Raw genomic sequence first — 113112 nt, forward strand, 5'->3', positions numbered from 1 at the left:
TCGCCGGCCAGGTAGTGCTCGACGGACTGCACCTTCTGGGTCATCGCGCCGGTCACCCCTGAACGCCAGTCCACCTTGATCACGGTACTGACCCGCGGTGCCCGCGCGGCCACGGCTTCCACAGCCCGCTGCACCACGGCCATCACTTCCGCCCAGCTGTCACCTTCGATCACGGTGAACATCGAGTCCGTTTTGTTGGGCAGCCCCGACTCGCGGACAACCCGGACCGCCTCGGCGACGATCTCGCCGACGCCCTCCCCCACGCCCATCGGCGTCACCGAAAACGCAACCAGAACAGACACTGAGTCGAGCCTACCCATGGCAGCATCGAGCCCATGCGACTTCTCGTGCAACGGGTCTCCTCGGCTTCAGTGACAGTGGACGGCCGGGTGGTGGGCGCCATTAGGCCCTCGGGTCAGGGCCTGCTCGCATTCGTCGGCGTGACCCATGGCGACGGATCCGAGCAGGCTCGCCGCCTGGCCGAAAAGCTCTGGCAGTTGAGGATCCTCGAGGACGAGCAATCCGCTTCCGACGTTGATGCTCCAATTCTGGTGGTCAGTCAGTTCACTCTTTATGCCAACACCGCAAAAGGCCGACGTCCGTCCTGGAACGCGGCCGCGCCGCGAGCGGTCGCCGAACCGCTGGTGGACACATTCGCTGACGCGCTACGCGCACAGGGCGCACACGTCGAAATGGGAGCGTTCGGTGCGCACATGCAAGTCGCTCTGACCAACGACGGCCCGGTGACCGTGCTGCTGGAGCTGTGACAGGTACGTTCGGCTGCATGAAGACACCTGACTACGGCTCCCTCCGTTCCGACGACGACCAGTGGGACATCGTCAGCGGTGTCGGCTATACGGCGCTGCTCGTGGCGGGCTGGCGGGCGGTACATGCATTGAGTGCACGGCCGCTGGTGCGCGACGACTACGCGCAGCATTTCATCAGGGCGACTGCTGATCCCTATCTCACCGGATTGCTCGACAACCCCGGTACCTCCGAGGACGAAACCACCTTTCCCCGCTTGTACGGCGTGCAAACCCGATTCTTCGACGACTTCTTCACCAACGCCGGCGAAACGGGCATCGAGCAGGCGGTGATCGTCGCCGCCGGCCTGGACTCCCGGGCGTTTCGCCTCGATTGGCCCTCGGAGACAACGGTTTTCGAAGTGGACCTGCCGAAGGTACTGGATTTCAAGTCGCAGGTGCTCGACCGGCTTGGCGCCCAGCCCAAGGCGCGGCGGGTGCAGGTCGCGGCGGATCTGCGCAGCGACTGGACCGCTCGGTTCACCGAAGCCGGTTTCGACCCAGAGGTTCCCGCCGCCTGGTCGGTGGAGGGACTGCTGCCCTACCTGACTCGCGACGCCCAAGAAGCCCTGTTCGGTCGGATCCACGAACACAGCGCACCGGACAGTCGGATTGCGACCGGCGCATTGGGTTCTCGCCTGGACCACGACCAACTCGCCGAACTGGAACGGGCGCATCCCGGCGTCGATATGTCCGGGGACGTCGACTTCTCCGCGCTCACCTACGACAACCCGGCCGATGCGGCGGTATGGCTCAGGGAGCACGGGTGGTCTGTCGAGCCCGTCCGGAACACCCTGAGCCTGCAAGCCGGCTACGGGCTGACCCCGCCCGCCGTCGACGTGAAGATCGACAGCTTCATGCGCTCGCAGTACGTGTCAGCCACCCGCTGACGGTCACGACGGTGCGACATGCTGTCGGTAGTAACGGCGACCGTGCGCCCGTTGGTAGTGCCACACCACCGCCGGCAGCGCGCCCCGGGGGTGCAGCCAGAACCGTTCAGGCACAACGGAGCTCGGCTCGCCACGGCCCACGGAGACATCGGCCACGATGACGCCTTCGCCCTCGGCCGCAGAGGCCAGCACCCTGCCGTCGGCGGCGACGATCATAGTGCCGCCCTCAAACCGGCCCGCGTACCCCAACGGCAACCACGGCATGCGGCACCGCACGGCTCCCACGTGTGCCGCATGCAAAACCGGGGCCCCCACATAACCGGCAAACGACGCCGCTGCCTGCCGGGCCGTCGCCGCATTGCGCCGTTCCATCCGGCGGAAGGCCACTCGCGGCCACCAGTCAGGGATGGACCACCAGCCGGAACCCGTCATCGCCAGGTCAATGCGGCCACGCAGGCGACGTACGGTCTGGGTGCGCATCAACTCCCAGCACACCGCAGCGCCCACCGTCAGATCACCGACCTCGATTACCCCGTCGTCGTACCCGCCCACGTAGAAAGCGTTCTCCCACATCGTCGGAAGGTCTTTATCGTGCCGCCCGGCGACGCCCTGCGGAGTGACAACCAGATAAGCATTGCGCACGTTTCCGTCGGTGTCGCGGATCAACAATGAGCCGCCGAGCATCACCTCGTGCCGGGCCGCCAGAGCCAGCAGCAGTTCGGTGGCCTTACCGTCGACCGGCAGCGCCGCATCGGCCAGCTCGGGCCAGAACCCGACGCCGGTGGTGAAGAACTCCGGCAAAGCGATGGTCTGCGCACCGGCGCCGACGGCTTCCTCGACGAGACGTTCAACGGTGGCCAGGTTGGCGTCGACGTCGGCCGGCACCGCCTCGAGTTGGATTGCTGCACAGCGCATGGAAATTATGCTGCCACAAGTGACTAAGGCGTCAGCAGGATCTTGACATGATCACCGGACCGTGCGGCGGCGGTCGCATAGCCTTTGGCCGCCTCATCCAGAGGCAGTGTCGTCGTGAAAATCCCGTCGACATCAAGACGGCCGGACTGCAGCAACGGAATCAGCTCCGGCCAGGTGCGCTGCACGGGTGCGGTGGTCCAGCGCACCGTGATGCTGCGGATCAGACACGCCAGGGCCGGGAAGGGAAACGGCCGCAAATCATGCACGCCGACCACCGAGACGGTGCCGCCCGGTCGCACGGCGTAGAGGGAGTCGGTCAGGGATGCGTCCGTCGCGACGGCATCGATCACCGAGTCCGCGCCGCGACCGCCGGTGGCGGCCAGGATGGACTCCACCGTGGGCGACGACACCGGGGTGGCGCCCCAAGCAACGGCGCGCTGTAGCCGCCCCTCGACGCGATCGACCGCGAAAACGGTTGCCGCGCCTTGGGCGAACGCACTGCGCAGCGCGCACAAGCCCACCGCGCCCAATCCGAACACCGCAACGGTGCCGCCCAACGGAATGTCGGCCCGCTGCGCCGCAGCCCAGCCGGTCGCGAGATTGTCGGTGAGCAGAAGTGCCTGCTCGGTGCTGATGCCCTCGGGAATCCTGCGCACCTGAAAGTCGGCCGCGTGTACGGCGAGCAGATCCGTTTGAGCACCGGGAAGCTCACCGCCGCCGAAGATCTGCAGACCCGAGTGGCACATCACCGGGTCGTTGGTGGCGCAGCCTGGGCACCTACCGCATCCGGCCACCGAGGACACCAGCACTTCGTCGCCGACTTTAACGGTACGCACGTCGGAACCGGCCTCCACCACGGTGCCGACGGCTTCGTGACCGAGAGCCACCGGCTGGGCCAACGGATAGTCGCCCTCGTAGAAGTGCAGGTCGGATCCGCAGATGCCGGCGGCGCTCACGGCCACGATCACGCCGTCCGGGCCGGTGAGCTCGGGGTCAGGGCGGTTGTCGAGCCGGATGCTGGCCGGGCCGTCGATGACTACCGTGCGCATGAACTCAATTCTCCTGTCGCAGAACGAAATCAGACCAGTCCGGTTTGCGCACCGCGGCCCAGTATTCGTTGAGGCGCCACGGACTGACGGTGTGGATCTCCCCGTGGGCGTTCTTGAAGTAGGAGTGCTTGACGGCGGGGTGCGACCACACCATCTGCTTTATCTCCGCCTGCGTTCGCTGATGCCACTGCGCGGCCGCCTCGTCGGTGGGCTCCAGCGCGACGATCTGTTGCTCGACCATATGCTGCAGACACAGGTTGATGTAACGCATCTGCAATTCGGACTGGAAGATCAGGCTGCCGCCGTGGGCCAGGTGCGTGCCCGGCCCGTAGATCAGGAAAAGATTGGGAAATCCCGGCACGGTGATGCCCAGGTGCGCGAACGGACGGCTCCCCCACCGCTCGTGCAGGTCAATCCCGTTGCGGCCGCGGATCTTCAGCGGCCACAGCACGTCGGTATGACGGAACCCGGTGGCGTACACGATGATGTCGGCGTCATGTGTCGCACCGTCGTCGGAAACGATGCCGCCGTGCGTAATTCGCTCGATCGGTGTCCGCACCAACTCGACATTGTCGCGCTGCAGGGTTTTCAGCCAGCTTCCGTCATCCTGCAACGTGCGCTTGCCGGTGGCCGGGTAGTCCGGCATCGCCTTGGTCAGCAACTCCGAGTCCTCGTCGAGCTGACCGGTGATCCACTGACTGAACATGATTCGTGCGGCGGCATTGACGTCGCTGACCGCGTAGTCCTGATCGGCGTAGTTCGGGTCCGCCCGCGCCGCGTCCAAGCCCTTGTCGGCACCCGGCCACAGCAGCAGGAACCGGTACCACCGGCCGTAGTACGGCAGGTGTCGCATCGCCCAGCGCACGCCCTCGCCGACTTGGTCGTGATACATCGGGTTGGGGAACATCCACTGCGCGGTGCGCTGGAAAATCGTCAGATGTTCGACGCTTCCGGCAATCGCCGGAGCGATCTGGAATCCGCTGGCACCGGCGCCCACCAGCGCTACCCGTTTGCCGGTCAGGTCCACCGAGTGGTCCCACGCCGCGGAGTGGAACGACGGCCCGGCGAAGGTGTCGGCCCCCTGGAACTCGGGGATGTGGGGTCGATTCAGCTGTCCGACCGCCGTGATGACCGCTCGCCCCTGAATGCTGGTATCGCCGTCGGCACCGCGTAGCGCCACGTTCCAGACGCCGGCCGCATCGTCCCATTCGGCGCCGAGTACCTCGGTCTTCCAGAGCACGTTGCGGTGCAGATCGTGCTTGGCCATCACCGCGGTGAAGTAGCGCTGCAATTCGGGCTGTTCGGCGAAGAAATGTGTCCACTCGTTGTTGGGTTCGAAGCTGTAACAGTAGAAATGATTCGCGACGTCCACCCGCGCACCGGGATAGCTGTTCTCCCACCACGTTCCGCCGGGGCCGGCGTTCTTCTCGATGATGGTGAACGGTATGTTGGCCTGTCGGAGCCGGACTCCGGCCAGAATGCCCGATTCACCGCACCCGATCACGACAACCGGGAAGTCCGCCGCACTCTCCGCGGGTAGCGCCGACGGATGACGAGGGTCGGCACCCTCGAGGTCCATCTCCTCCAGGGCCAGCGGCAGATAATCGTCTGGAACGTGTTCGCAGGCCGCCCAATCCATCATCTCCCGGATCAGTTCGTCGCTCAACGGCGCCGGTTCGGGGCAGCCTCGGTCGCGGTAATCGGTGAGCACCGCGACGGCCTCGGCCCGCGCCCTGGCCTTGTCCTCCTCGGACATAAATCCCTGCACCTCATTGAGGAACAGGCCCATCTGCTTGAAGTCGCGGATGAAGCGCGGGTCGCCGGTGATGTGCACCAGTGACAGCAGCAACGTCGGGACGCTGACGTCCTCGAGCGCCTCGGCGATTTCCGGTGTGGACGTCGTGAAGGGTTCTCCGGCGTACCGGTTGCGCATCGAGCGACATCCTTTCGGTAGGCCTGGGAATTACGCTACCGCAAGTTGCGTAATGCCCGCTACGGTACCCGCGGCGGCGTGCTGGATCAAGGCTGACCCGCAGTTCCAAGCCCGTTGCGCGACAATAACGACCGTTCGCCGACACAATGGGTCGTCGGTAAACGGAGGTGAGCGCAGACGATGACACCGCTCCTGACTGCCTGCGGCGGGTTCCTACTCGCCGTGCTGTGGATGGACCTCATATTCGACGTGCAGGTGTTGCGGCGGCGGGATACGGGCGCAGAGTTGCCCGAGGCTGTTCTGGCGTCGATCGCCGGCTACTACCGCCGCGCCACCACCACCTCTCGGCCGATGAGTCGGCTGATTGTGCTGGTGATGCTGATCTTGTTGGGCGCGTTGGCATTCGAGGCTGCCGACGGTGGTGGCCCATTCTGGCTCTTGGTGACATCGGGCGTCGCCGCAGCCATCCCGGTGGCGCTGGCCCTCGTGCGCACCGTCCCCCACGCGGTTCGCCTCGGCAGCCGTGTCGACCCGCCCGTCGAGCAGAGCCGTCTTGCGCTTGCCGTATGCCGCGATCACCTCGTCTGCTTTGCCTGCATGGCCGGCTTTCTGGCGGTATGGCTGGCGTACGGCCTACTGACCTGAAGGGGCCTAGTTGCAACAAAGCGGACCTGGCCGGTCTCATCGACGAGATTGGTATTAAACTAGAACACGTTTCAATTTCTTGCATCGGTCCCGCGCCCCACAGGAGTAGGCATGCACACCGCCCTATGCGATCAACTCGGTATCGAGTTCCCGATCTTCGCGTTCACTCACTGCCGCGATGTGGTCGTCGCTGTCAGCAAAGCCGGCGGGTTCGGCGTGCTGGGCGCCGTCGGCTTCACCCCCGAACAGCTCGAGATCGAGCTGAACTGGATCGACGAGAACATCGGGGACCACCCCTACGGCGTGGACATCGTCATCCCTAACAAGTACGAGGGCATGGACTCGCACCTGTCGGCCGAGGAACTGGCCGAGACCCTGCGCAAGATGGTTCCGCAGGAACACCTGGATTTCGGCAAGAAGATCTTGGCCGACCACGGTGTTCCGGTGGAGGAGAGCGACGGGGACAGTCTGCAGCTGCTGGGTTGGACCGAGGCTACCGCCACCCCGCAGGTCGAGGTCGCACTCAAACATCCCAAGGTCACGATGATCGCCAACGCGCTGGGTACGCCGCCGGCGGAGATGATCAAGCACATTCACGCCGAAGGCCGCAAGGTGGCGGCCCTGTGTGGCTCGCCGTCGCAGGCCCGCAAGCATGCCGATGCGGGCGTCGACATCATCATCGCCCAGGGCGGCGAGGCCGGCGGTCACTGCGGCGAGGTCGGCTCCATCGTGTTATGGCCCCAGGTCGTCAAGGAGGTCGCGCCGCTTCCGGTGCTGGCCGCCGGCGGCATCGGCAGCGGCCAGCAGATCGCCGCGGCGCTGGCGCTGGGCGCGCAAGGCGCGTGGACAGGCTCCCAATGGCTGATGGTCGAGGAATCGTCGAACACCCCCATCCAGCAGGCCGCGTACGCCAAGGCGAGCAGCCGCGACACCGTGCGCAGCCGGTCGTTCACGGGCAAGCCGGCCCGCATGCTGCGTAACGACTGGACCGAGGCCTGGGAGAAGCCGGAGAACCCGAAGCCGCTTGGAATGCCGTTGCAGTACATGGTTTCCGGGATGGCGGTGCGGGCCACCAACCGGTACCCCAACGAGTCGGTCGACGTGGCCTTCAACCCGGTAGGGCAGGTCGTCGGTCAGTTCCACAAGGTGGAGAAGACGTCCGCCGTCATTGAGCGGTGGGTGCAGGAATACCTCGACGCGACCACCCGCCTCGACGAACTCAACGCCGCGGCCGCCATCTGATCGCGGGGCGCAGCGCGCTCAGTCCAGGTCGTCGTCGTCCTTGCCGGTGAAAACCTCTTTCACGCGGTCGACTGCATGCGTGCCGATCTCGATGGAGTTCTGCACAATGCCGCTGGCTCCGCCGGCGATGTCGCCACGGAGGATATCGCTGGCATGCTCCACGATGTCCGACGCCTTCTCGACGGCGTTGGTGGCGATGTCGCGGACGGCGTCTACCGCATCTTTGGGATCGAAGGCCATGGTGATCTCCTCTTCGTTGGCAAACGTTGGATGTGACAGTAGGCGCGTCGATCAGTAGTCGACGAGAGAGCGCCAGTAGTCCTCTGGGATCTCGCCACCGGACCGGAGAACTCGTGCCAGTCCTGCGGCCATCGCGATTCCGAGTAGGCCCAGCCATAATCCTGCCAGCCCGATAATCCACCACAGCACGGTGGTCACAGTCGGCCATGGCGACAGCGCGGCCAACACCGGCGCGAAGAAGAACCCGGTGCCGATGTACCACGCGGATCCGGCACGATCAGATGCCAGGACAAACCGCAACCACCGTGGAATCGGTGCAGCGTTCGCGGACATCGGGATCGCGCCGGATTACGGCTCGGGCGGGAAGAACCCGGCTCCGGTGAACCACCCCTCCTGCCACCCCTGCGCGCCCAAGCACAGCATCGGAAGGCCGGCCGGTGACTGTGCCGCGGCCTGCGGCTTGGGGCACGGCGCCCCGATCTGCTGCACTCCGTAGAGCGGATAGGAGATGACCCAGTAACCGGTGGTGGCCGCCGGGAATTGGTTGGGCGGCGGGAAGTGGCAGGCCTCGGCCTGACCGCTGGGGCCGCGCCCGAAGATGAAACGTTCGTAGTTGTCGCACGGCGCCCCCAGCGATGCGTCGTAGTTCATCCCGGGGACGTCGCCCTCCCACCGTCCGTTATCGGCACTGGCGACGGGTGCCAACCCGATCACCGAACCCGTGATCGCAGCGGCGGCGACTATTTCGCGAATCATGTTCCGCTCGTCCTTTCCTGGCACCGGTGCCTCGTTCCTCACGAGCATAACTATTGCTGTACCGGCCACAAGGCCATATCGGCGACCACATTTGGAAGGGGCAGCCGCGACCCAGCTAGCGGTGTCCAAACATACTGGCGGGCAGCACAATCTGTCGGGCGGCCCGTGCCGGTCCTGGTGGGCGATGCGGTCGATCGCCGCCATACCGGACGCAGTCGCGCGCGTGAGCACCGGATTTCACGATTGATCAAGGAGTGTCACAAAATTCCGCTACACAGTAATCGGCATCAATGGACGTTTCCATGACGGCCGAGGAGCAGCCCGATGCCGAGCTATCCAATCCGCGAACGGCGCCTGCCCGGCACAGGCGCCGGCACCGAATTTGCGTCCGACGTCATCAACGCGGCCGAGCTGCACATCGCGGAATTCGGGCCTGACGCATTGACCATTCGTGACATCAGCATCGCCACCGGATACTCCTGCATTCGTATCCGCAATCACTTCGGTTCCGGCGCCGCGTTGATCGGCCGTACCTGGCTTCGCGCCGCTCGGCGGTTCCTGACGTTGCTCACCAGCCTGGTCGACGAAACACCCGGCGATCCGAGAGAAAAAGTGTGTGCTGCAGCCGAGGCCCCGCTCCTCTACCCCAGGCAATATCCGCGCTCCGCGGCGCTGTTGTCGGCGGCCAGGCGTGACGCGATCCTGCGGCGGCCGATGCCTGCCGAGGTCTTCTGTCAACTGGGTGACGTGGAGGCCGAAATGAGCGCACTCATGCAGTACCTGTCGAGGCTGGCGTGGAATCGTGATGACTCCGAAGCGGTTGCGGCGATGTCGGCCTGTGTGATCGGCATGTCCGAGCGCATCGTGACGCGACGCGATGGCGGCTACATCTACTCGGTGCGTGAATACCTGCGGGCGGGCGTGCAGGACGTAGTGGACAGCGGCCCTCCCCCATCGCCGGGGATCGCGGGCCTGCTGCCCGAGCCATACCCTCTGACCGCAGGCTGACGTAACCGTCGCGCCTGAACACGTTCCAGTTCGGCTCCGCGTCTTTTCCGGGCTTCCCAACCGTGGTGTAGCAAGGGATTATTGGCACCGGACGCCCACGTGAAAACGGTTACGAGGAGTAGGGCAATTGTCAACGACGCCAGCCGAACCGCAAGCAAAGCCGAACCTGCCCCCCGGGTTCGATTTCACCGACCCGGACATCCACGCCGAGCGTCTGCCGGTGGAGGAACTGGCCGAGCTACGCCGAACCGCACCGATCTGGTGGAACGAGCAGCCCTATGGGGCGGGCGGTTTCGATGACGGCGGCTTCTGGGTGGTGACCAAGCACAAGGACGTCAAGGAGATCTCCCGGCGCAGCGACGTGTTCTCCAGTCTGGCCAAGACCGCGCTGCCCCGCTACAAGGATGGCACCGTGGGGGAACAGATCGAGCGGGGCAAGTTCGTCCTGCTCAACCAAGACGCCCCGCAACATACCCACCTGCGCAAGATCATCTCCCGCGGCTTCACCCCTCGCGCCGTCGAGCGCCTGCGCGACGACCTCGCCGAACGTGCCCGCCGCATCGTCGAGGTAGCGGCGTCGCAGGGTTCCGGAGACTTCGTCGAGCAGGTGTCTTGTGAGTTACCGCTGCAGGCCATCGCCGGCTTGCTGGGGGTGCCGCAAGAAGACCGGATGAAATTGTTTCACTGGTCCAATCAGATGGTAGGTGACCAGGATCCCGAGTTCGCCACCAACGACGCCCTCACCGCCTCGGTAGAACTGATCATGTACGCCATGCAGATGGCAGCCGACCGGGCGCAGAACCCCGGCGAAGACATCGTGACCAAGCTGGTCCAGGCCGACGTCGATGGTCACAAACTCAGCGACGACGAGTTCGGCTTCTTCGTCATCCTGCTCGCGGTGGCCGGCAACGAGACCACCCGCAACTCCATCACCCAGGGCATGATGGCCTTCACCGATTTCCCGGATCAGTGGGAGCTCTACAAGCGGGAGCGTCCGGTCACCACAGCCGACGAGATCGTCCGCTGGGCCACGCCGGTCACTTCCTTCCAGCGCACCGCGCTGGAGGACTACGAGTTATCCGGCGTCCAGATCAGGAAGGGCCAGCGAGTGGTGATGGTCTACCGCTCAGCCAACTTCGACGAGGACGTGTTCGACGACCCGTTCACCTTCAACATCAAGCGCGACCCCAACCCGCACGTGGGATTCGGTGGCACCGGCGCGCACTACTGCATCGGCGCCAATCTGGCCCGCATGACGATCGACCTGATGTTCAACGCGGTCGCCGATGCGACGCCCGACCTGGAATCCGTCGGCAAACCCGAGCGGTTGCGGTCCGGCTGGCTCAACGGCATCAAGCACTGGCAGGTGGACTACCACACCGACCGAACAGCTTCCGGTCAGCAATGCCCGGTGGCGCACTGAGCGGACCGAGATCACATGCCCATACACAAGGCTGTCCATGTTCAATACGCGGGCGCGCCGCTGGAGCTGACCGAAGTCGAGACAGCGCCGCCCGGTCGTGACGAGGTGCGTATCGCCGTCACCGCGTGTGGCATCTGCGGCACCGACGCGCACTTCGTCAACGGGGGATTTCCCGACATGACCTGGCCGCTGACCCCCGGCCACGAGATCGCCGGCACCATCGCCGAACTCGGCGACGGCGTCGAGGAATTCGCTGTCGGTGACCGCGTGGCGGTGGGATGGTTCGGTGGCAACTGCAATCACTGCGACCCGTGCCGCAGGGGGATTTTCATCCATTGCGCCAACGGGAAGGTGCCGAGCTGGCAGTATCCCGGCGGCTACGCGGAATCGGTGACGGTGCCCGTCACCGCCCTGGCGCGAATTCCGTCCGGACTCAGCGATGTCGAAGCAGCTCCGATGGGTTGTGCCGGCGTCACTACCTACAACGCGCTGCGTCACACCCGGGCGCTGCCCGGTGACCGGGTCGCGGTTCTCGGCGTCGGCGGTCTGGGCCATCTCGGTGTGCAGTGGGCGCGGGCCATGGGTTTCGAAACCATCGCCGTCGCACGCGGCACCGCCAAGGCCCAGGACGCCAAGAAGCTCGGCGCCCATCACTATGTCGACTCGACCAGTGTGAACGTCGCCGAAACGCTGCGTAGCCTGGGCGGCGTGGCGGTTGTGCTTGCCACGGCGGGCAATTCGCAAGCCATGGCCGACACCCTGGGTGGGCTGCTGCCCCAGGGCGAACTGGTCACCATCGGCGTGAGCCCGGAGCCGTTGCCCATCAGTCCGGTTCAATTGATCACCCCGGGACTCAGCATTGTCGGCCATCCGTCGGGAACTGCGAAAGACATTGAGGAAACAATGCATTTCGCGCTGCTGTCGGGTGTGCGCGCGTGGACCGAGGAGCTACCGCTGGCGCAGGCCGCCGACGGTTATGCGGCGCTGGAGCAGGGTCGGGCGCACTACCGGACCGTCCTGACCGTCTGACCGTGGCGACCGATGCGAACGCCGTGTGGACCTTCGGCGCGGCCGACGGCGAATTGACATTGCACACCGGGGTGGCCGGCCGTGCGGCCCGGATGGGCCACCGGCTCACCATTGCCATGACCCGGTGGCAGGCGAGTGTGAATTGGAGTGACGGGAAACCCGATACGGCCACGCTGGTGGTCGAGGTGGACTCGCTGGAGGTGGTGCGCGGCGAAGGCGGCGTCAAGGGCCTGTCCGGACCGGAGAAGGCATTGGTGCGCGCGAATGCGCTGAAGTCCTTGTCCGCCAATCGGTTTCCGCAGATACGATTCAACGCGGAGGAAATCGAGAAGACCGAGAACGGGTACCGGCTCAGCGGGGCCCTGCAGATCAGGGGCCGCGACCGCGACCACGTGGTAGAGCTGCGCACCGAAGAACTCGCCGACTCGTGGCGGCTGACGGTTCAATCCGTAGTCAAACAGACCGATTTCGGCGTCAAACCTTACTCATTACTGATGGGATCGTTGCAGGTGGCCGATGAGGTAACGGTGTCCTTTGCCGCGACCCGGCGCAAGGATTGACTTATTCCGGTGGCCGCCCGGACTCGGTAAAAGTGCCCGGGATGTGGTCGAGCACCCTGCTGAGCCGCAACGGGCCGTCGGCGGGGTCGGGTTCGGGCACCGATGGGGTGGCCGGTCCGCCCGGCGAGGATTCCTCGACCTGTTCGCCGGCAGTCAGACGGACCGGCTCCTGCTGCAGCGGCGGCCGGGGTGAGACCACCGGAACCGCCGGCGCGGGAGGTGGAACCGGCGGCGGCTCCACCGCCTCGGCCATCGGCGGGGTGGACTTGTGCGCCGGCTGGGAGGGCGCGGAGTCCTTGCCCGGCGTCAGCTGCAGACCCACGGCCAGCGAAACCGACGCCACGAACGTCACAGCTGCGGCGACCAGCGTGGTTGCCGCCCCGGCGTACTGGCGCGACCGCACGGGAGCGACGGCGACGGGCGGGGCTAAGTCCGCTACGAGTTCGTCGTCGGTGAACTCGGTGGTGTGCGCCGCCGCCAGTGCGGCTCCGCGCGCGATAGTCACCTGGGCCATGGTCTGGGCGAAGACTGGAACCGGCAGAACCCGCTCCAGCTGCCAGGAGAAGTCGTTGGCGTCGGTCTGGGAACCGACCACTACCACGCCACCGGGGCGCCAGGTGCTGCGGTCGAACATGCCGGTGAGCCAGGACGTCAAACCGTCGTAGCCACCGCGGACGTGCTTGACGGCGGTCCGGGTCTCACCGTCGTGGGTGTCCACCATGACTACCGTTGCCCACTCGCGCTCGAGGATGCACACAGCAGTCTGCTCGTATCCGATGACCGGCGCGATGGCCTGGGCCAAGGTCTCCACAGCGTCGAGTTGGCGAACGGGCACGACATTGTCGAACCCGGCATCGGTGAGGGCCTCCAGCAGTAGCGCGGCTTGGGCGGCAGCCTCGTCGCTCCAGGTCACCCCTACCATACGCAGCCGGTGATTGTCGGCGACGGCGATCTCGCGGGCCCGCAAAACCTCATCCGTCACCTGCTGCGCGGTGCTCACAACACGCACGCCGTGACTGTTCTGCAGGCTGTCCTGCAACGGCAATTCGCGGTGGTCGAGGATCGCGCCGTCGGCGCCGTGCCCTTCGGCTAGGACCCACCCCACGGTGGTCGGCGTCACAGATAACCCAAGTACCGTATCCAAATTTCGCACCTCAATCGTTCCCATGACCTGCCGAGCCCTCCGCCGTGCCGCGGGCACCAAGGGGCACGGTGCTGTGGCGCGGGAGTGCCGGAACGGACCGGGATAGCGGGTCTGCAGTCGGCTTGCTCCGAGCGAGCCTACGCGCTCGCAGCCACTTCGTCTTGGCCGGCATTGAAGTTGGCGGGAAACCCGCAGGTGACTCTCAAACATCGGTCACTTGCCCGCCGGCACACCGAAAATTGGCCGCGGCGCGCGCGGTAAACGCGCGACATGTTGCTCTAGCCGCTTCGGATCGCGCACCACCAGTGCGGTGCGGCCTCGTGCGTTCGGGTAGCTCCGTCCGATGTCAAGTGCGTAACGCCTGCATAACTCCGCGGCGTGTGCTGCGTTCGCCCGTGTCGGCCGCGGGCTATAACGAATGCGGTTCATCCGACGAGGGCCCGGTAACACAGTTGCTGTATCCGCGGCGGTAACCGATATGGAACTGACACGTGATTGCGTCCGAATCGACATTCGGCCCAGTCGCACGGTAAGTTCTGCCGGGAACAAAAGACATAATGACAAGGGGCACAGGTATGACAGACGTGAGCGGGAAGATACGGGCCTGGGGTCGCCGACTCCTGGTCGGTGCGGCTGCGGCCGCGACCCTGCCGGGCCTGATCGGACTCGCCGGCGGTGCGCCGACCGCGGGAGCATTTTCCCGGCCGGGTCTGCCGGTCGAGTACCTACAGGTGCCGTCGGCGTCCATGGGACGCAGCATCAAGGTGCAGTTCCAGAGCGGCGGCGACAATTCTCCTGCGGTGTACCTGCTCGATGGCCTGCGGGCCCAGGACGACTACAACGGCTGGGACATCAACACCCCGGCCTTCGAGTGGTACTACCAGTCGGGCCTTTCCGTGATCATGCCGGTTGGTGGCCAGTCCAGCTTCTACAGCGACTGGTACAGCCCGGCCTGCGGTAAGGCGGGCTGCTCCACCTACAAGTGGGAGACCTTCCTGACCAGCGAGCTGCCCTCGTACCTGCAGAGCAACCGCAGCGTCAAGCCGACCGGCAGCGCCGCGGTCGGTCTGTCGATGGCGGGCTCGTCGGCCATGATCCTGGCCGCTTACCACCCCGCCCAGTTCATCTACGCCGGCTCCCTGTCGGCGCTGCTGGACCCCTCCCAGGGCATGGGACCGTCGCTGATCGGCTTGGCCATGGGTGACGCGGGCGGCTACAAGGCGTCCGACATGTGGGGTCCCTCGAGCGACCCGGCGTGGCAGCGCAACGACCCGACGCAGCAGATTCCGACGCTGGTGGCCAACAACACCCGCCTGTGGGTCTACTGCGGTAACGGCAAGCCCAGCGAACTGGGCGGTGCCAACCTGCCGGCCGAGTTCCTGGAGAACTTCGTCCGCAGCAGCAACCTGAAATTCCAGGACGCCTACACCGCGGCCGGTGGCCACAACGCCGTGTTCAACTTCCAGAACGACGGTACGCACAGCTGGGAGTACTGGGGCCAGCAGCTTCAGGCGATGAAGGGCGACCTTCAGGGGGCACTGGGCGCCCGAGGCTGACCCGTCCGACAACCACCTACTACTGCGCTTGACGGTGACCGCTGTCAAGCGCAGTAGTGCGTTCAGCGCTAACCGCCTCCTGCGACTTCGCCGGTGACATCAACCCACGCCGTCGGGTCGGTGCGGTGATCGCTGGTGTTGTGGCATTCCCCGTATACCCTTAGCACGCCCAAATTCGCGTCGTCGTCCTGGCGGTAGATGAGTGCGGTGACCGCGTTCTTGGACATGGACATGCTGTACGGGTGGCCGCCGGGCGGCAGACCCGCCACCCAGCGGTCGGCGATCAGGGCCTTTGCGATGTCCGCCAGGTAGACGTCGGCGCGGGTACCGGCGGGCACCGTGAAAGTGAGGTACACCGCTCCCTGGTAGGGCGGGTTCTCCCGGTCCCGGCACGACATCAACAGATAACCCGCCGTCGTCGGGTGCAGTTGCGCCGCGGCGACGATGTGTCTGGCCGCCCCGACGGCTTGGGTTCGGCTCTGTTCGTCGGAGGCTGCCGGGCCCGGGTGGTTGAGCACATCGGCGGACGTCGCATGTAGGCGGTCTACCGCCAGGAAAGTTCCGCCAAGCAGTAGCGAGATTCCGAGTGTGGCCGCCAGCAGTAACCGGGCCTGTGTCGAACGCAACCAGTCTGCACGCATGACACCATTCTTGGTCATCTGGCATACCCGGAGCGCGATTGACTGTCGTACAGACTGCACGTAACTTGCACTGAGGAAGCGTCGAAGGAGGTACGAGTGTTGGCTGCGGCGGACTCGTCCAACCCTTCCAGTGCGCCGGACGACTAGCCGGGCCTGACGAGTGCCATCCGAGGCGCCATGGCCCGCTCGGGCCGGCTCCGCTGCGGTTCCGCTCGTACTCGCGGCGTTCATCGCCGGCACGGCAACGGCGCCGGCCCGGGCCGACGGCGCCGGGCCCCTGACCGAGCTGGCGGCGACGCTCGCCGAGCGGCTGCAGATCGCTGAGCCGGTGGCCGCCTACAAGTGGAACGCGAACACTGCGATCGACGATCCCGCCCGCGTCGATCAGGAACTCTCAGCACTGCGCACCGAAGCCGCGGCCGCACACATCGACCCGGATTACGTCGGCCGTGTGTTCAGCGACCAGATCAGAGCAACCCTGGCCATCGAGTACCAGCGGTTCGCTGACTGGAAGCTGGACCCGGCCGGGGTGCCGCCGGCACCGGTGGATCTGTCCGTCTCGCGTGCCGCCATCGACGCGATGAACACTAAGATTTTGTCTCACATAACACTTAATTGGGGTTTGCTGAACTCCCCCGCATGCGCTGGCCTGCTGCAGGACGCCACCGGCGAAGCGATCCGGTCGCACCGCTTCGACGACCTGTACCGACGTGCCCTAACGGTCGCCACTGCGTCGTACTGCCGGGCCCAGCCGACCGCTTGAGCCCGCCCCCGCAACGGCGTTTGCGCCAATCTCAAGGCGGTAGACAACCGATCTCATAATTTTTTCTACTGGGTAACGCTTTGAACACGGTCGGCGAAATGCCGGACATGACGAACCACACAAAGCCCCTCATCAAGTCGGCGATCACCGCAGGATTCATCGCGACCGGCATGTCGCTGTCCACCGGTACCGCCGAGGCCGACGCCATGAACTGGGAAGCCGTCGCGCAGTGCGAGTCCGGCGGTAACTGGGCCGCCAACACCGGCAATGGCGCCTACGGTGGTTTGCAGTTCAAGCAAGCCACCTGGGAGGAATACGGCGGCGTCGGAAACCCCGCGAAAGCCTCCAAGCAGCAACAAATCGATGTTGCGAACCGAGTCCTGGCCGGTCAGGGTCCGGGTGCCTGGCCCAAGTGCGCGAGCGCCGGCGGCATGGGACCGGGGATCGCGCAGCTGCCCAAGCCGGGTCAGACGCTAACCCAGACCATCACCCAGATCATCGGATTGTTCACGCCCAGACAATGATTATCGGCGGGGCGCCGCGTTTTGTTACAGACGGCGTGATTGGATCCTTCTATGGAGGGTTCAGCGACAGTTCATATGGCGGCGCCGGCGGACGAGATCTGGGAATTAATTGCCGATATTCGAAATACCGGACGCTTCTCGCCGGAAACCTTCGAGGCCGAGTGGCTGGGTGAGGCGACCGGACCCGAACTCGGGGCGCGCTTTCGCGGCCATGTCCGCCGCAACGAGATCGGGCCGGTGTACTGGACAACTTGCGAGGTGACGGCGTGCGATCCCGGTCGCGAGTTCGGGTTTGCTGTGCTGGTGGGCGACCGGGTGGTGAACAACTGGCATTACAAGCTGGTGCCAGCAGGTGACGGCACGGACGTCACCGAGTCGTTTCGGCTAGCTCCGTCCCCGTTCAACAATGTCTACATGGTGTTGGGAGGCTTCTTACGTAAACGCCGCAACATACGAGACATGACAAAGACGCTGCATCGCATCAAAGATGTGGTCGAAGCAGGCTGAGGGGCTGGCGGAGATCAGATCGGTGAAGACGATATTCATCACTGGTGCGGGCAGCGGGATGGGCCGCGAAGGCGTCAGGTTGTTCCACGGCAGAGGCTGGCGAGTCGGCGCCATCGACCGCAGCGACGACGGCCTGGCCGCGCTCAGCGTGGAGCTGGGTGCCAGGTTGTGGACCCGAGTGGTCGACGTGACCGACAAGGCCGCTCTGGATACTGCGCTGGCCGACTTCTGCGCCGGCAACTCCGGCGGTGGCCTCGACATGATGTGGAACAACGCCGGCATCGGTGAGGGCGGCTGGTTCGAGGACGTGCCGTACGAGGCCGCCATGCGGGTCGTCGACGTGAACTTCAAGGCCGTGCTCACGGGCGCCTACGGGGCACTCCCCTACCTGAAGAAGGCGCCGGGCAGCCTGATGTTTTCGACGTCGTCGTCCTCGGGCACCTACGGCATGCCGCGCATCGCCGTCTACTCGGCGACCAAGCATGCCGTCAAAGGTCTGACGGAGGCATTGAGCGTGGAGTGGCAGCGTCACGGCGTCCGGGTGGCTGACGTGCTGCCCGGGTTGATCGACACTGCCATCCTCACCTCTACGCCACAGCACTCCGATGGCTCCACCGCCCAGATGTCCCACGAGGAACTGCTGGCCGCTGCGCCCAAAAGAGGCATGTTCCGTCTGATGCCGGCCTCCAGCGTGGCCGAGGCGGCCTGGCAGGCCTACCAGCACCCGACGCGCCTGCACTGGTATGTGCCGCGCGGCATCCGGTGGATCGACCGGCTGAAGGGCATCAGCCCGGAGTTCGTCCGAAGTCGCGTCATCAAAGCATTGCCCAGGCTGGATCCCAACCCGCAATAATGTGGGGGGCCGAAGGCGCCGCAGATGGGCCGAATAGGTAGGTGGCTGGTGCAGAACCGAACGGTCGCGGTGGCGGGAATCCTGGTGGCGTGCGCCAGCGCCGTGTCCGGTTGCGGTGGTGCGCAGATCATGCCCCGCAAAGCCGCGCACGTGACCATCGACGGTGCCGCGCACACCACGCGCCCTCCGGCGTGCAGTCAGATCGAGGCGTACCGGACCATCGACATCGGCGACCGCGGCGGCCAGGTTCAAGCGGTGGTCCTGCTCAGTGGCGACCGGGTGCTACCGCAGTTCGTCAAGATCCGCAACGTCGACGGTTTCACCGGCAGCTACTACGAAGGTGGGGTCGGCAACGCGCACGTCGACGTCAACAAGAATGCATACACCATCACCGGCAGCGCATCGGGCATCAACCGCAACAACCCCAACAAAGTCATCACGACGGACTTCAAGATCAGCGCCGAGTGCTGACCGTCGAGTGCCGACCGCCTACCCTGGCGGCAGGACACTCGATTCGATGGAGCCACGGTGAAAGAGAGACTGCACTGGTTCGCGATGCACGGCGTGGTCCGTGGTATTGCGAAATTCGGGATCCGGCGTGGTGACCTGCAGGCCAGGCTGATCGCCGATCCGACCGTCCTGGACGACCCGGTACCTTTCTACGACGAGGTGAGACGGCGCGGGGCGCTGGTACGCAACCGCGCGAGCTTGATGACGGTCGACCACCGCATCGCCCATGATCTGCTGCGATCGGATGACTTCCACGTCGTCAACTTCGGCGACAGCCTGCCGAAGCCGTTGCGCTGGTTGGAGTCTCACACTCGCGACGCGCGGTTGCACCCGATGCGGCCGCCGTCGCTGCTGGCCGTCGAGCCACCGGATCACACCCGTTACCGCAGGACGGTCTCGTCGGTGTTCACCTCACGGGCGGTGGCTGCGCTGCGTGACCGGGTACAGCAGACGGCCGACGAATTGCTCGATCAGCTCGTCGACCGGCCCGGTGCTGTCGACATCGTGGGGCGGTACTGCTCTCAGTTACCGATCACCGTGATCAGTGAGATCCTGGGCGTACCCGAATACGATCGGCGGCGCGTGCTCGAGTTCGGTGAATTGGCCGCCCCGAGCCTGGACATCGGGTTGTCCTGGCAGCAGTACCTGCGCGTGCGGCGCGGAGTCGCCGGCTTCAACGCGTGGCTGGTGCAGCATCTGCGACATTTGCAGCGCACGCCGGGTGACGACCTGATGAGCCAGTTGATCCGGACAGCGCAAAGCGGTGACGAGGAAAGCTATCTCAGCGATATCGAGTTGCAGGCCGTTGCCGGCCTGGTGCTCGTTGCCGGGTTCGAAACCACGGTAAACCTGCTGGGCAACGGAATCCGGATGCTGCTGGACCATCCCGGCCAACTGCAGAAGCTGCGTGCGCAGCCGGAATTGTGGCCCAACGCGGTCGAGGAGATCCTACGGCTCGACTCGCCGGTGCAGCTGACCGCAAGGGTGGCCAGCCACGACGTCGAGGTGGCGGGGATGCCGGTCTATCGGGACGAGGTGGTGGTGACCTACCTGGCTGCCGCCAACCGCGATCCGTCGGTGTTCGCCGATCCACACCATTTCGACGTTGAAAGGCCCAATGCCGGAAAGCATCTCGCGTTCTCGACGGGTCGCCACTTCTGTCTGGGCGCCGCGCTGGCCCGGGCCGAAGGCGAAGTCGGTTTACGTACGTTCTTCGACCGCTTCCCCGACGTCAGGGCCGCGGGTGTGGGCAGCCGCCGCAGCACGCGGGTGTTGCGGGGCTGGTCGACGCTGCCGGTGAACCTCGGTCCGGCCCGATCGATGGCCACGCGGTAGTCAGGCGAGATAACGACCGAACCGATCAATCGATGCCAGGCGTCGGCGGCTGCGACGGCGTTGTAGCGCCGCCCGTAGAAAGGCACCGCCGGCGATGCCGCTAATGCGCAGGCTGTCAGCAATTGCCAGACCAGTGCACTGTGGGAGGCCACTTTCGCAGTTGGCCGACACTGGAGTTCAGGTCGAGCGCGGCCCACGCGCCCTGCATTCGCCGCCCATGCCGCCCAGAGCCGTGGTTGACACCCATACGGTAGCCGAGTTTATTGGCGGGTATGACACAAGACAGTCCCGCGGAGGACGTCGTGACCGGGATGTGGCAGGCACTTTCGCAGCGGGACTGGAATGCCGTGAAGACGTTCCTGTCCGATGACTGCCTCTATGTGGACATGCCGGTGCCGGCGGTCTCGGCCCGTGGCCACGAGGACATCGTGACGAGGCTCAAGATCGGCCTTGCGGAGTTGGCGGGCTACGAGAATCACGACGGCGTGTTGGTGTCCAATGGATCGGACGTCGTGTACGAACACTCGGAGACGTGGACCTTTCGGACCGGCGAGCAAGGGGTGCTGCGGTTCGTGAGCGTACACAAGGTCGTTGACGGGAAAATTACGGTCTGGAAAGACTATTGGGATATGAACAGTCTGTTGGCATTCGCGCCGCCGCAACACTTCGAGAACCTGGCGAAGGGTGATGTGAGCTGGGTGTTTGACGCCAGCGCAGTGGTCTGAACACGTCGGTTCATGCGTTGATCGGGCCACGGGGATCGCCACTGGCCAGGCGGTAAATGCGCGCGGCATTGTGCTGGGCGATCAGGTCTACCACCCGGATCGCCTCGGCCTCGCTCCAATCGCCGGCCTCGACGAACCCGCCTAATACCCGCCCGATGCCGTTGCGCCACAGCGCGGCTCCGAGGAAATGCAGTTCCGGGGGGCCGAAACCGTCCGAGGAGTACAGGACCTTGCGGAAGGGGGCGAGTTCGAGGAGGCGGGCGATGAACGCTGGAGCGCGGGCCCCGAGATGGTTCACCGTCAGCCCGCCGTCAACATAGACGTTGTTGAAGGCCTGAGCCAGATAGCCGGCCTCGCGTTCGTAGGGATAGCAGTGCAGCAACACTATTGGGGTGTCCCCCGACTTGCGCAGGAAATCAAGCAAGTACAGCGGATTGGTCCTGTGCAGGTCGCAGTCGCGATCGCCGAAACCGACGTGGAACTGCAGCGGTTTGCCGAGGCGCAACGCCTGATACAACCCGAACCGCAGCAGCACCCGGTCGCGCAACCGGACGCCGCCCTGCTCGCGCCAGCGTCGCGCCGCGACGCTGACCTCCTTCGGTGACGGCTCACTCAGATCGCCTTCGAACCCGCTTCGGTAGGCCATGATCGACTTGGTGCCCACGGCGCCAGTGGCGCGGCGGTTCAGGATCTCTTCGAATGCCGACGCGTAATCGCCCGCGGCCTGCGCGGCCTCCTCGGCCACCTGCTCCAGACGTATCACCTCATAGGCGCGGCGACCCGACAGTTCACCGAGTTCGGCGACGCCGGTCACGCCTTCGGCGAATCCGGTGTCGACCAGCCAGTTGCTCACGCCGGCGGCCGGCAGGAACAGTTGCGCCAGTTCGGTTTCGCTGAATTCGCTCCGGCGCTCCCAATAGTCTTGCGGATCGGCATGTCTGGGTAGGCCGAGCAGTACGGCGCAGTGGTTGCGCACCGCGAAGCCGAGTTGAGTGTCGAAGGCGGAGTCGAAGTCGGCAAGTGGTTGTGTATTGGCTTCGTTGAGCGCGTTCTCGAAACGCCGCCGGTCCCCCGTCTCCAGCCAGCAGCCGTGCACGTGCTGGTCGATCAGCGCCACCTGCCGAACATGTTGCGCCAATGCGGAATGACGGATCGCCGACGTCATAGGCTCCAGGCCATCCGGAACTTGTCCGCCAGCGCTTCGGGACCCAAATTTGCGTATCGATCGTGCTCCATCCGGCGCACCGCAGTCACCGTGTCGACCACCGGGTCGCCCAGCAGCCTGCGCATGAGTGCCGAATTGTCCAGCGCGGTAATCGCTTCGATCTGCTCGTTGGGTAGCAGCCGAATTCCGGCACCGCACCTGTCGTCATCGGACAGCGTCGCCGGATCCACCGTCGTCTCCGGCGGCAACGCGGCCTCGCCGGTGATGCCGTCGAGTGCGAGCGCAAGAATCGCGGCGGTCGCCAGGTAGGGGTTGGCCGAGGGATCGCCGATCTTCACCTCGACGTTGGCGCCGCGCGGGTTCCCGGGGCCGCCCTGGATGAAACGCACTGCGGCTTCCCGATTTTCGATGCCCCAGCAGGCGTACGCGCCAGCCCAGTTGCCCGGCCGCAGCCGCAGGCCGGAGACGATCGATCCACACAGAATTCCCTGAGCCTCCGGTAGGCCGCGTAACAGCCCGGCCACCGCGGCTTGCCCGGCCGCCGTCATGCCACCAGGGCCGGTGCCGCCGGAGAATAGCGGGCCTTCCGGCATGGTGAGTGAAAAATGTTGGTGTGCACCAGATCCCACACTGCCTGCGAACGGTGCCGGGGACAGGCTGATTCGGAGCCCGTGGCGGCGGGCGGCACGGGCGATGATGATTCGCATCAACACCAGTTGGTCGGCGGCGGCCACCGGTGGCTGTGGCGCCAGCGAGAGCTCGAACTGATTGGGCCCGTATTCGGGATGGAACTGCTCGATCGCCACCCCGGCCAGCGTGGCGCCGGCGGTGACGTCGCGAACGAATGCCTCGTGTTCGAGAACACCGGCCAGGCCGTACTGCGCCCATAACGTTGCGGGTAGCCGGCCGCCGTCGGGATCTACCAGGAGAAATTCGATCTCGTGGCCGACGATGGCCTGGATGCCGGCTTGTTCCAGCGCGGCTTCGATGCGGCCGAGTGTCCCGCGGCTGCACGCCGCGACAGGGTGCCCGTCTTGCTCGAAGAATCCAGCGGGTGCCCACGCCAACCCGTCGCCGACGATGCGCATTGCCGACAGGTCGAGGCGCAGGCGTTGGTCGCCGACGACACTGACATCGTCGGTGAAGGCGATGCCGGTCTGGTCTATCGCGAACGCGTGCCAGGTCGGGCTGGCGCCCAGACCAGGATCGGCGAAGGTGTTGGTACGCCGGATCGGCACGGTCTTGGCGAGTGTGAGCCCGGCGGGATTGACCACGGTGCCGATGACGGTGTCGACCCCCTCGGCCTCGAGTTGGGCGATTGCCGCTGCGGCGAGCGGGGTGGCGGTCATGGCAGATATTGTGCGGCCCGAGCCGATGAACGCCGGCGCAGGGTCAGACTCGGCTGGGCAGGGTCAGCTTGCAGGCCTGACCGATGTCCAGGGTTCGCAGCACCCGGCCCATGCCCACCCACAGCGCGCACGAGATCGCCAGGTCGGCGAGCAACTCCTGGGAGAAATGTTCATTGGCCCGGGTCCAGAAGTCTTCGTCGTCGCGCAGCGCGGTGTGATCGGTGGAGAAGCGGTGTGCGAACTCGGCCGCCAGCCGCTCTTGCTCGCTGTAGCCCGCCCAGGTGCGCCACTCGGTGGCGTGGTCGTAGAGCTCCTCATCGACTCCTGCGGCCGGCCCGTCGGCGTCGCGGGTGTTGGCGCACACAACGCATTCGTTGTTGTTGGCGATCACGGCACGCGCAATTTCGCGGGTGCGCAGCGGCAACCTGTTGCTGGTGTAGACGGCTCGGCTGAAATTCGCCATGGCGCCGCCCAGTTCAGGCGATTTCAGGACCCAGCCGGCCACATCGTCATCGGCGAAACTTCCGATTCGGCTCATGGCGAGATGGTACGCCCGCGCACACCGGGGACGGCTAGGGCTTGAAAAGCGAACGCGGCAAGGGCCCATCTGGGGCAGGGCGGCGGCTCCGTGGATGCTCCCGATGACGTGCGTTCAACCCGCCAGCGCGCGTGGCTCCGCCAACTGGTCGAGGTCCTGGTACCAGTCGCGTTGCACCAGCACCCCGTCGGTGATGCGCTGCAGGGCCGCATCGAATTCGTCATGCCCCGGCTGTTCGGCGAAGTCGGCCGACAACTCCAAGTGGTCAGTCAGCCACTGGCGGATGAGCCCCGACAGCGAGTCGACCTGCCGCTGCCCCGCCGGGCTGAGCGACAGTCTGTCGCCGTCGCGCAGCGCGTACCCAGCCTCGACCAGGCGGTCGAAGACCGGTTCGAGCACCTGCGGAGGCACATGCATATGACTGGCGATGTCGGTGAGCTGCGCAGATTCGAAGAACCGCTGGTATTGACAAATCCTCAGCACGCCCCACAGCCCGGCCACGTCGAGCTCGCAACCAGGTTGCTTGGCGATATCGTCCAATCGCACTGTCGGCGCCTCGGCCAGCAAATGTCCGATTGCGATTTCCAGGACATCCTCGGGCGATTTGTTTCTCGGCACCGCGAAGCCGTCCCCCAGGCAACCGGGGCTGTCGTGGATGTCGGTAAGCGGCGTCTCCCGAAGACAGAGCGCGAAGATGAATCCGACCAGGGCGATGAACGCCGCACAGAGGAACACCTGTGCGAGAGAACCGGCATATGCCCGCACAATCGGGGCGGCCACGTTTTGTGGGAGCCGGTGTAGGGCGCCAGGAGAATGCGCGACAGTCGCGGACACCCCGCCGTCGAGCAACGCCGATCCTATTCGCCGGCTCAAGAAGTTCGCGAATAGTGCGCCGAATATCGCGGCGCCGAAAGAACCGCCGACCACGCGGAAGAAGGTGACACCCGAGGTGGCCACGCCCAAATCCTCGAATCGCGACGTGTTCTGGACAATGAGAATCAGCACCTGCATGGAAAAGCCGATACCGGCTCCGAGGATGACCAGGTAGAACGCCTGGACCGGCCACGGCGTCGACTCGTCCATCCGCGCCATCAGCAGGAATCCGACGGCCATCAGCGCGGTACCCGCCAGCGGGTAGATCTTATATCGACCGGTTCGGCCGACCAGAATGCCGGCGGCCAGCGACGTGGTAAGCAGGCCCAGCACCATGGGCAATGTGCGCAGACCCGAGCTGGTCGCGGAGACGCCGTCGACATAGCGCAGGTACATCGGCACGAAAGTCAGTGCGCCCAGCATCGCGAAGCCGACCAGCAAGGACAGCACCGCACACACCGCGAAAACCGGGCTGCGAAACAGCCGCGGCGGCAGGATGCCGGCAGCGGTCCGGCTTTCCACCCAGACGAAGACGCCCAGCGTGACGACGGCCCCGACGAACAGCCCGATGATCTGCACCGAGCCCCAGGCATAGTTGGTACCGCCCCAGCTGGTGGCCATGATGAGCGCGGTCATGGCCGCGGCGATCAGCAGTATCCCGAGGTAGTCGATAGCCGGCTTGGGGCGGCGGGGCAACGCCGGGATGGCGACCGCGGTGAGCGCCAAAATGGTGACCGTGACCGGCGCATTGACCCAGAACGCCCATCGCCAGTTCAGGTAGTCGGTGAAAATGCCACCGAAGAGCGGGCCGGCGACCGTGGTTACTCCGAACACCGCGCCCAGGATCCCTTGATAGCGGCCCCGGTCGCGAAGCGGAAAGACCTCACCGATCAGTGCCGCGGCGGTCACGGAGACCGCACCGCCGCCGATACCCTGCAACGCGCGCGAGATCGACAACATGGCCATCGAGTCCGAGACTCCGCACAGCACCGAGCCGGCCAGGAAAAGCGCCAGCGAGCTTTGCATCACCCGTTTGCGGCCCAGCAGGTCACCGAATTTGCCCGCTACCGGAATGACGACCATTCCACCGAGCAGGTACGCGGCGACGACCCAGGACTGGTGGATGGGGTCACCCAGATCTTCCACGATCGTGGGCAGTGCAGGCACCACCATGGTCTGGTTGCTGGCCGCGACCAGGACGGCGAACATCAGCGCCGCGAATATGACATTGCGGCGTAGCGGACTGATCGAAGCGCACGGGGATGGCGGGCCGACGGAGGTCGTCGGCTGTGCGGCCGGGCTCGTCATCGTTGACTCCCGTCGATGGTGGAGCCCGCGCGTGGCCCCGGATTAAGTTGGCGGCCGGGAGACGCACTGCGCGGAGTACAGCGCCTCTCCAAGTTTGTCCATCAATTCCAGCTGCGTCTGAAGATAGTCGAGATGGAGTTCTTCGTCGGCAACAATTTTTTCTAGCAGCTGAGCGCTGGTGGTGTCCTGCTTTTCACGGCACATGACTATTCCAGGGTTGAGCCTATTCAGCACCTCGATTTCGATTGCGATATCGGCCTCGAATTGCTCGCGTAGGGTCTGGCCGACCCGCAACGAGCCGATGCGTTGGTAGTTCGGCAAGCCGTCGAGCAATAAAATGCGGTCGGTGATCTCTTCGGCGTGCCGCATTTCGTCGAACGACTCCGCCCGGGTGTGTTGCGCCAGTTCGGTGAAGCCCCAGTTCTCCTGCATCTTCGCGTGCAGAAAATACTGGTTGATGGCTGTCAGTTCGCTGGTCAGCTGCTCGTTGAGCAGACGTAGCACTTCTGGGTCACCTTGCATGGTCACTCCTACGGTGTGGAGGCTGTCGTCGAGTCCGCGGGCGGGCCTGGGCTGTGGCGCGCCGCGCGGGTGGAGCGGCACCGTTGGGTGCCGGTTTCAATCTAGTGCAGCCGAGGCGAGTGAGCCCACGCTTAACTGCGCACTCGGCGCGTTTCACCGAGGCGCAACCGTGACCACGTGTTCTTACTTAGGTTAGACTCCGCTAACCAACTTAGGTTAGACTCCGCTAATATGACCACACAGTACGCGCCCCCGGCATGTGCGGGTGGTCTTCGCTGATGTACGTGTGCCTGTGCGTCGGAGCCACCAACCAGACGGTGTGTGATGCCGTGGCGCAGGGCGCGTCGACCTCGAAAGAAGTAGCCGCCCTCTGCGGGGCCGGGGGTGATTGCGGGCGTTGTCGCCGTACGCTGCGGGCCATCATTTCCGCTGCCCGCATGAATCACGTCGAATTGCAGTCCGCCTCGTCCGCCTGACCCCGATGGTTCCCGAAATCCGCCAACGCCGCCGCGTTGGCCTGTGCACCCATCAGTTCCGCGAAGTGCGCGTTCTCGCGCGCCGTCGCGGCCGCGATCTGCGGGCGCAGCGGCTCCACCATGGTGTGTTTGACCGCCATCAGACTCGAAATCGGCCTCGCTGCCAGGATGTCGGCATGCCGGCGGGCTTCCGGTAGAAGCCGGTCGGGCTCACAGACCCGCCACACCAATCCCATCCGCAACGCTTCCTGGGCGTCGATCCACTCTGAGGACATCAGCAGCCACGCTGCGTTCTGCCGGCCCACCAGCGCAGGCAGCAGATACGAGGACGCCGCTTCGGGTGCCACACCCAGGCTGGTGAACGGGCACTTCAGCCTGGCCGTGGTCGCCATGAAGGCCAGATCTGCGTAGCCGAGGATGGTGGTACCGATGCCCAGTCCGACACCGTTGACAGCGCAGATCAGGGGTTTGGAAAAGGCGTTGAGCGCCTCGATCAAGCCGGGGAAGCCGTATTTTCCTGGCTTGAACTCGGGGTCGGAGATCATCGCCTGCATGTCCGCGACGTCGGTGCCGGCGCTGAACGCGCGGCCCGCCCCGGTTAGCACGACGACGGCAACCTGGGGGTCCGCCGCGGCATCCAACAGCGCCTGTGCGGTCGCGTCGTAGAGCGCTTCGTTGAACGCGTTGAGCGCCTCCGGCCGGTTCAGCGTCAGAGTGCGGACCCGGTTGTCGTCATCGACCAGCAGCGTCACGCTCGGCAGCCTATCCGTTGCTGTAGACGCGGGTCGGCGCGATCAGCACCACCGCGCGCCGCTCTTCGGCCATCACCCGGTCGTATTCATCCCAGTCGTCGTGGGTGCCACCGGCCGCAATGAAGACGTCGCGCAGCAGCAGTCGCAACTGGTCCGGGCCGGACAGCCACGGCCGCGCGTCGTCGGGCCCGGCCAACTCCGCCACGCCCTCGACGGTGGCCCACCGCCAGCCATTGCGGAACGTCACCGCCAGCTGCGGCCGCGCCCGCAGGTTGGCGAGCTTGACCTTGCCGTAAGTGGTGAAGCCGAGCACGGGCTCTCCCCCGGCCGGGTGCCACAGCAGGCCGACGTTCACCAGCGACGCCTGCACGGTGCCGTCCGCGCGCACCGTGGCGATCACCGCCAGGCCACTTTCAGGCGCCGCCAGCGCCACCGCATCCTCGAGCGTCGTCATCTGCTTCCTCACCTCTCTCGGAACGGAGTCCTGATCACATAGCGGCTGGTGGGCACCGTGTCGATGTTCTGGTTTGCGCCGAAGGCGGAAGTGCTGGCCACCATCTTGCCCACCCGGTCCTGCAGGTCGGCGTCGTCGGCGGCGCCGAAAAACGCCTTGAGGTCGTTGACCGCCTCCAGCGGGAACAACTCCTCGACGATGGCCGAGATTCCCGGAGCGTCCGGGGTGAGCGCGCGGACCACCCAGTTCTGGGTGTAACCGAATGCCGACTGAGTCTCCATGGCCACCGGGGTGTGGTTGAGCTGCCAGCGGTCGAGCCAGGTAGCCTGGTCCAGGTCGTCCGGTCGGCGCAGCAATGCAATATTCGCCAAACCAGCTGTGCGTAAACCGAATTCGGATTCCGGACCGGGCATGGGTACGGATTCGGTGACCAGGTAGGCGGCGAGTCGCTCGCATTCGGCGTCCAACACGCGCAGTGCCGCCGTCATCTGCTCGCCGTAACACTGCTGGGTCCACACGCTCACCACCGCCGCGACCGGCGGGTCCAGCGTCGTCAGCGTCATCAGCGAGTCGCGCACCGCGCTGTCGCGGACGTTGACCGTCAGCCCGGGCAGGCCTAGTCCTGATAGTCCGGTGGCCACCGGGCCTCGCAGCCGGGCGCACCAGTCGTCGTCGAATTCGGCCCGCCGCAACACCACGATCACTTTCTCCATCCGCCGAACCTAACGCTGTCGTCGATCAGCTCGGCAATGATCCCGGCAAGCCGTCGGTAGGGCTCGTCGCGGCCGAACGAAGACCGAAACACCAAACCGATTTCCCGGTGCGGGCGCGGTGCCGCGAACCGGGCGAGACCGACACTGCTGCGGGCGGTTTCGACGGCGACCGCCGTCTCGGGGATCAACGTCACGCCCAGGCCACCGGCCACGCACTGCACCGCGGTCGCCAGGGAGGCCGCCCGGGTGTCGGCCGGCTCGGCGCGAACCCCGGCCTCGCGGCACGCGTCCAACGCTTGATCGCGCAGACAGTGGCCCTCGTCCAGCAGCAGCAGCGGCAACTCCGCCAACACGCCAGGCGATACCTGCTGCTTTCCCGCCAGTGCATGTCCCGGAGGCAGCGCCAGCACGAAATCCTCCTCGTACATCGCAATGGAGGTCAGGCCCGCGGAACTCGCCGGCAGCGCCATGACGGCCGCGTCCAGCGCGCCGTCGCGCAGCAGGCCCAGCAGACGCTCGGTCTTGTCTTCGACGACCCGCAAGGACAGGGCGGGCAGACGGCGCGGCAGCCCGGCCAGAACGGCCGGCAGCACGTAGGGAGCCACGGTGGGGATCAATCCCAGCCGCGTCCTGCCGGCCAGCGGATCGCCGGCTCCGGTCGCAGCTTTGGTGAAAGCCTCCGCCGCGTCGACGACCGCGCGAGCCAGCGGCAACAACTGTTCACCTTCGGGCGTAATGCGAACTCGGCGGGTGGAACGCTCGACGAGACTGGTGCCCAGCCCGGTCTCCAGCGTCGCCAGCGCCTGGGATAGAGTCGACTGACTGAGGCCGAGAACTGTTGCGGCGCCGCCGAAATGACGTTTCTGTGCCACCGCGACAAAGGCCCGCAAGCCGGCCAGGGTAGGTTGGAAGCTCTTATCGGACATGCCGATTAGTATAGTGCGATAAATCACCTTTACTTCACAGCTTGGTCGCGGCACCATAGTGACATCACCCTCTAATCTTGAATAGATCCAGTTAAGGAGCGTCATGTCTCTGTTGACGATCGGCCAGCAATTCCCCGCATACCAGCTGACCGCCCTGATCGGCGGTGACCTGTCCAAGGTCGACGCGCAGCAGCCGGGCGACTATTTCTCCACCATCTCCAACGACGACCATCCCGGCAAGTGGCGGGTGGTGTTCTTCTGGCCGAAGGACTTCACCTTCGTCTGCCCCACTGAAATCGCTGCCTTCGGCAAGCTGAACGACGAGTTCGAGGAGCGCGACGCGCAGGTGCTCGGCGTCTCGATCGACAGCGAGTTCGTGCACTTCCAGTGGCGGGTGCAGCACGAGGACCTCAAGAAGTTGCCCTTCCCCATGCTGTCGGACATCAAGCGCGAACTCTGCCAGGCAACCGGCGTGCTCAACGCCGACGGCGTTGCCGACCGTGTCACCTTCATCGTCGACCCGAACAACGAGATCCAATTCGTCTCTGCCACGGCCGGTTCGGTGGGGCGTAACGTCGACGAGGTGCTGCGGGTGCTGGACGCCCTGCAATCCGACGAGCTGTGCGCGTGCAACTGGCGCAAGGGTGACCCGACGATCGATGCCGGAGAACTGCTGAAGGCGTCAGCCTGATGAGCGTCGAAAACCTGAAGGCCGCCCTGCCCGAATACGCCAAGGATCTCAAGCTCAACCTGGGCTCTATCACCCGCACCACGGCATTGAACGAAGAACAGCTGTGGGGAACCCTGCTGGCGTGTGCCGCTGCCACCCGAAACGCTCAGGTGCTGGGCGAGATTGGCGCCGAAGCGGCCGACACCCTCTCGGAGCAGGCCTACAACGCCGCGCTGGGCGCCGCGTCGATCATGGGCATGAACAACGTGTTTTACCGCGGCCGCGGCTTCCTGGACGGCGCCTACGACGACCTGCGCGCCGGGCTGCGGATGAACATCATCGGCAATCCCGGTGTGGACAAGGCGAACTTCGAACTCTGGAGCTTCGCTGTGTCCTCCATCAACGGATGCGGCCACTGCGTGGTCGCCCACGAGCACACGCTGCGGGAATCCGGCGTGGGCCGGGAGGCCATCCTGGAGGCGCTGAAGGTGGCGGCTATCGTTTCGGGGGTGGCACAGGCAATCAGCACCGCCCAGATACTGGCGGCGGTCGGCTGAGTACGACCGGACCCTCGTGGATCGAACACGCGATCTGGTGGCAGGTTTATCCCCTGGGCTTCGTCGGGGCCTTTCCGTCGGAAGATCCGCCGGGCCCGGGGGAACACCGCCTGCGACGGCTGGTCGACTGGTTTGACCACGCCATTGCGCTGGGCGCATCCGGCGTCGCGCTGGGCCCGGTCTTCCACTCCCGCACCCACGGGTACGACACGACCGACCACTTTCGGATCGATCCGCGCCTCGGTGACGATTCCGACTTCGACTATCTGGTCGGCCAGGCGCGCCAACGGGGTCTACGGATCTTGCTGGACGGCGTGTTCAATCACGTGGGCACGGACTTCCCCCGCTACCGCGACCCCGAATCGGCACACTGGTTCAGCGGTGACAATTTCGAAGGCCACGCGGAGCTGATCGCCCTCAACCATAAGGACCCAGCGGTCGCTGACTATGTCACCGAGGTGATGACGCACTGGCTGGACCGCGGCGCCGACGGATGGCGCCTGGATGCTGCTTACACTATGCCGCAACGGTTCTGGGCCGAAGTGCTACCCACGGTCCGGAGCCGCTATCCCGATGCCTGGTTCGTCGGTGAACTGATCCACGGCGACTATGCTGCCGTCGTCGACGGCGCGAAGTTCAACTCAGCCACTCAGTACGAGCTGTGGAAGGCGATCTGGAGCAGCCTTAACGACGGCAATTTCTTCGAATTGGACTGGGCGTTGCAGCGCCACAACTCATTTCTGGAATCCTTTGTGCCGCAAACGTTCATCGGCAACCACGACGTCACCCGCATCGCGAGCCGGCTAGAGCACCCCGCTCATCCCGCCCATGCGCTGGTGATTCTGCTGACGACCGGGGGCGTGCCGAGCATCTATGCCGGCGACGAATTCGGCTTCCGCGGAGTCAAGGAAGAACGCTACGGAGGCGACGACGTGGTGCGGCCCGAATTCCCCTCTCCCCCATTGCCATTGGATGAGTGCGGGGCCGACGTCTGGGCGCTGCACCGGTACCTGGTGGGTCTGCGCCGCCGCCACCCCTGGCTGCATACGGCGAGGACCAGTGCGGTGCGCCTCGACAACAAGCACTACGTTTATGAGTCCCGCAATGGTCGAGACGCGCTACTGGTCGCGCTCAACATCGACGACAAGCCGCTGCGGGTGTCGCTGCCGAAGGCGGGCACAGCCCAAGCCCAACTGATCGCCGGCTCGACGGCGCCCCCCGAGGAGTTTGTCGACACCGTGGAAATCGAACCGCACGGCTGGCGGATTCTGCGTCCCTAAGCCAACAGCCGCAGCGTCAGCGGATCCGGCTCGCCGCCGTAGTACTTATCCAGCAACGCAATCAAGTCCTGGTTGTCATCGGTTGCCCGGGCGAACAGCGTCACCGACGAACGCAGCTTGAGCTGATCGGGCCAGCCGAAGATCTGCCCGGCCGAGCGACCCTGGATATCGTTGACCAGCCTCACGCACTCGCGCAGTCGCGGCCCGAGCAGTTCATGGTCCAGATAGGCGCGGGCCTCCTCCAGCGAGGCGATGCCGTACCGCTGCGCCGTCGGACTGCCACCCAACCCGCGTAGTTGCGGAAACACGAACCACATCCAATGGCTGCGCTTTTGTCCGCCGCGCAGTTCGTCGAGCACGGTGTCGTACACCCGGGCCTGCGCGTCCACGAAGCGCTGTAAATCGAACATCCCTCCACCGTCGCACACTGGTTAGATGAACGAATGGCGGTCAAGCGGCAGGTGCCCAAAATCCGGGATCTGGCTCCGCTCATCCAGTTCAAGCGGCCACAGTTGAACCGCACCGCACGGCGCCTGGACGCCGCGCTGACCATCGAGGACCTGCGGCGAATTGCCAAGCGGCGCACCCCGAGGGCGGCGTTCGACTACACCGACGGCGCCGCCGAGGGCGAGTTGTCCATTGAGCGGGCTCGACAAGCGTTCCGCGACATCGAATTTCACCCGACCATCCTGCGCGACGTGAGCACGGTGTCAACCGGCTGGGATGTGATGGGCGCCCCGGTGGACTTGCCGTTCGGGATCGCGCCGACCGGGTTCACGCGTTTGATGCACGCCGAGGGCGAGATCGCCGGTGCCCGGGCCGCCGCGTCAGCCGGCATCCCGTTCTCGCTGTCCACGCTGGGCACCACGGCCATCGAAGACCTCATGGCCGCCGCCCCGCATGGCCGCAAGTGGTTCCAGCTGTACATGTGGCGCGATCGCGAGCGGTCGATGGCATTGGTCCAGGGCGCCGCGGATGCGGGCTTCGACACCATGCTGGTGACCGTCGACGTCCCGGTCGCCGGGGCCCGATTGCGCGACGTGCGCAATGGGATGTCGATCCCGCCGGCACTGACGCTGCGCACCGTCCTCGACGCTGTGCCGCACCCGCACTGGTGGTTTGATCTGTTGACCACCGAACCGCTGTCTTTCGCGTCTCTTGATCGCTGGTCAGGCACCGTCGGCGAGTACCTGAACACCATGTTCGACCCCAGTGTCACCTTCGACGACCTGGCCTGGATCAAGTCGAAGTGGCCGGGCAGGCTCGTCGTCAAAGGGATCCAGACGCTGGACGATGCCCGCGCCGTCGTCGACCGAGGTGTGGACGGGATCGTCTTGTCCAACCACGGTGGCCGGCAACTTGATCGGGCGCCGGTGCCGTTTCACCTGCTGCCCGTGGTGGCTCGCGAGCTGGGCCGGGACACCGAGATTCTGATGGACACCGGCATCATGTCCGGCGCCGACGTCGTCGCGGCAATCGCCCTGGGGGCGCGCTGCACGCTGGTGGGGCGGGCCTACCTCTACGGGCTGATGGCCGGCGGGGAAGCCGGCGTCCGTCGGGCCATTTCGATTCTCGAGAGCGGAGTCATCCGCACCATGGCGTTACTGGGTGTGACGTGCCTGCAGGAGCTTGCGCCCACACATGTCACCCAGCTTCGGCGGCTGGTGCCGCGATAGCGCGATGCGCACCAGATCGTTGAAGGCCTGACCGGGCTCCACGTAGTTCGAACAGACTGGCGGATAGTGCGTGAGGTACCTGGTGCGTCGTTCGCTCGCGCCGGTGCCCACCCATGCCGGAGTCCTCCGGGTCCGGGGCACGCGGACGGGTGTGAGCGGCACCACCCAATTACCGCGCGGGGCGTATTCGGATGCGGAACAAATCCGGACCCGGCTGGGTTAAGCGAAGCAGACTCAACTCTTGGAGGATTGATGGCTCAAGCCAAATCGGTTCCCGTGCTGTTCGTCACCGACACCATCGTGCTGCCCGGAATGGTGGTGCCGATCGCACTGGACGACGCTGCGCGAGCGGCAATCGACGCTGCCCGTGCCAGCGATTCAGGGCAGTTGCTGATCGCGCCCCGGCTGGACGACCGGTATCCGTCGCACGGTGTGATCGCGAAGATCTTGCAGGTGGGACGTATGCCTGGCGGCGGTTCGGCCGCGGTGGTGCGCGGTGAACTCCGTGCCCAGATCGGCGCGGGCGCATCCGGTCCCGGAGCCGCGCTGTGGGTCGAGGTGACCGAGGTCGCCGAGACCGAGGTGACTGACGAAATCAAGACGCTGGCAGCGGAATACAAGAAGGTGCTGCTGGCGATCCTGCAGCGCCGTGAGGCCTGGCAGATCGTCGACTACGTCAACAGCCTGACCGACCCGTCCGCGCTGGCGGACACGTCCGGATACGCGTCGTACCTGAGCGATGTGCAGAAGCGGCAGCTGCTCGAGACGGTCGATGTCGGGGAGCGACTGCGCGTACTGATCGAGTGGACCGGCGAGCACCTGGCCGAAACCGAGGTCAACGACAAGATCGCCGACGACGTGCGAGCAGGCATGGAGAAGACGCAGAAGGAGTTCCTGCTGCGCCAACAGCTGGCCGCCATCCGCAAGGAACTCGGGGAAACCGACGACGGCGCAGGGTCTTTGGAAGACTACCGGGCACGTGTCGAAGCCGCGGAGTTGCCCGATAAGGTGCGCGAAGCCGCGCTGCGCGAGGTCGGCAAGCTGGAGCGAGCCAGCGACCAGAGCCCGGAGAGTGGTTGGATCCGCACCTGGCTGGACACCGTCCTCGACTTGCCGTGGAATGTCCGGACCGAGGACGCGACGGACCTGGCGGCGGCGCGTGGGATCCTGGACGCCGACCACCACGGCCTGGACGATGTCAAGGACCGCATCGTCGAATACCTTGCCGTGCGGACCCGTCGCGCCCAGCGCGGCCTGCAGGTCGTGAGCGGACGCGGCTCGGGTGCGGTGATGGTGCTGGCCGGTCCACCCGGTGTCGGTAAGACCTCACTGGGTGAGAGCGTGGCCCGTGCCCTGGGCCGCAAGTTCGTTCGCGTCGCCCTCGGTGGGGTGCGAGACGAGGCGGAGATCCGCGGGCACCGGCGCACGTACGTGGGTGCGCTGCCGGGCCGCATCGTGCGGGCCATCGGTGAAGCGGGATCGATGAATCCCGTTGTGCTATTGGACGAAATCGATAAGGTCGGCTCCGACTACCGGGGCGACCCGGGTGCGGCGTTGCTCGAGGTGCTCGACCCTGCGCAGAACCACACCTTCCGCGACCACTATCTGGATCTGGATCTGGACCTGTCCGACGTGGTGTTCCTGGCCACTGCCAACGTGGTCGAGAACATTCCCTCGGCCCTGCTGGACCGCATGGAGTTGGTGCACATCGACGGCTACACCGAGGATGACAAGGTCGCCATTGCCCGCGATTACCTGCTGCCCCGGCAGCGGGAGAGGGCGGCGCTGACCGAGGACGAGGTCACGGTCACGGATGCCGCGCTGCGCAGGATCGCCGCCGACTACACCCGCGAGCCCGGCGTTCGGCAGTTCGAACGGCTGCTGGCCAAGGCGCTGCGCAAGGTGACCACCAAACTCGCTTCCAGATCGGACGGGACCGGTGACCCACTCGTGGTCGACGAACCCGACCTGGTTGGTTATCTTGGCCGTCCGCGGTTCACCCCGGAATCGGCCGAACGGACCGCGGTGCCCGGTGTGGCCACCGGTCTGGCCGTCACGGGCTTCGGTGGTGACGTCCTCTACATCGAGGCCGGCGCCACCGACGGGCCAGGCCAGCCGGCCCTGCAGCTCACCGGGCAGTTGGGCGACGTGATGAAGGAGTCCGCGCAGATCGCGTTGTCCTACGTGCGTTCGCACGCCGACGAGTTAGGTGTGGACCCCAAGCTGCTGGATCGCCGCATCCACGTGCACGTGCCCGCGGGCGCGGTGCCCAAAGACGGTCCGTCCGCAGGGGTGACGATGGTGACAGCGCTGGTGTCGATGGCCACCGGACGCCAAGTCCGCGCGGATGTCGGCATGACCGGCGAGGTCACCCTCAACGGCCGGGTGTTGCCCATCGGCGGTGTCAAGCAGAAGCTGCTGGCCGCCCAACGTGCCGGGCTTTCAACCGTTTTCATCCCGGCGCGCAACGAGCCCGATCTGGATGACGTGCCTGCCGAAGTGCTCGACGCGCTGACCGTCAAACCCATGACGGATGTCGCCGAGATCGTTGCCCAGGCCCTGGAACCGATGGCGCAAATGGCAACGGCCGCCGCCTGAGACCCGCCGGGCAGCTCGCGGGCCGCCCGGCGAAATCTGTCAAGTACCTGGAAGGTTCCTGAAGAAATCCCGGGTGAAGACGTTTAGCCCACTCGGCGCCGGGCTACCCCTTGTTGGGGCAAACAACAACTACACGTCAACGCTGTTGCGCTGCCCGCGTGGCAGTCTCACCCGCATGACAAGGAGTTCGCATGAAGCTCAGCAAGATTGCAGCCACCGCCGCGATGACCGGTGCACTGGGGTCAGCCGCGCTCGGAATTGGCGCCGGTTTCGCGCAAGCCGATCCGTCCGGACCGGGTGGTCCCGGGCCGAATGTGCCCGGACCGAACATTCCGGGACCGAATGTACCGGGCCAGCAGCCTGGGCCGGGCTATGTGCCGGGGACGCCGATTTGTAACGGCGGACCGGGCGTCAATTGCAATGGACCGGGCAGCCCACTTCCCCCTGGGCAAAATGGATTCCCCCCGCCGGGGCACTACAACGACCCTGTTCGCTACGGTCTTCCCGCCGTGTGGTCACCGGAGCTCAATGGGCCGCAATATCCGGTCGTGTTCAACCCGGCCGTCAACCAGTGGGGCGTCTTCGTCAACGGTCAGTTCGTCGCCTACGCCGGGACCTAGCCCCAGGCTCGTAGCCCCACACTCGACGAAGACAGCCGCCTCCCACCGGGGGCGGCTGTCTTCGTGTGCGGAGACAAGTGGAGCAAGCTCGCCGCGCAAAGCCTCAAGGTCTCAGGCACCATTCCGCGGCGGTCACTGTCTTTCCACGTCCTAGCGGAATGGGGGCTGCGCGCACTCGGGGTCCCAGTGGCAAAATCACCGCTGTGAGCGTTAAACGGCAGTTCGTGCACCGTATACAACGGATGGTTGTCAATCCGCTGGGCCGCAAGCTACCGGTCACCATGTTGGAGACGATCGGGCGCAAGTCGGGCCAGCCCCGGCTCACCGCGGTAGGTGGCGCCGTGGTGGACAACCAGTTCTGGATGGTTTCCGAACACGGAGAGCATTCGGACTACGTGTACAACATCAAGGCCAATCCCAAGGTTCGGGTGCGCATCGGCGGGCAGTGGCGCACCGGGACCGCGCACCTGCTGCCCGACGACGACCCACGGCAGCGGCTGCGGAAACTACCGCGTCTGAACGGTGTTGGCGTTCGGACCATGGGCACCGACCTGTTGACCATTCGAGTGGATCTGGACTGAGGCAGGTGGCCTACGACACCGATCTGGCCGAACGGATCCGGGAGCTGCTGGCGACCGAGCCGATCGACGAGATGCGGATGTTCGGCGGGCTGGCGTTTCTGATCGGCGGACACATGGCGGTGGCCGTCAGCAGTGAGGGCGGCCTGCTGGTCCGGGTGCCGAAGGAAGACACCGACACGTTGCTCGGGCTGGCGTACGTCAGTCCCATGGTGATGGCAGGGCGGGAAACCCGCGGCTGGTTACGCGTCGCTGCCGATGGCGTGAAAACCAAACGCCAGCTTCAAACCTGGGTGGCGCGCGGCGCGAACCATGCCCGTTCACTGCCGCCCAAGTGAGGGTGCGGGTTTGCTGCGCGACGTTGAGGGTACGCCGCCGGTATGGATGCTTCAGAGCAGCGGGTACGGCGGTTGCTCGAGGCGGCCGGCACCACCTATGCCGAGCAGGCCGGCCTTGACGAGAAATCGCGCACCGCTGCGATCACGACCCGCGACAGGTGTCACGAATGTTGAAGCAGTTCAAGGGAATCGGCGATACCGGCGCCGATATCTTCCTGCGTGAGGTGCAGGACGTGTGGACCTGGGTGCGCCCCCATTTCGACGAGCGTGCCACCGCCGGCGCCGGAGAGCTCAAGCTCCCCACCGACCCGGCGGAACTTTCGGCGTTCGCACCGTGCTCCAATGCGCGACTGGCGGCGGCGCTGGTGCGCGTGTCGCTCGACGACGACGTGCGCCTGCAGGTGACCGGTTGACGCGTCGATGACCGTGCGGATCGGCACTTCCGGGTGGTCCTACGACCACTGGACGGATGTGCTCTACCCGGCCGGCCTGCCATCCGCCCGACGGTTAAGGCGATATGCCGAGGTTTTTGACACCGTCGAACTGAACGCGAGCTTCTACCGCTGGCCAAAGGACTCCACGTTCGCCGGCTGGCGTGATCAGTTGCCGGCCGGATTCACCATGTCGGTCAAGGCGCATCGGGGCCTCACCCACTACCGCAGGCTGGCATCGCCTGAACCCTGGATCGAGCGGTTCGAACGCTGCTGGCAGGCCCTCGGTGACCGGCACGGGGTGCTGCTGGCGCAGCTGCATCCCGACCAGGCACGTGACGACACCCGGCTCGACTCGTTCTTGAGCCTGGTGCCGCCCTCCATCCGCATCGCGGTCGAGTTACGGCATCCGTCCTGGAACGATCCCGCGGTGTTCGCGCTGCTGGAGCGGCACCGCGCCGCTTACGTGGTGATGAGCGGCGCCAGGCTGGCGTGTATCCCCTGCGCCACCACTGACCTGGTCTATATCCGGATGCACGGGCCCGGTCAGGACACCATGTACAGCGGGTCCTACTCCCACGACGAGCTGCGCGCGTGGGCCGATCGTATCGCCGAGTGGACCAGCGAGGCCCGCGACGTATGGATGTACTTCAACAACGATCTGGGTGGGCACGCCGTGCGTAATGCGTTGTCATTGACCGAGATGCTGAGTCGAAAGTAAGGAGCGATCATGACCGGCTCGAGGACATTCATCATCGTCGGCGGAGGGCTGGCTGCGGCGAAGGCGGTGGAAGCTCTGCGCCAGAAGGGCTTTGACGGGCGGATCGTGGTGTTCGCCGAGGAAGAATACCTGCCCTACGAGCGTCCGCCGCTGTCGAAGGATTTCCTGTCCGGTAAGAAGTCGCTGGCCGACTTCACCGTGCAGAACTCGGACTGGTACCGGGCGCACCATGTTGACCTGAGGCTCAACACACAGGTGGAATCGCTGGACGTCGCCGCGCACGCCATCGGCTTCGACGACGGCGCGACGCTGGTCTACGACAAGCTCTTGCTGGCAACCGGTTCGGCTGCGCGTCGGCCTGCGATCGCCGGCGCTGATGCCGCCGGAGTGCACTACCTGCGCAGCTACCCCGACGCCGTCGCTCTCAATTCCGTCCTGGCCCAGAGTTCTTCCCTCGCGGTGGTGGGTGCCGGCTGGATCGGCCTGGAGGTTGCGGCCAGCGCACGACAGCGCGACCTCACCGTCACCGTCGTGGAATCCGCGAAGCAACCGCTGTTGACCGCACTCGGCGAAACCGTCGGGGCCCTGTTCGCCGACCTGCACCGCGACCACGGCGTGGATCTGCGATTGGAAGCCCAGGTGGACAGCATCACTGTCGAGGACGGTCACGCCACCGGCCTGACCCTGGCCGACGGCTCGGCCGTCACCGCCGACGCGGTGCTTGTCGCGGTAGGCGCCCAGCCCAACGTCGAACTGGCCGAACGGGCCGGGCTCGCGATGGCCGACGGCGGCGTGCAGGTCGACGCCTCCCTGCGCACCAGCGATGCCGACATCTTCGCCGTGGGCGACATCGCGGCCGCGCAGCATCCGCTGTTCGGCACCCCGGATCCGCACCGAGCATTGGGCCAACGCACTCAAGCAACCCGCTGTTGCCGTGGCCGGAATGCTTGGCCGCCCAGGCGAATACGACGAACTGCCGTATTTCTTCACCGACCAGTACGACCTGGGCATGGAGTATGTCGGGCATGCATCCGGCTCCGAGCGGGTGGTCTTCCGCGGGGACGTCCCCGGCCGGGAGTTCGTCGCCCTCTGGCTCGACGACGACGACCGGGTGTTGGCCGGGATGAACGTCAACGTCTGGGATGTGCTCGACGACGTGAAGGCTCTGATCCGCTCCCGGGAACCCGTCGACACCGAGCGGCTGGCCGATCCGGACGCACCGCTGGCCTGAATCTCAGTCCGACGGGTGCCAGGTCTGGTCGATGATGTCGGGTGGGTGCTGGGCCTGCAGGCGGTCCCGCTCTGCGCGCCGGCGCTTGATTCGCAGCCGGGCGTCGACGGGCATGGTGACCAGCTCATCGCACAGCAAGTAGTACACATCGTCGGCGGTGTCGATCAGATCCGCCGACACGCTGCGAGTCCCCAGCTCTCGCAGTGTCATTCGCAGTTCGTGAGTGAAGCGGATGGTGGTGTCGTGCGCCAGCTCCCGGGAGCCGCGGGCACTGGCGGCCAGCCGCTGGGCCAACGACTTTGGTGCCGAGGGGATTTCGGGTTTGTTCGCGGTCTCGGCTGCAATTTTCAGCAGTAACCCGGGATCGTCGCCGAACGCCGGGCTGGCCAGCTCGGCTTCCCCGCGGCCGCGGTGTCCCACGGTGGCGACAGCGGCATCCAGAGCGGCAGCGGCGGCCGGAGACAGGGCCCTGATGCTGCCGACGTTGCCGTCGGCGGCCAGGGCGCACAACGTCGGGTCAGCACGCAGCAGCGCGGCCAGGGCCGCGGTTTGTTCGGCAATACGCTCGCTTTCCATGATCACGCCGACGCCGGAGATGCCGGATCCCGCGCGGGTGTGCTCCAGGGTCGCCGCCGTGATCCCGGAATCGATCACCCACAGGGCGGTCAGAATCCAGCCTTGGTGAATGCGGTCCCGCAGCAGACGGATCCGCACTTGCAAGGCGGAATCGGGCAGAGTGGCCAGGTCGCCGGCGTCGAGATGCTCCTGCGTCGCGGCGGAAAGGTAGGCCTGGGTGTCGGCGCGCAGGTGGCGGAGCAACGCCAGCGAGCGCGCTGTCACGACCGCCTTCGCAACCGAACCACGCGGACCGGCGGGTTGCGGCGGCCCGAACGGCAGCAGTTCGGTGGCCGGCGGCTCGGAACCGAGGGTGCGCCGTGCGACGGCGTGCTCGGTCCAGCCGGGCAATTGTGCAGCGGCGACGATGTTGGCCGATACCCCCACGTAGGGCCGGTGGCCGAAGACCGCGATCGCTCTGCTGTCCCACTCCTGGGCCACCACGTCACCCAGTGCCAGCACTCGCCCCATCGCCCGGCCCGCCGCACGCAGCCCGCTGCACTGGACATCCAGCGTGATGGGGGTCAACGGCCCCGGCAACGCGTCGGCGAGGCTGGCGGTACTGAAGACCGGAAACCGGGGATCGACGCGATCGTCGAACTCCCCCTCGAGCCCGTCGGGGGCCACGCTGCGCAGTGAATCGTTGAGCGGGCGGGGCGCGGGTTCCACCGGCATTGGAAACTGGCGCGACCCGATGGTCGCACCGCGGGGATCGAGCCTGCGGCCGGCGAGGCCGCGGCCGGTGTCGACCACCGCGTCCACGGCGAGCCAGCCATACTCGAAACTCCAGACTTCCCGTGCCGCGCTGATGTCGACGTCGGGAAACAGGTTGTCCCAGCCGCGTACGCCGTGCAGGCGCAACCGCGGGTCGACGGATCGCAGCACCCGCCAGGCGGTGATCAGGTTGGTGGTGTCCGGCGTGGCGAGGTCGACGGCACCGGAACGGTCGTTGGATACGGCGCCGACCAGGAATCGAAGCAGGTCCTCGACGTGCAGCACCCGGATGGGTCGGGCGGAGACTTTGGTGCGCATCACCGCGGCTACGGTGCGGCAGGTCATCCAGTCGAGCTGGCGGCCGAGCAGTGGTGCGATTCGGATGACCAGACTCGGTGCCCAACCGGTGGCGACCAGCGTTTCCGCCGGACGGTACAGCTCGGGGCGTCCAGCGGCCTGAGACACGAACAGCAACCGGGCCCCCGCACGCGCCGCGGCGTTCGCCACGTGCGCAACGCCGGTGATGCCCGCTCCGCCCGGGGCGCTGGTATCCAGCGGTGCCAAGTGGATCACGGCGTCGGCGGCGGCGGCCAGCTGCAGCAGTATCGGGTCGTGCAGAGGCGCACAGACGAAGTCGACTGCCGGATCGAGGCAGTCATGCGAGTAGGCGGCGATACCGCTGACCGTGTGTCCGGCAGCGATCAGCTGGCGCGCGACCAGCCGTCCGACGGTACCTGCGGCGTCGGTCACCAGCACGTGCACGTGGCATCACCTCCCCGGGTATGCAAACGACAATAAACACGCCAACCTGACTTGGGCATTTTTGAGTCTGTACCGTGACCCGCCCGCTTACTGGAGGTTCGCGGTTCCGTCAGCGGCGACGGCAACCTTGGCCCCGGCGATATCGTCGCGCACCGTGGCGGCGGCGGCATCCGGATCGGTGATCACCGCCAGCACGCGGGCTGCGTCTGGCGTGCGGACGGCCAGGAACGCTTTTTCCGGCTGTCCGTCCCGATCGAACGGCGTCGTCCAGGCCTCGACAATCCCCGTGCCTTCCCACTCGATGAGACCGACGGTGGTGGGTTCCCGATCCACCGCCGGTTGTACGTCCTCCCAGCGAAATTCGCCCGCTCCGGGTTCGGTGCTGTACACGCCGAAGCTGTGTTTGGTCAGGTAGCCGCCGTTCGCGGTGATCAACCCCCGCCGCCCCGGGTTGGCGGTGAGCAGTTCGGCCATCCTGGCGATGGAATGGGTGACGTAGTTGCTCCACGGTCCGCCGGCGAAGGTCAGGCCGCCGGTGACGGTCAGTGGGCGGACGGGATCATCGGTGGCCAGGCCCAATTCGGCGGCCGCGACCTGGACGGCCGAGGGAAAGCACGAGTACAGGTCTACGTAATCAACGTCGTCGATACCCACACCGGCCAGCTCCAGCACCCTGCGCCCGCCGATCCGGATGGCCGGCGAGCGGTGCAAGGCTCCGCGCTCGACGATCGCCGATGTGTCATGGGCATCGGTACCGGCCTGGGGGTACACCCAGCGTTCGGCGGGGACCTGCAGCTTCCTCGCCTGCTCGACCGACGTCAGGATGAGCGCGGCGCCTTGGTCGACCATGTTGTTGGAGTTCATCAGCTTGGTGTACGGCCAGCTGACCATCCGGTTTCGCGGGCCTGGCTGCCGGATCTCCTCGGCGGTGTGGCGCCGGCGGATCCAAGCATGCGGATTGTCGGCCGCAACCGCGCTGAACCGCGCCCACAGCTCGCTGACCCGCTTGCTGTGTTCGGCGACCGATTCCCCGTTGGCAATGCGCAATGACTGTTCGACCAGCGGGTAGACGTAGGCGGGCCGGTCCAGCTTGATCCGGATCTCGGCGTCTCCGGCCATCGGCACGTCGTCGCCGGCGATCTCGGGCATGGGAACCGAGTTGTCCTGCTCGGTCCACACCAGCCGGCGGCCCTGCTTCTTCAGTGCGTTGCGGGTGCGCCAGGTTTCGGCGGCCGAGATCAGCACGACCCCGGCGCGGCCCTGCTGGATGTCCAGACAGGCCTGGTTCACCAGCGACTGCGGAGTGTTGCCGCCGACGCGGCTGTAGCCTGCGGTGAATTTGGCCAGGCCCAGGCGTTCGCCGAGCAACTGGCCGGGGTTGCGGTAGTGGGCCGAGAGCATGTGCACCGCACGAACGGCGTCGACGGCCTCGATGACCTGCGGGTCCGCAGCGTGGCGGGTCGCGGCGACCATCAGGTCGACCGGCTCGATGGACGGCTGGTCGGGGTCTGGGTCGTCGCGGTGGTTGACCTGGCCGTAGCCGATCAGCACCGGTGTCCTGGGGTCCACGGGCATGGATTGAACCTATCGCGACGGCGCCGGGCATGCGTCGCCGCCCGAGCGTGAAGCTGGCTTCACGTTCGCCCGCGAGCGTAAAGCCAGCTTCACGCTCGGCTGGCAAGGGGTCAGGCCGGTCCCGTCCGGTAGATCGACTTCAGCGTGCGGTACGCCTCCAGCCCTTCCGGGCCCAGCTCGCGGCCCATTCCGCTGGCCTTGACCCCGCCGAAGGGAGCGCCCATGTCCAGGGCGTAGTCGTTAACCCCGATGGTCCCGGTGCGCACCGCGCGCGCGACGGTCGTCGCCCGCTCGACGTCGGTGGACCACACGGTCCCGGCCAGGCCGAACTCGGTGTCGTTGGCCAGCGCGATCGCCTCGTCGTCGCTTGCGTAGGAGCTGATGGTCAGCACGGGTCCGAAGATCTCCTCACGGGCCAGCCGGTCGGAGTTGTCGACGTCGGCGAACACGGTCGGCGCCACGAACCAGCCGCGCTGCAGTTCCCTGGGGACAGATCCACCGGCGACCAGCCTTGCGCCGCTGTTCTTGCCGACGTCGATGTAGTCCAGTACCCGGTCCCGTTGCCGCGAGCTGACCAGCGGGCCGATCTCGGTACCGGGGTCCAGCGGATTGCCGACCCTCAGGCTCTCGGCCAGTGCTGCGACCGCGTCGACGATCTCGTCATAGCGGGACTTCGGCGCCAGGATCCGTGAGCTGAGATGGCAGGTCTGACCGTTGTTGACGAACGAGGCGTTGCGCAGTCCGCGCATCGTGGAGTCCAGGTCGGCGTCGTCAAGGATGATCGCGGCCGATTTGCCGCCCAGTTCCAGGGTCACCGGCCGCATCAGGCGCCCGCATGCCTCGGCGACCAGGCGTCCGGTGGCCGTTGAGCCGGTGAACGCGACCTTGTCGACGCCGGGGTGCGACACCAGGCATGCGCCGACGGCTGGACCGCCCGACACCACGTTCAGCACGCCGGGCGGCAGCCCGGCCTCCACGGCGGCCTCAGCGAAAACCAATGCGTCCAAAGCGGTTTCGGGTGAAGCCTTGAGCACCACGGTGCAGCCCGCGGCCAGGGCGGGCGCCACCTTCATCGCGGCCAGCGCTTGTGGGTAGTTCCACGGCACAATCGCGCCGACCACCCCGACGGCCTCACGGCGCACGATCGTATGTCCCGTCACGCTCGGCCGGACCTCCTCGACCGGAACCTCGGTGGCCAACTGCGCGTAATAGCGCAGGAGCAGCGGCGGAAACGCACCGTTGGCGCCGCGCGAGAGCCTGATGGGCATGCCGTTCTCCCGCGTCACCAGTTCACTGGTGGGCATGGCGCGCGTCTTGAGCGCGTCGGCCATCGCGATCAGAATGCCGGCGCGATGCTCTGGTGAGCTTTCGCGCCAATCCGGCAGGGCCCGGCGCGCGGCGGCCACGGCGGTGTCGATGTCGGATCGGCTGACGACGGCGCCGTCACCGAGAGGTTCACCGGTCGCGGCTTCCACCACGGGTTCGGCGTACTCGGCGCTGTGAAACCGGCCATCTACGAAAAACTGTGCGGGCGAATATGTCACGAGCGTGCCTCCAGTTCGTCCGGTGCCTCCGGTGCGAACAGTACGCCGTGGTGAATCAACCGCTCGACTTTCTGCGCCCCCATGCCAAGCAACTGCACGCAGACCTCGCGGGTATCTTGACCGGCCGCCGGCGCCGGACGTTGCGGGGCGGGCGGTATGTGGCGGAACGGCGCCGGCCCGGTTTCGGCGGGCAGTGCCCGCGCGATGAGTGGATGTGTCATGTCGCTGAACAGGTTTCGGTGTAGCAGTTGCGGGTCCTCGAGAAGGTCGGGCGGCCGGTTCATCGGGCCGGCGGCCACACCGGCTTGTTGCAGCACCTGGGCGGCCTGCACCGGTGTGCGGGCACCCGTCCACCGCTTGAGCGCCGCCACCAGCTCGGCGCGATCATGGTGATTCTCACTCAAAAGCTCTGCCACACAACGCCATTCATCGTCAGATCCGACGGAGACGACGCACCATTCGTCATCGCCGGCGCACGGGCAGACGACGTGCACGCTGGGGTCGGTCCGGACTTCCGCCACGTCCGCCGCCAGCGCGGCCTCGGTGACGAACAATGTGTCGAGTTGGTTGACGACGACTTCGGCCTGGGAAATATGCACATGGGCGCCCTGGCCGTGGCGATCGCGACGAATCAGCGCGGCCAGCGCCAGGATGGCGGCGACGCGGCCCACGACATGGTCGGGGAAGATCGTGGTCGCGTCGTAGAACGCGTGCCGCGCGCCGTCGGCGCAGGCGTCGTCGGACGTCCACACACTGGTGGCACCCGTCGTCGCGCGCACCAGCGGACCGTAGCCCAGCCGGGCGCTCCACGGACCCGAGTTTCCGAACGCGCTGCTGCCCGCGAGCACGATTCGCGGATTCAGCGCGCGCAGCGTGTCGTAGTCGAACCCCAGGGAGGAGAGGGTCCCGGGCTTGAAGTTCGCGAAGACCGCGTCGGCGTCGGCGACCAGGCGGCTGAAAATCTCCCGGCCTTCGGGGCTGCGCAGATTGATGCCCAGTGCGCGGTGATTGCGGTGGGTCCAGGCGAACGATTCGCTCATGGCGTCGCCGGCGCGGGCCTGCCGCAGACCGTCCGGGTAGTCGGCGCTTTCGATCTTGATCACGTCGGCGCCGAGGTCGCCGAACAGGCGGGCCAGTTCGCCGCCGGCGACGATGATGCCGAGATCCAGGATCCGCATCCCCTGCAGCGGATAGCTCCCGACGTCATTCGATGGTGGTGGCACCGGTGCGGGATCGGCCAGCCAGCGGGTTTCGTCCTGTCCGACGGCAGGCGCCGGTGTCCGGAAGCCGCTGCGCTCACCGTCGACGACGAAGTAGCCGGTAGGGACCTGCGCGTGCACGCCGGGCAGCAATTCGGCGTCGGTAATTGCTCCCACTTCGCGGAAATGCTCGGACGCCAGGATGCGCGCCGGGGTGAGCACCGCGGAGATGGGCACCCCGTGTGCCTGACCGGCGGCCACCAACTCCTTCATCGTCTTTCCGGCGAACAGCGCCTCGACCAGCATGCCGATCTGCGGCCATGCCGCGAACCGTGCGCCGATCGTTTCGTACTTGGGGTCCCGGAAGTCCTCCGGCTCCCCCAGCCAGCGATGCAGCCCGCGCCACTGCCGTGGCGCCATCACGCACAGCCGGACATAACCGTCCTGGCACGGATAAATTGGATAGGCGTCCTGATTCTTTGGCCGACCTCGCCAGCGGGTGCCGCCGCGGATGCCGGCCGCAGCCTGACCGTGCGCCCCGAACGCCGGATCCAGCGCCATGACCACCGCATCGAATCGGGAAAAGTCGATGTAATCGCCTGTGCCGCAACGCAACCGATTGTAGTAAGCGGCCAGTGCCGCCCACGTGGCCTGCACCGCCGCCGTTGCCGAAGCGATCCCGGTCGGCGGCAGCACCGGGGTGCCGACGGTGGGACCGGTACGCGACAGCGATCCCGACATGGCATACAGCACCGCATCGGTGGCGCGCCAGCATGACCGCGGACCAGCCGCACCGAAATCACTGATCGCCAGCACCACCAGATGTGGATGCCGAGCCGCCAAGTCGGGTCCGGACGTGTCGTAGGAGGCGGCCTGGCCGGAGTCGACGAGGATGTCCGCCGCCGCGGCCAGTTCGTGCAGCCGCCGGCGGTCGTCCTCGCTGCGCGGGTCCAGCACCGTGCTGCGTTTGTTGGCGTTGTGCACGGCGAAGGGGATGCTCGCCCCGGCCAGGGTCGGTGGCGTTGTGCGGGCCGGACTGCCGCCGGGGGGCTCCACCTTGAGAACGTCTGCCCCCAGATCGGCCAGCAGGCGGGTGACCGTGTCGGCGTCACCTACCGACAAGTCAACGACCCGGACCGCATCCAGCAGCATCTCCGGCATGGCATCACCGTAGCCAACGCTGCCCGCTACAGCGCGCGCCGATACCGCATCTCCGCCACCGGCCGGTTGCCGTATCTCCTGCTGCGCTGCGCACCGTCGGGGTGCCAGCCGTCGCGCTCGTAGAACCGGCGCGCCCTGCCGTTTTCCCGCAGCACCCACAGCGCCGCGCCGGTGCAGCCGCGGGCCCGCATGCGTTCCCGGGCAGCACTGATCAGCAAACGGCCGATGCCGGTGTTGACATGGCGCGGGTCCACGTAGATCGCCATCAATTCGCCGAGATCGGTAAGGTCATCGTCGCGGGACAGACCCGCGCTGGCAAAGCCGCACACGGCGGCGTCCCGAACGGCGACGAGGGTGGACGGCACCCGCAGGCCGACTCGGCCGAAGTCGTACCTGGACACCCACGCTTGCGGCGTGAGGCCGTCGAGGTAGTCGTGATCGATCAGGCCGCGGTAGGCCGACCGCCAGGATCGCACATGCACACCCGCCACCTGGTAGGCGTCGGCCGGGACGGCGTCGCGCACCTCCGTCATCGTTGCAGTATCCAGCGGCCTAACGTGTCTTGCATGACAGACTCGGGATCGGTCGGATTGAAGGTTCGCGACAAAGTTGTGGTGATCACCGGCGGCGCGCGGGGCATCGGTTTGGCGACGGCGACCGCGCTGCACCGGCTCGGTGCCAAGGTCGCCATCGGCGATATCGACGAGGCGACGGTCAAGGAGTCGGGTGCCGACCTCGGTCTCGAGGTGTACGGCAAACTCGATGTCACCGACGCCGCCTCATACTCGGATTTTCTGGATCAGGTCGAACGTCAGCTCGGACCGATCGACGTGCTGGTCAACAATGCCGGCATCATGCCGGTGGGCCGGATCATCGACGAGCCCGACGCCGTCACTCGGCGCATCCTCGACATCAACGTCTACGGCGTGATCCTGGGCAGCAAGCTGGCGGCCCAGCGCATGGTTCCGCGCGGGCAGGGCCATGTCATCAACATCGCCTCCCTCGCCGGGGAAATGCACATCGTCGGACTGGCCACCTACGTCGCCAGCAAGCACGCGGTGCTTGGTTTCACCGACTCGGCCAGGCTGGAGTACCGCTCGGCGGGCGTGCATTTCTCGTCGGTGCTGCCCACGTTCGTCAATACCGAGCTCGTGGCGGGTACCTCCGGGATGAAGGGCTTCCGCAACGCCGAGCCTGCCGAGATCGCGCAAGCGATTGTCGCGCTTGTAGCCCAGCCCAAGCCGCGGGTGCGGATCACCAAGATCGCCGGGGCCATGGTCACCTCGCAGAAGTTTTGGCCGCGCCGCGCCGCCGAGGCGCTGAACCGGTTGATCGGCGGCGACCACGTCTTCACCGACCAGATCGACGTCGAAAAGCGCCGCGCCTACGAGGCCAGGGCCCGCGGCGAGGAATGAGCTCGTAAGACGGAGTTCATTTGAGGCCCCGACAATTGGGTAGATGAGCTCCATGAAACTCTCCAGCGACGAGTTAGCGCTTATCCATGCTTACTGGCGGGCCGCCAATTATCTTTCGGTCGGTCAGATCTATCTGCTGGACAATCCCCTGGTCGCCGAACCCCTGGCTGCAGAACACGTCAAACCCCGGCTGCTCGGCCACTGGGGCACCACGCCGGGGCTCAACCTCGTCTATGCCCACCTCAACCGGGTTATCCGCAACCGGGACGCCAACGTCATTTACGTCACCGGCCCCGGGCATGGCGGGCCCGGTCTGGTAGCCAACGCCTACCTCGAAGGCACCTACAGCGAGGTGTACACGGCAATCGGCGAAGATACGGATGGACTGCGAAAGCTGTTCCGGCAGTTCTCTTTTCCCGGCGGCATCCCCAGTCATGTCGCCGCGCAGACGCCGGGATCCATCCACGAAGGCGGCGAACTCGGGTATGCGCTGGTGCACGCCTACGGTGCCGCGTTCGACAATCCCGATCTGGTGGTGGCCTGCGTAGTCGGCGACGGCGAGGCGGAGACCGGGCCACTGGCCACCAGCTGGCATTCGAACAAGTTCCTCAATCCTGCGGTCGACGGCGCGGTGTTGCCGATCCTGCACCTGAACGGCTACAAGATCGCCAACCCGACGGTGTTGGCGCGCATCCCGGAAGCCGAGCTGGAATCGCTGATGCGCGGCTACGGCTACCGGCCGATCACGGTGGCCGGTGACGACCCGGCCAGCGTGCACCAGCAACTGGCCGCCGCGATGGACGACGCATTCGACGACATCATGGCGATACAGCGGGCAGCCCGCTCCGGCTTGTTGAGCGAACGGCCGGTGTGGCCGATGATCGTGCTGCGCACACCGAAAGGCTGGACCGGACCCAAGGCGGTCGACGGTCGTCAAGTCGAGGGAACCTGGCGCTCGCACCAGGTCCCGCTGGCCGCCACGCACGAGAACCCCGAGCACCGCGCGCAGCTCGAAGAATGGTTGCGCAGTTACCGTCCCGAGGAGCTGTTCGACAGCGACGGCAGGTTGCGAGCTGAGCTGAAAGCTCTTGCACCGCAAGGTGATCGGCGTATGAGCGCCAACCCGCACGCGAACGGCGGCGTGTTGCTGCACGACCTGGACCTGCCCGATTTTCGGGACTATGCGGTGGCGGTCGAGCGCCCGGCGGCTGCGACACACGAGGCCACCCGGGTGCTGGGCACGTTCCTGCGTGACGTCATCGAGCGCAACCCTGACCGGTTTCGGTTGATGGGGCCTGACGAGACCGCCTCCAACCGACTCGATGCGGTGTTCGCGTCGACCGACCGGGTGTGGATGTCGGAAATCGAGCCTGACGACGACAACCTCGCTCCCGACGGGCGTGTGATGGAGGTGCTGTCCGAGCACCTGTGCCAGGGCTGGCTGGAGGGTTATCTGCTGACCGGCAGGCATGGCCTGTTCAACTGCTACGAGGCGTTCGTACACATCGTCGACTCGATGCTCAATCAGCATGCGAAGTGGCTCGCCACCACGCTGGAGTTGCCGTGGCGGCGGCCGATCGCGTCCTTGAACTACCTGCTCAGTTCTCATGTGTGGCGCCAGGACCACAACGGCGCGTCGCACCAGGACCCGGGGTTCATCGACCTGGTAGCCAACAAGCGGGCCGAGCTGACACGGGTGTACCTGCCACCCGACGGCAACACTTTGCTGTCCGTGGCAGACCACTGCCTGCGCAGTCGCAACTACATCAACGTCATCGTCGCGGGTAAGCAGCCCGCGTTGTCCTACCTGCCGATGGAGGAAGCCATCCTGCACTGCACCCGGGGGTTGGGCATCTGGCCGTGGGCCAGCACCTCGGCCGGTGAGCCCGACGTGGTGCTGGGTTGCGCCGGCGACATTCCGACGCTGGAAATCCTTGCGGCGGCCGACATCCTGCGGCGGGAGCTGCCGGACCTGGCCGTGCGGGTGGTCAACGTTGTCGACCTGATGCGTCTGCAGCCGGACTCAGAACATCCACACGGATTGCCCGACAACGAATACGACGCGTTGTTCACCAGGGACAAGCCGGTCATCTTCGCCTACCACGGCTATCCCTGGCTGATTCATCGCCTGACGTACCGGCGCGCCGGGCACCACCACATGCATGTTCGCGGCTTCAAGGAACGCGGTACCACCACAACGCCTTTCGACATGGTCATGCTCAACGACCTGGACCGCTTCCACCTCGTGATGGACGTGATCGATCGCGTGGACGGTCTGGCCAGCAGTGCGGCCGGCCTGCGCCAGCGGATGGTCGATGCGCGCCTGTCCGCCCGCAGTTACACGCGCGAGCATGGTGAAGACGACCCGCAGATCTCCGGTTGGACCTGGCCGTCGCAGTGATTCGGTGACCCACCGCACGCCCCCGCGATCGGCTTAAACTTCGGCAATGTTCTCGTTTCGCGGCCGGGAGGTGAGCACTGCCGGCGACGGCTTCCTGGCGGCGTTCGATGGACCGCAGCGGGCGATTCGCTGCGCCATGGCCATACGTGAGGCGGTACGGACGCTCGGCATTGAGGTGCGGGCGGGCCTGCACACCGGCGAATGCCTGGTGCGCGGCGATGACATCGGCGGAATCGGCGTGCACATCGGGGCGCGTGTGGGCGCCCTGGCCGGGGCGAACGAGGTGCTCGTGTCCAGCACGCTGCGCGATCTGGTGATCGGGTCTGGACTTGAGTTCACCGACCGCGGCCCGGATCAACCCAAAGGCGTCCCCGGCGAGTGGCGGCTGTTCGCCATCTAGTGCCGGGGACAGCAGGTGCGCAGCCGGGGGTCCCGTTACCCTGGCCAGATGCCGAAAGTGTTGTCCGTCAACGTGGCTCAGTCCCGTCCCAACCCCGACCCGCGTGCGCGGTCAAAGGTGACCGGCATCTATAAGGTTCCCACCGATGACGCGGTCATGGTGAAGGCGCCGGGCAAGACAGGCAGCGGTCTGGCCGGCGACGCTATCGGCAACCCGAAGTTCCACGGCGGCGACGATCAAGCCGTCTACGTATACGCGCGCGAAGACCTCGACCACTGGGAAACCGTGCTGAAGCGCACCCTCGCCGATGGGATGTTCGGTGAGAATCTGACCACCGAGGGCATCGACGTCACCGGGACGCTGATCGGTGAACGATGGCGGATCGGCGGCGACGGCCTGCTGCTCGAGGTCTCCGCGCCCCGGACGCCGTGCCGCACCTTCGCGGCGATGCTTGAACAGCGCGGCTGGATCAGGACGTTCACCCAAGCCGGCATACCCGGCGCCTACCTGCGAGTGATCTCCCCGGGCAACGTCCGCGCCGGCGACGACATCACCGTCGAGCATCGCCCCGGCCATGACGTGACGATCGGACTGGTCTTTCGGGCCCGCATGTCAGAACCGGCGCTGCTGCCGCGGCTCTCGGTGGCCGATGCGCTCTCGGCAGAGATCAAAGCCGAGGTCGCGCAGCGGACCCGCAGGTAGACTCGCGACGATGCCTGATCACGCCCCCGCCCTCCCGCAGTACGACCGCTTTCGGCTCCACGTCGACATTGCCGTCGTCATCGCCGTCCTGGTGCTTACGAACCTGGTCGCGCACTTCACCACGGCCTGGGCGAGTATCGCGACGGTTCCGGTCGCCGCCGTCGGGCTGGTGTTCCTCGTCCGATGGCGCGGTCTGGACTGGACCGAACTCGGTCTCGGTCGTGAACACTGGAGATCCGGGCTGGGCTACGCATTGGCGGCCGTCGGACTGGTTGTGTCGGTGATCGCGATCGGCGTGGTGCTGCCGATGACCCGCCCGATGTTCCTGAACAACCACTACGCGACGATCTCGGGGGCGCTGGTCGCCTCGATGGTCATCATTCCGCTGCAGACCGTTATCCCCGAGGAACTGGTGTTCCGCGGGGTGCTGCACGGCGCGCTGCACCGGGCCTGGGGTTTCCGCGGGGTGGCGATGGCCGGGTCGCTGCTGTTCGGCCTCTGGCACATCGCGACGTCGCTGGGTTTGACGACCAACAACGTCGGCTTCACCCGACTGTTCGGCGGTGGAGTATTCGGCATGCTGGCCGGGGTGACGATGGCTGTGGTGGCCACCGGTGCCGCGGGTTTCGTGTTCAGTTGGTTACGCCGTCGCAGTGGCAGCCTCATCGCGCCTATCGCTCTGCACTGGTCGCTGAACGGTGTCGGCGCCCTGGCCGCCGCCCTCGTCTGGCACCTGTCCACTTAGACCAGCAACACGGCGGCGCCCGCGATCTCGCCGGAGCTGAGGGCGGCCAACGCCTGATCCGCCTCGGCCAAGGGGTATTCGGGCGTGGTGACCTCGATGTGATGGCGTCCCGCGAAGTCCAGGAAAGCGCGGGCGTCGGCCCTGGTGTTGGACGTGACCGACCGGATTTGCCTTTCCTGGAACAGGTGCCGCTGATAATTGAGAGGCGGTATGTCGCTGAGATGAATTCCCGCCACCGCCAAAGTGCCGCCGCGGTCGAGGGCCGCCAGCGCGGGCAGCACCAGATCGCCGACGGGAGCGAACAGGATTGCGGCGTCCAGCGGCACCGGTGGCGGATCGCCGGCCTCCTGCGCGGAGGCGGCTCCCAATTCCATCGCCAGCTCGCGGGCCCGGGCGCCGCGGGTCATGACGTGTACTTCGGCGCCCTGGGCCAGGGCGACCTGCGCGGTGATGTGGGCGCTGCCCCCGAATCCGTACAACCCCAATCGGCCACCGGCGGGCAGCTCGGCCCGCAACAGCGACCGGTAGCCGATGATTCCTGCGCACAGCAACGGCGCAAGCTCGCTGTCGCTGTAGCCGCTCGGCAATGGGTGTGCGAAAGCCGCGGGGACGGTGGCGAATTCGGCGTAGCCCCCGTCGGCATCCCAGCCGGTGTAGCGGGATTGCGGACACAGATTCTCGTCGCCCCGGCGGCAGTACTTACACTCTCCGCAGGTGTAACGGAGCCAGGCGATCCCCACCCGGTCCCCCACCCGGAACTCGTCGCCGGCTTCCGGACCGGCCTGAACGACTTCTCCGACCACCTCGTGGCCGGGTGTGACCCGATCGCGGTGAACGGGAAGGTCGCCTTCGGTGACGTGCAGGTCGGTCCGGCACACCCCGCAGGCCGACACAGCGACCAGCAGTTCCCCCGGACCGGGGCGCGGGACTTCGGTGGTGACGCGTTCAAGCGGCCGGCTGTCCATCGGCCCGGGCCGGCGCACCTGCCACGCGGTCATGGTTTTGACGGATGTCGGGGTGGCCATCAATCCATCATGCCGCTGAGGACCTCGCTGCTACAGGGTGCGAGTGCGCGACGTGGCGAATTTGTAGATCAACAGCAGCAATACCGCGCCAACCAGTGCCCCGAGGAACGAATGGTTGATGGGCGGCGTGATCGTGAACTTGTGCGGCGGAAAGACGACGCTGCCCAGGGTGCCGCCGACGTAGGCGCCGACGATTCCAAGCAATGCGGTGGCGATCCAGCCCATTGGTTGCCTACCAGGGACGATGAGTCGCGCAATCAGCCCGACGATCAGACCGAGAACGATCATTCCAATGATGTGCAGGACCATGACCATCTCCTTCAGGTATTAACTTGTCGAGGGGACCTCGGAGTAATACCCGGTGGGAGTGCCGCCAATCGCCCGAATCCGTGAATTACGGCCGGTGCCTGGCTAATCAGCGCCGTTGCACCATACCGACGAGCCAGAGCAGGATCACCGAACCCAGAATCGCGGTGAAGAAGGTGAACCACCAGCCGCCCGAAGCGGTATCGAAGGCGAAGCTGAGCAGGAAACCGCCGATCAGCGCGCCGACGATGCCGACGACGATGTTCATCAGAATGCCGGATCCTGCTCCTTTGACGATTTTGCCGGCGATCCAGCCTGCGAGAGCGCCGATGATGATGTAGCCGATCCAGCCCACACTGGTCAGCGTCGTTGAGCGAGCGAGAAGTTCAGTGGCTGCCATGACGTCCATCAGGTTTTCCTCTCCGGTGGCAGGCCCAGCTCAATCACTGGACCGTGCTATCGGTATACGCCTTCCGCGTAACGAATGGACTGTCGATTCGCTTTCGGGCTATGCCGGTTGGTTACGCGGCTGGGTCGATGCGGGAGTGCCGCCCGCCGGCGCCTGGGCGGGTGCCGGAGCCGGGCTGGGAGCCGGGGCGCCGGGTTCGGCCGGAGCGGCCGGAGCGGGGGCCGGCGCCCCCGGGACGGCCTCCGGTGCCGGAGCCGCGGGAGGCGTCCAGGGCCGGATCGACTCGGCCAGAGCCTTGGCCGCGTTCTTGTCGACCGGGTTGTTCGACGTGCCCAGCCACACCACGAACCAGCGCTGCGGTGGTCCGGCAGTGGGCGTCGCCCCGGCCGGAGTCCCGACCACACCGGTCCAGATCTGGCCGTTCGGCTTGCTCGTGTCGCTGAACTTCACCTCGTAGTACGACGCACTGCCCGAGATGCCGTTGGCGTTGAGTGGGACGGTCTCCTGGTTGACCCGGGTGCCGGGGTAGGGCATGAAGAATTCGCCCATGTCGGAGCCCAGGCGCACCGCGGCCTTCGGGTTGGTTGCCTCAGCGCTGGCGTAAAGCTTCTGGTCCAGCCGGCCCAACACGATGCGCGTGTCGTTGGCCACCGGCTGGGGCTGTCCGGGCATCGGGGGTTCGCCCGCCGCCTTACTCAGCAGCGCCGAGCCGTAGTCCAGACGGGACGCGTCGGATTCCACCCAGCCGGGCGGGACGATGAAGCTGAATCCGCCGACGGCGTTGGTCACCCGCCCGAGGTCGGGGTCAGCTGGCGGCGGCGCGTTGGGGTCGACCGGCGGCGGTACCGCGTTGGGGTCGCCCGGTTGCGCATTCGGAGTGGGGGTGGTCCCGGGTGCAGGCGTGGCCGACGGGCTGGGGGTGGCCGCCGGTGCCCCAGCGGCAGGCGCCGGCGACGCCGGAGTGGGAGACGCGGGCGGCGCGACCGTCGGCGTCGGTGTGGGCGTCGGTTCCGGGTCGGCGCTGGAGGGTGCCGGCAACGCAATCGTGACGACGGTCGCCGCAGCGATGGCCAGCGACGCCCACAATCCCTTGCGGCGTGACGGGTTCGGGTCCACCTGATACATGGCGACGAACCTACCGTGTAAACGCCGCGAAGCAAGGAAGGCCTTGCTTTTCACGAAGGCATGTCTGTCGAACCGGGTTCGCCGTTCATCCAGGGCGAGTCACCCGGGCCTGCGCCGGATGCAGCGCGACTTCGGCGGCTTTGACGCTGAACCATACCCGCTCCCCCGGCGTGAGCTGCAGTTCCGCCGCGGCGTCCAGCGTGATGGCGGCGGCCAGCCCCGGTGCCCCGTCAGCCTGGTCCGCTGCGCGCACGAGCACCCCGGGGCCGCGGGTGTCCAGCTCCGCGACGGTCACCTCGACGGTGTTGCGCGGGCTGCCGTGCGGCGGGTCCGGATAAACCGCCACACTCACCGGCGCGAACACCGCGACAGCTTCCTGGCCGGCCGCAAGCCGTGTGCTCGCGGTGCCGTACCAGCGACGTCCGCACCGGGCATGCAGGGCCCCCTCTGCGCCGATCGTCCCGTTAACCAGGTTGACGCCCGCGATTCGGGCTCCGAAGTGACTCCGCGGAGCTGCGACGACCTCGGCGGTTCGCCCGATCTCGGCGATCCCGCCGCTCTCGAGCACCATCACCCGATCCGCCAGCGCGAACACATCCAGCAGGTCGTGAGTGACGAGGATGACCGTGCAGCCGCTGCGCCTGACCGCCCCGCGCAGCACCGCACGAATCGATGCTGCCGCGGCGACGTCCAAACCGGCCAGTGGTTCGTCGAGCAGCAACAACTCGGGTCCGGCGGCCAACGCCCGCGCGATGGCGACCCGTTGTGCCTGGCCGCCGGACAGCTGGCGGGGCCTGCGGTCCGCCCACTCCTCGGCGGCCACCTCCCGCAGCCAGTGCAGCGCCGTGTCCCGGGCCGTGCGAAACCCCACCCTGCGGCTGCGCGGCCCGAAGGCCACGTTGGCGACCACGCTGAGGTGCGGGAACAGCAGCGCGTCCTGCAGCAGCAGCCCCACCCGCCGATCGTGGGTGGGCAGATGTATCCCCCTCGCCGTGTCGGTGAGCACCCGGTTGCCCAACCGCACCAGGCCCGTGTTCGGGCTTACCAACCCGGCAATCACATGCAGAGCCGTCGACTTGCCCGCGCCATTGGGCCCCAGAACGGCGAGCACCTCGCCTTCGGCCACCGAGAACTCCACGTCCAGGCCGCGATCGGCCGCCACAGCGCGCACATACAGGCCACTCATCGCCGGCTACCGTGCCTGAGTCCCGGTCAACCGGCGCGCACCCAGGCCAAGTACCACCACCGCCGCCACCGCGACCAGCAGCAACGACAACGCCACGGCGGCATCAGGGTCTCCCACCCGCTGCAGGTAGATCTCCAGCGGCAGCGTGCGGGTCACGCCCTGCAGCGATCCGGCAAACGTCAGCGTCGCGCCGAACTCCCCTAGCGACCGCGCGAACGCCAACACCGCGCCGGACGCCAGGCCCGGCGCCAGCAGCGGAAGGCTGACCCGCCACCAGATCGTGGTGGGCCGCGCCCCGAGCGTCGCCGCGACCACCTCGTAGCCGGCCCCGGCGCTGCGCGCGGCGCCTTCCAGCGAGATCACGAGAAAGGGCAGCGAGACGAAGGTCTGCGCCAACACGACAGCAGTCGTGGTGAACGCAACGCTGATCCCCGCCGCCTCGAGGTACCGGCCGAGGAGGCCGAACCGGCCGAATGCATAGAGCAACGCGATGCCGCCAACTACCGGCGGCAGCACGAGCGGCAGCAGGATCACCGGTCGCATCATCCGCACCAGTCGCAACCGGCTGCGGGCCAGCACCAGCGCCATGGGGACGCCGAACAGCACACACAGCAAGGTGCTGGCCGCGGCGGTTTTCAGGCTCAACAGCAGCGCCGTCGTCGAAGAGTCGCTGCTGATCAGCGGCCAGAAATGGGTCCAGTCGACGTTGATCGCGACTGCCAGCAACGGCAGTCCGACGAACAGCGTCCCCATCGCGGCTGGTAGGTAGACCCAGCGGGGGAAATGGGATGGCGTGGACATCGCAGATCAGGGCGTGGCGAAGCCCGCCCGCTCCAAGACCTGTCGTCCGGCCGGACCCGTCACAGCCGCCTGGAATTTCGCGGCCAGTGCGGCCTGCGGAGCCTGCTTGAGCACCGCGATCGGATAAAGGTTCACGGCCTGCGCGGCTTGCGGAAACCTGATCGTCGTCACCTTGCTGCCGGCGGTGGACGCGTCGGTGACATAGACAAGCGCGGCATCGGCCTGCCCGGTGGTGACCTTGTTGAGTGCATCGCTGACGCTCGGTTCTTCGCTGACCGGGTGCAGCTGCACCCCGGTGGCGTCCTCGATGCGGTGAGCAGCCGCGCCGCACGGCACCGGCCGCTGGCAGACCACCACGCTGAGCCCCGGTCGCGCCAGATCGGCAAATGAGCCGATGTTCTTGGGGTTGCCCGGCGCGGTGGCGATGACCAGGGTGTTGGCCGCGAACTTGATCGCGTCGCCGGCCAGCAGCCCCGCCGCGGCCACCCTGTCCATCTGCGTGGTATCCGCCGATGCGAAAACGTCGGCACCGGCGCCCTGGATCAGCTGAGTGGCCAACTCCGAGGAACCCGCGAAACTGAACGTGACGGCGACACCGGGGTTGTCGGCCTCGAACTGTCCACCGATCGAGGTGAAGACCTGCTTGAGCGACGCGGCGGCAAACACCACCATCGAGCGGGAATCCGGACCGGGCCGGGAACCCGAACTGCAGCCGGTCAACGCGCCGAGCAGCAGAATCGTTACCGACCCGGCCAGCACCCGAATGCGCAGCATCGGTCAAACCTAACGCCGGGACGATACGGCCGAATAGTTATGCAACTCGTCAGCGCGTCGCGGCCACGCGCGGTTTCCTCGGCTAGCTACTGTCCAGTAACATGAACCGCGATGATGCCATAGCACGAGGAGGTCGTGGCAGTGGAGGTTGTAGTCACCGGCGGGGACACCGATCTAGGACGTGCAGTAGCCGAGAACTTCCGTGACAACGGGCACACCGTCACCTTGGTGGGAGCCCGCGGTGGTGACCTCGAAGTTGTCGCCAAAGAACTCGACGTCGACGCGATCGTCTGTGACACCACCGACCCTGCCAGCCTGCAGGAGGCGCGGGCGTTGTTCCCGCACCACCTCGACACCATCGTCAACATCCCGGCGCCCGCCTGGGATGCCGGTGACCCCCGCGCGTACTCGCTGTCCGACACGGCCACCGCGTGGCGCCGGACGCTGGAGTCCACGCTGCTGTCTGCGGTATTGATGATTCAGTGCGTAGGCGACCACCTGCGCTCCGGTGGGCACATCATCACGGTGCTGACCGAGAACCCGCCCGCCGGTAGCGTGGACGCCTCGATCAAAGCCGCCGTGTCCAGTTGGGTCAGCGGGCAGGCCGAGGTGTACGGCACCCGCGGCATCACGGTCAACGCCGTGGCCGCCGGCCGCAGCGTCCAGGCGGGTTACGAAGGGCTCTCGCGAACTCCGGCACCCGTCACCGCGGAGATCGCGCGCCTGGCGCTGTTCCTGACCACTCCGGCGGCCCGTCACATCACCGGCCAGACGCTGCACGTCAGTCACGGAGCCCTGGCGCAGTTCGCCTGAGCACGGCCCGCCCGCGGGCAGCTACGGTAAACACCGTGGCGATTCGGCTTGGCTTCCAGATTCCCAATTTCTCTTACGGGACCGGTGTGGAAAACCTCTTCCCCACGGTCATCGCGCAGGCGCGGGAAGCCGAAGCCGCCGGCTACGACTCGCTTTTCCTGATGGACCACTTCTATCAGCTGCCGATGCTGGGAAGCCCGGATCAGCCGATGCTGGAGGCCTACACAGCGCTGGGCGCATTGGCCACCGCCACCGAGCGGATGCAGCTGGGCACGCTGGTGACTGGCAACACCTACCGCAACCCGACGCTGCTGGCCAAGGTGATCACGACGCTGGACGTGGTCAGCGGCGGCCGCGCCGTGCTTGGCATCGGAGCCGGTTGGTTCGAACTCGAACACCGGCAACTGGGCTTTGAATTCGGCACGTTCACCGACAGGTTCAACCGGCTCGAGGAATCGCTGCAGATCATCGGTCCGATGATCGAGGGCGAACGGCCGACGTTCTCCGGCAAGTGGTACACCGCCGAGTCGGCGACGGCCGAACCGCGCTACCGCGAACGCATCCCGGTGCTGATCGGAGGCGGTGGCGAGAAGAAAACCTTCGGCATCGCCGCCCGTTACGCCGACCACCTCAACATCATCGCAGCGTTCGATGAACTGCCTCGCAAGATGGACGCGGTGAAGGCTCGCTGCGAGGAAGCGGGCCGCGACCCATCCACCCTTGAGACCAGCATGATGCTGACGGCGATCGTTGACGCCAACGCCAAACCGGAGCAGCTGCCGGAGAACGCGCGTGGGCACATGGTGGTCGGCAGTCCCGCACAGATCGCCGACCAGGTTCAGGCCAAAATACTGGCCGCCGGCTTGGACGGCGCGATCATCAACGTCCCCACCAGCCACGTGCCCGGAGTCATCACCGGCCTCGCTGAAGCTCTGCTCCCGCTGCTCGGCGGATAGCGAAAGTGCAGCCACCGAACGCAATTCGCTGAGTGTGGCTAATTGCACAGGCTCGCGGTTGGGTTTGTGCGGGTGGGTTGACTACGCTTTGGGTATTAGCTAACTGCAATCGCCCGCCCAAGGAGATCCGTCAGGAGCAGCGAGACATGAGCCCCCAACAAGAACCCACAGTTGAACCGCGTCAACGGCATCGCGTCGTGATCATCGGATCGGGGTTCGGCGGACTCACTGCGGCAAAGAAACTCAAGCACGCAGACGTCGACATCAAGCTGATCGCTCGCACCACCCACCACCTGTTCCAGCCTTTGCTGTATCAGGTTGCCACCGGGATCATCTCGGAAGGCGAGATCGCGCCGACCACCCGCGTCATCCTGCGCAAGCAGCGCAACGTTCAGGTGTTATTGGGCAATGTCACCCACATCGACCTGGCCCGCAAAGTCGTCATCTCGGAGTTGCTCGGCCACACCTACGAGAACCCGTACGACAGCCTGATCGTCGCCGCCGGAGCCGGCCAGTCGTATTTCGGCAACGACCAGTTCGCCGAGTTCGCTCCCGGCATGAAGACCATCGACGACGCGCTGGAACTGCGTGGCCGCATTCTGAGCGCCTTCGAGCAGGCCGAACGGTCCAGCGACCCCGAACGCCGCGCCAAGCTGCTCACGTTCACTGTGGTCGGCGCCGGCCCGACGGGCGTCGAAATGGCCGGGCAGATCGCCGAATTGGCCGAGCACACGCTCAAAGGCGCCTTCCGGCATATCGATTCGACGAGGGCGCGGGTGATCCTCCTGGACGCCGCACCGGCCGTGTTACCGCCGTTCGGCGAAAAGCTGGGTGAGCGGGCCGCCGCGCGCCTGGAGAAGCTGGGCGTGGAGATTCAATTGGGCGCGATGGTCACCGACGTCGACCGCAATGGCATCACCGTCAAGGACGCCGACGGCACCGAGCGGCGTATCGAGTCTGCGTGCAAGGTCTGGTCCGCCGGGGTCGCCGCCAGCCGGCTGGGTCGCGACCTCGCCGAGCAGTCCGATGTCGAACTCGACCGGGCCGGCCGGGTCCAGGTGCTGCCTGACCTGTCCATCCCCGGACATCCCAACGTCTTCGTCATCGGTGACATGGCTGCGGTGGAGGGTGTGCCCGGCGTTGCCCAGGGCGCTATTCAGGGCGGCAAGTACGTCGCCAACAACATCAAGGCCGAACTCGCCGGCGCCGACCCGGCCGAGCGTGAGCCGTTCCAGTACTTCGACAAGGGCTCGATGGCGACGGTGTCGCGGTTCTCCGCGGTCGCCAAGATCGGCCCGATGGAGTTCAGCGGGTTCATCGCCTGGCTGATGTGGCTGGTGTTGCACCTGGTCTACCTGGTCGGGTTCAAGACCAAGGTCGCCACGTTGCTGTCGTGGACAGTGACCTTCCTGAGCACCCGGCGGGGTCAGTTGACCATCACCGACCAGCAGGCCTTCGCGCGAACACGGCTGGAACAACTCGCCGAGGCGGCCGCCGAGGCGCGCAGTTCCGGGGCCGTCACCCGAAAAGCCAGCTAGCCGGGCCCGACCGCAACTTTCCTGGCTGTCGTGGTTGACTTCGAGTTGGCGGCCTAGCCTTTTGCTGACTAGCTGTTTGCTGCGGGCCTTCCAGTAGCAGGTTAGTCACCGCGTCGCGGTCACGATATGCGCGGGCCGTCGCCGACCGCAGCGCGTCAGGATTGGCTACGGCGCTGCTCAAGGCCTGTGCGTTTTTGACGGAGGCGCGACGCCTCGCGGCAGGCATCCCGCACGATGCCTGCCTCTAATCTCTTGGCCGCGTGTTGCAGGTAAGCCTCTCTCACCGGGGCCAGCGTCGGATCAGTTCCTCTGATGCCCAGCGCGGCCACGTCGGTGCGCCGATGATCGTGCCTGCGGTCAGTTGCGCGACGATGCGGGGACCGTCGCGGCGTGAATTGTCGTAGATCGTTGCGGTGTCGGCGGTCTCGATCGCATCGGCCACAAGTTCCCATAGTCGGCGGTGCCGTTCGCGGATCTTGTTTTCGGGGACGTCGTGACCGCCGTGGCGCACGCGCCGCTGCACGCGTTCGACGGCCAGGTCTTCGGGGACCAGGATCGTGCACGGTGACGACGTAGCCTGCGTCGTGGGCTGCGCGGATCAGGTCGAGCTTCGAGGGATGGGAGAAGACCGTCTCGGCGATGAACGATCTGCCGGCCTCCATCAGCTTGGCGCGGGTATCGGCGGCGATCCGTGCCGCATCGTAGGCATGCGTAACGGGATCATCGGGCCAGCGCCGCTTGGCGATCTCGTCGGCGTTGACGAAAACGCTGCGAGGCACCAACGGTGCCAACGTGATCGCGACGAATGTCGACTTCCCGGCACCGTTCGGGCCGACGACGAGGTCGAGACGCTTCACCAACGCCCCGCGAAGTCATCGCTCATCCGTCGACATCGACCACCGAGGTCGTGCCGTCGGGCCGGTACTCGACGATCTCGCCGTCGTCGTTGAGCGCCACTGTCGTGATGCCCCGCGCGGCCAGCAGGTCACCGTAATGGGCGCCGGCCAGGGATTCCTCGATCGCGGCTGAGATCTCGGCGTTGAAGACGAGCCCCTCATCCTCGGACATGTGGCTGAGGTCCAGATCGCCGGCCAGCGCGGCCTCGACACGGCGACGCGACGCCGTCTGGTGGCTTGACACCGCCCGACCCACCCGAGCCCAATGATCGAGTTGCTGTTTGGCCGATCGGCTTTGGCGGGCACCCTCGGCAGCGGCGCTGTCCATCAGGTCGGCGGCAACCCTGGTGACTCGGTCGGCGACGTTCGTCATGTTCGCACCTCCTGTAGCACAATGCTACGGACTGTAACGAGATCGCTACAAGACGTCCCGCCGTACTCGACGACTCCCGATGCCGCGTGTCATAACGAACAACCGATCACCGCGAGTAACGCTTGGACGCAGCATGGCCACCACGCAAGACTCGACCGTCGACAAGCGTTCGTTCATTCCGGGTTGTGGGACCTGAGGGCGTGCGGGTAAGCGTCAAGGAACTGCTAGACAGGGGAATATTCGATGAGTACGGGCCGCCCCTCGGGCGATAGATCAAGTGATTTACAAGACGAGATTGATCGGGTGTCGAACCTGTTAGGAGTTCGCCCGATGGAGGTAGGGCTCAGAACTAATGACGGCCTTAATGTCTACGTCGCCGATGACGGGAAATACCACTTTGCGTTCTATGAGCGAGGACAACTCGTATTCGACAGAGCGGGCAGCCTAGACGACCTTCTTTACTGGTACTGCGAAGATATCGTCACGAGCCGCGCAGCTAAACAGGTGGGAGATCGCGCAGAGCGGTTTCAATACGAATACCACTGGTTGAACCAGTTTGATGCGGAGTGGGCAAAAAGACGAGTACATGAACTGGCGGCTCTATTCCGTAACGGCCAACCGGAAGATATTTCGTTACTGCCTGACATCGGAGAACCGCTCTGATTTCGACCAGAGAACCGTATCGGGCGAATCGCCTGAACCAGAATGATTCGCCACGGTATGGAACGCGGTCGTCATACGACTATCGGTATCGAAACTCCGAACCGGTCTTCGCGGGTCTGGTGGCGCTAGCCGGTCAGCCGGTCGGCCTGCCAGGTGGCCAGCGTTCCGCCGCCGGCCAGCGCCAGCACTGTCGAACCCGGTTGTGTCATGAGATTTGTTGCGGGATAGTGTAATTCGCTGATCATGGCGCGCGGCGCGGACAGTGCGTCGTCGGCCGGTGACCCGGCGCCGAGTTCGACCCGGTGGCGCAGCATCGCCACGCCGTGCCGGTCGGCCCGCAACGACCCCGACCAAAAGCCGTGATCCTCGTTGCAGCGGCCGATCTGTACCCGTTCGCGCAGGCGCACCCGGCCTTCGTCGTGCAGTCGCAGGCCCACCGCGGACACGTGCCGGGCCGCGCCGGCCACGACCGTCGGCTGCAAATCCACGTCCAGGTCCCCGCTCACGTCGATCTCCCACCGGGAGTGCGAGGTGACTGCCTCGGGGCCAGGCAACGCGACGGTGGCCGCCGCACTGCGCAGCCGAAGCCGGGCACCCTGCTCGACGATCACCCGGATGTCGATAGTGTCACCGCCCAGCGGGATCGCGGCCGTCGACACCAGGTGCACCGTGTCCGGGGCGGTGCACCTGGCCTGAAGACCGCCCCGCCATTGGATGCGCGGCAGCCGATGTGGTGAGGCAACCAGCAGCACCCGCGACTCCATCAGAAGGCGGCAACCAGTTGGCTGCGGACCCAGGTCAACACCTGGCTGGCGCCCGGGTCCTCGGTCAGCGACTGCAGCACCGTGGGACGGCCGTCGCGCACCGCTTCGGCGTCTCGCGCCATCACCCGCAGATCGGCGCCTACCAGCGGTGCCAGATCAGTTTTGTTGACTACCAACAGATCCGAGCACATGACGCCGGGGCCGCCCTTGCGGGGCACCTTGTCGCCCCCGGCGACGTCGATGACAAAGATCTGCACGTCGACCAGGCCCGAGGAAAACGTCGCGGTGAGGTTGTCGCCGCCGGACTCCACCAGGATCAGGTCCAACGGCTGGTGGGCGGCTTCCAGATCGTCGATCGCATCGAGGTTCGCGGTGATATCGTCACGGATCGCGGTGTGTGGGCAGCCGCCTGTCTGCACCGCGGCGATCCGGTCGTCCGGCAGCACGGCGTGCCGGCGCAGGAAGTCCGCATCCTCGGTGGTGTAGATGTCGTTGGTCAGCACCGCCAGCGACACTTCGTCGCGCAGTTCCCGGCAGAGGGCCGCCACCAGTGCCGTCTTGCCCGAGCCGACCGGACCGCCGACCCCGATGCGTAGCGGCTCGCCCGGCTTCCGCAGTCGTCGGGGCCGGTCGGCGTGGCTGTGTGAGTGGGAATGGGTTGGCATTGTTGACCTTTCAAGAGGCGAACAGTGGACGTTCGCGCTGCGCGTGCTGCTGTGCCAGCGTGTCCAGCAGTGGGTCGGACAACTCGGCCAAGCCCGCGGCGGCCGCCGTGGCGGTGTGCTCACACAGCCCGGACAGCCGGATCGTCAGTGCAGCCACTTCGGCGGGGTCGAGCGCCAGCAGTCGTTGGGCGGCGGTGGCTGAGCCGGTCATCGTCGTGTAGACGATGTGCAGCGCGGTGTGTTCCGTGGGTAGACCGCTGCGGGTGCCCACGCGGCCTGCCGCGACCGCCAGATGCGGCTGACGCCCCAGCTGGTCCCAGCCGGGGTCGGGCCAGACCAGTCGCGCCAGTCTCGCCAGCCCGCGGCCCTGCTTGCGCGACGCCTCGCGGGCCGCGGGAGCCGGTGTGCGCGCGTCGGTTTCGCACTCGGCGTCCTCGAGCGTCAGGTCACCGCGCTGTACCGCAACCGCGATCGAGGCGGTGACCAACCCGTGGGTGCGGATTCGTCGGGTAAGGAATGCCCGCAGGGTGGGCAGGTTGTTCACCAGGCCGGTTGCGACCGCTTCTTCAAGACCGCCGGAGTGCACGTGTGTGCCGGTGGGCAGCCGGGAATCAGCGAGTGCCAGGAGCGTCGCGAGCGATGCCATCAGAACAGGAAATAACGTTGTGCCATTGGCAGTTCGGTGGCCGGCTGAGCCTGCCACACCTGGCCGTCGACGCGGACGGTGAAGGTGTCCGGATCGACCTCGATGCTGGGCATCGCGTCGTTGAGTGGCAGATCGGCCTTGCCGACCGCACGCATGTCGGCCACCGGTACCAGCGGCCGGTCGATCGCCAGCCGGTCAGCCAGCCCCGCTTCGAGGGCCACCGGCGCGACGAAGTGCACCGAGGACGCCGCCGCGGCCGCCGGGGCGGCGCCGAACATCGGGCGCGGCAGCACCGGCTGTGGGGTCGGGATCGACGCGTTCGCGTCCCCCATCGCGGCCCAGGCGATCACCCCGCCCTTGACTACCGCGTGCGGGCGCACGGCGAAGAACGCCGGTTCCCACAGCACCAGATCCGCCAGTTTGCCGACCTCCACCGAGCCCACCAGGTGGTCCATGCCGTGCGCGACAGCCGGGCAGATGGTGTATTTGGCGACGTAGCGCCGGGCCCGCAGGTTGTCGGCGGCACCGTCACCGGGCAGTGCGCCGCGGCGGCGCTTCATCACGTGCGCGGTCTGCCACGTCCGCAGCACCACCTCGCCGATGCGGCCCATCGCCTGGGAGTCACTGCCGATCATCGAGATGGCGCCCAGATCGTGCAGCAGATCTTCGGCCGCCATCGTCGACGGCCGAATCCGGCTCTCGGCGAAGGCCAGATCTTCGGGCACCGCCGGGTTGAGGTGATGGCACACCATCAGCATGTCGAGGTGCTCGTCCAGGGTGTTGATGGTATGTGGCCGGGTCGGGTTGGTGGAGCTGGGCAGCACGTTCGGGTGCGCTGCCACCGTCATGATGTCCGGCGCATGCCCACCGCCCGCGCCCTCGGTGTGATAGGTGTGAATTGACCGTCCGGCTATAGCGGCCAGGGTGTTCTCAACGAACCCCATCTCGTTGAGGGTGTCGGTGTGCAGCGCCACCTGGACCCCGGCGGCGTCGGCGACGGTCAGGCAGGTGTCGATGGCCGCAGGTGTGGAACCCCAGTCCTCGTGCAACTTGAATCCCGATGCGCCGCCGCGCAATTGCTCCCACAGGCCTTCGGGATTGACGGTATTTCCCTTGCCCAGCAGCGCGAAGTTCACCGGCCAGCCGTCCAGGGCTTCCAGCATCCGGGCCAGGTGCCAGGAACCCGGCGTAACGGTCGTGGCCTTGCTGCCCTCGGCGGGTCCCGTGCCGCCGCCGATGATGGTGGTGATGCCGGAACCCAGTGCCTCGGTCATCAGTTGCGGGCAGATCAGATGGACATGGCAGTCGATGGCGCCCGCCGTAACGATCCTGCCGTTGCCGGCGATGATCTCGGTCGAGGGACCGACCACCAGGTCGCGGTGGACGCCGTGCATGGTGTCGGGGTTGCCCGCCTTGCCGATGCCGACGATGCGGCCATCGCGAATACCGATGTCGGCCTTGATGATTCCCCAGTGATCGATGATCACCGCACCGGTGATGACGGTGTCGGGTGCGCCCTGCGCCCGGGTGGCGCGCCCCTGTCCCATCGACTCGCGCAACACCTTGCCGCCGCCGAATACCGCCTCGTCACCTGCAAGACCCGGTCCTCCACTGCGGTCTTCGGTGATCTCCACCAGCAGGTCGGTGTCGGCCAGCCTGATCCGGTCGCCGGTCGTCGGCCCGAACAGCTGCGCGTAGCGCTGTCTGGACAGCCGCGTCATGCCGGGTCCAGCCGGCCCGGAGGATCGAGGGTCAGACCGTGCACCTCGCGCCGGCCCCCCAGCGGCACCAGTGTGACGCGTTGCCGCACTCCGGGTTCGAAGCGCACCGCGGTCGCGGCGGGAATATCCAGCCGGTAGCCGTGCGCCTTCGTGCGATCGAATGACAACGCCGCATTGGCCTGCGGCAGGTGCACATGACTGCCGACCTGTACCGGGCGGTCACCGGTGTTGACGACCTCGACCTCAACTCGCTGCGCACCGGCGTTGATCTCGATATCGCCACTGCCGTAGAGGATTTCGCCGGGGATCATGTGATCGGGTGGTGCACGGTGACCAGTTTGGTGCCGTCTGGGAATGTCGCCTCGACCTGCACGTCGTCAAGCATTTCCGGTACTCCTTCCATCACGTCGTCGCGGCTCAGCACATCACATCCGCTGGCCATCAGCTCGGCCACGGTGTGGCCGTCGCGCGCTCCCTCAAGAATGTGGTCGGTGATCACCGCAATAGCCTCGGGGTGATTGAGCCGCAGCCCCCGGGCCCGACGACGGCGGGCCAGTTCGGCGGCGTAGGACAACAGGAGTCGCTCTTGCTCGTGCGGCGTCAGACGCATGTCCTCGGATACTGCCACGCCCCTGCCGGTCTCGGCATCCCGGACCGGCGCCACGCCACGCACTCGCCAAGGAAACTCACAGCTACTCCGACCTGACTCACGCCGAATGAGCTTGCGGTCGCCGTTGCGGTGGGTAACTTTGACGGAGGCGAGCCACGGGGGCCGCCCGGACGAGTTCGCCGTACCCGGACAGCGACAAGACGGTGAGTACTGGATGCCTGGCGCGCCGGCTCACGCGAACCACCACTTGAATGCCGGTGGTTTTCAATCCGTTCGCTGGACAGGCCGACATTCCGAACCGGGCGTCTGCGACGTCGTTCACGTATTCCAGGAGCGGCGCCTCGAGGAACGTTCCGCGCTCCCCGGCGAAGTGCAGCTCGCCGCGCGCGAACGTCGACAGGGTGCGGTCGTTGATCGTCGGTGCGGCCTCCAACCCGTGTAAGAGGCAACGATCGATCTCTTCGCGCATCCGACGAGTCGGTTGCCCTGAGCGCTGAAGCTGTGAAATAAGAACGGTCACTTCGGCGGGCCTGGTGATCGGGTTCGGGCTCATCTACATGGCGGTCACCCGGGCACACTCCAAAAGCGAAGCGCTCTACGCGGACGCTATGCCGCAGCGCTGGAGTAAGTGTCGAGGTACTACCGAGCCTCGAGGTTCTGCAGCCGCACCTGGCCCCGTGCCACCACTCGGTCGTCGTCGTCGGTGATGGTGACCAGCCACAGCTGCTGACGCTGCCCGCGGTGCACCGGCTCGGCCCTGCCGTACACCGTCCCCGATGTGATCGCGCGCAGGAAGTCGGTGTTGTTGTTGACCCCGACCACGTTTCCGCCACCGTTGGCGGCGAGCCAGGTATAAGCCGCCACGCTGGCCATACTCTCGACCATCGAGCAGTACACCCCGCCGTGCACCAGGCCCATCGGCTGTAGCAGCTTCGGCTTGACTTCGAGCTGCGCGCGGGCGCCGTCGGGCGTCAGTTCGGTGAATTGCAGACCGAGTTCACTGTCGAACGGGGCAACGAATTCCGGGTCGGGCGCTGACGACACGTCTTGTGTCTACACCATGCGCTGACAAAAGCAGGCGAGCCCCGTGCGCGGGGCACGGGGCTCGCCGATCGAGTAGGCCGGGGGTCACTGCAGCCCTCAGGACACCTCCACAGCCGTTTCTTCGCTCGACCCGACTCAGCATAGGCAAGGCTGTCCTAATTTCGCAAGAACTGATTGCGTAGAGTCGACAACGGGTCAGGGAAGTGTGTGTGACGACCGACGCGACGCCGTTCTGCTCGGGGTGCGTGACTATCTGGGTGGGAGAACCACCCGATGGGTACGACAGTCAGTAGTAAGCCGGAGTACGCTGATTTCAACGCTCAGGAGATGAACTATGGCCAAGCTGACGCGGCTGGGGGATTTAGAACGCGCGGTGATGGACCACTTGTGGTCCATGCCGGAACCTCAGACTGTTCGCCAGGTCCACGAGGCGTTGTCGGCGCACCGCGACCTGGCCTATACGACCGTCATGACCGTGTTGCAGCGGTTGGCGAAGAAGAACCTGGTGTCCCAGCTACGGGATGACCGGGCACACCGCTACGCGCCGGTGCACGGCCGCGACGAACTGGTCGCCGGGCTGATGGTCGACGCGCTGGCCCAGGCCGAGGATTCCGGCAGCCGCCATGCGGCGCTGGTGCACTTCGTCGAGCGGGTCGGTGCTGACGAGGCCGATGCACTGCGCCGCGCGCTCGCCGAACTGGAAGCCAATCAACGCAATTCGCCATCGGCTGGACCTGCGACCGACGACTGAGGGAGACTGACAGCGTGTCCGCGCTGGCCTTCACCATCCTTGCGGTGCTGCTGGCTGGCCCGGCACCGGCAGCGCTGGCACGTGCCAAGTGGCCGTTGCGCGCCCCCCGGGCTGCGATGGTGCTGTGGCAGGCGGTCGCCCTGGCCGCGGTCCTCTCGACCTTCAGCGCCGGTATCGCCATCGCGAGCCGGCTGCTGATGCCCGGTCCGGACGGGCGCCCCACAGCCGGAATCATTGACGCCGCGGGCCGCCTGGGCTGGCCGCTGTGGACGGCATATGTCGCGGTCTTCGCGCTGACCGTGCTTGTCGGTGTGCGCCTGATGGTCGCCGTCGTGCGAGTGGCCATCGCAACCCGGCGGCGCCGCGCGCACCTTCGCATGGTCGTCGACCTGGTCGGGGTCGGTCACGATGCCGCGCTCTGCCAGCCCTGCGCCGGGACCCGTGACCTGCGGGTACTTGACGTCAAGCAGCCCCTCGCCTACTGCCTGCCCGGAGTGCGAAGCAGGGTCGTGGTCAGCGAAGGGGTGCTGGCCACGCTCGCCGACACCGAAGTCACCGCGATCCTCTCCCATGAGCGGGCTCACCTGCGGGCTCGCCACGACCTGGTGCTGGAAGCGTTCACCGCCGTCCATGCGGCGTTCCCGCGGCTGGTCCGCAGCGCCAATGCGCTGGGCGCGGTACAGCTGCTGGTGGAATTGCTGGCCGACGACGCCGCGGTACGCACGGTGGGACGTACTCCCCTGGCCCGGGCGCTGGTGGCCTGCGCCTCCGGCCGCGCACCGTCGGGGGCCCTGGCCGCCGGAGGGCCCAGCACCGTGGTAAGGGTCCGTCGGCTGTCCGGCCGGGGCAACAGCCCGCTGCTGTCCGCCGCTGCCTACCTGACGGCGGCGGCGGTGCTGGTGGTGCCCACCATCGCGCTGGCCGTACCGTGGCTCACGGAGTTGCACCGATTGGTCACCGCCTGACGCCGAGCCGAGCGCCGTGGAATGCTGGCGCGGCCGTTGTGCGACAGTATTTCCCAAGTTTCCGCTACTGCTGGGCCCGACTGAGAGGCGAGACATGAGTTCGTCGGATTCGAAGACTGCGACCGCCCAGATCGGGGTCACCGGCCTGGCCGTGATGGGTTCGAACCTTGCCCGGAACTTCGCCCGGCACGGATATACCGTGGCGCTGCACAACCGGTCGGTGGCCAAGACCGATGCTCTGCTGCGAGAGCACGGCTCCGACGGCAACTTCGTGCGCAGTGAGACGATCCCGGAATTCCTTGCCGCACTGGAAAAGCCGCGCCGGGTCATCATCATGGTCAAGGCCGGCGACCCCACCGACGCCGTCATCAACGAACTCGCCGACGCCATGGAAGAAGGCGACATCATCATCGACGGCGGCAACGCGCTCTACACCGACACCATCCGCCGGGAGAAGGCGATCCGCGAGCGCGGGCTGCACTTCGTCGGCGCCGGCATCTCCGGCGGTGAGGAGGGCGCCCTGAACGGGCCGTCGATCATGCCGGGCGGCCCCGCGGAGTCCTACGAGTCGCTGGGCCCGCTTCTCGAAGAGATCTCGGCGCACGTGGACGGCGTGCCCTGCTGCACGCACATCGGTCCTGACGGTGCCGGGCACTTCGTCAAGATGGTGCACAACGGCATCGAGTACTCCGACATGCAGTTGATCGGCGAGGCCTACCAATTGCTGCGCGACGGGCTGGGCAAAACCGCCGGCGAGATCGCCGACGTGTTCGACGAATGGAACAAAGGCGACCTGGACAGCTTTCTGGTCGAGATCACCGCGCAGGTGCTGCGCCAGACCGACGCCAGGACCGGCAAGCCGCTCGTCGACGTCATCGTCGACGAGGCCGAGCAGAAGGGCACGGGCCGCTGGACGGTGAAGTCGGCGCTGGACCTGGGCGTACCGGTCACCGGCATCGCCGAGGCCGTGTTCGCGCGCGCCCTGTCGGGTTCGGTGGCCCAGCGCAAGGCGACGACCGGCTTGGCCTCCGGTAATCTGGGGGAAAGGCCAAGCGATGCTGCTCAATTCACCGAGGATGTGCGGCAGGCCCTGTACGCGTCGAAGATCATCGCCTACGCGCAGGGCTTCAACCAGATCCAGGCGGGCAGTGCCGAATACGACTGGGGGGTCACACCCGGCGACCTCGCGACCATCTGGCGCGGCGGCTGCATCATCCGCGCCAAGTTCCTCAACCGGATCAAGGAGGCCTACGACGACGACCCGGACCTGCCGACGCTGATCGTGGCGCCCTATTTCCGCAGCGCGATTGAGGCGGCCATCGATAGTTGGCGCCGGGTGGTGGTGACGGCCACGCAGTTGGGTATCCCCATCCCCGGGTTCTCGTCGGCGTTGTCCTACTACGACGGGCTGCGGACCGAGCGGCTCCCAGCCGCCCTCACCCAGGGTCTGCGTGATTTCTTTGGTGCGCACACCTACGGGCGGATCGACGAGGAGCCGGGAAAGAAGTTCCACACCCTGTGGAGCGGAGACCGAAGCGAAGTCACTGCTTAGCGAGCGACGATGAAGTTTCTTGACGGGCACCGCCCGGCTTTCGACCTCACCTACAACGACGTGTTCATCGTGCCGAACCGGTCCGATGTCGCGTCGCGGTTCGACGTCGACCTGTCCACCGTCGACGGCTCCGGGACCACCATCCCGGTCGTCGTCGCCAACATGACCGCGGTGGCCGGCAAGCGGATGGCCGAGACAGTGGCCCGCCGCGGTGGCATCGTGATCGTCCCGCAGGACCTGCCCATCCCCGCCGTGCAGCAGACGGTGGAGTTCGTCAAGAGCCGCGACCTGGTGCTCGACACCCCGGTGACGCTGGCGCCCGACGATTCGGTGTCGGACGCGATTGCGCTGATCCACAAGCGCGCGCACGGAGTCGCGGTGGTCGTCTTCGAAGGCCGCCCCATCGGGCTGGTCCGGGAATCGGCCTGTGTCGGGGTCGACCGGTTCACCCGGGTGCGCGACCTCGCCGTCACCGACTTCGTCACCGCACCCGCGGGGACCGACCCGCGCAAGATCTTCGATCTGCTCGAACACGCGCCCCTCGACGTGGCGGTGCTGACTCATACCGACGCGACGCTGGCCGGGGTGCTGACCCGCACCGGCGCCGTCCGCACCGGCATCTACAGCCCGGCGCTCGACCGCGCGGGCCGGCTGCGGGTGGGAGCGGCGGTCGGCATCAACGGCGAGGTGGCGTCCAAGGCCCAGGCGCTGGCCGAGGTCGGGGTCGACGTGCTGGTCATCGACACCGCCCACGGACACCAGGTCAAGACGCTGGACGCGATCAGGATGGTCGCCTCGCTGGACCTGGGCCTGCCGCTGGTGGCCGGAAACGTGGTGTCCGGGCAGGCCACCCGGGAGCTGATCGAGGCCGGCGCCGGCATTGTCAAGGTGGGCGTCGGACCCGGCGCGATGTGCACCACCCGGATGATGACCGGGGTGGGACGTCCGCAATTCTCTGCGGTCGTCGAATGTGCCTCTGCGGCAAGGGAACTGGGTGCTCACGTGTGGGCGGACGGCGGCATTCGCCACCCGCGCGACGTCGCGTTGGCGCTGGCGGCCGGTGCGTCGAACGTGATGATCGGGTCCTGGTTCGCCGGCACCTACGAGTCCCCGGGCGACCTGATGCGCGACCGCGACAACCAGCCGTTCAAGGAGAGCTACGGCATGGCGTCCAAGCGGGCGGTGGTCGCCCGCTCCGGTGCGGAGAGCCTTTTCGACCGCGCCCGCAAGGCGCTGTTCGAGGAGGGTATCTCGACATCGCGGATGGGGCTGGACCCCGACCGCGGTGGCGTCGAGGACCTGATCGACCACATCACCTCCGGAGTGCGCAGTACCTGCACATACGTGGGTGCCGCCAACCTCGAAGAGCTGTACGAGCGGGCGGTGGTCGGGGTGCAATCGGCCGCCGGCTTCGCCGAAGGGCATCCCTTGCCCACCGGCTGGTGAAAGGCTCATGAATCATTCCGGCACCCTGCTCAGCGTGCTGATCATTCTGGCGCTGACATTCGGCACTGCGATCTTCGTCGCTGCCGAGTTCTCGCTGACGGCACTGGACCGCAGCACTGTGGAGGCCAACGCCCGCGCCGGGCACGCTCGCGACCGCTTCATCCTCCGGGCCCACCGCAGGCTGTCGTTCCAGCTGTCGGGTGCGCAACTGGGAATCTCGATCACCACGCTGGCCACCGGATACCTGACCGAGCCGCTGGTAGCGGCGCTGCCGCATCCGTGGCTTGACGCGCTCGGCGTGTCCGACAAGCTGGCCGACACCATCACCACCGTGCTCGCGCTGGTGGTGGTGACGTCGGTGTCGATGGTGTTCGGCGAGCTGGTCCCCAAGTATCTGGGTGTCGCCCGACCGCTGCGGACCGCCCGGGCCGTGGTGCTGCCACAGTATTTGTTCTCGGTGCTGTTCACCCCCGCGATCCGGATGACCAACGGGGCCGCGAACTGGCTCGTGCGTCGGCTCGGCATCGAACCGGCCGAGGAGCTGCGATCGGCGCGCACACCGCAGGAATTGGTGTCTCTGGTGCGCACGTCGGCGCGGCGCGGCTCGCTGGACGACGTCACCGCCTCGCTGATGCACCGCTCCCTGCAGTTCGGCACGCTGACCGCCGAAGAGCTGATGACGCCCCGGTCCAAGATCGTCGCGCTGCAGGTCGACGACACCGTCGTCGACCTGGTGCACGCGGTCGCGGCGACGGGTTTCTCGCGCTTCCCGGTCGTACAGGGTGACCTGGACGAGACCGTCGGCATTGTGCACGTCAAGCAGGCTTTCACGGTTCCGGCGGCGGACCGGGCGAGAACACTGCTGCGCACGGTGGTGAAACCGGTCGCGGTGGTCCCGTCGACGCTGGACGGCGACGCGGTGATGGCTCAGCTTCGCGCCAACTCATTGCAAACCGCGATGGTGGTGGACGAGTACGGCGGCACGGCCGGCATGGTGACCGTCGAAGACCTGATCGAGGAGATTGTCGGCGACGTCCGCGACGAGCACGACGACGCCACACCGGACGTGGTGTCCCACGGCAACGGCTGGCGGATCTCCGGTCTTCTGCGCATCGACGAGGTGGAGACCGCCATCGGTTACCGGGCGCCCGAAGGACCCTACGAGACGATCGGTGGCCTGGTGTTGCGCCAGCTCGGACACATCCCGGCGGCCGGCGAAACGGTCGAGCTGCCGGCGTTGAACCCCGACGGCCTGCCCGACGAGACCATGAGCTGGCAGGCCAAGGTGGTTCAGATGGACGGGCGCCGGATTGACCTGCTGGAACTGACCGAGTTGCCCCGCTCGGACCGGGACGGCCGATGAACCCGGTGGTGGCGGTACTGCTGGCCGTCGCACTGATCGCACTGAACGCCTTTTTCGTGGCCGCGGAGTTCGCCATGATCTCAGCTCGTCGGGACCGGCTGGAAGCGCTCGCCGAGCAGGGCCGAGCCAGTGCGATCACCGTCATCCGGGCCGGAGAACAGCTGCCGGCGATGCTGGCCGGTGCGCAATTGGGTGTGACGGTGGCGTCGCTGCTGCTCGGCCGCATCGCCGAGCCGGCGGTGGCAGCGCTGCTGGGTTCGCTGTTCGAGCTGACCGGCATGCACCCCGCGCTGCTGCACACGCTGGCCTTCGTCATCGCGCTGGCCCTGGTGGTGACGCTGCATGTCTTGCTGGGCGAGATGGTGCCCAAGAACATTGCGCTGGCCGGTCCGGAACGCACGGCGATGCTGCTGGTGCCCGCGTATCTGCCTTACGTGCGCGCCGCCCGCCCGGTCATCGTCTTCTACAACAAGTGCGCAAACGCGATCCTGCGGCTGCTGGGTGTGCGGCCCAAGGACGAGCTCGACATGACGGTGTCCACGGTCGAACTCTCGGAGATGATCGCCGAATCGCTCTCCGAAGGCCTCCTCGACCAGGAGGAGCACGTCCGGCTGACCCGCGCGCTGCGGGTGCGCACCCGGGTGGTCGGCGATGTCGCGGTGCCGCTGGCCAGTGTCCACGCGGTATCGGTGGCGGGCCCGGGCTCCGGGCCCACGATCGGCGCGGTTGAACAGTCGCTGGCCGAGACCGGTTACTCCCGGTTCCCGGTGGTGGACCGGGACGGCAACTACATCGGCTATCTGCACATCAAAGACGTGCTGGCGGTCGGTGATGATCCGCGCACGGTGCTCGACCGGGCGCTGGTGCGTCCGTTGCCGACGATCCCGCAGTCGCTGGGGTTGCCCGACGCGCTGTCGCGGATGCGGCGCAGCAACAGCCACCTGGCTCTGGTGACCGGCGATGACGGCGCGGTGGTCGCGCTGGTGGCGCTGGAGGATCTGGTGGAGGACCTGGTCGGCAGCATGCGCGACGGCGCGACCCGCGAGTGACGGGCAAGACCGTATGATCTGAGCGACCGTGGGTACCAGACAAGTGCTGGCGGGAACGAAATCCCACGTATTCGCGTTGCCAGAAAGCGTTTCACCCGGCCCGCGGCGTTGCTGCGGGCGAAGCAGTCAGCGCGCCGTGACCTGGCCTTGCCGGTCGGCCGGGCTAGGCTCGTCGGGGCTGGTCGGGCTACCTCTCGGTAGTCTGTCGGTAGCTGTCGACGGGTCTGGACGGGGTTCGGCGAGGCTGGTGAGGGGCCGGTAAGGCCATTACGGAGGAGAACAATGACTGATCGGGTGACTGATCGGGTGCCTGAAGGCAATTTGCGCGTGGCTCGGGTGCTTTATGACTTCGTGAACAACGAGGCCCTGCCCGGCACCGGTATCGATCCGGACAGCTTCTGGGCGGGCGTCGACAAGGTGGTCACCGACCTGACCCCGCGCAATCAGGAACTGCTGGCGACCCGCGACGAGCTGCAGGCCCAGATCGACAAGTGGCACAAGCAGCGGGTCATCGCACCGGTCGACCAGGATGCCTACCGGGGGTTCCTCACCGAGATCGGCTACCTACGGCCCGAACCGGACGATTTCACCATCACCACCTCCGGCGTCGACGACGAGATCACCACCACCGCAGGCCCACAGCTGGTGGTGCCAGTGCTCAATGCCCGATTCGCGCTGAACGCCGCCAACGCGCGCTGGGGCTCACTGTATGACGCGCTCTACGGCACCGACGTTATCTCCGAAAAAGACGGGGCCGATAAGGGCTCGGGCTACAACAAGGTGCGCGGCGACAAGGTCATCGCCTACGCCCGCAGGTTCCTCGACGGCGCCGTGCCGCTGGCATCGGGCTCCTGGGCCGACGCGGCGGGCCTGAGCATCGAGGACGGCCAGCTGCGCATCGCGCTCGGATCCGAATCGACCGGCCTGGCCAGCCCGGAGAAGTTCGTCGGGTATTCCGGCGAGCTCGGTTCGCCGAGCTGGTCGGTGCTGCTGGTCAACAACGGCCTGCACATCGAGATCCTGATCGATCCGCAGTCGCCGATCGGCCAGACCGATGCCGCCGGCATCAAAGACGTGATCCTGGAGTCCGCCATCACCACGATCATGGACTTCGAGGACTCGGTGACGGCGGTCGACGCCGACGACAAGGTGCTCGGATACCGCAACTGGCTCGGACTGAACCGCGGAGACCTGGCCGAAGAGGTCAGCAAGGACGGCAAGACCTTCACCCGCGTACTCAACCCGGACCGGACCTACACCACCCCGGACGGTGGGGAGCTGACACTTCCCGGCCGCAGCCTGCTATTCGTGCGCAACGTCGGACACCTGATGACCAACGACGCCATCGTCAGGGTCGTCGGCAACGACGAAGAAGAGGTCCCCGAGGGCATCCAGGACGCCCTGTTCACCGGGCTCATCGCTATCCACGGACTGCGCAGTGGCGGCGAGAACGGTCCGCTGCAGAACAGCCGCACCGGTTCGGTGTACATCGTCAAGCCGAAGATGCACGGTCCCGACGAGGTTGCGTTCACCTGCGAATTGTTCAGCCGCGTCGAAGACGTGCTCGGATTGCCGCAGGCCACGCTCAAGGTGGGCATCATGGACGAGGAGCGGCGTACCACTGTCAACCTCAAGGCGTGCATCAAAGCCGCCGCGGACCGTGTCGTGTTCATCAACACCGGTTTCTTGGACCGCACCGGCGACGAGATCCACACTTCGATGGAAGCCGGTCCAATGATCCGCAAGGGCGCGATGAAGAACAGCACCTGGATCAAGGCCTACGAGGACGCCAACGTCGACACCGGTCTGGCCGCGGGCTTCAAGGGCAGGGCGCAGATCGGCAAGGGCATGTGGGCCATGACGGAGTTGATGGCCGACATGGTCGAGCAGAAGATCGGCCAGCCCAAGGCCGGCGCCACCACGGCGTGGGTGCCGTCGCCCACTGCGGCGACGCTGCACGCGATGCACTACCACCAGGTGGACGTCGCGGCCGTCCAGGACGAGCTCGCGGGCAAGAAGCGGACCACCCTTGATGAGTTGTTGACGATCCCGCTGGCCAAAGAACTGGCCTGGGCGCCGGAGGAGATCCGAGAGGAGGTCGACAATAACTGCCAGTCGATTCTGGGCTACGTGGTGCGTTGGGTCGAACAGGGCGTCGGTTGTTCCAAGGTGCCCGACATCCACAACGTGGCGCTCATGGAAGACCGTGCCACGCTGCGCATCTCCAGTCAGTTGCTGGCCAACTGGCTGCGCCACGGTGTGATCACCAGTGAGGACGTCCGGGCCAGCCTGGAACGGATGGCGCCGCTGGTGGACAAGCAGAACGAGGGCGACCCGGCCTACCGGCCGATGGCGCCCAACTTCGACGACAGCATCGCTTTCCTGGCTGCCCAGGAGCTGATCCTGTCCGGCGGCCAGCAGCCCAACGGCTACACCGAGCCGATCCTGCACCGCCGTCGTCGGGAGTTCAAGGCACGCGCTGGTGCATGATCTGCTCCTGACCGGGGGCTACCCGCGCACGATTCAAGGGAGAGGACGCAGACACCGGAATGGGTAGGCACAGCAAGCCCGACCCCGGGGATTCCCTGCCCGATCGCGAACCCGAGCCGTCCGACTACCAGGAAGCCGGGTACCCGGAGGCGTCCGTCGAGCCGCCCGCCACTGAGCCTCCTTTCGGCGACTGGGACGGTGGCCGGTTCGGCGAGCGCTATCCGGAGCCCGACGCCGACGACTATCCCGACTTCGGGTTTCGTCCCGACGAAGCTGAGCGGCCCGCTGCCGATCCGGCGGTCGAGGAGCCGCCGGCGGCAACTCCCCCGCCGCCGTTTCGGGCCAGCCATCGTGGACTGCGCGACTGGCAGGGCGGTCACCGCAGTGCGGGTGGCAGGCGCGGTGTCAGCATCGGGGTGATTGTCGCGCTGGTCACCGTCGTCGTGGTGGTCGCCGGAGTCATTGTGTGGCAGTTCTTCGGCGACGCGTTGTCACACCGCTCCCATTCCGCCGCCGCGAATTGCGTGGGAGGCAAGGACGCGGTCGCGGTCCTCGCCGACCCCTCGATCGCCAGTCAGGTCAAGGAGCTCGCCGACAGCTACAACAAGCAGGCGGGCCCGATCGGTGACCGTTGCGTCGATGTGACGGTGAAGGCGGCCGATTCCGACGCCGTGATCAGTGGCTTCATCGGCAAATGGCCGGCCGATCTGGGCGGCCAGCCGGGTCTGTGGATACCGGGCAGTTCGATCTCGGCCGCGCGGTTGGCCGGTGCGGCCGGCAAGCAGACCATCAGCGACAGCCGGTCGCTGGTGACCTCGCCGGTGTTGCTGGCCATCCGGCCGGAGTTCGGCCAGGTGCTGTCCAAGCAGAACTGGGCCGCCTTGCCCGGCCTGCAGACCAACCCGACGTCGCTGGGGAACTGGGGATCGCTGCGGCTGTCCGTGCCGGTCGCGGGCAACGGCGACGCGTCGTTTTTGGCCGGCGAGGCGATCGCGGCGGCGTCGGCCCCGGCGGGAGCCCCGCCGACGGCCGGTACCGGCGCGGTTCGCACCCTGGTCGGTGCGCAACCCAAGCTGGCCGATGACTCCCTCAACGAGGCAATGAACGCACTGCTCAAGCCCGGCACCAACGCTGAGGAGGTGGCGGCGGCACCCGTACATGCGGTGATCACGACCGAGCAGCAGCTGTTTGCGCGCGGCCAGTCGCTCTCCGACGCCAAGGACAAGCTGGGGTCGTGGACTCCGCCCGGGCCGGTCGCGGTGGCCGACTACCCCACGGTGCTGCTGAGTGGCTCATGGCTGAAACAGGAACAGACCACCGCCGCCAGCGCCTTCGCCCGGTATATGCACACCCCCGAGCAACTCGCGAAGTTGGCCAAGGCGGGCTTCAGGGTGAATGGGATCAAGCCGCCGAGCAGCCCCGTGACCAGGTTCGCGGCGGTGTCGTCCACCCTGTCGGTCGGCGACGACGCCCTGCGCGCCACCCTGGCCGACACCATGGCCACGCCGTCGACCGGTGTCGCCGCGACGATCATGCTCGATCAGTCGTTGCCCACCGACGACGGCGGGGGCAAGACCCGGCTGGCCAATGTGATCGTGGCGCTCGACGGACGGATCAAGTCGTTACCGCCCAGCGCTGTCATCGGGCTGTGGACATTCGACGGTCATGAAGGCCGCGCCGAGGTGCCCACCGGGCCGCTGGCCGACCAGGTGAACGGCCAGCCGCGGTCGGCGGCGCTCACCGCGGCGCTGGACAGGCAGTATTCGTCGGGCGGCGGGTCGGTGTCGTTCACCACGCTGCGCATGATCTACCAGGAGATGCAGGCCAATTATCGTGCGGGGCAAGAGAACTCGATTCTCGTGATCACCGCGGGGCCGCACACCGACCAGACCCTGGACGGCAACGGACTCCAGGACTTCATCAAGAACAGCAACGACCCGGCCAAACCCATCGCGGTCAACATCATCGACTTCGGTGGTGACCCGGACCGGGCCACCTGGGAAGCCGTGGCCCGGCTCAGCGGCGGCGGCTACCAGAACCTGTCGACCTCCGCCACCCCCGACCTCGCCACCGCGGTGAACAACTTCCTGAGCTGAGGCAACCCCGATGAAATTCACGCCGGATCCCGAGCTGTACCCTTTCGAGTCGCGCTGGTTCGACAGCTCGCGCGGTCGCATGCACTACATCGACGAGGGGGACGGGCCGCCGATCCTGTTCTGCCACGGCAACCCCACCTGGAGTTTCCTGTACCGCGACATCATTGTGGGTCTGCGAGACCGGTTCCGCTGCATCGCGCCGGATTACCTGGGCTTCGGCTTGTCCGAGCGTCCGCCGGGTTTCGGCTACAAGATCGACGAGCACGCGAGCGTGGTGGGCGAATTCGTCGACCACCTCGCTCTGGACGAATTCCTCACCATGGGACAGGACTGGGGAGGACCGGTCAGCATGGCGGTTGCCGTCGAGCGTGCCGAGCGGGTTCGCGGGGTCGTGTTGGGCAACACCTGGTTCTGGCCCACTGACGTGCTCACCACCAAGATCTTCAGCCGGGTGATGTCCAGTCCGCCAATGCAATACGCGATCCTGCACCGCAATTTCTTTGTCGAGCAGATGATTCCGGCTGGGACGACGCGCCGGCTCAGCCCGGCCGTGATGGAGCACTACCGGGCGGTGCAGCCGGACGCGCAATCGCGCAAGGGCGTAGCGGAGATGCCGAAGCAGATCCTGGCTGCCCGTCCCCTACTGGAGCGGCTCGGCCGGGAAGTGCCGGCCAGGCTCGGAACCAAACCGGCGCTGTTCGTCTGGGGCATGAAAGATTTCGCGTTCCGACCGGGGCCGTCGCTGCCGCACATGCGGGCGGCCTTCCCCGATCACGTGTTGGTCGAGCTGCCTACCGCCAAGCACTTCATCCAGGAGGACGCCCCCGGCGAGATAGTGGCGGCGATCCTCGACCGCTTCGGCTGACCTAGGCGAACGCCTCGACCGGCGGGCACGAGCAGACCAGGTTGCGGTCGCCGTAGGCTCCGTCAATCCGCCGCACGGGCGGCCACACCTTGGGCCGGAACGCGGTACCCAGGGGGTAGGCGGCCTCCTCCCGCGTGTACGGGTGATTCCAGTCGGAGGCCACCAGGCACTCGGCGGTGTGGGGGGCGCCACGCAGTGGGTTGTCGTCCACCGGCCACTGCCCGGACCCGACGCGATCGATCTCGCCGCGGATGCCGATCATCGCCTCGCAGAACGCGTCCACCTCGGCCAGGCTCTCGCTTTCGGTGGGCTCCACCATCAGCGTGCCGGCCACCGGGAAGCTCATGGTCGGTGCGTGAAAGCCATAGTCCGCCAACCGTTTTGCCACGTCATCCACAGTCACGCCGGTGGCTTTGGTGATACCTCTCAGATCGAGGATGCACTCGTGGGCAACCATGCCGTTCTCGCCGGTGTAGAGCACCGGGAAGTACTCGTCGAGGCGCCGCGCGATGTAGTTCGCCGATGCGATCGCGGTCAGCGAGGCGGCCCGCAGTCCGTCGCCGCCCATCATTCTGATGTAGGCCCAGCTGATCGGCAGGATCGACGCCGACCCGTAAGGCGCGGACGACACCGGATGTCCCTGCGCAAGTCCCGGCGCGTACGGGTGCCCGGGCAGAAACTCCGCCAGGTGCGAGCGCACCGCCACCGGGCCCACTCCGGGACCGCCGCCGCCGTGCGGGATGCAGAACGTCTTGTGCAGGTTCAGGTGGCTGACGTCGCCGCCGAACCTGCCCGGCCGGGCCAGGCCCACCAGTGCGTTGAGGTTGGCGCCGTCGACGTACACCTGGCCGCCGGCGTCGTGCACGGCGGCGCAGATGTCGGCGATATCGTGCTCGTAGACACCGTGGGTGGACGGGTAGGTGATCATCAGGGTCGACAGCCGGTCTCGGTGTTCGCTGACCTTGGCCCGCAAGTCCTCCAGGTCGACGTCGCCGTTGTCCAGGCAGCCGACGACCACCACCCGCATGCCGGCCAGCGCGGCCGAGGCCGCATTGGTGCCGTGCGCGCTGGAGGGGATCAGGCAGATGTCGCGGTGCGGTTCGCCGCGGCTGGCGTGGTATTCGTGGATCGCCAGCAGGCCCGCGTACTCGCCCTGGGACCCCGCGTTGGGCTGCAGTGAAACGGCGTCGTAGCCGGTGATCGCGACCAGCCAATTCTCCAGATCAGCGATCAATCGGCGCAATCCCGGGGTGTCGGACGCCGGGGCGAACGGATGCTGCCGTCCGAACTCCGGCCAGGTGATCGCTTCCATCTCCGCCGCCGCGTTGAGTTTCATGGTGCAGGAACCCAGCGGGATCATGCTGCGGTCCAGCGCGATGTCCTTGTCCGCCAGCAGGCGGAGGTAGCGCATCATCGAGGTCTCGCTGCGGTACTGGTGGAACGCCGGGTGGGTGAGGAATTCCGAAGTGCGCGTTGCGATGTCGACGCTAGATGGCTCGGCAGTGGTCACGCCGAACGCCTCCAGCACCGCCGCGACATGGGCGTCGGTGGTGGCTTCGTCGCATGCCACCGACACATGGTCGGCGTCCACCGGCCACAGGTTGATTCCGTGGGCCTTGGCCGCGGCCACCACGGCCTCGGCCCGGCCGGGCACGCGCGCCAGCACCGTGTCGAAGAAGGCGTCGTGCACCAGAGCCTCGCCCAACGCGCCGGCGATGGTCTCGGCGTGCGAATGCACCCGGCGCGCGATCGCCCGCAGGCCGTCGGCGCCGTGGTAGCTGGCGTACATGGCGGCCATCACCGCGAGCAGCACCTGGGCGGTGCAGATGTTGCTGGTCGCCTTGTCCCGGCGGATGTGCTGTTCGCGGGTCTGCAGGGCCAGCCGGTAGGCGGCCGTGCCGTCAGTGTCCACCGACACTCCCACCAGCCGTCCGGGCAGCTGGCGCGCGTGCTTGGTGTGCACCGCCAGGTACCCGGCATGCGGCCCGCCGAATCCCATTGGCACACCGAACCGTTGGGTGGTGCCGAATGCGACGTCGGCGCCGATCTCGCCGGGTGGCGTCAGCAACGTCAGGGCGAGTAGGTCGGCTCCGATGGCCACCGCCGCGCCGCGGCCGTGCGCCTGCGCGACCAGCGCGCTCCAATCCTGAATACGCCCGCTGGCACCGGGAAGCTGAGCGATCACCCCGAAGAACTCCCCGTCGGGAAGGCCGTCACGGAGGTCGGCGGTGACGATCTCGATGCCCAGCGGCTTGGCCCGGGTGGCCAGGATCGCGGCGGTCTGGGCGAACACGTCGACATCGACGGCCAGCCGGTTGGCCGAACCGCGGTAGGCGCGGTGCATCAGCGTCATGGCCTCGGCTGCCGCGGTACCTTCGTCGAGCATCGACGCGTTAGCGATCTCCAGGCCGGTCAGGTCGGTGACCATGGTCTGGAAATTCAGCAGCGCTTCCAGCCGGCCCTGGCTGATCTCAGGCTGATACGGCGTGTAGGCGGTGTACCAGGCCGGGTTTTCCATGATGTTGCGCAGCAGCACTGGCGGAGTGAGGGTGTCGTAGTAACCCTGGCCGATCATCGACACCGCGACGGTGTTGCTGTCCGCCAGAGCCCGCAGTTCGGCCAGCGCTTCGGCCTCGCTGGCGGCCGGGAGAAGTACGTCCAGGCCCGGTGCGAGACCGCTGCCGGTCAGCTTGTCGAGGATGCCGCTCGGGACGGCCTTGGCGGCCAGTTCGTCGAGCGAGTCGACGCCGATGACGGCAAGCATGGTTGCGACGGCGGCGCTGTCCACACCGATGTGCCGGTCGGCGAACGTGGATTGGTCGGACACGCTGTTTCTCCTGACATAGGGCCACAAAGGACAGGGCCCTCTCCCTCTGTCTTCACCCGTGCGGCGGGCGCCTGAGAGATTCGGCGCGGCGAGCGCCTTTCCCCATCGGCGGGCGACGACACCAGAGGGTCGCCACCGCTTTCCAGAGGCATCGTTGTCTCGCGCGGTCCGGGTGCCTGAGAGGTTGACGGAGAGGTATTGCTCCTTCGGCGTCTGTAGCTGGCGGCCACAGAACTCTCCCGCGCGAGGGCGATGCGGCCACCAGTTTACGCCGCCGGGTCGCTAACCGATCTTGCGGTCGCGGTGCTTACGGCGGGAGGCCAGCTCGTCTTCGGGCGCGGCGATCGACTCGCCGCCGTCGGCCCGCTCACCGGGGAAGTCGGCGATGACGCCGGTCAGCTCGCGCATGGCGCCGGACACGGCGATACCGAACACACCCTGGCCGCCCTGCAGCAGGTCGACAACTTCTTCTGCCGAGGTGCATTCGTAGACGCTGGTGCCGTCGGAGAACAGCGTGATGTTGGCCAGGTCCTGCACACCGCGCTGACGCAGGTGGTCGACCGCGACCCGGATGTTGTGCAACGAGATGCCGGTGTCCAGAAGCCGTTTGACGATCTTGAGAACCAGGATGTCCTTGAACGAGTAGAGCCGTTGGCTGCCCGATCCGGCCGCGCTGCGGATCGAGGGCACCACTAGCGAGGTACGGGCCCAATAATCCAGCTGGCGGTAGGTGATCCCGGCGATCTGGCATGCGCTGGGACCGCGGTAGCCCACCAGCTCGTCGGGCACGGAGTCGTCCGGGAACAGTCCCGGCTGTACCGTTTCGGTGGCGTTTGTGGTCTGCGGCGCGGTGGCCGGGGGGTCGGCAAGATCCAACTGGCCTTGGCGTGGCTGCTCGCTCACGGTGCGTCCTCTCGCCGATCGCGCTGGTGTCAATAGCTGCGGCACTGGCTGCCCGAACAGCCACGTTATCTCAGGTTCGAGTGTTACAGAGCATACGCTGTTCGGTGGCTGCTGTGCGGTGGTCGATCATCAACTCGTCCCCAAAGTATGGCTGCCACGCCGATCAGTCGGCGATATCTCCCAGGCGTGTCGACAATCCGGTGTGTGATATGAGACGCATCCGTGACGTTGGGTGGGTACGCGCGAGTATCTCGCGCGCTTGGGGTCAGGTCGCCTTGAAGTCGTCCGGCGAGACGCTGTCGAGGAACTCCTTGAACTTCTCCACCTCGTCCTCGCGCACGGCACCGCTGCCCTCCTCGTCGCCTTCGTCCGGAATCAGCAGGCCGGCTTGCGCGAGCACTGCCTCCTCGACGTAGATCGGCACACCGACCCGCAGGGCGATGGCCACCGAGTCCGACGGCCGCGCCGACACCTTGATGTCCCGGTCGAAGATCAGGTCTGCGTAGAACGTGCCTTCCTGCAGATCGACGATGCGCACCTCTTTGAGCGAATGTCCAAGCGCTGCAATGAGATCCCTGATCAAGTCATGGGTCAACGGCCGCGGCGGCTCCACCCCCTGCTGCTCGAGCGCGATGGCTGCGGCCTCCGACTGGCCAATCCAGATCGGCAGGTAGCGGTCACCGTTGGCCTCGCGCAGCAACAGCACCGGCTGGTTCTGGGGCTGCTCGACGCGAATGCCGACAACACGAACTTCACCCATCTGTGTCTGCCCTCCGCACGCGCTGCTTGTGACTCACTTGGTCGAAAACCAGCTGTCGAACGAAGTCTAGTCCTCAGCGGTGCAGTACGTCGCGAACAGCGGACTTGATCAGTGAGGTGTGCAACGTGATTGCCAGTGCGGCGACCTCGCGGGCCAGGTCGTCGGCGCGATCGCGCGCACCCGCCTTGTCGGCCTTGACCAGCGGCCCGGCGATCTGGGCGATGAGGTCCGACTGCCGATCGGCCGCCGAACGGAAGGCCCGCAGATGCCTGGGCTCCACGCCGTAATCAGCCAGCGCCCGCGCACATTGGAGAATCACCACGGCGTGTTCGTCGAAAAAACCACCGGGCCCGGTGGTGATGACGCCGGCTTTCAGCACCGCCGTCAACAACTGCTCGTCGACTCCGGAGCGCTCCAGCAGGTCTTCGCGACTGAGCCGGATGCGGGTCGGCGACACCCCTCCGGCAGCAGAGCCGGCCTCCTCGACGGCGGCGACCGGAACCAATCGCGGTACGCCGTAGGGAGATCCGATCGCGGGCAGTTCCCCGTCGGGCTGGGCGTCCAACTGCGCCCTGATCACCTTCAGGGGCAGGTAGTGGTCTCGCTGGGCGGTAAGGATGAAGCGCAGGCGCGCACAGTCGTAGGCGGTGAACCTCCGATAGCCTGACGCCGAACGCTGTGGCGTCACCAACCCTTCGGCCTCCAAGAAACGAATCTTGGAGATGGTGACGTCGGGAAACTCCGGGCGCAGCAGGTCCAATACCGCCCCGATCGACATCCCGGCGAGCGCTGGGCGATCGGGTGCGGTCACTGGCCCCGGGATCCCCCGTCGTCATCGCCCCTGGGACCGGTGAGGAACACCAGACGGAACTTACCGATCTGGACCTCGTCGCCGTTGGCCAGCACCGCGGAATCCACCGGCTCGCGGTTGACGTAGGTGCCGTTGAGACTGCCGACGTCGACGACGTTGAACTCGCCGCCTTCCAAACGGAATTCGGCGTGCCGACGGCTCACCGTCACGTCATCGAGGAAGATATCGCTGTCGGGGTGCCGGCCGGCGGAGGTGATGGCCTGGTCCAACAGGAAGCGAGAACCGGCGTTGGGTCCGCGTTTGACGACAAGCAACGCCGAGCCCGCCGGGAGTCCCTCCACCCCGGACACAGAGCTCTCGGTGCCCGACTGAGCGGGTGCGTCCAGTTCGTTGAGGAAGTCGGCACGGAAGACCGAGGTCGTCTCGACGGTGACTTCGTCGTTCTGGTCGTGCCCACTTGCTGAGTCCATGCCCGTCACCCGCTGCTCCTCACTGACCGCTGTGGCGTTGTCTGACCGGGCCGTTCGGCCGGCCGCCCATCCGGATCTACCGCTTGCACTGCGCTGCTGTCCACTGCCTCACACCACTGATGTCTTTGACCGTACCGCGCACGGGTTGGCCGTGTGCCGGCCACTGCAGGATCCTAAGCCCGACATCCCGGCTTCTCCTAGATTCCGATCGGATCCCGATGGTGCTCCCGCGTCCTGCCACGCAATGCTTTCGGGACCTTAGCAACCGTCATTCGGTCAGGGTGGCGCGGTACGCCTCAGGGTCGAGAAGTCCCGCGACCGCCGAGTCGAGCGCGGCCGCGTCGTCGCCGTCGACCTGGAGCTCGAGCAGCCAGCCCTCGCCATAGGGATCGGAGTTCAGCAGCTGCGGGTTGCTGTCCAGATCGCTGTTGACGGCAGACACCCTGCCCGACACCGGGGCGTAGAGGTCGGACACGGATTTGGTGGATTCCACCTCGCCGAAAGAGTCACCGGCACTGAGCGCGACACCCACTTCCGGCAACTGCACGAAGACGACGTCACCGAGCGCCGACTGAGCGAAATCGGTGATCCCGACCCGGACGGTATCTGCTGCGCTGCGGCGAACCCACTCGTGTTCGGCGGTGTAGTGCAGATCGGACGGGATATCGGTCACGGTGATCCTGTTCTGCTCGGGGTTATGTCACTTGCCGGGCTGAGCGTATTGGTGCGGTTTTGGTTGCCGCAAGGTGGCCACCTCGATGCGGTCGGCCTGCTGCACCAACATCCGTCCACCCACCCGTTTGACGCTGTCCTCGGCACCGCCTGGAATGTTCATGGCCGCTGCCAGCGTGGGCGGATCGCCGATCGCCAGAATCGAATACGGCGGGGAGAACGCCTTGCTGTCGATGGTCAGGGCGCCCGCCGACCCGGTGACCCAGGTGTCGACCCCGACTCGTACGGACTCGCGCTGATCGTTGATCTCGATGGCCTCGGCCCCGGCCGCACGCAATTCGTTGATCACGTCGAGCATCACCTCCGGCGCCACCCCGGGCGCTGGATCGTCGATCTTCACCGTGACGCCCGGCCCCGTCGCCCCGACCGCCCCGGCCAGGATGGACAGCGCCGCCAGCCGTGCCTGCGCGCTCTCGATCGCGGCCTGATCGGTGTTTCCCGAGGCCTGCAGCGCATTGAGGGTGTTCTGCAGATCGGCCACTTCGGTGCTCAGCGCCGCCTCGCGCTGTCGCAGCGAGTCCAACAGCACCAGCAGGTCTGCCGGACGGGCGGTCTCCAGGGAATCGCCGGACTCGTTCTGGCGCACTTGGGTGACGATCGCGACACCCAGGAGCAGGCACAGCAGCACCGCCAGAGTTCCGAACACCAATCGGGTCCTGCCACCGGTCAACGTCGCCCGTAGCCCCGTGCGGCGGACCCGACCTATTTCCGGGCGTGGCCGGTCCGCCGGCAGTTCGTGACGCCCACGGTGCGCGGCCTTCTCGCCGGGGCCTGGCTCGGTCTCAGACATTGCGTCACGCTCCGAACAGCCGGCGCCGTAGTGCGGCGGCGTTACCGAATATACGGATCCCCAGCACGACGATGATCGCTGTCGACAGCTGGGTGCCGACGCCGAGCTGGTCGCCCACGTAGACGATCAATGCGGCGACCAGGACGTTGAACACGAACGAGACCACGAACACCTTCGGGTCGAAGATGCGTTCCAGATACGCGCGCAGCCCGCCGAACACGGCATCCAGCGCAGCCACCACCGCGATCGGCAGATACGGCTGGATGACCTCGGGCACACTGGGGTGGAACACCAACCCCAGCACGATGCCGATGGCGAGTGCGGCGATGCCGATCATGCGTGTGCGAGTCTCCTGGTGATTCTCATTTGGCCCCAATCTCTTTGGCGAATCTGATATCGCGGATCGCCCCGGCGGCCAGGGTCAGGCTGTCGCCGGGGTTCACGCTGACGCCGACGCCGTAGGAGGCTTCCAGCAGCCTGAGCCGACGCAATCCGGGACTGCGGTCGAAGGTGTCTCGCATCGCCTTCGGCGGCCCGATTGCCACGATGGAGTATGGGCTGGTGGTCGGGTTGTTGTCGACCAGGATCGCTCCCCCGGCCTGGCGGATGGTGACGTTGGGCCCGATCCGGGCGCCGTCGATCGAGACGGCCTCGGCGCCGCTGGCCCACAGCGAGTTCACGACCAGTTGCAGATCACGGTCGAGGATGATCTGCCGGCTGCCGCTGACCCGCTGCTTGGACGCGTCAGAGAGGTTGGGGCCGGCGCCGGGGTCGGTCACGGTGACCGTCAGGCCCGGCCCGGTTACCGGCGTGCTGGCGGCTGCCAGGCTGAGCGCGTCGAGGCTGTTCAGGAGTCGCTGGCCCTCGGCGTCGTCAGCCAGCGCGAGTCGCTGTACCTGATCGACCTTTGCCGAAAGGGCGCTGCGCTGCTGGGCCAACCGGGTCGCCGTAGCCTGGGTCAGCCGCACGTTGGTGGCCAGTAACTGCTGCGCGGAGCGCACTCCGGGAGCAACCGTACGAGCCTGCGCAACCGCGGCCGCGAACACAGCGGCGACCAGAGTGGCGGCCAGTGCCTGCCACACCCACCCGAAGGCGCGGTCGCGTCCGCTCTCGGGTTCGCCGCGGCGCTGACGCTCGGCCGCCGCAGCCGCATAGCCGGGATCGAGGTGTTCGGACAGCAGCGCACGCAACAGCGACGGAACGGGGATGCGTTGGGGGCGCGCGGCGTCGTGGGTACTGTAGCCCGCGTTGGGGTCGTATCCGCCGAGCAGCCGATCAGGGTCGGCCATGGTCGACCTTCGGCACCCGGCGAATCACCAGCACCATCTGGACGACGTACAGCACGAATGCCCACAGGTACATGTACAGACCCCAGATCAGGAACGCCCACCCGCAGGCCAGCACCACACGGCTCCACAGCGCGTCCCACTGTCCCAACAGCACCAGCGGAAAACCGGACATCAAGGCGAACGTCGCGGCCTTGCCCACATATGAGACCGGTAACGCCGAGAGTCCGCGGCTCCACAGCAAGGGCAGGGTCCCGGCCAACGCCGCGTCACGGGCCAGCAGGGTGAGCACAAACCACCATGGGGCGATACCGCTGATCGCCAGCACGATCGGCACGGCGATCATATAGAGCCGGTCGACGGCCGGATCCAGGAGCATCCCCAGCCGCGACTGCTGGTTGAGCAGGCGGGCGATCTTGCCGTCCGCCCAATCCGAGACCCCGCTGAACATCAGGATCGCCACCGACCAGCTGAGGGTGCGCGTGGCAAGCATCAGGTAGACGAAGAGCGGTATCAGTGCCAGGCGGACGATGCTCAGCACATTGGGCACCGTGAGCACCCGGTCCTGCACGAGCACTGGCTCCATGTGCCGTGACATTAGCGTGGCGACCGGGTGCTCCGCACGACGGGAGCGGCGCAGCAATCCCGTCGAGCGTGAAGCTGGCTTCACCGTCGGACTCGAGCGTGAAGCTGGCTTCACCGTCGGTGACGACGACTCAGCGGAACACGCCGGGCAGGCTCAGGGTGGACAGGGTGTCATCGGACAACGGGTTGTCGTTGACCATGTAGGTCCACGTCGACGTCGGTCGGGCCAGCTTCGACAGATCCAGGCCGGGTTCGTCCTCAAGTACGTTCGCGGTCTCGAAAGTCTGCTGCGCTGCCTCGATCGCGTCGGCGGCCAGTGAGGCGAACGCGTCGACCGCCATCCGGTGGAATTCGTCCAGCGGGTTCTGCCGACCCAGCGCGCGCAGGTGGATGCTCTCGCGGATGTCGGCCAGGTAGGCCAGGTGATCGGCCCAGCCGCGGTCCAGGTGATAAAGCATGATCAGCCGGCAGATCTTTTCCAGGCGTTCCTCGGAGATCTCCTCGCGCAGCTCCTTATACCGCTTGGGTGCCAGCTCCTCCAACTCGTCAAGCGCAGTTGCGGTGCGCAGCAACGTGTTTCGCCGATCTACGATGATGGCTCGTTGCTGAGCGATCAGCTGGTTGTAGCGCCAGGTGTTCGCGTGCACATCGAGCAGCTGCCCCTCGGCGACCCGCTGCGCGTGGTCGAGCAGGCTGTTTGTCTTGGGGCTGAGGATGCGGCCGTCCTCATCGGTTTCGGTGGGCAGCTTGTTGGTGTCGAGATTGGCGGTCACCACGTCGTCCTCCCAGCTGGAGAAGAACACCGACGATCCGGGATCTCCCTGACGTCCGGCGCGGCCACGCAGCTGATTGTCCAGCCGCTCGGTGTGATGCCGGCCGGTGCCCACCACGTGCAGTCCGCCTAGTTCGGCGACACGGTCGTGGTCGGACTCGTCGGATCCGCCGAGGCGGATGTCGGTGCCGCGTCCGGCCATCTGGGTCGAGACGGTGACCGAGCCGTAGGTGCCGGCCTCGGCGATCACCTGGGCCTCTTCGGCGTCGTTCTTCGCGTTCAGCAGCACAGCGGGCACACCGCGCCGGGTCAGTCGCTCGTAGAGGTCCTCAGACTCGGCGACGTCACGGGTCCCGACCAGCACCGGCTGCCCGGTCTCGTGCACCTGCGCGATGTGCTCAACGATCGCGTCGTTCTTGGCGGCGGCGGTGATATAGACCCGGTCGGACTCGTCCTCGCGGATGTTGGGCGTGTTCGGCGGTATCGGCGAGACCCCCAGCTTGTAGAACTGGCGTAGCTGTTCACCGGCGGCCAGCGCGGTGCCGGTCATGCCGCACACGGTGGTGTACCGATTGATCAGCGCCTGCACCGTGATGGTGTCGAGTACCTCGCCGGTCTCGGTGGTCTCGATCCCCTCCTTGGCTTCCACGGCGGCCTGCAAACCGTCCGGCCAGCGCTGAAGCTGGGCGATGCGGCCGCGGGAGGCATTGATCAGGTGTACCGCGTCATCCCGCACGATGTAGTGGACGTCGCGCTGTAGCAGCACATGGGCGTGCAGTGCGACGTTGACCTCGGTGAGGGTGGTGCCGACGTGCTCTTCGGAGTACAGGTCGATCCCGCCGAGCGCCTTTTCGAGTTTGCGGGCGCCGAGTTCGGTCAGGTGGACGTTGCGGCTGTCGGCATCGGTGGCGAAGTACTGGTCGGCATTCTTGTGGTTGACGAGCTGGCCGACCAGTTTGATGATCTCCAGCCGCGGCGTTTCCCGGTGCGTGGTGCCGGCCAGAACCAGGGGCACCAGCGCCTCGTCGACGAGCACCGAGTCGGCCTCGTCGATCAGCGCGACATCGGGGTTGGGCGACACCAGGTCCTCGACGTCGGTGACCAGCTGGTCGCGCAGCACGTCGAAGCCGATTTCGTTGACCGAGGCGTAGGTGACGTCGCAGTCGTAGGCCGCCCTGCGATCGGCGCTCGTCGACTCGGCGGTGATCCAGCCGACCGTCAATCCCATCGCTTCGATCAGCGGCCCCATCCATTCCGCGTCGCGGCGGGCCAGGTAGTCGTTGATCGTCACCACGTGCACGTGCCGCCCGGCCAGCGCGTAGCCCGCGGCGGCGATCGCCCCGGCGAGCGTCTTGCCTTCGCCGGTCGCCATTTCGATCACGTCACCGGCCAGCATCCGCAGCGCGCCGAGCAACTGCACGTCGAACGGACGCAGCCCCGTGGTCCGCTCGGCTGCCTCGCGTGCGATGGCAAGGAACTGCGGAATGTCGGCGGAGTCCGCCAGGTCATCCAGGTCGAGCAACCCGGCCGCCTTGCGCAGCTTCTCGTCACTGAGGTCGGCGGCTTCCTTGTCGTACTCCTCCGAATCGGTCACCACGGCCATGGAGCGGCTGCGATCTTTTTCCGTGGTGGCACCGAGCAGGCGCCAGAAGCGGCTGCTCAGCCGTCCGGGTTGGGAGCGGGTGGTCTTCGGCACAGACCAACGTTACGCGAACTGCGGCAGGCGTCGGTCAGGCCAGGTTCGAACGGCGCGGGTAAGCGATGTTGGGGTCGGTGAGGACGTTGACCACTGCAGGCAGCCCGCTGGCGAAGGCGCGTTCAAGTGCCGGCCGCAGCTCGGCCGGTGCCGACACCAACTCGCCATGGCCGCCCAGTGCGCGTGCCACTTCGTCGTAGCGGGTGCCCGGACGCAACTCGGCCACCACCGAGTAGCCGTACAACGCCTCCATCGGGTGTTTCTCCAAAGCCCAGATGCCGTTGTTGCCGACCACCGACACCACCGGCACGTTGTGCCGGACCAAGGTGTCCCACTCCATCCCGCTGAACCCGAATGCACCGTCGCCCTGCAGCAGCACGACCTGGCGCTGCGGGTGCGCCAGCTTGGCCGCCAGGGCATATCCGGGCCCGGAACCCAGGCAGCCGAAGGGACCGCTGTCCAACCAGCACCCCGGTTGATAGCTGTCGATCACCCGGCCGGCATACGACCCGAAGTCACCGGCGTCGATGACGACGATGGCGTCGCGGTCCAGAAGCGGTGCCAGCTCCGCGTACACCCGCATGGGATGCAGCGGGATGCGGTCATCGGCAAGTTCGGCCCGCTCGAGATCTCGGGCCGCGGTCTCCGCCGTCCGCAGCCCGTCGGTCCAGTCCTGATGTTCGGTGATGGCCGATCCCGCCAGCGCGGACAGGATCTCGGTCAATCCGCCGTAGAGCTCGGCGGCCACCGGACGCGGGTGGGCCCGCTCCGGGCGGGCCCGGTCTACCACGATGAGCTGCGTATCGGCACCGAACACCCCGCCGAAGCCGAGCCGGAAATCCATCGGCACGCCGACGATCAGTGCCACATCGGCTCCTCCCAGCGCCTTCGAGCGTGCGCGCGAGAACGCCAGCGGATGGTCGGCGGGCACCACGCCGCGGGCCATCCCGTTCATCAGCACCGGGATCCGCAACTGCTCGGCCAGGCGCAGTAATGCGCTCTCGCCGTGTCCCCACCAGACATTGGTGCCGGCCATGATGACCGGCCGCTGAGCCCGCGAGAGCAGCTCCAGCGCCCGGTCCAACGCATCGGCGTCGACCGCGGGCGGTGCAGGCAGCTCGTTCAGTGCGCCGGGACGCCCGTCGTCCTCGGACATGGAAAAGACGTGATCCATCGGAAAATCGACGAATCCGACACCCGAGGGGGCGCCGACCGCAGCCCTCAGCGCCTGGTCGAGGAGCGGGCCGGCGTCCTGCGCCGATTGGGCGGTGGCCGCGAATCGCGTCAACGGCGCCACGAACGGTACGTGGTCGATCTCCTGCAGCGAGCCCATCCCCCAGCGCAACGCCGGGGCGCGGCCGCCCAGCACCACCAGCGGCGACTGGTTCTGTTGTGCGGCCGCCATCGCGCTCATGCCGTTGGTGATGCCCGGCCCGGCGGTCAGCGCGGCCACACCGGGAACCCGCGTCACCTTCGACCAGCCCTCGGCGGCGAAGGTCGCCGTCTGTTCGTGGCGAGTGTCGATCAGCCGAATCCCTTCATCGCGGCATCCGTCGTAGATGGAGAACAAGTGGCCGCCCGACAGGGTGAAGAGCGTGTCGATGCCGCTGGCCTTGAGGCGGCGGGCGATCAGTCGGCCGGCGTGCACGGTTCGGGCAGGGGCGGCTTCGGTGGTCATGTTCGCAGCCTATCCACCCGCTTCGGGTACCTTCGCCGGAGGATTTTCTGTAGCTCAGCCGCTCAGAACACCTCGACCGTGAGGAGACCACGACCATGGGCCCACAACCGTTTGTGCCATCAAGGGACTGGTCGCTCGAGCTTCCGAATTCGCTGCGCTGGTTGGCGATCGCCTGGGTGATCAGCGCGGTGTGTCTGGTGCTCGCGCTCGTGCTGCTGAGGTACCTCACCCCCTGGGGCCGGCAGTTCTGGCGGATCACCCACGGGTACTTCACCGGACGCGAGAGCGTCCGGGCGTGGTTGATGCTGGGCGTGTTGCTGATGTCGGTGCTGATGGCGGTGCGCCTGGACGTGCTGTTCAGCTACTTCAGCAACGACATGTACAGCGCGGTGCAGACCGCCGTCGAGGGCATGACGGCGCGCGACGCCGTCGTCAAAAGTTCTGGCGTGCACGGGTTTTACGTGTCGATGGGCATCTTCAGCCTGCTGGCGGTGATTTTCATCGCCCGGTACCTCGTCGACATCTATCTGACGCAGCGATTCCTCATCTCATGGCGTGTGTGGCTGACCGGTCACCTGACCGACGATTGGCTGGATGGCAGGGCCTACTACCGAGATCTTTTCATCGACCACACCATCGACAACCCGGACCAACGGATCCAGCAGGACATCGACATCTTCACTGCGGCCAACACGATGGGTACCCCGAACGTCCCCGCCAACGGGACCACTCAGACGTTGCTGTTCGGCGCTGTCAACGCGGTTGCCTCGGTGGTCTCCTTCGCCGCGATTTTGTGGAACCTTTCCGGCCCGTTCGATCTGTTCGGGATCGTCATTCCGCGCGCAATGTTCTGGGCCGTAGTGGTTTTCGTGCTGATCGCGTCGGTGGTCGCGTTTCGGTTGGGTCGTCCGCTGATCGGTCTGAGCTTCAACAACGAAAAACTCAACGCCAGGTTCCGGTACGCGCTGGTGCGACTGCGGGATGCCGCGGAAGCGGTGGGCTTCTACCGCGGTGAGCGTGCCGAACGGACCCAGCTGTGGCTGCGCTTCACCCCGATCATCGACAACTACCGCAGATTCGTTCGCCGGTCGATCATCTTCAACGGCTGGAACTGGTCGATGTCGCAGATCATCGTGCCGTTGCCGTGGCTGATCCAGGCACCACGGCTGTTCGCCGGACAGATCAAGTTCGGCGACGTCACCCAGACAGCGACCGCCTTCGGCCGGATCTCGGACTCGCTGTCGTTCTTCCGGAGTCAATACGACGCCTTCGCATATCTGCGGGCAGCCATCATCCGGTTGCACGGCCTGGTCGAAGCCAACGAGCAGGGGCGCGCACTGCCATCGGTGCTGGCGCTGTCGAGCACCGATGATTCGGTGCAGATCGAGAACGTAGAAGTGCGCAAGCCCGACGGCAACCGGCTGATCGATCCGCTGGACGTGCGGCTGGAATCGGGCGACTCGCTGGTCATCACGGGTCGCTCCGGTTCGGGCAAGACCACCCTGCTGCGCAGCCTTGCCGAACTGTGGCCGTTTGCCACCGGAACCCTGCACCGTCCCGGTGGCGACAACGAAACCATGTTCCTGTCCCAACTGCCCTACGTGCCGCTGGGTGATCTGCGCTCGGTGGTGTGTTATCCGCTGTCGGCGGAGGATGTTCCGGACGCCGAACTGCTTGAGGTATTGACGAAAGTCGCTCTGGCGCCGCTGATCACGCGCCTCGACGAGATCCGGGACTGGGCCAAGGTGCTCTCGCCCGGTGAGCAGCAGCGCGTTGCGTTTGCGCGGATCCTGCTCACCAAACCCAAAGCGGTATTCCTCGACGAGTCCACCTCGGCGCTGGACCCGGGCCTGGAGTACGCGCTCTATCAGCTGGTGCGTACCGAACTGCCGAACACCATCCTGATCAGCGTCAGTCACCGCCCCGCCGTCGAACAACACCACGAGCAACACCTCGAACTGCTCGGCGACGCGCAGTGGCGGCTGGGTCCGGTCGAGAAAAACGTCGTCGCGTCCGAACCGTCCTGAGGGCGCCTACACGCTCACGGCCTGACGGGCCGCGTGCGCTCCGGCGCTGGGTTTGACGGCGCCTACACGCTCACGGCCTGATGGGCCGCGTGCGCTCCGGCGCTGGGTTTGTCGGCGCCTACACGCTCACGGCCTGACGGGCCGCGTGCGCTCCGGCGCTGGGTTTGTCGGCGCCTACACGCTCACGGCCTGACGGGCCGCGTGCGCTCCGGCGCGGCGCCCGAAGAACGATCCTTCACCCAGTTGCGTACCGCTGGCGTAGCCTTTGCCATCCTGGGCGATGTTGGACGCGCAGGCGCCGGCGGCATACAGGCCGCGCACCACGCTGCCATCGGCCCGCTGTACTTGGCCGTCCAAAGTGACCGCGAGACCGCCGATGGTGAATCCTGAGTACATCGCCCTACCCAGCGAGAGATCGAACACCGCGAACGGCCCTTTGTCCTGCGGCGCAAGGTATTCGGGTTGCTTGCGGAACTCCGGATCCTCGCCCTTCGCCGCGAATTCGTTGTAGCGCTTCAGCGTTGCGTCCAGGTTGCCGGCGGGGATCCCCAGCGCGGTCTCGATTTCGGCGACCGTTTCATAGCCGTCGAGGAATTTGATCAACGGCATCTCGGGCATCTGCATGTGCGCTTCGTCGACGATCAGATAGGCGGTCTGCTCCGGCTGCTCCAGCACGAAGGCCGAGGTGCGCGAGTGATAGGAGTCCTCGGCGACGAAGCGCCGGCCCTCTTTGTTGACGATGACACCGGTCAGCAGGATCTCCGGTGGATACGCCGCCGCGGTGATGAACAGTTCGTCCATGTTTTTGGTGGCACCGCCGGCCGACACGCCCAGCCGGATGCCGAGTCCGTCGTCGTACGGATTGCCCAGGATGTACGGCGCCACCAACCCGTGATGTTTGGTGCGCCGCGGTTGGCCCAGTGCGGGAGTGTGTTCGGCGACCATGTCGGGGTTCATCGCGAAGCCCCCGGCAGCGATGACCACGGCCTTGGCGCGCACGGCACCGGTTTCGGAAAACCGCTTCCATCTCGCCCCCACCACGGCCCCGTCGTTGCCCACCACAAGGTTGGTGGCGCCCGTCTCATAGCGGACGTCAACACCGAGTTCGTCGGCGCGCTTGACGAGAAGGTCGATCACCATGGCGGCGCCGCCCAGCTCGCCGGGCACCGGAACGGAGTGCCCGCGGGGCGCGGGCCGGGCATGCTCGCAGAACGGCCATACCTTCTCGTTGCCGGTGTAGCTCAGTCCCTCGGTACCCGGCGGCACCACGACTTTGCCCGGGTAGAAACTGCGCTCGAATTGAAAGCCAAGTGCCTCAAGCCAATTGAAGTGCTCGACGCTGCCCTCGCAGTAGCTGCGGATCTTGTCGAGTTCGGGCTCGCGGGACACTGCGACCAGGTACTTGTACATCTCCTCGGCCGAGTCTGGATGACCCGTCGCCTGCTGGACCGCGGTGCCGCCGCCGAGGTAGAAGTGGCCGCCGGCCATCGAGGTGGTCCCCCCGGCTGCAGCACCCCGCTCCAGCACCAGAACACGGGCGCCCGCGGCGGCGGCGCTGACCGCCGCGCAGCCACCGGCGATGCCGAAGCCGATCACGAGCACGTCGACCTCGTCCGACCAGGACTCCACCGTGCCCGCGCTGACCGTCGTGGGGATGTCGGTGCTCACCGCTGCTCCTGTTTGATGTAGTCGTAGAACGCCTTGATCTCGGGCGAGAGGTACGCGATCTCCACGAACGGGACACCCGCCTGTGGCGCGCTGACATACGCGAAGTGAATTCCGCCCGGCATTACGCCCTGTTGCACCACCTCGGCGCTGTGCTGGGCCGCGTCGGCCAGTGCGGCATCAAAGGCCTCGAGCGATTCGGCCTCCATGCAGATGTGATGCAGACCGGGTCCCTGGTCGTGCAGAAATTCACTATAGATGTTCTCCCCGTGGACCGGCGCTATCAGCTCCAACTGCATATCCCCGAGATAGCTCAGGGAAATGCTCGCGACGAAGTCGGCGGGTTTGCCGCGATAGCGGCAGGTGTCGGGCGCGAAGTGCACGTCGGGTATCCGCACCCACTTGCGCGCGCCTAAAAGCCCGGTGAGAGCGGTTTCTGTGCGGTCCAGGTCGGGCGTCACCCACGCGATCTGAATGGGTGACCGAACGAGAAAGTCCATCGCTTCGCAGACTATCGCAGCTTGTACGCGGCAGAAAGCAGCCCGGGAAGACTTTGCCGACGCGACTTTCGTCAGCACCTTGCAACCAGGCTGAACATGTTCTAGTTCGCTTGGCCGAAGATGGTGATCAGCAGGCGCACCTGGGTGTCGAACACGCTCTTGGGATCGGTCACGGTGTCGGCGCCGTACTGCCCGAATACTTCCATGCTGATCGCGCCCACGACTCCGGCCCAGAGCAGGAAACACCTGGCCATCACGCGATCGTCGCCGGGAAAACCGAACTCGTGCCGGATGCGTTCGAAGTCAGACGACATCGGCTGCGGCGCAACGTCGCTGGTCAGCATGATGTCGCCGGTCGTGATCCCCGCCGCGATGGCGTCGAAGAGCTCGGCGACGACGCGGGTGCCGACCCCGACGGTGCGCTCGGGAGGTGCGTGGTAGCCGGGCACCGGGCTGCCGTAGAGCAACGCCCACTGCGCGGGATGCGCGACGGCCCACGCACGCACGGTGTGCGTGATGGTCAAGACATCGTCGCTCCACGACTCATCGGCGTCACGGGCCCGGCGCACCGCGTCGGCGAGGTCGGAATAGGCGTCGACGAGCAACAGGGTCAACAGTTCGTCTCGGTTGGCGACATACCGGTAGACGGCCGAAGAGACCATGCCGAGCTCCCGGGCGATCGCGCGCAGCGACAGCCCGGCCGCGCCGTGCTGCGCCAGGTGGCGGCGCCCGAGTTCGACGATTTTCGCCTCGATCTGTTCCCGCGACTGCTGGCGTTTGCCCACGCAGGCAAGTCTGACATGGGCGAGATCACTGCTCTTGATTTTCTGGCATGGGTGTGCGACTGTGGCTAGCGATACGAGAGCACTGCTCTCTATTCCAACTTCGGGAGGTCAAGATGCCGACGCGCTACCAGGAACCCGGTCGAGTCGCTCGCTGGGCGAACGCCGTGATCCGCTGGCTGGCCGAGTGGGGGGTCAGCATCGGTGGTACCTGCGCCCTGCGGGTGCGGGGACGGAAGAGCGGCGAGCACCGCAGCGTCGTGGTCAACCTGTTGACCGTGGACGGCGCGCAATACCTCGTCTCGCCGCGCGGGGACACGCAATGGGTCCGCAATGTCAGAGCCGCGGGTGTCGTGGAGACCGGACCGCACTGGCGGCGGCGCCGCGCCCGCGTCAACGAGGTGACCGACGACGCCAAACCCGAGATTCTGCGGCGCTACCTCGATCGGTGGTACTGGCAGGTCAAGGGCTACGTGGGCGTCCTGACGCCGGCATCGAGCAACGAGGAACTGCGCGCCGCTGCAGCAGGCATTCCGGTGTTTGCGCTGGCGGGTTAGGGATTGAAACCGGTGTCCTCGCGAACCTGTTGGCTGACGGACTGCCAGGCCACCGCCGCGGGCAGCGTCCCCCACAGGCTGTTGAAGATCCCCACGATCTGACCGGGTCCGTCGCCTGCCAGGTAGATCGGTCCGCCCGAGTCGCCCTGCTGAGTCTGCACACCGTGGCTCATGGTGAACCAGCCGTTGTTGACGCTCTCCACCGTTCCGCACGACTCTCCGGTGATGATGCCGAAATGGCAGACTGCCTGGCCAGGCGCCACCGTGCCCGAGCCGGCGCGCAACTGACGCCCCCCGGGCAACACATTGCTGACCGTCACGTTGTCCGCCAGCGCAATCGCCTCGTAGTCGGTGATCATCTGGTCGGTGGCCACCGTCGAACCCGTCGGGGTGTTGTCGCGGAACGTCGTCATGCGGCCGATGACGTTGTTGGCTTGGTCGGTGACAGTGCCGCTACCCCGGCAGTGCCCGGCCGTGTACGCCATGTGCATGCGGAAATCGACGAAACCCAGCGTGCACACCCGGTTGTCCTGGTGGATCTCCATGCCCGGGTACACGACCACGGGGTCCGCGGCGGCGATCGCCGGGGCGAGCCCCGACACCGTCGCCGCGAGCATCAGGGATGCGGTTACTGAACGCAACACCGGACGGCGCACCATCGGACTCCGATCAGTCTCGGGCCGGCACCGCGCCAGCCTCCCTATCGAGGTTACGGATTGATAACCCCGTCAAGGATTTCGTGCTCTGCGGCCGTTCCGTTACCGAGACGCCGCAAGCGGGGATGCTGCGCCGGTCCGGTCGGCCTGACGGGGCGCCCATCCCGGTGGGCCGAACACGTAGCCCAACCGGTCGCGCAGCCGGGTCGCGGACTTGACGTCGCGCGCGATCGCTACGTACTCGTGTGTCTGAAGTTTCCAGATGTTGAACGTGTCGACCTGCTTGGTCAGCCCGTAGTGCGGCCGGAACAGTTCCTTCTGGAAGCTGCCGAACATGCGGTCGAAGACGATGAAGATGCCGCCGTAGTTCTTGTCCAGGTACAGCGGATCCATGCCGTGGTGCACCCGGTGATGCGACGGGGTGTTGAAGATGAATTCGTACCACCGGGGCAGCTTGTCGATCCGCTCCGTGTGCACTCCGAACTGGTAAATCAGGTTCAGCGACCAGCTGAAGAAGATCAGCCACGGCGGCAGTCCCAGCAGCGGCAGCGGTACCCACATCAGAATCTCGCCGCTGTTGTTCCATTTCTGGCGCAACGCGGTGGCGAAGTTGAAGTATTGGCTTGAGTGATGCGCCTGATGGGTAGCCCAGATGAGCCGGATGCGGTGGGCGACGCGGTGGTAGGCGTAGTACAGCAGGTCTACGCCCACGAGCGCGACGACCCACGTGTACCACTTGGTCGCAGGGAGGTGCCACGGGGCGACGTAGGCATAAAGCGCGGCATATCCGAACAGCGCCAGGGTTTTCCAGGCGGCGGTCGTGGCTATCGACACTAATCCCATCGAGATGCTCGCCACGGAATCGCGGGTGAGATAGGCGCCAGACGACGGCCTGCCCTTCAACGGGTGCTCAGCAGCAGCGGCGTCGAGCTTCTCCAGCTTGCGGGCCGCGGTCCACTCCAGGGTCAACAGCAGAAGGAAGAAGGGAATGGCAAATAGCACCGGATCCCGCATCTGCGCGGGCAACCCCGCGAAGAAGTCCGTCACAACACTCACAGAACACACATTAATGGCAGCGCGGTCGGACGGTGCCGGCTTCTGCCACGGTAGGCACCGGTGGGAACTCTGACGCGCCCGGTCCGCAAACCGCACGTGGCGCAGCGTCTGCTCCGAGCGTCCGGCGTGCGCAACCGGATGTTCCCGCCGGCGAAGCTGGCGAGCTGGGCCGCCAACCCCCGACCGCCCTACTGCGGGCTGCCGTCCAAGCTGGTGCTGAAGAAGATCGATGTCGTCCGCGACGACCTCAACGGCCGTCCCGTCTATCAGGTGAACCCGCGTCACGTCGATTTCCGCGAACTCACCGGTCACCTGGTCTACCTGCACGGCGGCGCTTATGTGCTGGATCTGCTCCCCCATTTTCACTGGCCTGCCATCGCGCGGCTGGCAACCATGTTGAACCGCACCGTCACCGTGCCGATCTACCCCATCGCGCCCGAACACAACTACCGACAGGTGTTTCCGTTCCTGCTGCAGCTCTACCGGCGCATTCTGAATGCGCGTGAACCGGATTCCATTGCGTTCATAGGAGATTCGGCCGGTGGCGGGATGGCGTTCGCGCTCTGCCACGCGGTGCGGGACGCGGGCTTGCCGCAGCCCACGGACGCTGTGCTGCTGTCACCGTGGATGCATCTCGCGTTGCCGGACCCGGACGTGCCGGTCGTCGCCAAGATCGATCCGTTCCTCAACCTCGACGACCTGCGCGCCGCCGGCATCCGCTACGCCGGCGGCGATCCGCTCGATACTCCACTGCTGAGCCCCAGCGTGGGCCCGCTGGACGGGCTACCGCGACTGACGGTGTTCACCGGCACCCATGATGTACTCAACCCAGACGCGCGCGCCTTCCGCAGGCGTGCGGCGTCCGAAGGCCTGGACGTTGGATGGTACGAACTCGAGGGAGGCATGCACACGTGGATGCTGCTTCCCGGTCACAAGGCCAAGGCGACGTTCAGCCAGATCCGCGAGGTGCTGTCGGGGCGGCCCGGGTCCTGATCATCGGCTCCGGTTTCGCCGGGTTATGGAGCGCGCTTGGTGCTGCGCGACGCCTCGACGAGCTCGCGGTCCCGCCCGGGACGGTCGACGTCACGGTGCTCAGCGCCCAACCGTTTCACGACATTCGGGTGCGCAACTACGAAGACGACCTGAGCGAGTGCCGCATCCCGCTGGCCGAGCTACTCGACCCGGTCGGCGTTGTGCACATCACCGCGGAGGTGACTCAAATCGACTGCGACGCCCGCACTGTCACCACGTCGGCCGGAGCGACTTACGCCTATGACCGTCTGGTACTCGCGGCGGGCAGCCGGGTGAACGAACCCGACCTTCCGGGGCTGCGTGAGTTCGGTTTCGACGTCGACACCTACGACGGCGCCATGCGCCTGCGCCACCATCTGGAAGCGCTGCCCGACGGTCCGGCGGCGGCCACGGTGGTGGTGGTCGGGGCCGGGCTGACCGGGATAGAAACCGCCTGCGAGCTGCCGGGCCGGCTGCGCGAACTGGGCTTGACGCCGCGGGTGGTGTTGGTCGACCACAACCCGCAGGTCGGCTCCGACATGGGCGCTTCAGCGCGGCCGGTGATAGAGAAAGCGTTGTCGGATAACGGTGTCGAGTGTCGCACCGGGGTCGGTGTGACGGCCGTGGGCCCGGCCAGTGTGTCGCTGACCTCCGGTGAGCAACTGGAGACCGCCACCGTGGTGTGGTGCGCCGGAATGCGGGCCAATGCCCTGACCGAGCAGCTTCCCGTCGCTCGCGACCGGTTGGGGCGGGTCGCCGTCGATGACTACCTGCGGGTGATCGGTGTGCCGTCGATGTTCGCCGCCGGCGATGTAGCCGCGGCCCGGATGGACGACGAGCATCTGTCGGTCATGTCGTGCCAGCATGGTCGGCCGATGGGCCGCTACGCCGGTTACAACGTGATCAGCGATCTGTTCGGCGAACCGCTACTAGCACTTCGGATCCCGTGGTACGTCACGGTTCTCGATCTCGGACCGGCGGGTGCGGTGTACACCGAGGGCTGGGATCGCACCGTTGTGGCGCAGGGCGCGCAGGCCAAAGCCACCAAGCAGACCATCAACACGAAACGGATTTATCCGCCCCTGACCGCCAGCCGCGCGGATCTGCTGGCCGCCGCCGCGCCCGAATTACAGGCGAGGCCCTGATCAGTCGGGCGGACCCGAGGGCAGTACCGGACTGGCCGGTTCGCCGGCATACCAGTGCACCGCGTTCACGCCGGGCTGCAGTGTCAATTCGGCGACCAGCCGTTCCAGCTTTGCCGACGAATTCGCGCCCGACAGCACATGCGCGGTCAACGCGACGTTGTCCCCGGCTTGTCCGCTGTGGATGCCGCGCAAAATGACGTCGTTGCTGCGGGTGTGCTGCACGATCTGGGCGCGTGCGTACTTCGCTGACTTCGGGCGACACACCACCTGAACCTGATAGGGCTCGAGTCCTTCATCCTCGTCGTCAGGGTTGTCGTGATCGATGAACCGGCCCAGCGGGCGCCCCAGCAGATGGATGGTCACGACGGTGGCGGTGGCGATCAGCGCGAAGACGAGATGGCCCGACGCGGCCAACACGCCCACCGCCGCAGAGCACCACAGCGTGGCGGCGGTGTTGAGGCCGCGAACATTGGCTCCCTGGCGCAGAATGACTCCGCCGCCCAGAAACCCGATGCCGGACACCACATAGGAGGCCACCCGGGTGGGGCTGCTGTCCTCGGTGGCGGCGGCGTAGAGCACGAACAGCGTGGCACCTGTGGCCACGAGCGCGTTGGTGCGCAGGCCCGCCATACGCGCCCGCCACTGCCGCTCTAATCCGATCAACGCCCCACAGCCCACCCCGACGGCAAGGCGGAGCGCGAAATCCACGGTCGTCAGCGTGTGCATCGCAGCCTCCTTTCACGGTTGCCCGGCGGCGACGGCAGCTAAGCACGTTCCGGTTAACAGCAGGTGGAGTCAACACGAAATAGTGTGTTCGGCTCGATGTTCCGAACAGCCAAAACCGTTTGTGGCCAACAGTTCTGCAGCGTCTCAGGCATGGGCGAGGTGGTGCGGACAGAAATACTTCGAGGAGATCACGGCGAACTGGGCCGCCGCGTCCATGTCCAACCCGGGATTGTGCGTCTTCACGTCTTGAACCAGCTCTAGACCTGATTCGCCGTGGTCCAGACAGGTGCATACCGCGTTGGCCGATCCGACGGCCTGACTCGGGTTGCCGTAGCTGATGCCGGCCTGCCGCAGCGCCGCGAGGAAGCCCGCCTCATCCACGCCGCCACCTTCTTGGGGGTCGGCATAGGCCGGCGCGGCCAGCCCGATCATGGTGCAAACGCCGATCAGCGCGACCATCTTCTTCATCATCGTCACTCTTCCTGTTCAAAACGCGGTATACGCCGTTGTGCCCCGGAGCGGGAGCCGCTAACCGAGTTGGGCATCTGAGGGCACCACTTTCGGCTTGCCACCCTTGGACAGGTGCACCGCATGGATGCCGGGCTTCTTCGAGAGCTGCTCGAGCAGGCCGTCCAGTCCCTCTTCATCGACCCTGTGGTGTTGGACGCTTTCGGGCTTCTCCGATATCTGCGCGACCAGCCGCTTGAGCTTCTCCGGCGAGGTGGCGTCCTTGAGGTCCTTGAGGGGGGTCATCCGGCCGCGGACGCCGCTGCCGGCGAAAGTGTCCGGGGCTCCCGCGCCCATCGCGCTTCCGAGCATGCCCGCCAGGCCCATCGAGCTGAAGAGCCCTCCTTCGCCGAGGGCAGCAGCGGGTACGGCATCCGGGCCGGCAGCAGACAACGCGGCCGCGACGGTCCGGATGGTCGGGGTAGCCGAAGCCCAGCTGGGCGGCACCGACAAGTGCCCCACCAGGGTGCCCCGCCCCAACTCCGCCGCCACCGGGTTCACACTGCTGGTCAGCCAGCCCCGACCCCAGTGCGGTCCGCCAAGGCCCAGGCCGCCCCCCAGGGCGTCTTTCGGCAATTCGAGGAGCGCGCCGGGCTTGGAGGCGAATTTGAGGAATTGTGACGCGGGGAAGTTGACTATCAGTCCGATGTCGTTGAAGCCCGTGGTGAACGCCAACGGGGACCTGATCGCATTGAACCAGGCGATGTACGTCGCCGCACCCGTCGGCCCGAAAAGGCTGTTGATCAGGCCGGTGACGGTCTGTGTGTAGTCCGTGCTGAGGCTGGCGCCCAGTTGCAGCAACCACGACACCGGCCCACTTCCCAGGATTGACTGGACGTCGGTGGCTGCCGCGGACGCGACGCTCTGGCCCGTCGCGGCGGCCTGGCCGGCCAGTCCCGCGCCGTTGGTGATCTGTGGTGGCTCGCTGAACGGCGTGATCTGCGTGGCCGCTGCCGACGAACCGGCATAGGTGTCCATGGCCACCGCGTCCTGGGTCCACATTTCACCGTACTGAGCCTCGGTGGCGGCGATCGCCGGGGTGTTCTGGCCGAAGATGTTGGTCGCCACCAGCGCGGCGAGTTGGGCGCGGTTGGCTGCGATCTCGACCGGCGGAACGTGCCCGGCGAACGCCGTCTCATAGGCGCTGGCCGCGGCCATGGCCTGGGTGGCGGCTTGGGCCGCCTGTGCAGCCGTGGCGTTCATCCAGCTCCAGTACGGTGTGGCCGCGGCGGCCATCGCCATTGACGACGGGCCCACCCACGGCCCGTTGGTCAACGCCGCGATCACCGACTCGTACGCGGCGGCGGTTGCCTGCAACTCCGCGGCCAGGCCGTTCCAGGCCGCCGCGGCGGCAAGCAACGGACCGGCTCCGGCACCCATATACATCCGTCCTGAGTTGATCTCCGGCGGAAACGCTGCGTAGAACATGACTTCCCCTAGTCCTCGATCGCCGGGATGACGATGATCGTCGCGGTGGCGGCTTCGGTCGCCACTCCGCCCAGTGAGCTTGCGGCCGCGCCCCCGGTGGACCCGAACGTGGTAGCGGCCATGGCGCGCCCCGCCAGGCTCGACAGCGCCATCTGGCCGAATACGCCGCCCTCCCCGGCCAGCGCTGCTTGCGGGGCGGCGTCCGCGGCGGCCGGAAGGATGGAAGCGACCGTCCGCATGACCGGGGCGGCAGTGGTCCAGCCCTGCGGCACGGACATGGCGCCCACCAGGGCCGCACGGCCCATGGATCCAGCCACCGGCGCCCCGCCCATGGTCGCCGACGTGAGATTCGCCCCGTACTGGTTGGCGATGGGTGCCAGCGCGCCGCTGATGGGTTTGGCGGGGGCGAAGAAGGCCTCAAGTCCCTGACCGTTCTGCGCGTACGCGTAGATCTGTCCGAACGACAGGAACGGTCCACCGGGAATGGAGGCGAGGCCTTGCAGCGAGTACGGCCCGGTGATGGTCGACATAATCGTGTTCCAGTTGGCCAGGTTCGTCGCCAGCCACGGTGGCATCGTGACATCGGCAATCTGTGGCAGCGCGAGCCCCGACAACAGGTTGGTCGAGCCGGTGGTCGGCGAGGCCAGCAGGTTCGATGCCAGCCCTTGCAGGGCATTGGGTACCGATGCCATCAGCTGCGATAGCTGGCTGGCGATGTCCGAACCGGTGTTGGCGGCCGCCGACTGCGCCACAGCCGACGACTGGGCGGGCAATGCCGACGGATTGGTGGTCTGTGGCGGCTCGGTGAATGGGGTCAGCCGGGAGGCCGTTGCAGAGGAGCCGGCGTAGGCGTACATCGCCGCGGCATCCTGCGCCCACATTTCCAGGTATTGGGCCTCGGTGGCCATGATCGCCGGTGTGTTCTGCCCGAAGATGTTCGTCGCCACCAGGCTCATGAGCAACGCGCGGTTGGCCGCGATCAGCGGTGGCGGCACGGTGGCGGCGAAGGCTGCCTCATAGGCGCCCGCGGCCAGCTCTGCCTGGGTCGCCGCCTCCTCGGCCTGAGCGCCCGTGGCGCGGATCCACGCGATGTAGGGTGTGGCGGCAGCAGCCATCGCGATCGCCGACGGCCCCGTCCACGGACCGACGGTCAGGCCTTCGATCGTGGAGGTGTAGGCGGCCGCCGTGGACTGCAACTCGGCAGCCAGCGCGTCCCATGCCGCGGCCGCGGCCAGCAACGGCTCCGCCCCCGGCCCTACGTACATTCGACCCGAGTTGATCTCCGGCGGTAGCGCTCCGAAATCAAACATGTGTTACCTCCGGTCCCCTCGGTCGCCATGGTAATGAGGCTCTCGTCGCTGCGCCGGTAATCCATAGGAAGTTCCTGCTAAATCCAACAGATGCGCTAATGCCTGCATGCGATAACCTCCCCTGCTTCATTTCGAATGCTTGGCGCATTCACCGCTTCCCGTGTTTGCTCGCCGTTGCGCCCAGATAGGTTCAGGTGCTACTTCCCCCAGTACTGGACTCATAGTTCCTTCAAAATATTTGTATAGCGTTCCCCACGCGTAATCGTAATGTAAAAAACAGGTATCACAGCCCCAACACGCGCTGTGAGGCCTGCTCATAGCCATTAATCCGGCTCGCCCGCGATGGTGTTCCACGGCCTGTTGGGAGCAAAAAGCAGATGCGCTGAAACGTCTCGGCGAGCCGCCCCAGGCTCATTAATATCCACTCAGACAAAAATAAATTACCAGCTATTCAACCTTTAGCTGAACCTCATTCTGTTAGCCGCGGTCACGCATCTGCGGAAACTTTTTGTGTTCCGTCTACCCGATGCCGCCGGTCGAGTCAGATCGTGCCGCGTGAACAAATGACGAAACCGGTCGGCGGATGACGGTTCGGTCATTGTGGCGCCGCGCGGCCTCGTTTCGCCGGTACCCGACTTTCGCCGTCCGGCGCCGGACATCGGCTCTACCGGCCCGGCGATGGGGGGGCGCAGGTCGGCCACCTGCCAAGATCGGCTGCCCGGGTAACGGTCCCCGCTCCAGGCGGCGACCGTCGCGGCATCGGCGCGGGCTGGCCAATAGCTGATCGTCATGGGGCGTGCTCCTAACATTAAGGAATAACCTACGCAAGACGCCGGGTCACCGTACCCGAGAAGCGCTGTCACGTGACTGCTCAGTTGCTGGACGTTTCCTGTGAGGGGTCGCCGGCTTGCCGGGACGCCTTCAAAGGCCAGCTCAGCGCGATCAGCGGCCGGCTGGGGGCGACCTGATGCCCGCCGGCTGCGGTTAACGGCGCCGTCTCAGGCGTCCGGACGCGCTATCCCGCTGCAGGCGGTCGGGCCACGAAGCTGGGGCGGAATCCGTGCTGCGGTACCGCTCGACCATAAGGTTGAGCCGCCGGGCTGCCCAGCGGAACGCCCGGCAGCCCGGCGGGTCCCGCCGGCGGCGGGGCGACCATGGGGGTACCACCCAGCGCCACGTGCAGTGGGCCCTCCGAGCATGCCGAGGAAGGGTGCGAAGGTGCTACCGGGCACCATCAGTCCGGTCGAAGCAAGGGTGTTCCAGACATTGGCGTTCGGCCCCCAGTCGGCCCAGAAGCTCCCGCTGCGGCTGCTTCCCGAGAGTGCTTGCAGTGCGCTCGGCACGGCCGCCATGAGTTGCCCGAGAGCGCCCTGCTGACCGGCTGCCGGGCTTGCGCCGGATTGGGTGATCGCGACCGCCTGTGCGGCCAATCCGCCGGGAGCGGTCGTGGCCCGCGGGCCGGTGAACGGGAACAAGTCGGTGGCCGCCGCCGACGAAGCGGCGTAGCCATACATCGTGGCCGCGTCCTGCGCCCATATCTGGAGGTATTGCGCTTCGGTCGCTGCGATCGCGGGGGTGTTCTGGCCCAGGATGTTGGTGACGACCAGTTCGGCCAACTCCGCCCGGTTGGCCGCGATCACCGGTGGCGGCACCATCGCCGCGAAGGCGGCTTCGAAAGCGGCCACGGCGGCCTCGGCCTGAGCCGCGGTCTGTTCGGCCTGCGCGGCAGTCGTCCTCAGCCAGGCCACGTGCGGCAGGGCCGCCGCGGCCATGGCTACCCAGGCCGGGCCGAACCACTCTTCACCGATCAGCGCCGAGAGCTCTGCCTGGTACGCGAACGCGGTGTCCCGCAACTCCGTGGCCAGGCCGTTCCACGCCGACGCCGCGGCTAGCATCGGGGCCGAACCGGGTCCGGTGTATATCCGCAGGGAGTTGATCTCGGGTGGCAGGGCGGCAAAATCCAGGGCGGCATTCATCGCGCGCCTCCTTGACTGAAAAGTCGCGGTGATCGCGGCCGCGCCCGACCGCACGCGAGGTTCGACTAATTTCGGGCAGCGTCGAATCGCAATTACCGCATTCATCAATTGCGCGCGCGAACTTATTTGCAGCGGCCATAAAGCGCGCGCAGACGATTACGGAATTTGCGATTCAGATCGCACGAACAGAGCCCGGGCCGGATCGAAACGAATTGATCGTGGATCTCGGATAGGGACTGTCGTCGGGACTCACTCCGCTTCTCACCTCCTCGGGGCCGGGGCACGCGATGGTGCCGGATGCACGCCACAAGAGATGAGACCAACAGCAAAATGGCTGGGCCAACACCCCTCTCGACAGAGCTTCGGCACCACACGGCGTATCCGGCAGCTCACCGGAAGTCACTTGGGCTCAACCCTTAAGCCGGGAGGAGCTGTCCTGACCCTGGGCGTCTTTCGACGTTCGAGGTCAGTGGCCTGTGTCCGTGCAGACGCCTCACCTAGCGAGGTGCATGCAAAGTCATCGTGACATCAGAAAGGTTGAGGGTCAACTCACCCGCCCGCATTTCCCGCTTTTTCGCCGAAATTCTGATTTGGCGGGGCAATTGTTGTTCGACACCATGTCAAATAATGCGTTTTCGGGTTCGGGCTAACCCGCGGCGACCGGGCGGGGCATGATCGTCAGCTTGAACCCATAACGCGGTCCGTTGCCCCAGTTGCGCGCATAGCTGGCGGGTGCGGGCATCCCGGGCATACCCGCCATGCCCGCGGCGGCTTCGGGCGCCGCGGCGGTGGGCGAAGCGATGTTCAAGGCCGTATGCTCGGCAACCTCGACGGCTGTGGTCCAGGTGGGCGGCACAGACAACCGGCCGATGAGGGACGCCTGGTCGGTGCCGGCGGTGATTCCTGCGCTCGTGTTTGCCGACAACGCGGCCCCGGCGGCGCCTGCGTCCGCGGCGGGCGCGGACGCCTCCTCGACGCCTTCGAGGACCGCTTCGGTGTCGGCCAGCGAGCCGGTGATCGCGGGAAGAACTTGTCCGGGAGCGGTGTATCCGGCCGACACGATCCCGTTCATCAGAGTGGAGTTCAGGAAGACGCCATAGGGATTGCCGTCGTTGCCGTCCAGGAAATTGAGGAGGTCGGCAAGCAGACCGGTCTGCGGGATGTTGTTGAAGGGTGATGCGGCGGCCGGGGATGCCATTTGCTGCATAGTCGCGGGGAGGGTGAACATCAGTTGCGGCAGCTCCGATTGTGTCACGCTGCCGGCAGCAGAACCGGAAGCTTGAGAGACTGCTGCCGCCTGTGCCGCCGGACCCTCCGGATTGGTGGTCTGATCGGGTTCGCGGAACGGGGCCAGCGCCGCAGCCTCGGCGGAGTTGGCGGCGTACGCGTACATCGCCGTGGCATCCTGTGCCCACATCTCGGCATATTCGGCCTCGGTGGCCGCGATCGCCGGCGTGTTGATGCCCAGGAAATTGGTGGCGACAAGTACCAGCAGCCGTGCCCG

The 113112-nt window shown here is 66.5% G+C and carries 110 protein-coding genes, 5 pseudogenes and 4 riboswitches (1 of these 119 only partly in view); of the genes and pseudogenes, 51 read left to right on the forward strand and 64 right to left on the reverse strand.

Translation table 11 applies throughout. The features are described 5' to 3' along the window. Positions 1–302: MTH1187 family thiamine-binding protein (locus ACX9NE_RS20685; RefSeq protein WP_459364903.1), on the reverse strand; the 302-nt coding region annotated here is incomplete at its 3' end. Positions 303–335: 33 nt separating this feature from the next. On the opposite strand from ACX9NE_RS20685, the gene dtd reads away from it, so the two are divergent. Further along, positions 336–767 (forward strand): D-aminoacyl-tRNA deacylase, encoded by a 432-nt coding sequence (gene dtd, locus ACX9NE_RS20690; RefSeq protein WP_459364904.1) that lies wholly within the window; start codon positions 336–338, stop codon positions 765–767. 17 nt (positions 768–784) lie between these two features. Beyond that, a complete protein-coding gene (locus ACX9NE_RS20695; protein WP_459364905.1) occupies positions 785–1693 on the forward strand; it encodes a class I SAM-dependent methyltransferase in 909 nt (302 codons plus the stop codon). Positions 1694–1696: 3 nt separating this feature from the next. Here the strand turns inward: ACX9NE_RS20695 and ACX9NE_RS20700 are convergent, their stop codons facing one another. Genes ACX9NE_RS20700 through ACX9NE_RS20710 form a run of 3 tightly spaced genes read right to left on the reverse strand, consistent with a single transcriptional unit; the run spans position 1697 to position 5590 of the window. Then, positions 1697–2608: a carbon-nitrogen hydrolase family protein gene (locus tag ACX9NE_RS20700; RefSeq protein ID WP_459364906.1), complete on the reverse strand. Its 912-nt coding sequence runs from the start codon at positions 2606–2608 to the stop codon at positions 1697–1699. A 23-nt stretch (positions 2609–2631) separates the two neighbouring features. Further along, positions 2632–3657, reverse strand: a complete 1026-nt coding sequence (locus ACX9NE_RS20705; RefSeq protein ID WP_459364907.1) for an alcohol dehydrogenase catalytic domain-containing protein — start codon at positions 3655–3657, stop codon at positions 2632–2634. 4 nt (positions 3658–3661) lie between these two features. Further along, complete coding sequence (locus ACX9NE_RS20710) at positions 3662–5590, reverse strand: flavin-containing monooxygenase (RefSeq protein ID WP_459364908.1); 1929 nt, start codon at positions 5588–5590, stop codon at positions 3662–3664. 180 nt (positions 5591–5770) lie between these two features. On the opposite strand from ACX9NE_RS20710, the gene ACX9NE_RS20715 reads away from it, so the two are divergent. Further along, entirely contained in the window at positions 5771–6235 is a 465-nt protein-coding gene (locus ACX9NE_RS20715) for a hypothetical protein (RefSeq protein ID WP_459364909.1), read from the forward strand. Positions 6236–6346: 111 nt separating this feature from the next. Next, a complete protein-coding gene (locus tag ACX9NE_RS20720) occupies positions 6347–7477 on the forward strand; it encodes a nitronate monooxygenase (protein ID WP_459364910.1) in 1131 nt (376 codons plus the stop codon). An 18-nt stretch (positions 7478–7495) separates the two neighbouring features. Here ACX9NE_RS20720 and ACX9NE_RS20725 read toward each other — a convergent pair whose 3' ends face one another. The 3 genes from ACX9NE_RS20725 to ACX9NE_RS20735 are packed head-to-tail and all read right to left on the reverse strand — an operon-like array spanning position 7496 to position 8473. Continuing rightward, positions 7496–7717 carry an Rv1893 family protein gene (locus tag ACX9NE_RS20725; RefSeq protein WP_459364911.1) on the reverse strand — a complete coding sequence of 74 codons (222 nt, stop codon included), beginning with the start codon at positions 7715–7717 and terminating at the stop codon, positions 7496–7498. Positions 7718–7768: 51 nt separating this feature from the next. Beyond that, complete coding sequence (locus ACX9NE_RS20730; RefSeq protein ID WP_459364912.1) at positions 7769–8050, reverse strand: hypothetical protein; 282 nt, start codon at positions 8048–8050, stop codon at positions 7769–7771. Positions 8051–8065: 15 nt separating this feature from the next. Continuing rightward, positions 8066–8473 carry a hypothetical protein gene (locus ACX9NE_RS20735; protein ID WP_459364913.1) on the reverse strand — a complete coding sequence of 136 codons (408 nt, stop codon included), beginning with the start codon at positions 8471–8473 and terminating at the stop codon, positions 8066–8068. 324 nt (positions 8474–8797) lie between these two features. Between ACX9NE_RS20735 and ACX9NE_RS20740 the strand changes: the two genes are divergently transcribed. From ACX9NE_RS20740 to ACX9NE_RS20755, 4 genes are all read left to right on the forward strand, one after another. Next, the gene (locus ACX9NE_RS20740; RefSeq protein ID WP_459364914.1) at positions 8798–9481 is read left to right on the forward strand and encodes a TetR/AcrR family transcriptional regulator; all 684 of its coding nucleotides are present in this window, start codon (positions 8798–8800) and stop codon (positions 9479–9481) included. Positions 9482–9608: 127 nt separating this feature from the next. After that, complete coding sequence (locus tag ACX9NE_RS20745; protein ID WP_459364915.1) at positions 9609–10904, forward strand: cytochrome P450; 1296 nt, start codon at positions 9609–9611, stop codon at positions 10902–10904. A 15-nt stretch (positions 10905–10919) separates the two neighbouring features. Next, on the forward strand, positions 10920–11933 hold the full coding sequence (locus tag ACX9NE_RS20750) for an alcohol dehydrogenase catalytic domain-containing protein (RefSeq protein WP_459364916.1): 1014 nt from the start codon (positions 10920–10922) through the stop codon (positions 11931–11933). A gap of 2 nt (positions 11934–11935) precedes the next feature. Continuing rightward, the gene (locus ACX9NE_RS20755; RefSeq protein ID WP_459364917.1) at positions 11936–12493 is read left to right on the forward strand and encodes a YceI family protein; all 558 of its coding nucleotides are present in this window, start codon (positions 11936–11938) and stop codon (positions 12491–12493) included. Between the two features lies 1 nt (position 12494). On the opposite strand, the gene ACX9NE_RS20760 is transcribed toward ACX9NE_RS20755, so the two are convergent. Beyond that, positions 12495–13637, reverse strand: a complete 1143-nt coding sequence (locus ACX9NE_RS20760; protein WP_459364918.1) for a DUF7159 family protein — start codon at positions 13635–13637, stop codon at positions 12495–12497. A gap of 575 nt (positions 13638–14212) precedes the next feature. Between ACX9NE_RS20760 and ag85B the strand changes: the two genes are divergently transcribed. Next, on the forward strand, positions 14213–15193 hold the full coding sequence (gene ag85B / locus ACX9NE_RS20765) for a diacylglycerol acyltransferase/mycolyltransferase Ag85B (protein ID WP_459364919.1): 981 nt from the start codon (positions 14213–14215) through the stop codon (positions 15191–15193). Between the two features lie 68 nt (positions 15194–15261). Here the strand turns inward: ag85B and ACX9NE_RS20770 are convergent, their stop codons facing one another. Further along, complete coding sequence (locus ACX9NE_RS20770) at positions 15262–15834, reverse strand: hypothetical protein (RefSeq protein ID WP_459364920.1); 573 nt, start codon at positions 15832–15834, stop codon at positions 15262–15264. Between the two features lie 160 nt (positions 15835–15994). Between ACX9NE_RS20770 and ACX9NE_RS20775 the strand changes: the two genes are divergently transcribed. From ACX9NE_RS20775 to ACX9NE_RS20805, 7 genes are all read left to right on the forward strand, one after another. Beyond that, entirely contained in the window at positions 15995–16597 is a 603-nt protein-coding gene (locus tag ACX9NE_RS20775; RefSeq protein ID WP_459364921.1) for a chorismate mutase, read from the forward strand. A gap of 98 nt (positions 16598–16695) precedes the next feature. Then, the gene (locus ACX9NE_RS20780) at positions 16696–17121 is read left to right on the forward strand and encodes a transglycosylase family protein (protein WP_459364922.1); all 426 of its coding nucleotides are present in this window, start codon (positions 16696–16698) and stop codon (positions 17119–17121) included. A gap of 51 nt (positions 17122–17172) precedes the next feature. Continuing rightward, the gene (locus ACX9NE_RS20785) at positions 17173–17628 is read left to right on the forward strand and encodes an SRPBCC family protein (RefSeq protein WP_459364923.1); all 456 of its coding nucleotides are present in this window, start codon (positions 17173–17175) and stop codon (positions 17626–17628) included. A gap of 22 nt (positions 17629–17650) precedes the next feature. Beyond that, positions 17651–18481 carry an SDR family oxidoreductase gene (locus ACX9NE_RS20790; RefSeq protein WP_459364924.1) on the forward strand — a complete coding sequence of 277 codons (831 nt, stop codon included), beginning with the start codon at positions 17651–17653 and terminating at the stop codon, positions 18479–18481. A 48-nt stretch (positions 18482–18529) separates the two neighbouring features. After that, the gene (locus tag ACX9NE_RS20795) at positions 18530–18952 is read left to right on the forward strand and encodes a lipoprotein LpqH (RefSeq protein WP_459364925.1); all 423 of its coding nucleotides are present in this window, start codon (positions 18530–18532) and stop codon (positions 18950–18952) included. Between the two features lie 57 nt (positions 18953–19009). Continuing rightward, a complete protein-coding gene (locus tag ACX9NE_RS20800) occupies positions 19010–20326 on the forward strand; it encodes a cytochrome P450 (RefSeq protein ID WP_459364926.1) in 1317 nt (438 codons plus the stop codon). A gap of 272 nt (positions 20327–20598) precedes the next feature. Next, the gene (locus ACX9NE_RS20805) at positions 20599–21051 is read left to right on the forward strand and encodes a nuclear transport factor 2 family protein (RefSeq protein WP_459364927.1); all 453 of its coding nucleotides are present in this window, start codon (positions 20599–20601) and stop codon (positions 21049–21051) included. Between the two features lie 10 nt (positions 21052–21061). On the opposite strand, the gene ACX9NE_RS20810 is transcribed toward ACX9NE_RS20805, so the two are convergent. The 5 genes from ACX9NE_RS20810 to bfr all read right to left on the reverse strand — a co-directional run bounded on the left by ACX9NE_RS20810 (position 21062) and on the right by bfr (position 26806). Continuing rightward, on the reverse strand, positions 21062–22216 hold the full coding sequence (locus tag ACX9NE_RS20810) for an amidohydrolase family protein (protein ID WP_459364928.1): 1155 nt from the start codon (positions 22214–22216) through the stop codon (positions 21062–21064). Further along, positions 22213–23565, reverse strand: a complete 1353-nt coding sequence (locus tag ACX9NE_RS20815) for a type I glutamate--ammonia ligase (protein ID WP_459370755.1) — start codon at positions 23563–23565, stop codon at positions 22213–22215. Before ACX9NE_RS20815 ends, ACX9NE_RS20810 begins: the two co-directional genes overlap by 4 nt. A 43-nt stretch (positions 23566–23608) precedes the next feature. Beyond that, on the reverse strand, positions 23609–24103 hold the full coding sequence (locus tag ACX9NE_RS20820) for a carboxymuconolactone decarboxylase family protein (RefSeq protein WP_459364059.1): 495 nt from the start codon (positions 24101–24103) through the stop codon (positions 23609–23611). Positions 24104–24217: 114 nt separating this feature from the next. Continuing rightward, positions 24218–26284 (reverse strand): MDR family MFS transporter, encoded by a 2067-nt coding sequence (locus ACX9NE_RS20825; protein ID WP_459364060.1) that lies wholly within the window; start codon positions 26282–26284, stop codon positions 24218–24220. A 42-nt stretch (positions 26285–26326) separates the two neighbouring features. Continuing rightward, positions 26327–26806 (reverse strand): bacterioferritin, encoded by a 480-nt coding sequence (gene bfr, locus ACX9NE_RS20830; RefSeq protein WP_459364061.1) that lies wholly within the window; start codon positions 26804–26806, stop codon positions 26327–26329. A 278-nt stretch (positions 26807–27084) separates the two neighbouring features. Here bfr and ACX9NE_RS20835 point away from each other — a divergent pair, with 278 nt between their 5' ends. Beyond that, positions 27085–27282 carry a (2Fe-2S)-binding protein gene (locus ACX9NE_RS20835; RefSeq protein ID WP_459364121.1) on the forward strand — a complete coding sequence of 66 codons (198 nt, stop codon included), beginning with the start codon at positions 27085–27087 and terminating at the stop codon, positions 27280–27282. On the opposite strand, the gene ACX9NE_RS20840 is transcribed toward ACX9NE_RS20835, so the two are convergent. The 4 genes from ACX9NE_RS20840 to ACX9NE_RS20855 are packed head-to-tail and all read right to left on the reverse strand — an operon-like array spanning position 27249 to position 30127. Next, entirely contained in the window at positions 27249–28034 is a 786-nt protein-coding gene (locus tag ACX9NE_RS20840) for an enoyl-CoA hydratase/isomerase family protein (RefSeq protein ID WP_459364062.1), read from the reverse strand. The two genes, ACX9NE_RS20835 and ACX9NE_RS20840, sit on opposite strands and share 34 nt — an antisense overlap. Positions 28035–28044: 10 nt before the next feature. After that, entirely contained in the window at positions 28045–28488 is a 444-nt protein-coding gene (locus ACX9NE_RS20845; RefSeq protein ID WP_459364063.1) for a TIGR03618 family F420-dependent PPOX class oxidoreductase, read from the reverse strand. An 8-nt stretch (positions 28489–28496) separates the two neighbouring features. Then, positions 28497–29201, reverse strand: a complete 705-nt coding sequence (locus tag ACX9NE_RS20850; protein WP_459364064.1) for an EthD domain-containing protein — start codon at positions 29199–29201, stop codon at positions 28497–28499. Next, the gene (locus tag ACX9NE_RS20855; RefSeq protein WP_459364065.1) at positions 29189–30127 is read right to left on the reverse strand and encodes a hydrogen peroxide-inducible genes activator; all 939 of its coding nucleotides are present in this window, start codon (positions 30125–30127) and stop codon (positions 29189–29191) included. Before ACX9NE_RS20855 ends, ACX9NE_RS20850 begins: the two co-directional genes overlap by 13 nt. Positions 30128–30230: 103 nt before the next feature. On the opposite strand from ACX9NE_RS20855, the gene ACX9NE_RS20860 reads away from it, so the two are divergent. The 3 genes from ACX9NE_RS20860 to ACX9NE_RS20870 are packed head-to-tail and all read left to right on the forward strand — an operon-like array spanning position 30231 to position 32634. Further along, entirely contained in the window at positions 30231–30818 is a 588-nt protein-coding gene (locus ACX9NE_RS20860) for a peroxiredoxin (protein ID WP_459364066.1), read from the forward strand. Beyond that, positions 30818–31354, forward strand: coding sequence for an alkyl hydroperoxide reductase (locus ACX9NE_RS20865; protein WP_459364067.1), 537 nt, complete (start codon positions 30818–30820; stop codon positions 31352–31354). The genes ACX9NE_RS20860 and ACX9NE_RS20865 overlap by 1 nt, the downstream gene beginning before the upstream one ends. Positions 31355–31374: 20 nt before the next feature. Continuing rightward, positions 31375–32634, forward strand: coding sequence for an alpha-amylase family protein (locus ACX9NE_RS20870; RefSeq protein WP_459364122.1), 1260 nt, complete (start codon positions 31375–31377; stop codon positions 32632–32634). On the opposite strand, the gene ACX9NE_RS20875 is transcribed toward ACX9NE_RS20870, so the two are convergent. Continuing rightward, positions 32631–33044, reverse strand: a complete 414-nt coding sequence (locus tag ACX9NE_RS20875) for a DUF1810 domain-containing protein (RefSeq protein ID WP_459364068.1) — start codon at positions 33042–33044, stop codon at positions 32631–32633. The two genes, ACX9NE_RS20870 and ACX9NE_RS20875, sit on opposite strands and share 4 nt — an antisense overlap. A 33-nt stretch (positions 33045–33077) precedes the next feature. On the opposite strand from ACX9NE_RS20875, the gene ACX9NE_RS20880 reads away from it, so the two are divergent. From ACX9NE_RS20880 to ACX9NE_RS20920, 9 genes and pseudogenes are all read left to right on the forward strand, one after another. Beyond that, a complete protein-coding gene (locus ACX9NE_RS20880) occupies positions 33078–34310 on the forward strand; it encodes an alpha-hydroxy acid oxidase (RefSeq protein WP_459364069.1) in 1233 nt (410 codons plus the stop codon). 252 nt (positions 34311–34562) lie between these two features. Then, complete coding sequence (gene lon, locus ACX9NE_RS20885; RefSeq protein ID WP_459364070.1) at positions 34563–36908, forward strand: endopeptidase La; 2346 nt, start codon at positions 34563–34565, stop codon at positions 36906–36908. 191 nt (positions 36909–37099) lie between these two features. Next, a complete protein-coding gene (locus tag ACX9NE_RS20890) occupies positions 37100–37528 on the forward strand; it encodes a hypothetical protein (RefSeq protein ID WP_459364071.1) in 429 nt (142 codons plus the stop codon). Between the two features lie 158 nt (positions 37529–37686). Then, complete coding sequence (locus ACX9NE_RS20895; protein WP_459364072.1) at positions 37687–38109, forward strand: nitroreductase family deazaflavin-dependent oxidoreductase; 423 nt, start codon at positions 37687–37689, stop codon at positions 38107–38109. 5 nt (positions 38110–38114) lie between these two features. Next, on the forward strand, positions 38115–38444 hold the full coding sequence (locus tag ACX9NE_RS20900) for a TfoX/Sxy family protein (RefSeq protein ID WP_459364073.1): 330 nt from the start codon (positions 38115–38117) through the stop codon (positions 38442–38444). Between the two features lie 42 nt (positions 38445–38486). Continuing rightward, positions 38487–38618, forward strand: coding sequence for a hypothetical protein (locus ACX9NE_RS20905; RefSeq protein WP_459364074.1), 132 nt, complete (start codon positions 38487–38489; stop codon positions 38616–38618). Beyond that, positions 38564–38857: pseudogene (locus ACX9NE_RS20910) on the forward strand (endonuclease); the annotation flags it as partial. The gene ACX9NE_RS20905 and the pseudogene ACX9NE_RS20910, both read left to right, overlap by 55 nt. 7 nt (positions 38858–38864) lie before the next feature. After that, positions 38865–39596 (forward strand): DUF72 domain-containing protein, encoded by a 732-nt coding sequence (locus ACX9NE_RS20915; protein WP_459364075.1) that lies wholly within the window; start codon positions 38865–38867, stop codon positions 39594–39596. A 9-nt stretch (positions 39597–39605) separates the two neighbouring features. Next, a pseudogene (locus ACX9NE_RS20920) lies at positions 39606–40827 on the forward strand (NAD(P)/FAD-dependent oxidoreductase). 3 nt (positions 40828–40830) lie between these two features. Here the strand turns inward: ACX9NE_RS20920 and ACX9NE_RS20925 are convergent. The 5 genes from ACX9NE_RS20925 to ACX9NE_RS20945 form a co-directional block, all read right to left on the reverse strand. Further along, complete coding sequence (locus ACX9NE_RS20925) at positions 40831–42918, reverse strand: Rossmann-fold NAD(P)-binding domain-containing protein (RefSeq protein ID WP_459364076.1); 2088 nt, start codon at positions 42916–42918, stop codon at positions 40831–40833. 87 nt (positions 42919–43005) lie between these two features. Then, positions 43006–44493, reverse strand: coding sequence for an acetyl-CoA acetyltransferase (locus ACX9NE_RS20930; protein WP_459364077.1), 1488 nt, complete (start codon positions 44491–44493; stop codon positions 43006–43008). A gap of 110 nt (positions 44494–44603) precedes the next feature. Then, the gene (locus ACX9NE_RS20935; protein ID WP_459364078.1) at positions 44604–46037 is read right to left on the reverse strand and encodes an aldehyde dehydrogenase; all 1434 of its coding nucleotides are present in this window, start codon (positions 46035–46037) and stop codon (positions 44604–44606) included. Beyond that, positions 46034–48397 carry a CoA transferase gene (locus ACX9NE_RS20940; protein ID WP_459364079.1) on the reverse strand — a complete coding sequence of 788 codons (2364 nt, stop codon included), beginning with the start codon at positions 48395–48397 and terminating at the stop codon, positions 46034–46036. Before ACX9NE_RS20940 ends, ACX9NE_RS20935 begins: the two co-directional genes overlap by 4 nt. Positions 48398–48423: 26 nt before the next feature. After that, positions 48424–48930, reverse strand: coding sequence for a GNAT family N-acetyltransferase (locus ACX9NE_RS20945; RefSeq protein ID WP_459364080.1), 507 nt, complete (start codon positions 48928–48930; stop codon positions 48424–48426). Between the two features lie 33 nt (positions 48931–48963). On the opposite strand from ACX9NE_RS20945, the gene ACX9NE_RS20950 reads away from it, so the two are divergent. The 5 genes and pseudogenes from ACX9NE_RS20950 (at position 48964) to ACX9NE_RS20970 (ending at position 54060) form a co-directional block, all read left to right on the forward strand. After that, complete coding sequence (locus ACX9NE_RS20950) at positions 48964–49812, forward strand: SDR family oxidoreductase (protein ID WP_459364081.1); 849 nt, start codon at positions 48964–48966, stop codon at positions 49810–49812. A 43-nt stretch (positions 49813–49855) separates the two neighbouring features. Continuing rightward, complete coding sequence (locus ACX9NE_RS20955; protein WP_459364082.1) at positions 49856–52213, forward strand: phosphoketolase family protein; 2358 nt, start codon at positions 49856–49858, stop codon at positions 52211–52213. 40 nt (positions 52214–52253) lie between these two features. After that, a pseudogene (locus tag ACX9NE_RS20960) lies at positions 52254–52613 on the forward strand (adenylate/guanylate cyclase domain-containing protein); the annotation flags it as partial. Between the two features lie 48 nt (positions 52614–52661). Further along, positions 52662–53315, forward strand: coding sequence for an MOSC domain-containing protein (locus tag ACX9NE_RS20965; RefSeq protein WP_459364083.1), 654 nt, complete (start codon positions 52662–52664; stop codon positions 53313–53315). 10 nt (positions 53316–53325) lie between these two features. Continuing rightward, the gene (locus ACX9NE_RS20970) at positions 53326–54060 is read left to right on the forward strand and encodes a CPBP family intramembrane glutamic endopeptidase (RefSeq protein ID WP_459364084.1); all 735 of its coding nucleotides are present in this window, start codon (positions 53326–53328) and stop codon (positions 54058–54060) included. On the opposite strand, the gene ACX9NE_RS20975 is transcribed toward ACX9NE_RS20970, so the two are convergent. The 7 genes from ACX9NE_RS20975 to modA all read right to left on the reverse strand — a co-directional run bounded on the left by ACX9NE_RS20975 (position 54057) and on the right by modA (position 59686). Continuing rightward, positions 54057–55085 carry a zinc-binding alcohol dehydrogenase family protein gene (locus tag ACX9NE_RS20975; protein ID WP_459364085.1) on the reverse strand — a complete coding sequence of 343 codons (1029 nt, stop codon included), beginning with the start codon at positions 55083–55085 and terminating at the stop codon, positions 54057–54059. The genes ACX9NE_RS20970 and ACX9NE_RS20975 overlap by 4 nt on opposite strands. A gap of 30 nt (positions 55086–55115) precedes the next feature. Next, positions 55116–55394: a GlsB/YeaQ/YmgE family stress response membrane protein gene (locus tag ACX9NE_RS20980; protein WP_065049707.1), complete on the reverse strand. Its 279-nt coding sequence runs from the start codon at positions 55392–55394 to the stop codon at positions 55116–55118. Positions 55395–55500: 106 nt separating this feature from the next. Next, complete coding sequence (locus ACX9NE_RS20985) at positions 55501–55800, reverse strand: GlsB/YeaQ/YmgE family stress response membrane protein (RefSeq protein ID WP_459364086.1); 300 nt, start codon at positions 55798–55800, stop codon at positions 55501–55503. A 99-nt stretch (positions 55801–55899) separates the two neighbouring features. Continuing rightward, entirely contained in the window at positions 55900–56925 is a 1026-nt protein-coding gene (locus ACX9NE_RS20990) for an alanine and proline-rich secreted protein Apa (protein WP_459364087.1), read from the reverse strand. A gap of 85 nt (positions 56926–57010) precedes the next feature. After that, on the reverse strand, positions 57011–58111 hold the full coding sequence (locus tag ACX9NE_RS20995; RefSeq protein ID WP_459364088.1) for a sulfate/molybdate ABC transporter ATP-binding protein: 1101 nt from the start codon (positions 58109–58111) through the stop codon (positions 57011–57013). Between the two features lie 6 nt (positions 58112–58117). Further along, positions 58118–58912, reverse strand: a complete 795-nt coding sequence (locus ACX9NE_RS21000; protein WP_459364089.1) for an ABC transporter permease — start codon at positions 58910–58912, stop codon at positions 58118–58120. 6 nt (positions 58913–58918) lie between these two features. Then, positions 58919–59686 (reverse strand): molybdate ABC transporter substrate-binding protein, encoded by a 768-nt coding sequence (gene modA, locus ACX9NE_RS21005; RefSeq protein ID WP_459364090.1) that lies wholly within the window; start codon positions 59684–59686, stop codon positions 58919–58921. 135 nt (positions 59687–59821) lie between these two features. On the opposite strand from modA, the gene ACX9NE_RS21010 reads away from it, so the two are divergent. The 3 genes from ACX9NE_RS21010 to ACX9NE_RS21020 all read left to right on the forward strand — a co-directional run bounded on the left by ACX9NE_RS21010 (position 59822) and on the right by ACX9NE_RS21020 (position 62993). Next, positions 59822–60499, forward strand: coding sequence for an SDR family oxidoreductase (locus ACX9NE_RS21010; protein WP_459364091.1), 678 nt, complete (start codon positions 59822–59824; stop codon positions 60497–60499). A 35-nt stretch (positions 60500–60534) separates the two neighbouring features. After that, a complete protein-coding gene (locus tag ACX9NE_RS21015; RefSeq protein WP_459364092.1) occupies positions 60535–61455 on the forward strand; it encodes an LLM class F420-dependent oxidoreductase in 921 nt (306 codons plus the stop codon). Between the two features lie 146 nt (positions 61456–61601). Further along, complete coding sequence (locus ACX9NE_RS21020; protein WP_459364093.1) at positions 61602–62993, forward strand: NAD(P)/FAD-dependent oxidoreductase; 1392 nt, start codon at positions 61602–61604, stop codon at positions 62991–62993. 280 nt (positions 62994–63273) lie between these two features. Here ACX9NE_RS21020 and ACX9NE_RS21025 read toward each other — a convergent pair whose 3' ends face one another. The 3 genes and pseudogenes from ACX9NE_RS21025 to ACX9NE_RS21035 all read right to left on the reverse strand — a co-directional run bounded on the left by ACX9NE_RS21025 (position 63274) and on the right by ACX9NE_RS21035 (position 64262). Then, positions 63274–63516 (reverse strand): hypothetical protein, encoded by a 243-nt coding sequence (locus ACX9NE_RS21025; RefSeq protein WP_459364126.1) that lies wholly within the window; start codon positions 63514–63516, stop codon positions 63274–63276. Positions 63517–63547: 31 nt separating this feature from the next. After that, positions 63548–63850, reverse strand: a pseudogene (locus ACX9NE_RS21030) (zeta toxin family protein); the annotation flags it as partial. A 22-nt stretch (positions 63851–63872) separates the two neighbouring features. After that, positions 63873–64262 carry a TA system antitoxin ParD family protein gene (locus ACX9NE_RS21035; RefSeq protein WP_459364094.1) on the reverse strand — a complete coding sequence of 130 codons (390 nt, stop codon included), beginning with the start codon at positions 64260–64262 and terminating at the stop codon, positions 63873–63875. Between the two features lie 330 nt (positions 64263–64592). On the opposite strand from ACX9NE_RS21035, the gene ACX9NE_RS21040 reads away from it, so the two are divergent. Continuing rightward, complete coding sequence (locus ACX9NE_RS21040) at positions 64593–64925, forward strand: Imm63 family immunity protein (RefSeq protein ID WP_459364123.1); 333 nt, start codon at positions 64593–64595, stop codon at positions 64923–64925. 125 nt (positions 64926–65050) lie between these two features. Here the strand turns inward: ACX9NE_RS21040 and ACX9NE_RS21045 are convergent, their stop codons facing one another. From ACX9NE_RS21045 to ACX9NE_RS21075, 7 genes are all read right to left on the reverse strand, one after another. Continuing rightward, entirely contained in the window at positions 65051–65689 is a 639-nt protein-coding gene (locus ACX9NE_RS21045) for an urease accessory protein UreD (protein WP_459364095.1), read from the reverse strand. Then, positions 65689–66354 carry an urease accessory protein UreG gene (gene ureG, locus ACX9NE_RS21050; protein ID WP_459364096.1) on the reverse strand — a complete coding sequence of 222 codons (666 nt, stop codon included), beginning with the start codon at positions 66352–66354 and terminating at the stop codon, positions 65689–65691. The genes ACX9NE_RS21045 and ureG overlap by 1 nt, the downstream gene beginning before the upstream one ends. Before the next feature lie 10 nt (positions 66355–66364). Further along, positions 66365–67000, reverse strand: coding sequence for an urease accessory protein UreF (locus tag ACX9NE_RS21055; RefSeq protein WP_459364097.1), 636 nt, complete (start codon positions 66998–67000; stop codon positions 66365–66367). Next, the gene (locus ACX9NE_RS21060) at positions 67000–68721 is read right to left on the reverse strand and encodes an urease subunit alpha (RefSeq protein WP_459364098.1); all 1722 of its coding nucleotides are present in this window, start codon (positions 68719–68721) and stop codon (positions 67000–67002) included. Before ACX9NE_RS21060 ends, ACX9NE_RS21055 begins: the two co-directional genes overlap by 1 nt. Then, entirely contained in the window at positions 68718–69032 is a 315-nt protein-coding gene (locus tag ACX9NE_RS21065) for an urease subunit beta (protein ID WP_459364099.1), read from the reverse strand. Before ACX9NE_RS21065 ends, ACX9NE_RS21060 begins: the two co-directional genes overlap by 4 nt. Further along, complete coding sequence (locus ACX9NE_RS21070; protein WP_459364100.1) at positions 69029–69331, reverse strand: urease subunit gamma; 303 nt, start codon at positions 69329–69331, stop codon at positions 69029–69031. Before ACX9NE_RS21070 ends, ACX9NE_RS21065 begins: the two co-directional genes overlap by 4 nt. A 147-nt stretch (positions 69332–69478) precedes the next feature. Then, a riboswitch (guanidine-III (ykkC-III) riboswitch) is annotated at positions 69479–69541 on the forward strand. A 429-nt stretch (positions 69542–69970) separates the two neighbouring features. Next, positions 69971–70375, reverse strand: a complete 405-nt coding sequence (locus ACX9NE_RS21075; RefSeq protein ID WP_459364101.1) for a PaaI family thioesterase — start codon at positions 70373–70375, stop codon at positions 69971–69973. Positions 70376–70709: 334 nt separating this feature from the next. Between ACX9NE_RS21075 and ACX9NE_RS21080 the strand changes: the two genes are divergently transcribed. The 9 genes from ACX9NE_RS21080 to ACX9NE_RS21120 all read left to right on the forward strand — a co-directional run bounded on the left by ACX9NE_RS21080 (position 70710) and on the right by ACX9NE_RS21120 (position 82952). Next, a complete protein-coding gene (locus ACX9NE_RS21080; protein ID WP_459364102.1) occupies positions 70710–71126 on the forward strand; it encodes a BlaI/MecI/CopY family transcriptional regulator in 417 nt (138 codons plus the stop codon). A 14-nt stretch (positions 71127–71140) separates the two neighbouring features. Beyond that, positions 71141–72091 (forward strand): M56 family metallopeptidase, encoded by a 951-nt coding sequence (locus ACX9NE_RS21085; RefSeq protein ID WP_459364103.1) that lies wholly within the window; start codon positions 71141–71143, stop codon positions 72089–72091. A gap of 94 nt (positions 72092–72185) precedes the next feature. Continuing rightward, a complete protein-coding gene (gndA, locus tag ACX9NE_RS21090; protein WP_459364104.1) occupies positions 72186–73643 on the forward strand; it encodes an NADP-dependent phosphogluconate dehydrogenase in 1458 nt (485 codons plus the stop codon). Positions 73644–73652: 9 nt separating this feature from the next. Continuing rightward, entirely contained in the window at positions 73653–75089 is a 1437-nt protein-coding gene (locus ACX9NE_RS21095) for a GuaB1 family IMP dehydrogenase-related protein (protein WP_459364105.1), read from the forward strand. A 7-nt stretch (positions 75090–75096) separates the two neighbouring features. Then, positions 75097–76452: a hemolysin family protein gene (locus ACX9NE_RS21100; RefSeq protein ID WP_459364106.1), complete on the forward strand. Its 1356-nt coding sequence runs from the start codon at positions 75097–75099 to the stop codon at positions 76450–76452. Then, positions 76449–77501: a hemolysin family protein gene (locus tag ACX9NE_RS21105; RefSeq protein ID WP_459364107.1), complete on the forward strand. Its 1053-nt coding sequence runs from the start codon at positions 76449–76451 to the stop codon at positions 77499–77501. The genes ACX9NE_RS21100 and ACX9NE_RS21105 overlap by 4 nt, the downstream gene beginning before the upstream one ends. Before the next feature lie 294 nt (positions 77502–77795). Then, complete coding sequence (locus ACX9NE_RS21110; RefSeq protein WP_459364124.1) at positions 77796–79991, forward strand: malate synthase G; 2196 nt, start codon at positions 77796–77798, stop codon at positions 79989–79991. Between the two features lie 59 nt (positions 79992–80050). Then, positions 80051–82087, forward strand: coding sequence for a substrate-binding domain-containing protein (locus tag ACX9NE_RS21115; protein WP_459364108.1), 2037 nt, complete (start codon positions 80051–80053; stop codon positions 82085–82087). A 10-nt stretch (positions 82088–82097) separates the two neighbouring features. Continuing rightward, positions 82098–82952, forward strand: coding sequence for a haloalkane dehalogenase (locus tag ACX9NE_RS21120; protein WP_459364109.1), 855 nt, complete (start codon positions 82098–82100; stop codon positions 82950–82952). Position 82953: 1 nt separating this feature from the next. Here ACX9NE_RS21120 and gcvP read toward each other — a convergent pair whose 3' ends face one another. From gcvP to ACX9NE_RS21180, 12 genes are all read right to left on the reverse strand, one after another. Beyond that, positions 82954–85779, reverse strand: coding sequence for an aminomethyl-transferring glycine dehydrogenase (gene gcvP / locus ACX9NE_RS21125; protein ID WP_459364110.1), 2826 nt, complete (start codon positions 85777–85779; stop codon positions 82954–82956). Between the two features lie 36 nt (positions 85780–85815). Beyond that, positions 85816–85933: riboswitch (glycine riboswitch) on the reverse strand. Continuing rightward, positions 85934–86031: riboswitch (glycine riboswitch) on the reverse strand. It lies immediately after the preceding riboswitch. Between the two features lie 30 nt (positions 86032–86061). Beyond that, positions 86062–86682 (reverse strand): MerR family transcriptional regulator, encoded by a 621-nt coding sequence (locus ACX9NE_RS21130; RefSeq protein WP_459364111.1) that lies wholly within the window; start codon positions 86680–86682, stop codon positions 86062–86064. A 265-nt stretch (positions 86683–86947) separates the two neighbouring features. Continuing rightward, the gene (locus ACX9NE_RS21135; RefSeq protein WP_459364112.1) at positions 86948–87442 is read right to left on the reverse strand and encodes a bifunctional nuclease family protein; all 495 of its coding nucleotides are present in this window, start codon (positions 87440–87442) and stop codon (positions 86948–86950) included. A gap of 73 nt (positions 87443–87515) precedes the next feature. After that, the gene (gene ftsR / locus ACX9NE_RS21140; protein ID WP_459364113.1) at positions 87516–88253 is read right to left on the reverse strand and encodes a transcriptional regulator FtsR; all 738 of its coding nucleotides are present in this window, start codon (positions 88251–88253) and stop codon (positions 87516–87518) included. Continuing rightward, positions 88250–88723, reverse strand: a complete 474-nt coding sequence (garA, locus tag ACX9NE_RS21145) for a glycogen accumulation regulator GarA (RefSeq protein ID WP_459364125.1) — start codon at positions 88721–88723, stop codon at positions 88250–88252. The genes ftsR and garA overlap by 4 nt, the downstream gene beginning before the upstream one ends. A gap of 268 nt (positions 88724–88991) precedes the next feature. After that, positions 88992–89396: a glycine cleavage system protein GcvH gene (gcvH, locus tag ACX9NE_RS21150; RefSeq protein WP_459364114.1), complete on the reverse strand. Its 405-nt coding sequence runs from the start codon at positions 89394–89396 to the stop codon at positions 88992–88994. Positions 89397–89423: 27 nt separating this feature from the next. Beyond that, complete coding sequence (locus tag ACX9NE_RS21155; protein WP_459364115.1) at positions 89424–90245, reverse strand: DUF881 domain-containing protein; 822 nt, start codon at positions 90243–90245, stop codon at positions 89424–89426. Positions 90246–90249: 4 nt separating this feature from the next. Then, on the reverse strand, positions 90250–90582 hold the full coding sequence (locus tag ACX9NE_RS21160; RefSeq protein ID WP_083111365.1) for a small basic family protein: 333 nt from the start codon (positions 90580–90582) through the stop codon (positions 90250–90252). A 25-nt stretch (positions 90583–90607) separates the two neighbouring features. Next, complete coding sequence (locus ACX9NE_RS21165) at positions 90608–91534, reverse strand: DUF881 domain-containing protein (protein ID WP_459364116.1); 927 nt, start codon at positions 91532–91534, stop codon at positions 90608–90610. Then, positions 91521–92117, reverse strand: coding sequence for a CDP-alcohol phosphatidyltransferase family protein (locus tag ACX9NE_RS21170; protein ID WP_459364117.1), 597 nt, complete (start codon positions 92115–92117; stop codon positions 91521–91523). The genes ACX9NE_RS21165 and ACX9NE_RS21170 overlap by 14 nt, the downstream gene beginning before the upstream one ends. A 130-nt stretch (positions 92118–92247) precedes the next feature. Beyond that, positions 92248–94584: an accessory Sec system translocase SecA2 gene (gene secA2 / locus ACX9NE_RS21175; protein WP_459364118.1), complete on the reverse strand. Its 2337-nt coding sequence runs from the start codon at positions 94582–94584 to the stop codon at positions 92248–92250. Positions 94585–94618: 34 nt separating this feature from the next. Then, positions 94619–96262, reverse strand: coding sequence for an acetolactate synthase (locus ACX9NE_RS21180; protein ID WP_459364119.1), 1644 nt, complete (start codon positions 96260–96262; stop codon positions 94619–94621). A gap of 95 nt (positions 96263–96357) precedes the next feature. Here ACX9NE_RS21180 and ACX9NE_RS21185 point away from each other — a divergent pair, with 95 nt between their 5' ends. Then, on the forward strand, positions 96358–98289 hold the full coding sequence (locus ACX9NE_RS21185; protein WP_459364120.1) for an ABC transporter ATP-binding protein/permease: 1932 nt from the start codon (positions 96358–96360) through the stop codon (positions 98287–98289). Positions 98290–98463: 174 nt separating this feature from the next. Here the strand turns inward: ACX9NE_RS21185 and ACX9NE_RS21190 are convergent, their stop codons facing one another. The 3 genes from ACX9NE_RS21190 to ACX9NE_RS21200 all read right to left on the reverse strand — a co-directional run bounded on the left by ACX9NE_RS21190 (position 98464) and on the right by ACX9NE_RS21200 (position 101239). Beyond that, a complete protein-coding gene (locus ACX9NE_RS21190; RefSeq protein WP_459370756.1) occupies positions 98464–99957 on the reverse strand; it encodes an FAD-binding protein in 1494 nt (497 codons plus the stop codon). Beyond that, a complete protein-coding gene (locus tag ACX9NE_RS21195) occupies positions 99954–100454 on the reverse strand; it encodes a VOC family protein (protein WP_459364581.1) in 501 nt (166 codons plus the stop codon). The genes ACX9NE_RS21190 and ACX9NE_RS21195 overlap by 4 nt, the downstream gene beginning before the upstream one ends. A 101-nt stretch (positions 100455–100555) precedes the next feature. Beyond that, the gene (locus ACX9NE_RS21200) at positions 100556–101239 is read right to left on the reverse strand and encodes a TetR/AcrR family transcriptional regulator (protein WP_459364582.1); all 684 of its coding nucleotides are present in this window, start codon (positions 101237–101239) and stop codon (positions 100556–100558) included. Between the two features lie 113 nt (positions 101240–101352). On the opposite strand from ACX9NE_RS21200, the gene ACX9NE_RS21205 reads away from it, so the two are divergent. Then, entirely contained in the window at positions 101353–101793 is a 441-nt protein-coding gene (locus ACX9NE_RS21205; RefSeq protein ID WP_459364583.1) for a nitroreductase/quinone reductase family protein, read from the forward strand. On the opposite strand, the gene ACX9NE_RS21210 is transcribed toward ACX9NE_RS21205, so the two are convergent. Then, complete coding sequence (locus ACX9NE_RS21210) at positions 101790–102452, reverse strand: Rv1815 family serine proteinase (RefSeq protein WP_459364584.1); 663 nt, start codon at positions 102450–102452, stop codon at positions 101790–101792. The two genes, ACX9NE_RS21205 and ACX9NE_RS21210, sit on opposite strands and share 4 nt — an antisense overlap. 99 nt (positions 102453–102551) lie before the next feature. Then, positions 102552–103463: a sterol desaturase family protein gene (locus ACX9NE_RS21215; RefSeq protein ID WP_459364616.1), complete on the reverse strand. Its 912-nt coding sequence runs from the start codon at positions 103461–103463 to the stop codon at positions 102552–102554. 102 nt (positions 103464–103565) lie between these two features. Here ACX9NE_RS21215 and ACX9NE_RS21220 point away from each other — a divergent pair, with 102 nt between their 5' ends. Further along, positions 103566–104498 (forward strand): alpha/beta hydrolase fold domain-containing protein, encoded by a 933-nt coding sequence (locus ACX9NE_RS21220; protein WP_459364585.1) that lies wholly within the window; start codon positions 103566–103568, stop codon positions 104496–104498. After that, positions 104495–105661 (forward strand): NAD(P)/FAD-dependent oxidoreductase, encoded by a 1167-nt coding sequence (locus tag ACX9NE_RS21225; RefSeq protein WP_459364617.1) that lies wholly within the window; start codon positions 104495–104497, stop codon positions 105659–105661. Before ACX9NE_RS21220 ends, ACX9NE_RS21225 begins: the two co-directional genes overlap by 4 nt. Here ACX9NE_RS21225 and ACX9NE_RS21230 read toward each other — a convergent pair whose 3' ends face one another. The 6 genes and pseudogenes from ACX9NE_RS21230 to ACX9NE_RS21255 all read right to left on the reverse strand — a co-directional run. Continuing rightward, a complete protein-coding gene (locus ACX9NE_RS21230; protein WP_459364586.1) occupies positions 105662–106387 on the reverse strand; it encodes an MgtC/SapB family protein in 726 nt (241 codons plus the stop codon). A gap of 144 nt (positions 106388–106531) precedes the next feature. Continuing rightward, positions 106532–106855, reverse strand: coding sequence for a DUF732 domain-containing protein (locus ACX9NE_RS21235; protein ID WP_459364587.1), 324 nt, complete (start codon positions 106853–106855; stop codon positions 106532–106534). 60 nt (positions 106856–106915) lie between these two features. Further along, positions 106916–108322, reverse strand: a complete 1407-nt coding sequence (locus tag ACX9NE_RS21240) for a PPE family protein (protein WP_459364588.1) — start codon at positions 108320–108322, stop codon at positions 106916–106918. An 8-nt stretch (positions 108323–108330) separates the two neighbouring features. Next, positions 108331–109632 carry a PPE family protein, SVP subgroup gene (locus ACX9NE_RS21245; RefSeq protein WP_459364589.1) on the reverse strand — a complete coding sequence of 434 codons (1302 nt, stop codon included), beginning with the start codon at positions 109630–109632 and terminating at the stop codon, positions 108331–108333. A gap of 1015 nt (positions 109633–110647) precedes the next feature. Beyond that, positions 110648–111608 (reverse strand): annotated as a pseudogene (locus ACX9NE_RS21250) (PPE family protein). 339 nt (positions 111609–111947) lie between these two features. After that, a riboswitch (M-box (ykoK) riboswitch) is annotated at positions 111948–112120 on the reverse strand. Between the two features lie 134 nt (positions 112121–112254). Then, positions 112255–113112: the 3' portion of a PPE family protein gene (locus ACX9NE_RS21255; protein WP_459364590.1), read on the reverse strand. 339 nt of this gene lie beyond the right edge of the window; the window shows 858 of its 1197 coding nt (coding positions 340–1197); its start codon lies off the right edge, out of view — the gene reads right to left on this strand; its stop codon occupies positions 112255–112257.

Source organism: Mycobacterium sp. ML4 (genome assembly GCF_054515735.1).

Coding starts and splice junctions, on each gene's coding strand:
- ACX9NE_RS20725 (WP_459364911.1), bottom strand. CDS start 7,717: ATGGCCTTCGATCCCAAAGATGCGGTAGACGCCGTCCGCGACATCGCC.
- ACX9NE_RS20890 (WP_459364071.1), top strand. CDS start 37,100: ATGAAGCTCAGCAAGATTGCAGCCACCGCCGCGATGACCGGTGCACTG.
- ACX9NE_RS20985 (WP_459364086.1), bottom strand. CDS start 55,800: ATGGACGTCATGGCAGCCACTGAACTTCTCGCTCGCTCAACGACGCTG.
- ACX9NE_RS21165 (WP_459364116.1), bottom strand. CDS start 91,534: ATGGCCGACCCTGATCGGCTGCTCGGCGGATACGACCCCAACGCGGGC.
- ACX9NE_RS20820 (WP_459364059.1), bottom strand. CDS start 24,103: ATGAGCCGAATCGGAAGTTTCGCCGATGACGATGTGGCCGGCTGGGTC.
- modA (WP_459364090.1), bottom strand. CDS start 59,686: ATGCTGCGCATTCGGGTGCTGGCCGGGTCGGTAACGATTCTGCTGCTC.
- ACX9NE_RS20975 (WP_459364085.1), bottom strand. CDS start 55,085: ATGGCCACCCCGACATCCGTCAAAACCATGACCGCGTGGCAGGTGCGC.
- ACX9NE_RS20880 (WP_459364069.1), top strand. CDS start 33,078: ATGGCGGTCAAGCGGCAGGTGCCCAAAATCCGGGATCTGGCTCCGCTC.
- ACX9NE_RS21155 (WP_459364115.1), bottom strand. CDS start 90,245: ATGTCTGAGACCGAGCCAGGCCCCGGCGAGAAGGCCGCGCACCGTGGG.
- ACX9NE_RS20720 (WP_459364910.1), top strand. CDS start 6,347: ATGCACACCGCCCTATGCGATCAACTCGGTATCGAGTTCCCGATCTTC.
- ACX9NE_RS21065 (WP_459364099.1), bottom strand. CDS start 69,032: ATGATCCCCGGCGAAATCCTCTACGGCAGTGGCGATATCGAGATCAAC.
- ACX9NE_RS20855 (WP_459364065.1), bottom strand. CDS start 30,127: ATGTCCGATAAGAGCTTCCAACCTACCCTGGCCGGCTTGCGGGCCTTT.
- ACX9NE_RS21230 (WP_459364586.1), bottom strand. CDS start 106,387: ATGCACACGCTGACGACCGTGGATTTCGCGCTCCGCCTTGCCGTCGGG.
- ACX9NE_RS21080 (WP_459364102.1), top strand. CDS start 70,710: ATGGCCAAGCTGACGCGGCTGGGGGATTTAGAACGCGCGGTGATGGAC.
- ACX9NE_RS20750 (WP_459364916.1), top strand. CDS start 10,920: ATGCCCATACACAAGGCTGTCCATGTTCAATACGCGGGCGCGCCGCTG.
- ACX9NE_RS20785 (WP_459364923.1), top strand. CDS start 17,173: ATGGAGGGTTCAGCGACAGTTCATATGGCGGCGCCGGCGGACGAGATC.
- ACX9NE_RS21120 (WP_459364109.1), top strand. CDS start 82,098: ATGAAATTCACGCCGGATCCCGAGCTGTACCCTTTCGAGTCGCGCTGG.
- ACX9NE_RS20970 (WP_459364084.1), top strand. CDS start 53,326: ATGCCTGATCACGCCCCCGCCCTCCCGCAGTACGACCGCTTTCGGCTC.
- ACX9NE_RS20865 (WP_459364067.1), top strand. CDS start 30,818: ATGAGCGTCGAAAACCTGAAGGCCGCCCTGCCCGAATACGCCAAGGAT.
- ACX9NE_RS20810 (WP_459364928.1), bottom strand. CDS start 22,216: ATGACGTCGGCGATCCGTCATTCCGCATTGGCGCAACATGTTCGGCAG.
- ACX9NE_RS20815 (WP_459370755.1), bottom strand. CDS start 23,565: ATGACCGCCACCCCGCTCGCCGCAGCGGCAATCGCCCAACTCGAGGCC.
- ACX9NE_RS21095 (WP_459364105.1), top strand. CDS start 73,653: ATGAAGTTTCTTGACGGGCACCGCCCGGCTTTCGACCTCACCTACAAC.
- ACX9NE_RS21205 (WP_459364583.1), top strand. CDS start 101,353: ATGCCGACGCGCTACCAGGAACCCGGTCGAGTCGCTCGCTGGGCGAAC.
- ACX9NE_RS21115 (WP_459364108.1), top strand. CDS start 80,051: ATGGGTAGGCACAGCAAGCCCGACCCCGGGGATTCCCTGCCCGATCGC.
- ACX9NE_RS21105 (WP_459364107.1), top strand. CDS start 76,449: ATGAACCCGGTGGTGGCGGTACTGCTGGCCGTCGCACTGATCGCACTG.
- ACX9NE_RS20945 (WP_459364080.1), bottom strand. CDS start 48,930: ATGACGGAGGTGCGCGACGCCGTCCCGGCCGACGCCTACCAGGTGGCG.
- ACX9NE_RS20965 (WP_459364083.1), top strand. CDS start 52,662: ATGCCGAAAGTGTTGTCCGTCAACGTGGCTCAGTCCCGTCCCAACCCC.
- ACX9NE_RS21060 (WP_459364098.1), bottom strand. CDS start 68,721: ATGACGCGGCTGTCCAGACAGCGCTACGCGCAGCTGTTCGGGCCGACG.
- ACX9NE_RS20875 (WP_459364068.1), bottom strand. CDS start 33,044: ATGTTCGATTTACAGCGCTTCGTGGACGCGCAGGCCCGGGTGTACGAC.
- ACX9NE_RS21210 (WP_459364584.1), bottom strand. CDS start 102,452: ATGGTGCGCCGTCCGGTGTTGCGTTCAGTAACCGCATCCCTGATGCTC.
- ACX9NE_RS21160 (WP_083111365.1), bottom strand. CDS start 90,582: ATGATCGGCATCGCCGCACTCGCCATCGGCATCGTGCTGGGGTTGGTG.
- ACX9NE_RS20955 (WP_459364082.1), top strand. CDS start 49,856: ATGAGCTCCATGAAACTCTCCAGCGACGAGTTAGCGCTTATCCATGCT.
- ACX9NE_RS20950 (WP_459364081.1), top strand. CDS start 48,964: ATGACAGACTCGGGATCGGTCGGATTGAAGGTTCGCGACAAAGTTGTG.
- ACX9NE_RS20940 (WP_459364079.1), bottom strand. CDS start 48,397: ATGCCGGAGATGCTGCTGGATGCGGTCCGGGTCGTTGACTTGTCGGTA.
- dtd (WP_459364904.1), top strand. CDS start 336: ATGCGACTTCTCGTGCAACGGGTCTCCTCGGCTTCAGTGACAGTGGAC.
- ACX9NE_RS20850 (WP_459364064.1), bottom strand. CDS start 29,201: ATGGAGAAAGTGATCGTGGTGTTGCGGCGGGCCGAATTCGACGACGAC.
- ACX9NE_RS20705 (WP_459364907.1), bottom strand. CDS start 3,657: ATGCGCACGGTAGTCATCGACGGCCCGGCCAGCATCCGGCTCGACAAC.
- ureG (WP_459364096.1), bottom strand. CDS start 66,354: ATGCCAACCCATTCCCACTCACACAGCCACGCCGACCGGCCCCGACGA.
- ACX9NE_RS21035 (WP_459364094.1), bottom strand. CDS start 64,262: ATGACGAACGTCGCCGACCGAGTCACCAGGGTTGCCGCCGACCTGATG.
- ACX9NE_RS20995 (WP_459364088.1), bottom strand. CDS start 58,111: ATGAGTGGCCTGTATGTGCGCGCTGTGGCGGCCGATCGCGGCCTGGAC.
- ACX9NE_RS20740 (WP_459364914.1), top strand. CDS start 8,798: ATGCCGAGCTATCCAATCCGCGAACGGCGCCTGCCCGGCACAGGCGCC.
- ACX9NE_RS20915 (WP_459364075.1), top strand. CDS start 38,865: ATGACCGTGCGGATCGGCACTTCCGGGTGGTCCTACGACCACTGGACG.
- ACX9NE_RS20835 (WP_459364121.1), top strand. CDS start 27,085: ATGTACGTGTGCCTGTGCGTCGGAGCCACCAACCAGACGGTGTGTGAT.
- ACX9NE_RS20770 (WP_459364920.1), bottom strand. CDS start 15,834: ATGCGTGCAGACTGGTTGCGTTCGACACAGGCCCGGTTACTGCTGGCG.
- ACX9NE_RS20710 (WP_459364908.1), bottom strand. CDS start 5,590: ATGCGCAACCGGTACGCCGGAGAACCCTTCACGACGTCCACACCGGAA.
- ACX9NE_RS20845 (WP_459364063.1), bottom strand. CDS start 28,488: ATGACGACGCTCGAGGATGCGGTGGCGCTGGCGGCGCCTGAAAGTGGC.
- ACX9NE_RS21185 (WP_459364120.1), top strand. CDS start 96,358: ATGGGCCCACAACCGTTTGTGCCATCAAGGGACTGGTCGCTCGAGCTT.
- ACX9NE_RS20980 (WP_065049707.1), bottom strand. CDS start 55,394: ATGGTCCTGCACATCATTGGAATGATCGTTCTCGGTCTGATCGTCGGG.
- ACX9NE_RS21180 (WP_459364119.1), bottom strand. CDS start 96,262: ATGACCACCGAAGCCGCCCCTGCCCGAACCGTGCACGCCGGCCGACTG.
- ACX9NE_RS20805 (WP_459364927.1), top strand. CDS start 20,599: ATGACACAAGACAGTCCCGCGGAGGACGTCGTGACCGGGATGTGGCAG.
- ACX9NE_RS21195 (WP_459364581.1), bottom strand. CDS start 100,454: ATGGACTTTCTCGTTCGGTCACCCATTCAGATCGCGTGGGTGACGCCC.
- gndA (WP_459364104.1), top strand. CDS start 72,186: ATGAGTTCGTCGGATTCGAAGACTGCGACCGCCCAGATCGGGGTCACC.
- ACX9NE_RS20695 (WP_459364905.1), top strand. CDS start 785: ATGAAGACACCTGACTACGGCTCCCTCCGTTCCGACGACGACCAGTGG.
- garA (WP_459364125.1), bottom strand. CDS start 88,723: ATGGACTCAGCAAGTGGGCACGACCAGAACGACGAAGTCACCGTCGAG.
- ACX9NE_RS21240 (WP_459364588.1), bottom strand. CDS start 108,322: ATGTTCTACGCAGCGTTTCCGCCGGAGATCAACTCAGGACGGATGTAT.
- ACX9NE_RS21235 (WP_459364587.1), bottom strand. CDS start 106,855: ATGAAGAAGATGGTCGCGCTGATCGGCGTTTGCACCATGATCGGGCTG.
- ag85B (WP_459364919.1), top strand. CDS start 14,213: ATGACAGACGTGAGCGGGAAGATACGGGCCTGGGGTCGCCGACTCCTG.
- ACX9NE_RS20990 (WP_459364087.1), bottom strand. CDS start 56,925: ATGTATCAGGTGGACCCGAACCCGTCACGCCGCAAGGGATTGTGGGCG.
- ACX9NE_RS21055 (WP_459364097.1), bottom strand. CDS start 67,000: ATGGCATCGCTCGCGACGCTCCTGGCACTCGCTGATTCCCGGCTGCCC.
- bfr (WP_459364061.1), bottom strand. CDS start 26,806: ATGCAAGGTGACCCAGAAGTGCTACGTCTGCTCAACGAGCAGCTGACC.
- ACX9NE_RS20905 (WP_459364074.1), top strand. CDS start 38,487: ATGGATGCTTCAGAGCAGCGGGTACGGCGGTTGCTCGAGGCGGCCGGC.
- ACX9NE_RS21135 (WP_459364112.1), bottom strand. CDS start 87,442: ATGGGTGAAGTTCGTGTTGTCGGCATTCGCGTCGAGCAGCCCCAGAAC.
- ACX9NE_RS21170 (WP_459364117.1), bottom strand. CDS start 92,117: ATGGAGCCAGTGCTCGTGCAGGACCGGGTGCTCACGGTGCCCAATGTG.
- ACX9NE_RS20780 (WP_459364922.1), top strand. CDS start 16,696: ATGCCGGACATGACGAACCACACAAAGCCCCTCATCAAGTCGGCGATC.
- ACX9NE_RS20825 (WP_459364060.1), bottom strand. CDS start 26,284: ATGACGAGCCCGGCCGCACAGCCGACGACCTCCGTCGGCCCGCCATCC.
- ACX9NE_RS20735 (WP_459364913.1), bottom strand. CDS start 8,473: ATGATTCGCGAAATAGTCGCCGCCGCTGCGATCACGGGTTCGGTGATC.
- ACX9NE_RS21040 (WP_459364123.1), top strand. CDS start 64,593: ATGGAGGTAGGGCTCAGAACTAATGACGGCCTTAATGTCTACGTCGCC.
- ACX9NE_RS20700 (WP_459364906.1), bottom strand. CDS start 2,608: ATGCGCTGTGCAGCAATCCAACTCGAGGCGGTGCCGGCCGACGTCGAC.
- ACX9NE_RS21045 (WP_459364095.1), bottom strand. CDS start 65,689: ATGGAGTCGCGGGTGCTGCTGGTTGCCTCACCACATCGGCTGCCGCGC.
- ACX9NE_RS21100 (WP_459364106.1), top strand. CDS start 75,097: ATGAATCATTCCGGCACCCTGCTCAGCGTGCTGATCATTCTGGCGCTG.
- ACX9NE_RS20860 (WP_459364066.1), top strand. CDS start 30,231: ATGTCTCTGTTGACGATCGGCCAGCAATTCCCCGCATACCAGCTGACC.
- ACX9NE_RS20930 (WP_459364077.1), bottom strand. CDS start 44,493: ATGCCCGTGGACCCCAGGACACCGGTGCTGATCGGCTACGGCCAGGTC.
- ACX9NE_RS20715 (WP_459364909.1), top strand. CDS start 5,771: ATGACACCGCTCCTGACTGCCTGCGGCGGGTTCCTACTCGCCGTGCTG.
- ACX9NE_RS21070 (WP_459364100.1), bottom strand. CDS start 69,331: ATGCGTCTGACGCCGCACGAGCAAGAGCGACTCCTGTTGTCCTACGCC.
- ACX9NE_RS21000 (WP_459364089.1), bottom strand. CDS start 58,912: ATGTCCACGCCATCCCATTTCCCCCGCTGGGTCTACCTACCAGCCGCG.
- lon (WP_459364070.1), top strand. CDS start 34,563: ATGGCTCAAGCCAAATCGGTTCCCGTGCTGTTCGTCACCGACACCATC.
- ACX9NE_RS21245 (WP_459364589.1), bottom strand. CDS start 109,632: ATGTTTGATTTCGGAGCGCTACCGCCGGAGATCAACTCGGGTCGAATG.
- ACX9NE_RS21020 (WP_459364093.1), top strand. CDS start 61,602: ATGAGCCCCCAACAAGAACCCACAGTTGAACCGCGTCAACGGCATCGC.
- ACX9NE_RS21215 (WP_459364616.1), bottom strand. CDS start 103,463: ATGCGGGATCCGGTGCTATTTGCCATTCCCTTCTTCCTTCTGCTGTTG.
- ACX9NE_RS20895 (WP_459364072.1), top strand. CDS start 37,687: ATGGGGGCTGCGCGCACTCGGGGTCCCAGTGGCAAAATCACCGCTGTG.
- ACX9NE_RS20730 (WP_459364912.1), bottom strand. CDS start 8,050: ATGTCCGCGAACGCTGCACCGATTCCACGGTGGTTGCGGTTTGTCCTG.